Annotated in this window: 99 protein-coding genes, 1 tRNA gene and 1 pseudogene (2 of these 101 cut by a window edge); 42 read left to right on the top strand and 59 right to left on the bottom strand. The window is 72.6% G+C overall.

What is annotated here, in order from left to right; translation table 11 throughout:
* From BXY45_RS00730 to BXY45_RS24435, 7 genes are all read right to left on the bottom strand, one after another.
* Positions 1-1,591: the 5' portion of an AAA family ATPase gene (locus BXY45_RS00730; RefSeq protein ID WP_109772376.1), read on the bottom strand. It extends 341 nt beyond the left edge of the window; only the first 1,591 of its 1,932 coding nucleotides appear in the window; the start codon lies at positions 1,589-1,591; the stop codon falls past the left edge of the window.
* A 117-nt stretch (positions 1,592-1,708) separates the two neighbouring features.
* Entirely contained in the window at positions 1,709-2,653 is a 945-nt protein-coding gene (mshB, locus tag BXY45_RS00725; protein ID WP_109772663.1) for an N-acetyl-1-D-myo-inositol-2-amino-2-deoxy-alpha-D-glucopyranoside deacetylase, read from the bottom strand.
* Between the two features lie 164 nt (positions 2,654-2,817).
* Positions 2,818-3,408: a hypothetical protein gene (locus BXY45_RS00720; protein ID WP_146211032.1), complete on the bottom strand. Its 591-nt coding sequence runs from the start codon at positions 3,406-3,408 to the stop codon at positions 2,818-2,820.
* Positions 3,409-3,433: 25 nt separating this feature from the next.
* Entirely contained in the window at positions 3,434-4,600 is a 1,167-nt protein-coding gene (locus tag BXY45_RS00715; RefSeq protein WP_109772662.1) for an AAA family ATPase, read from the bottom strand.
* A gap of 70 nt (positions 4,601-4,670) precedes the next feature.
* Positions 4,671-5,312 carry a TetR family transcriptional regulator gene (locus BXY45_RS23070; protein WP_170131243.1) on the bottom strand — a complete coding sequence of 214 codons (642 nt, stop codon included), beginning with the start codon at positions 5,310-5,312 and terminating at the stop codon, positions 4,671-4,673.
* A 248-nt stretch (positions 5,313-5,560) separates the two neighbouring features.
* Positions 5,561-7,465 (bottom strand): translational GTPase TypA, encoded by a 1,905-nt coding sequence (gene typA / locus BXY45_RS00705; protein ID WP_109772373.1) that lies wholly within the window; start codon positions 7,463-7,465, stop codon positions 5,561-5,563.
* 35 nt (positions 7,466-7,500) lie between these two features.
* Positions 7,501-10,002 (bottom strand): putative bifunctional diguanylate cyclase/phosphodiesterase, encoded by a 2,502-nt coding sequence (locus tag BXY45_RS24435; RefSeq protein WP_119700358.1) that lies wholly within the window; start codon positions 10,000-10,002, stop codon positions 7,501-7,503.
* A gap of 203 nt (positions 10,003-10,205) precedes the next feature.
* Between BXY45_RS24435 and BXY45_RS00695 the strand changes: the two genes are divergently transcribed.
* A complete protein-coding gene (locus BXY45_RS00695) occupies positions 10,206-10,856 on the top strand; it encodes a MerR family transcriptional regulator (protein ID WP_109772371.1) in 651 nt (216 codons plus the stop codon).
* Positions 10,853-11,809, top strand: a complete 957-nt coding sequence (locus BXY45_RS00690; protein ID WP_109772370.1) for a hypothetical protein — start codon at positions 10,853-10,855, stop codon at positions 11,807-11,809. Before BXY45_RS00695 ends, BXY45_RS00690 begins: the two co-directional genes overlap by 4 nt.
* Before the next feature lie 28 nt (positions 11,810-11,837).
* Here the strand turns inward: BXY45_RS00690 and BXY45_RS00685 are convergent, their stop codons facing one another.
* From BXY45_RS00685 to BXY45_RS00655, 7 genes are all read right to left on the bottom strand, one after another.
* Positions 11,838-12,275: a (deoxy)nucleoside triphosphate pyrophosphohydrolase gene (locus tag BXY45_RS00685; protein WP_245961576.1), complete on the bottom strand. Its 438-nt coding sequence runs from the start codon at positions 12,273-12,275 to the stop codon at positions 11,838-11,840.
* A gap of 29 nt (positions 12,276-12,304) precedes the next feature.
* Entirely contained in the window at positions 12,305-13,423 is a 1,119-nt protein-coding gene (locus tag BXY45_RS00680) for an ABC transporter ATP-binding protein (protein ID WP_281270527.1), read from the bottom strand.
* On the bottom strand, positions 13,420-14,541 hold the full coding sequence (locus BXY45_RS00675) for an ABC transporter ATP-binding protein (protein WP_245961575.1): 1,122 nt from the start codon (positions 14,539-14,541) through the stop codon (positions 13,420-13,422). The genes BXY45_RS00680 and BXY45_RS00675 overlap by 4 nt, the downstream gene beginning before the upstream one ends.
* The gene (locus BXY45_RS00670) at positions 14,538-15,545 is read right to left on the bottom strand and encodes an ABC transporter permease (protein ID WP_109772369.1); all 1,008 of its coding nucleotides are present in this window, start codon (positions 15,543-15,545) and stop codon (positions 14,538-14,540) included. Before BXY45_RS00670 ends, BXY45_RS00675 begins: the two co-directional genes overlap by 4 nt.
* Positions 15,542-17,071 carry an ABC transporter permease gene (locus BXY45_RS00665; RefSeq protein ID WP_109772368.1) on the bottom strand — a complete coding sequence of 510 codons (1,530 nt, stop codon included), beginning with the start codon at positions 17,069-17,071 and terminating at the stop codon, positions 15,542-15,544. The genes BXY45_RS00670 and BXY45_RS00665 overlap by 4 nt, the downstream gene beginning before the upstream one ends.
* A 223-nt stretch (positions 17,072-17,294) precedes the next feature.
* On the bottom strand, positions 17,295-19,046 hold the full coding sequence (locus BXY45_RS00660; RefSeq protein ID WP_109772367.1) for an ABC transporter family substrate-binding protein: 1,752 nt from the start codon (positions 19,044-19,046) through the stop codon (positions 17,295-17,297).
* A 186-nt stretch (positions 19,047-19,232) separates the two neighbouring features.
* Positions 19,233-19,925, bottom strand: coding sequence for a DedA family protein (locus tag BXY45_RS00655; RefSeq protein WP_211319117.1), 693 nt, complete (start codon positions 19,923-19,925; stop codon positions 19,233-19,235).
* Between the two features lie 161 nt (positions 19,926-20,086).
* On the opposite strand from BXY45_RS00655, the gene BXY45_RS24645 reads away from it, so the two are divergent.
* The 7 genes from BXY45_RS24645 (at position 20,087) to BXY45_RS00620 (ending at position 29,047) form a co-directional block, all read left to right on the top strand.
* Complete coding sequence (locus BXY45_RS24645) at positions 20,087-20,857, top strand: NlpC/P60 family protein (RefSeq protein ID WP_146211031.1); 771 nt, start codon at positions 20,087-20,089, stop codon at positions 20,855-20,857.
* Between the two features lie 165 nt (positions 20,858-21,022).
* A complete protein-coding gene (locus tag BXY45_RS00645) occupies positions 21,023-22,405 on the top strand; it encodes a purine-cytosine permease family protein (protein WP_172601914.1) in 1,383 nt (460 codons plus the stop codon).
* A gap of 33 nt (positions 22,406-22,438) precedes the next feature.
* A complete protein-coding gene (locus BXY45_RS00640; RefSeq protein ID WP_109772363.1) occupies positions 22,439-24,040 on the top strand; it encodes a hydantoinase/oxoprolinase N-terminal domain-containing protein in 1,602 nt (533 codons plus the stop codon).
* A complete protein-coding gene (locus BXY45_RS00635; RefSeq protein WP_109772362.1) occupies positions 24,037-25,164 on the top strand; it encodes an S-methyl thiohydantoin desulfurase family protein in 1,128 nt (375 codons plus the stop codon). Before BXY45_RS00640 ends, BXY45_RS00635 begins: the two co-directional genes overlap by 4 nt.
* Complete coding sequence (locus BXY45_RS00630) at positions 25,161-26,282, top strand: S-methyl thiohydantoin desulfurase family protein (protein ID WP_109772361.1); 1,122 nt, start codon at positions 25,161-25,163, stop codon at positions 26,280-26,282. Before BXY45_RS00635 ends, BXY45_RS00630 begins: the two co-directional genes overlap by 4 nt.
* Positions 26,283-26,342: 60 nt before the next feature.
* Positions 26,343-27,446 carry an S-methyl thiohydantoin desulfurase family protein gene (locus BXY45_RS00625; RefSeq protein ID WP_211319116.1) on the top strand — a complete coding sequence of 368 codons (1,104 nt, stop codon included), beginning with the start codon at positions 26,343-26,345 and terminating at the stop codon, positions 27,444-27,446.
* A 53-nt stretch (positions 27,447-27,499) separates the two neighbouring features.
* A complete protein-coding gene (locus BXY45_RS00620) occupies positions 27,500-29,047 on the top strand; it encodes a helix-turn-helix domain-containing protein (protein WP_211319115.1) in 1,548 nt (515 codons plus the stop codon).
* 19 nt (positions 29,048-29,066) lie between these two features.
* Here the strand turns inward: BXY45_RS00620 and BXY45_RS00615 are convergent, their stop codons facing one another.
* The 3 genes from BXY45_RS00615 to ychF form a co-directional block, all read right to left on the bottom strand.
* Positions 29,067-30,644 carry a methyl-accepting chemotaxis protein gene (locus tag BXY45_RS00615; RefSeq protein WP_245961612.1) on the bottom strand — a complete coding sequence of 526 codons (1,578 nt, stop codon included), beginning with the start codon at positions 30,642-30,644 and terminating at the stop codon, positions 29,067-29,069.
* Between the two features lie 85 nt (positions 30,645-30,729).
* Positions 30,730-31,893, bottom strand: a complete 1,164-nt coding sequence (locus BXY45_RS00610; protein WP_170131242.1) for a glycosyl hydrolase — start codon at positions 31,891-31,893, stop codon at positions 30,730-30,732.
* A gap of 122 nt (positions 31,894-32,015) precedes the next feature.
* Complete coding sequence (ychF, locus tag BXY45_RS00605) at positions 32,016-33,101, bottom strand: redox-regulated ATPase YchF (RefSeq protein ID WP_109772358.1); 1,086 nt, start codon at positions 33,099-33,101, stop codon at positions 32,016-32,018.
* A gap of 100 nt (positions 33,102-33,201) precedes the next feature.
* Between ychF and BXY45_RS00600 the strand changes: the two genes are divergently transcribed.
* Positions 33,202-34,431: a DNA recombination protein RmuC gene (locus tag BXY45_RS00600; protein ID WP_170131241.1), complete on the top strand. Its 1,230-nt coding sequence runs from the start codon at positions 33,202-33,204 to the stop codon at positions 34,429-34,431.
* 62 nt (positions 34,432-34,493) lie between these two features.
* Complete coding sequence (locus BXY45_RS00595) at positions 34,494-36,302, top strand: glycoside hydrolase family 15 protein (protein ID WP_109772356.1); 1,809 nt, start codon at positions 34,494-34,496, stop codon at positions 36,300-36,302.
* A gap of 140 nt (positions 36,303-36,442) precedes the next feature.
* On the opposite strand, the gene BXY45_RS00590 is transcribed toward BXY45_RS00595, so the two are convergent.
* From BXY45_RS00590 to BXY45_RS00580, 3 genes are all read right to left on the bottom strand, one after another.
* A complete protein-coding gene (locus BXY45_RS00590) occupies positions 36,443-37,315 on the bottom strand; it encodes a type IV toxin-antitoxin system AbiEi family antitoxin (RefSeq protein WP_109772355.1) in 873 nt (290 codons plus the stop codon).
* Positions 37,316-37,542: 227 nt separating this feature from the next.
* On the bottom strand, positions 37,543-37,875 hold the full coding sequence (locus tag BXY45_RS00585) for a hypothetical protein (RefSeq protein WP_109772354.1): 333 nt from the start codon (positions 37,873-37,875) through the stop codon (positions 37,543-37,545).
* 5 nt (positions 37,876-37,880) lie between these two features.
* On the bottom strand, positions 37,881-38,918 hold the full coding sequence (locus BXY45_RS00580; RefSeq protein ID WP_342799494.1) for a 4-hydroxy-3-methylbut-2-enyl diphosphate reductase: 1,038 nt from the start codon (positions 38,916-38,918) through the stop codon (positions 37,881-37,883).
* A 55-nt stretch (positions 38,919-38,973) separates the two neighbouring features.
* Between BXY45_RS00580 and xseA the strand changes: the two genes are divergently transcribed.
* Both xseA and BXY45_RS00570 read left to right on the top strand, forming a co-directional pair.
* Positions 38,974-40,296, top strand: a complete 1,323-nt coding sequence (xseA, locus tag BXY45_RS00575) for an exodeoxyribonuclease VII large subunit (protein ID WP_109772655.1) — start codon at positions 38,974-38,976, stop codon at positions 40,294-40,296.
* Positions 40,289-40,507: an exodeoxyribonuclease VII small subunit gene (locus BXY45_RS00570; protein ID WP_109772353.1), complete on the top strand. Its 219-nt coding sequence runs from the start codon at positions 40,289-40,291 to the stop codon at positions 40,505-40,507. Before xseA ends, BXY45_RS00570 begins: the two co-directional genes overlap by 8 nt.
* Before the next feature lie 25 nt (positions 40,508-40,532).
* Here the strand turns inward: BXY45_RS00570 and BXY45_RS00565 are convergent, their stop codons facing one another.
* Positions 40,533-41,120 (bottom strand): DUF4245 family protein, encoded by a 588-nt coding sequence (locus BXY45_RS00565; RefSeq protein ID WP_109772352.1) that lies wholly within the window; start codon positions 41,118-41,120, stop codon positions 40,533-40,535.
* Between the two features lie 129 nt (positions 41,121-41,249).
* Here BXY45_RS00565 and BXY45_RS00560 point away from each other — a divergent pair, with 129 nt between their 5' ends.
* Positions 41,250-42,179: a carbohydrate kinase family protein gene (locus tag BXY45_RS00560; RefSeq protein ID WP_211319114.1), complete on the top strand. Its 930-nt coding sequence runs from the start codon at positions 41,250-41,252 to the stop codon at positions 42,177-42,179.
* Positions 42,180-42,202: 23 nt separating this feature from the next.
* On the opposite strand, the gene BXY45_RS00555 is transcribed toward BXY45_RS00560, so the two are convergent.
* Complete coding sequence (locus tag BXY45_RS00555) at positions 42,203-43,102, bottom strand: helix-turn-helix transcriptional regulator (RefSeq protein WP_245961573.1); 900 nt, start codon at positions 43,100-43,102, stop codon at positions 42,203-42,205.
* A 132-nt stretch (positions 43,103-43,234) separates the two neighbouring features.
* Between BXY45_RS00555 and BXY45_RS00550 the strand changes: the two genes are divergently transcribed.
* From BXY45_RS00550 to BXY45_RS00540, 4 genes and pseudogenes are all read left to right on the top strand, one after another.
* Complete coding sequence (locus BXY45_RS00550; RefSeq protein WP_109772349.1) at positions 43,235-44,707, top strand: MFS transporter; 1,473 nt, start codon at positions 43,235-43,237, stop codon at positions 44,705-44,707.
* 159 nt (positions 44,708-44,866) lie between these two features.
* Entirely contained in the window at positions 44,867-45,436 is a 570-nt protein-coding gene (locus BXY45_RS00545) for a carbonic anhydrase (protein WP_245961572.1), read from the top strand.
* A gap of 188 nt (positions 45,437-45,624) precedes the next feature.
* Positions 45,625-46,062, top strand: a pseudogene (locus BXY45_RS24640) (spermine/spermidine synthase domain-containing protein); the annotation flags it as partial.
* A 222-nt stretch (positions 46,063-46,284) separates the two neighbouring features.
* Positions 46,285-47,721 (top strand): class II fumarate hydratase, encoded by a 1,437-nt coding sequence (locus tag BXY45_RS00540; protein ID WP_342799493.1) that lies wholly within the window; start codon positions 46,285-46,287, stop codon positions 47,719-47,721.
* A 114-nt stretch (positions 47,722-47,835) separates the two neighbouring features.
* Here the strand turns inward: BXY45_RS00540 and BXY45_RS00535 are convergent, their stop codons facing one another.
* The 7 genes from BXY45_RS00535 to mca all read right to left on the bottom strand — a co-directional run bounded on the left by BXY45_RS00535 (position 47,836) and on the right by mca (position 54,321).
* The gene (locus BXY45_RS00535; RefSeq protein ID WP_109772347.1) at positions 47,836-48,648 is read right to left on the bottom strand and encodes an aggregation-promoting factor C-terminal-like domain-containing protein; all 813 of its coding nucleotides are present in this window, start codon (positions 48,646-48,648) and stop codon (positions 47,836-47,838) included.
* A gap of 413 nt (positions 48,649-49,061) precedes the next feature.
* Positions 49,062-50,402, bottom strand: a complete 1,341-nt coding sequence (gene phoH2 / locus BXY45_RS00530) for an RNA 5'-3' helicase PhoH2 (RefSeq protein ID WP_211319113.1) — start codon at positions 50,400-50,402, stop codon at positions 49,062-49,064.
* Between the two features lie 107 nt (positions 50,403-50,509).
* Positions 50,510-51,277 (bottom strand): isoprenyl transferase, encoded by a 768-nt coding sequence (locus BXY45_RS00525; RefSeq protein WP_109772653.1) that lies wholly within the window; start codon positions 51,275-51,277, stop codon positions 50,510-50,512.
* Between the two features lie 171 nt (positions 51,278-51,448).
* Complete coding sequence (locus BXY45_RS00520) at positions 51,449-51,838, bottom strand: hypothetical protein (RefSeq protein WP_109772345.1); 390 nt, start codon at positions 51,836-51,838, stop codon at positions 51,449-51,451.
* Between the two features lie 347 nt (positions 51,839-52,185).
* Positions 52,186-52,923 carry a LysM peptidoglycan-binding domain-containing protein gene (locus tag BXY45_RS00515; protein ID WP_146211027.1) on the bottom strand — a complete coding sequence of 246 codons (738 nt, stop codon included), beginning with the start codon at positions 52,921-52,923 and terminating at the stop codon, positions 52,186-52,188.
* 77 nt (positions 52,924-53,000) lie between these two features.
* Entirely contained in the window at positions 53,001-53,402 is a 402-nt protein-coding gene (locus tag BXY45_RS00510) for a hypothetical protein (protein ID WP_109772343.1), read from the bottom strand.
* 40 nt (positions 53,403-53,442) lie between these two features.
* Complete coding sequence (gene mca / locus BXY45_RS00505) at positions 53,443-54,321, bottom strand: mycothiol conjugate amidase Mca (protein WP_109772652.1); 879 nt, start codon at positions 54,319-54,321, stop codon at positions 53,443-53,445.
* A gap of 167 nt (positions 54,322-54,488) precedes the next feature.
* On the opposite strand from mca, the gene BXY45_RS00500 reads away from it, so the two are divergent.
* Both BXY45_RS00500 and greA read left to right on the top strand, forming a co-directional pair.
* Complete coding sequence (locus BXY45_RS00500; protein WP_109772342.1) at positions 54,489-54,896, top strand: DUF4307 domain-containing protein; 408 nt, start codon at positions 54,489-54,491, stop codon at positions 54,894-54,896.
* A 133-nt stretch (positions 54,897-55,029) separates the two neighbouring features.
* Positions 55,030-55,527, top strand: coding sequence for a transcription elongation factor GreA (greA, locus tag BXY45_RS00495; protein ID WP_245961570.1), 498 nt, complete (start codon positions 55,030-55,032; stop codon positions 55,525-55,527).
* Positions 55,528-55,607: 80 nt separating this feature from the next.
* Here greA and BXY45_RS00490 read toward each other — a convergent pair whose 3' ends face one another.
* Genes BXY45_RS00490 through BXY45_RS00470 form a run of 5 tightly spaced genes read right to left on the bottom strand, consistent with a single transcriptional unit; the run spans position 55,608 to position 61,223 of the window.
* A complete protein-coding gene (locus BXY45_RS00490; RefSeq protein WP_109772340.1) occupies positions 55,608-56,411 on the bottom strand; it encodes an ABC transporter permease in 804 nt (267 codons plus the stop codon).
* Positions 56,408-57,457: an ATP-binding cassette domain-containing protein gene (locus BXY45_RS00485; RefSeq protein WP_245961569.1), complete on the bottom strand. Its 1,050-nt coding sequence runs from the start codon at positions 57,455-57,457 to the stop codon at positions 56,408-56,410. Before BXY45_RS00485 ends, BXY45_RS00490 begins: the two co-directional genes overlap by 4 nt.
* Before the next feature lie 53 nt (positions 57,458-57,510).
* A complete protein-coding gene (ilvA, locus tag BXY45_RS00480) occupies positions 57,511-58,749 on the bottom strand; it encodes a threonine ammonia-lyase (RefSeq protein ID WP_109772338.1) in 1,239 nt (412 codons plus the stop codon).
* Positions 58,746-60,020 (bottom strand): AI-2E family transporter, encoded by a 1,275-nt coding sequence (locus tag BXY45_RS00475; protein ID WP_119700357.1) that lies wholly within the window; start codon positions 60,018-60,020, stop codon positions 58,746-58,748. The genes ilvA and BXY45_RS00475 overlap by 4 nt, the downstream gene beginning before the upstream one ends.
* A gap of 21 nt (positions 60,021-60,041) precedes the next feature.
* Positions 60,042-61,223, bottom strand: coding sequence for a cystathionine gamma-synthase (locus BXY45_RS00470; RefSeq protein WP_109772336.1), 1,182 nt, complete (start codon positions 61,221-61,223; stop codon positions 60,042-60,044).
* 84 nt (positions 61,224-61,307) lie between these two features.
* Between BXY45_RS00470 and msrA the strand changes: the two genes are divergently transcribed.
* Together msrA and BXY45_RS00460 are read left to right on the top strand one after the other, a co-directional pair.
* On the top strand, positions 61,308-61,976 hold the full coding sequence (gene msrA, locus BXY45_RS00465) for a peptide-methionine (S)-S-oxide reductase MsrA (protein ID WP_211319111.1): 669 nt from the start codon (positions 61,308-61,310) through the stop codon (positions 61,974-61,976).
* Between the two features lie 57 nt (positions 61,977-62,033).
* A complete protein-coding gene (locus tag BXY45_RS00460; RefSeq protein WP_177524068.1) occupies positions 62,034-62,657 on the top strand; it encodes a class I SAM-dependent methyltransferase in 624 nt (207 codons plus the stop codon).
* 191 nt (positions 62,658-62,848) lie between these two features.
* Here the strand turns inward: BXY45_RS00460 and BXY45_RS23065 are convergent, their stop codons facing one another.
* A complete protein-coding gene (locus BXY45_RS23065; RefSeq protein WP_170131239.1) occupies positions 62,849-63,016 on the bottom strand; it encodes a hypothetical protein in 168 nt (55 codons plus the stop codon).
* A 163-nt stretch (positions 63,017-63,179) separates the two neighbouring features.
* On the opposite strand from BXY45_RS23065, the gene yczR reads away from it, so the two are divergent.
* From yczR to BXY45_RS00415, 10 genes are all read left to right on the top strand, one after another.
* Positions 63,180-64,658 (top strand): MocR-like transcription factor YczR, encoded by a 1,479-nt coding sequence (gene yczR, locus BXY45_RS00455; protein ID WP_109772334.1) that lies wholly within the window; start codon positions 63,180-63,182, stop codon positions 64,656-64,658.
* Between the two features lie 51 nt (positions 64,659-64,709).
* Complete coding sequence (locus tag BXY45_RS00450) at positions 64,710-66,323, top strand: helicase HerA-like domain-containing protein (protein WP_109772333.1); 1,614 nt, start codon at positions 64,710-64,712, stop codon at positions 66,321-66,323.
* Between the two features lie 293 nt (positions 66,324-66,616).
* Entirely contained in the window at positions 66,617-68,308 is a 1,692-nt protein-coding gene (locus BXY45_RS00445; RefSeq protein ID WP_109772332.1) for a nitrite/sulfite reductase, read from the top strand.
* The gene (locus tag BXY45_RS23060; RefSeq protein WP_170131238.1) at positions 68,305-68,478 is read left to right on the top strand and encodes a hypothetical protein; all 174 of its coding nucleotides are present in this window, start codon (positions 68,305-68,307) and stop codon (positions 68,476-68,478) included. Before BXY45_RS00445 ends, BXY45_RS23060 begins: the two co-directional genes overlap by 4 nt.
* A complete protein-coding gene (locus BXY45_RS00440) occupies positions 68,478-69,185 on the top strand; it encodes a phosphoadenylyl-sulfate reductase (protein WP_109772650.1) in 708 nt (235 codons plus the stop codon). The genes BXY45_RS23060 and BXY45_RS00440 overlap by 1 nt, the downstream gene beginning before the upstream one ends.
* Positions 69,182-70,111 carry a sulfate adenylyltransferase subunit CysD gene (gene cysD / locus BXY45_RS00435; RefSeq protein ID WP_245961568.1) on the top strand — a complete coding sequence of 310 codons (930 nt, stop codon included), beginning with the start codon at positions 69,182-69,184 and terminating at the stop codon, positions 70,109-70,111. Before BXY45_RS00440 ends, cysD begins: the two co-directional genes overlap by 4 nt.
* Complete coding sequence (locus tag BXY45_RS00430) at positions 70,111-71,448, top strand: sulfate adenylyltransferase subunit 1 (RefSeq protein ID WP_109772330.1); 1,338 nt, start codon at positions 70,111-70,113, stop codon at positions 71,446-71,448. Before cysD ends, BXY45_RS00430 begins: the two co-directional genes overlap by 1 nt.
* A 71-nt stretch (positions 71,449-71,519) precedes the next feature.
* Positions 71,520-72,698 carry an ABC transporter substrate-binding protein gene (locus tag BXY45_RS00425; protein ID WP_109772329.1) on the top strand — a complete coding sequence of 393 codons (1,179 nt, stop codon included), beginning with the start codon at positions 71,520-71,522 and terminating at the stop codon, positions 72,696-72,698.
* A 54-nt stretch (positions 72,699-72,752) separates the two neighbouring features.
* Positions 72,753-73,541 carry an ATP-binding cassette domain-containing protein gene (locus BXY45_RS00420; RefSeq protein ID WP_109772649.1) on the top strand — a complete coding sequence of 263 codons (789 nt, stop codon included), beginning with the start codon at positions 72,753-72,755 and terminating at the stop codon, positions 73,539-73,541.
* Between the two features lie 37 nt (positions 73,542-73,578).
* A complete protein-coding gene (locus tag BXY45_RS00415) occupies positions 73,579-74,463 on the top strand; it encodes an ABC transporter permease (protein WP_211319110.1) in 885 nt (294 codons plus the stop codon).
* A gap of 118 nt (positions 74,464-74,581) precedes the next feature.
* On the opposite strand, the gene BXY45_RS00410 is transcribed toward BXY45_RS00415, so the two are convergent.
* From BXY45_RS00410 to BXY45_RS00395, 4 genes are all read right to left on the bottom strand, one after another.
* Positions 74,582-76,006 (bottom strand): cystathionine beta-synthase, encoded by a 1,425-nt coding sequence (locus BXY45_RS00410; RefSeq protein ID WP_218566864.1) that lies wholly within the window; start codon positions 76,004-76,006, stop codon positions 74,582-74,584.
* Between the two features lie 73 nt (positions 76,007-76,079).
* On the bottom strand, positions 76,080-76,409 hold the full coding sequence (locus BXY45_RS00405; protein WP_109772326.1) for a hypothetical protein: 330 nt from the start codon (positions 76,407-76,409) through the stop codon (positions 76,080-76,082).
* Positions 76,410-76,444: 35 nt separating this feature from the next.
* Positions 76,445-77,290, bottom strand: a complete 846-nt coding sequence (locus tag BXY45_RS00400; RefSeq protein ID WP_109772325.1) for a Bax inhibitor-1/YccA family protein — start codon at positions 77,288-77,290, stop codon at positions 76,445-76,447.
* Positions 77,291-77,408: 118 nt separating this feature from the next.
* Complete coding sequence (locus BXY45_RS00395; RefSeq protein ID WP_109772324.1) at positions 77,409-77,627, bottom strand: hypothetical protein; 219 nt, start codon at positions 77,625-77,627, stop codon at positions 77,409-77,411.
* A gap of 128 nt (positions 77,628-77,755) precedes the next feature.
* Here BXY45_RS00395 and BXY45_RS00390 point away from each other — a divergent pair, with 128 nt between their 5' ends.
* The 3 genes from BXY45_RS00390 to BXY45_RS00380 are packed head-to-tail and all read left to right on the top strand — an operon-like array spanning position 77,756 to position 82,048.
* Positions 77,756-79,237 (top strand): MFS transporter, encoded by a 1,482-nt coding sequence (locus BXY45_RS00390; RefSeq protein WP_109772323.1) that lies wholly within the window; start codon positions 77,756-77,758, stop codon positions 79,235-79,237.
* Entirely contained in the window at positions 79,234-80,193 is a 960-nt protein-coding gene (locus BXY45_RS00385) for a shikimate dehydrogenase (protein ID WP_109772322.1), read from the top strand. The genes BXY45_RS00390 and BXY45_RS00385 overlap by 4 nt, the downstream gene beginning before the upstream one ends.
* A 10-nt stretch (positions 80,194-80,203) precedes the next feature.
* Positions 80,204-82,048 carry a sugar phosphate isomerase/epimerase and 4-hydroxyphenylpyruvate domain-containing protein gene (locus BXY45_RS00380; RefSeq protein WP_109772321.1) on the top strand — a complete coding sequence of 615 codons (1,845 nt, stop codon included), beginning with the start codon at positions 80,204-80,206 and terminating at the stop codon, positions 82,046-82,048.
* A gap of 24 nt (positions 82,049-82,072) precedes the next feature.
* Here BXY45_RS00380 and BXY45_RS00375 read toward each other — a convergent pair.
* From BXY45_RS00375 to BXY45_RS00345, 7 genes are all read right to left on the bottom strand, one after another.
* Positions 82,073-82,149, bottom strand: a tRNA-Leu gene (locus BXY45_RS00375).
* 78 nt (positions 82,150-82,227) lie between these two features.
* Positions 82,228-83,631 carry an NAD(P)/FAD-dependent oxidoreductase gene (locus tag BXY45_RS00370; RefSeq protein WP_109772320.1) on the bottom strand — a complete coding sequence of 468 codons (1,404 nt, stop codon included), beginning with the start codon at positions 83,629-83,631 and terminating at the stop codon, positions 82,228-82,230.
* A gap of 177 nt (positions 83,632-83,808) precedes the next feature.
* Complete coding sequence (locus tag BXY45_RS00365; RefSeq protein WP_245961566.1) at positions 83,809-84,654, bottom strand: uracil-DNA glycosylase; 846 nt, start codon at positions 84,652-84,654, stop codon at positions 83,809-83,811.
* 183 nt (positions 84,655-84,837) lie between these two features.
* Positions 84,838-86,013: a hypothetical protein gene (locus BXY45_RS00360; RefSeq protein ID WP_109772318.1), complete on the bottom strand. Its 1,176-nt coding sequence runs from the start codon at positions 86,011-86,013 to the stop codon at positions 84,838-84,840.
* Positions 86,010-86,342, bottom strand: a complete 333-nt coding sequence (locus tag BXY45_RS00355; protein ID WP_109772317.1) for a PadR family transcriptional regulator — start codon at positions 86,340-86,342, stop codon at positions 86,010-86,012. The genes BXY45_RS00360 and BXY45_RS00355 overlap by 4 nt, the downstream gene beginning before the upstream one ends.
* A 90-nt stretch (positions 86,343-86,432) precedes the next feature.
* A complete protein-coding gene (locus tag BXY45_RS00350; protein WP_211319109.1) occupies positions 86,433-87,290 on the bottom strand; it encodes a CPBP family intramembrane glutamic endopeptidase in 858 nt (285 codons plus the stop codon).
* A gap of 13 nt (positions 87,291-87,303) precedes the next feature.
* Positions 87,304-88,278, bottom strand: coding sequence for a Ppx/GppA phosphatase family protein (locus BXY45_RS00345; RefSeq protein ID WP_109772647.1), 975 nt, complete (start codon positions 88,276-88,278; stop codon positions 87,304-87,306).
* 52 nt (positions 88,279-88,330) lie between these two features.
* Here BXY45_RS00345 and BXY45_RS00340 point away from each other — a divergent pair, with 52 nt between their 5' ends.
* Complete coding sequence (locus tag BXY45_RS00340; protein ID WP_172601908.1) at positions 88,331-89,896, top strand: phytoene desaturase family protein; 1,566 nt, start codon at positions 88,331-88,333, stop codon at positions 89,894-89,896.
* A 74-nt stretch (positions 89,897-89,970) separates the two neighbouring features.
* Here the strand turns inward: BXY45_RS00340 and BXY45_RS00335 are convergent, their stop codons facing one another.
* Genes BXY45_RS00335 through BXY45_RS00320 form a run of 4 tightly spaced genes read right to left on the bottom strand, consistent with a single transcriptional unit; the run spans position 89,971 to position 95,250 of the window.
* On the bottom strand, positions 89,971-92,022 hold the full coding sequence (locus BXY45_RS00335; protein ID WP_146211026.1) for an ATP-binding protein: 2,052 nt from the start codon (positions 92,020-92,022) through the stop codon (positions 89,971-89,973).
* 20 nt (positions 92,023-92,042) lie between these two features.
* The gene (locus BXY45_RS00330) at positions 92,043-93,644 is read right to left on the bottom strand and encodes a glycosyltransferase family 2 protein (RefSeq protein WP_211319108.1); all 1,602 of its coding nucleotides are present in this window, start codon (positions 93,642-93,644) and stop codon (positions 92,043-92,045) included.
* Complete coding sequence (locus tag BXY45_RS00325) at positions 93,641-94,879, bottom strand: HEAT repeat domain-containing protein (RefSeq protein ID WP_109772314.1); 1,239 nt, start codon at positions 94,877-94,879, stop codon at positions 93,641-93,643. The genes BXY45_RS00330 and BXY45_RS00325 overlap by 4 nt, the downstream gene beginning before the upstream one ends.
* Complete coding sequence (locus BXY45_RS00320) at positions 94,876-95,250, bottom strand: response regulator transcription factor (RefSeq protein ID WP_109772313.1); 375 nt, start codon at positions 95,248-95,250, stop codon at positions 94,876-94,878. The genes BXY45_RS00325 and BXY45_RS00320 overlap by 4 nt, the downstream gene beginning before the upstream one ends.
* Before the next feature lie 232 nt (positions 95,251-95,482).
* Between BXY45_RS00320 and BXY45_RS00315 the strand changes: the two genes are divergently transcribed.
* On the top strand, positions 95,483-97,177 hold the full coding sequence (locus tag BXY45_RS00315) for a sensor histidine kinase (RefSeq protein WP_109772312.1): 1,695 nt from the start codon (positions 95,483-95,485) through the stop codon (positions 97,175-97,177).
* A 60-nt stretch (positions 97,178-97,237) separates the two neighbouring features.
* Here BXY45_RS00315 and BXY45_RS00310 read toward each other — a convergent pair whose 3' ends face one another.
* From BXY45_RS00310 to eno, 3 genes are all read right to left on the bottom strand, one after another.
* A complete protein-coding gene (locus BXY45_RS00310; RefSeq protein ID WP_109772311.1) occupies positions 97,238-97,792 on the bottom strand; it encodes a DUF501 domain-containing protein in 555 nt (184 codons plus the stop codon).
* Positions 97,789-98,331 (bottom strand): FtsB family cell division protein, encoded by a 543-nt coding sequence (locus BXY45_RS00305; protein WP_170131237.1) that lies wholly within the window; start codon positions 98,329-98,331, stop codon positions 97,789-97,791. The genes BXY45_RS00310 and BXY45_RS00305 overlap by 4 nt, the downstream gene beginning before the upstream one ends.
* A gap of 195 nt (positions 98,332-98,526) precedes the next feature.
* Complete coding sequence (gene eno, locus BXY45_RS00300; protein ID WP_109772309.1) at positions 98,527-99,804, bottom strand: phosphopyruvate hydratase; 1,278 nt, start codon at positions 99,802-99,804, stop codon at positions 98,527-98,529.
* Positions 99,805-99,975: 171 nt separating this feature from the next.
* Between eno and BXY45_RS00295 the strand changes: the two genes are divergently transcribed.
* Positions 99,976-100,368 carry a phosphomannose isomerase type II C-terminal cupin domain gene (locus tag BXY45_RS00295; protein ID WP_109772308.1) on the top strand — a complete coding sequence of 131 codons (393 nt, stop codon included), beginning with the start codon at positions 99,976-99,978 and terminating at the stop codon, positions 100,366-100,368.
* Between the two features lie 118 nt (positions 100,369-100,486).
* Here BXY45_RS00295 and BXY45_RS00290 read toward each other — a convergent pair whose 3' ends face one another.
* The 3 genes from BXY45_RS00290 to BXY45_RS00280 form a co-directional block, all read right to left on the bottom strand.
* Positions 100,487-101,938, bottom strand: coding sequence for a sugar transferase (locus BXY45_RS00290; protein WP_211319107.1), 1,452 nt, complete (start codon positions 101,936-101,938; stop codon positions 100,487-100,489).
* Between the two features lie 222 nt (positions 101,939-102,160).
* Positions 102,161-103,816 carry a hypothetical protein gene (locus BXY45_RS00285; RefSeq protein ID WP_109772307.1) on the bottom strand — a complete coding sequence of 552 codons (1,656 nt, stop codon included), beginning with the start codon at positions 103,814-103,816 and terminating at the stop codon, positions 102,161-102,163.
* A gap of 263 nt (positions 103,817-104,079) precedes the next feature.
* Positions 104,080-105,066, bottom strand: coding sequence for a glycosyltransferase family 4 protein (locus BXY45_RS00280; protein ID WP_109772306.1), 987 nt, complete (start codon positions 105,064-105,066; stop codon positions 104,080-104,082).
* A 547-nt stretch (positions 105,067-105,613) separates the two neighbouring features.
* Between BXY45_RS00280 and BXY45_RS00275 the strand changes: the two genes are divergently transcribed.
* Positions 105,614-108,010: a cell wall-binding repeat-containing protein gene (locus tag BXY45_RS00275; RefSeq protein WP_109772305.1), complete on the top strand. Its 2,397-nt coding sequence runs from the start codon at positions 105,614-105,616 to the stop codon at positions 108,008-108,010.
* 116 nt (positions 108,011-108,126) lie between these two features.
* The gene (locus tag BXY45_RS00270) at positions 108,127-109,413 is read left to right on the top strand and encodes an MATE family efflux transporter (protein ID WP_146211025.1); all 1,287 of its coding nucleotides are present in this window, start codon (positions 108,127-108,129) and stop codon (positions 109,411-109,413) included.
* A 297-nt stretch (positions 109,414-109,710) separates the two neighbouring features.
* On the opposite strand, the gene BXY45_RS00265 is transcribed toward BXY45_RS00270, so the two are convergent.
* Complete coding sequence (locus BXY45_RS00265; protein ID WP_109772303.1) at positions 109,711-111,060, bottom strand: hypothetical protein; 1,350 nt, start codon at positions 111,058-111,060, stop codon at positions 109,711-109,713.
* Positions 111,057-112,118, bottom strand: coding sequence for a glycosyltransferase (locus BXY45_RS00260; protein ID WP_170131236.1), 1,062 nt, complete (start codon positions 112,116-112,118; stop codon positions 111,057-111,059). Before BXY45_RS00260 ends, BXY45_RS00265 begins: the two co-directional genes overlap by 4 nt.
* A 216-nt stretch (positions 112,119-112,334) precedes the next feature.
* Here BXY45_RS00260 and BXY45_RS00255 point away from each other — a divergent pair, with 216 nt between their 5' ends.
* Positions 112,335-113,258, top strand: coding sequence for a hypothetical protein (locus BXY45_RS00255; protein ID WP_109772301.1), 924 nt, complete (start codon positions 112,335-112,337; stop codon positions 113,256-113,258).
* A 115-nt stretch (positions 113,259-113,373) separates the two neighbouring features.
* On the opposite strand, the gene BXY45_RS00250 is transcribed toward BXY45_RS00255, so the two are convergent.
* Positions 113,374-114,489: a glycosyl hydrolase gene (locus BXY45_RS00250; protein ID WP_146211024.1), complete on the bottom strand. Its 1,116-nt coding sequence runs from the start codon at positions 114,487-114,489 to the stop codon at positions 113,374-113,376.
* Positions 114,490-114,789: 300 nt separating this feature from the next.
* Between BXY45_RS00250 and BXY45_RS00245 the strand changes: the two genes are divergently transcribed.
* Positions 114,790-115,343, top strand: partial view of a glycosyltransferase family 2 protein gene (locus BXY45_RS00245; protein ID WP_109772299.1) — the 5' portion only. Its footprint extends 448 nt past the window's final position; 554 of the gene's 1,002 nt are visible here — the first part of the coding sequence; it begins with the start codon at positions 114,790-114,792; the stop codon falls past the right edge of the window.

Raw genomic sequence — 115,343 nt, 5'->3', positions numbered from 1 at the left:
CGGCCATGCCGGCCGAGCCGACCATCTGCGCGCCGATGCGCGTGGCGTAGGCGAGGTCGGAGCTGGGGCCGGTGGAGACGTCGCCGAACGCGAGCTCCTCGGCCACCTGCCCACCGAAGGCGATCTGCACCAGCGAGACCAGCTCGCTGCGCGAGCGGGTCCACACCTCCTCGGCGTCGCCGTGCGCGAGCAGACCGAGCGCCCCGGCGCGCTTGATGATGGTCAGCACCTCCAGGCGGCGCTGCGGGGCCACGAGGTGGGCGACGACGGCGTGGCCGGCCTCGTGGGTGGCGATGAGTCGGGCCTCGCGGTCGGTGTAGCCGACCGGCGAGCCCAGCCCTACGGACGTCACCAGGCGGGCGTGCTCGACGTCCTTCCAGTTCATGGCCGACGCGCCACGACGCACCGCGTTGACCAGGGCCTCGTCGAGGAGGTTCTCGATCATCACCGGCGTGGAGCCCGCGGTGATGCCGGCGAGGGCGTCGCGGCGCTCGTCGTCGTCCAGCTCCGCCTCGTGGGCCTTGCGCGCCAGGAAGTGGTCGAGCACCTCGCGGCGTCCCCGCTGGTCGGGGGCGTCGAAGGTGAGGCGGCGGTCGAAGCGGCCCGGGCGCAGGAGTGCGGGGTCGAGGGAGTCGGCGCGGTTGGTGGCGGCGATGAGCAGGACGTCGACGGGCTCGACCCGCGGACGCGGCAGCTGGCGGTGCGCCGGGAGCAGCAGGTTCACCGCGTCGACGAGTCTGCCGACCAGCTGCTGTGCCCCCGTGGGCTCGTCGAAGGACTGCATCTGCACCAGCAGCTCGTTGACCACGCCGCCGACGCCCTCAGTGGTCATCGCCGAGACGGTGGTGGCGCGCGAGGACTGCATCGGCAGGCCCTCGAGGCCGCCGCAGCACACGACGCTGCTCGAGCTCACCGGCGCTGCGGGCGCCATGGGCATCCCGTGGCGGACGGTGGCGATGGCGTCGATCTCTTCGATGAAGCCGATGGCCCCACCCTCGGCGCGCGCGGCCTTGCGCAACGCCCGGAAGTAGGAGCGGATCTTGCGGGCGGTGGCGCCGTAGTACATCGACTGGAAGCTGGTGCCGGAGACGTAGAGGAAGGGCACGCCGGCCTCGCGGGCCATCGCCTTGGCCATGTGGGTCTTGCCGGTGCCGGGAGGTCCCTCGAAGAGCAGCCCGCGGCGCGGGGTGCCGCCCATGTCGCGCCGGAAGGTGCGCCCGGCGAGGAACAGGTCGAGCGACCGCTGCACCTCCTCCTTGACCGGGCCCAGGCCCTTGACGTCGTCCATCGAGACGTCGATCTGCTCGGGGCGGTAGACCACGTGCGGCGAGCGCCCCGAGACCACGACCTGCGCCAGCAGCACGCCGATCATCACGAGGAAGAACAGCCCGATGATGACGTACAGCGGGTCGACGACGGGCAGCGCGACGTCCGCGGCACTGACCGGGTCGCCCGTGAGGATCCGGTACCAGAGGTACCCGGCCACAGGACCGAGCACGACGGCGATCCGCAGCAGCCGCCGCTGGCGCCGACGCTCGCGGTTGCGGCCGACATCGGCGCTGTCCCGGCGCACACCCTGCTGTGACTTCATGCGTACTCCCCGTGTCGACTCGGGACCATGACAGCGAGAAGTCGAAACGCTCCGCAACCGTTCACTCACGCAAGAAGGGAGATCCCTACATTGCGTGAGCGAAGGTCACGCTGAGCATCAGGCGGGTGGGGCGATCCCCGCGAAGAGGTCGCTCTCCAGCCCGTCGGCGCGGCGGGTGTCCGGGGCCGCCACCCCGCGAGCCAGCCGGTAGGCCTCGGTGGTCCACACGGCCAGCCAGCGGTCCTGGCTGACCATGAACTCCGGAACGCCCTCACCCGCGAGACGCAGGCGGATCTGGCTGCGGTGGGCACGCAGGGCCGCGGCCTTGGCGGACAGCTGCTCGGGCGCCTCCACGACACACGTGACCTCGTCGTCGTCGACGACCATCGACGGCCAGGACGAGCGGTCGTCCCCGAAGGAGTCGGCGGCCACGGACGCCGGCACGACGCCCTCGTAGAACTTCGCGACCTCCCACGGCACGCCGCCCGGCACCTGCGGCGCGGCCGGGTCTGCCGCGAGCTCGACGGCGCGGCGCGCCACGGCAGCAGCCTGCACGTGGTCGGGGTGGCCGTAGCCGCCACCGGGCTCGTAGGTGATGACCACCTGCGGGCGCACCTCGCGCAGTACACCGGCCAGGCGGGAGGCGGCCTCGTCGAGGTCGGCGCGGACGAACGCCGCGGGTCCGGTGTCGGGCGCGGCGACGGCGCGCATGCCCTCGCCCCACGCCATGCCGGAGTCTTCGTAGCGTGCGGCGGCCGTGGCCGCCGGGTCTTCACCGGCCAGCGGGGCGTCGTCGAGGAAGCGGTGGTCGGTGACGCCGAGCGCCTCCATCGCCGCGGCGAGCTCCAGCACGCGGTGGGCACCCAGAGCGGCGTGGTCACCCTCGAGATGCGCCAGCTCCGGCTCCACCACCTCGCCGCGCTCGCCGCGGGTACAGGTGACGAGCGTGACGCCCGCGCCGGCCGCGGCGTAGCGGGCCATGGTGGCGCCGTTGCCGATGGTCTCGTCGTCGGGGTGGGCGTGCACGAGCAGCATCCGCCGCGGGACGTCGAGCGACTCCATCGCCGCGAGCTCCTCCGGCTCGAAGGCACGCTCGGCGACGTCGTCGACCACGTCCGCCAGCTGGGCGATCACGTCATCGGCAGCCGGCGCCACGGTGCCGGCACCCGCGGACTGGTCGGGATCAGGGGCGGGCGCGTCAGGCGTCGTCGTCACGATCGGCCACGCTAGCTGCCCCCCGCGAACCGCTGCCTGACGTCGCGGAGCGCCCTCGCCAGGCTCGGCGACACGGCAGCTGCGACGGCCGGCCTCCAGGCCTCTCGGCAGTAGTCCCCCATGAGCGCGACGTACTCAGGCCCCACTCGCCGACGGGCTTGAGCCGACGGCACGATTCCTGCACGAACGGCACGAGATCTCGAGGACCGACAGGCGTTGACCAACGCGACTTTGGCATCGTCCAGATCGTCGGGGTGAGGCGGCAGTTTTGACAGCGGCACCGCGAAGTGGTCCGCGAATGCCTCGGCGTCCGCGAGCAGCCAGGCCTCCAGGGACGTGACAGCAACACGGAGGACAAGGTGTGGCTCCTGCTGACCGGGCGGGAGCAAACGTCGGCGGAGCGCCAGAGCGCATCGCCCTTCGTCGCGGTCAAGGTCTCGGAGGACGAGCCACCTCTGGTGCCGCGCGTTCCGGTTCAGGGCGGCAACGCGCGAGTCGAGCTGGCCCTTGCCGAGGGCAACGACGGTTCGCGCGGAATCCCTGACAAGACCACACGTCTCAAGGATGGCGTCGGTCGCGGGAACGTCGGTCTCCCCTTCCACCAGGACCCCGACGAGCCCGGTGTGGTTAGGCACTGGCGAAGACAGCCTTCACCAGCTGCTCCACGCTCTGGGGTGCCGTCCTGGGGAGGCCCACATCGGCGAGGTTCATCCCGTCCTCGACGGCCTGCGCGGCCTCGGGGATGTCCGCCACGAGAGTCGCCGTCGTGCCGTCGCCTCCCACTGTGAGGAGAAGGACCTCATCAGCTCCCAGCGACTCGTCACTGAGGAGTTCGGGACTGTGCGTCGTCAAGATCACCTGGACACCGTTCCGCTGCTGGGCACGGGACAACACGGACGGAAGCGTCCTCACGACGGCCGGGTGGAGCGAAAGCTCCGGTTCCTCCAGCAACACCGGCCCCCGCTTGCGCCCCCCCTCGACCAGCGACCACAGGAGTCCGATGAGGCGCAGGGTCCCGTCGCTCATGTCCCGCTCATCCTGCCGGGCACCCTGCTGCCTCCAGTTCGTGTAGCGGCTCTCCAGGTGGGGGTGCCCGTCGGCATCGACGACGACGTCGAGCGACTCGAACTGCGGGACTGCGAGAGCGAGCGCTGCGGTGACTCGCTTGAGGTAGCGATCGCGATTGCCCTTGGTCACCCGGTTCATTCGGGCGATGAAGTCGCCGCCAAAGGGGTCATCCGCCTGGTCTCCCGCTCGGGTGGCGTCTCTGATGACTTGCGGGACAAGGTGCAGGTATCTGACACCTGCCAGGAAGTCGGCGACGTCCCGGAACTCGTGGTTCGCGGAAATCTGCTCTAGAGCCGTCTGCGTGAGCCGTTCAGGGTCCTGCTCGTCAAAAGCGTCGGGCCTTTCGAGCAGGACCGCCCCATCGCGTGTGACAACCTCCTTGGCGACGAGCGGTCGCCGAGGGCCACGCCCTTCGCTCTTCACATCGACTCGGTAGCTCCACCGCGCGCCACCGTCGTCGTCACCGAGCTCCACTTCCACGGACACCCAGCCGTTGTTGTTGTTGCGGGCGAAGAGGCACCTCACGCGGCTCAGACCTCCCCGGGAGGTCACGGCGTTCTGCAGCCCACCGCTGGGCAGCGCGATGTCGCGGAGAAAGCGCACCGCATCGAGCAGGTTCGACTTGCCGCTCGCGTTGGGGCCGACGACGACCAGACGTTCACCGACGATGACGTCGACGTTCTTGAAGTTCCGCCAGTTGCGCAGCTTGAGGCGGGTGATCCGCATCGAACCATCTTCCCAGTTCGAGGCGCCCCACATGCATCTCAAGCCGGACAGGACGACCCGTGCCCGCGGATCAGGCCAGGACGGCGGCCACGAAGAGGCGCTCCAGCACCTCGCCGTAGCGGGCGGGTGTCCACCCCCGCTGCACCACGAGCTGGTCCCACAGCTGAATGCCGTTCAGGGCCCACAGGGCGTCGCGCAACGCCTCGAGGTCCATGTCGGGTCGCGTCTGGCCGGTCCCCAGGAGGTGCCGCGCGAGGCCTGTCATGCCGGCCAGCCGCTCGCCGTCGGCCTTGGCGAGCAGCGCCGCGGCGCCGGTGTCACCTGTGGAGCGCAGCGCCAAGAGCAGCAGCGGTGCGGTGCGCTCCTGCACCGCCACGGCGACAGCGGTGTACCCGTGGAGGACCTCGCGGGCGTCGGTCAGGGATCGCAGCGCCATGATCGCCTCGCGCTCGGCGAGGGCGACCGGCTCGTCGTCACCACCGATGGCGACGTCGAGCAGCGTGGCGAGGAGAGCGGCACGGCCGCCGACCGCCTTGTAGACGAGCTCAGCGGAGACCTCCGCCGCGGCGGCGACCCGGGACACGGAGAACTCCGCGAACCCCTCGGTGAGCAGCAGGTCTCGGGCAACGGCAAGCACGCGGGCCCGGTTCTCCGCAGCGCGTGCCCGACGGCCGCTGGCGTCGTAGGAACGCCGGCCTGTGGCCTGACCCACCGTCGGTTCCACACTCCCGTATCGGATGCAGGCGCCTGGATCTGGATGGATACGACGGGATCTGGCCGCAGCCGCGCGGACCTCACGGGCGCGACCGCCGTCGTCGTCGCCCTGAGTGTCAACCCCGCTACCGGGTGGATCTGGGCCACTCCCTGAGTGGCACGGGGTGGCCCTGTGCCAGTAGGAGTGGCACAGGGCCACCCCGTGCCAGTCAGGCGGAGGGGGCGGCGCGAACGAGGCGAGGCGCCTCAGCGACGGGCGCGGGCGACCTTGCTGCGCTCGGTCTGGTCGAGGACGACCTTGCGGATGCGCACGGCGTCGTGGGTGACCTCGACGCACTCGTCCTCGCGGCAGAACTCCAGGCACTGCTCGAGGGAGAGCTTGCGGGCCGGCACGAGGCGCTCCAGCTCGTCCGCGTTGGAGCGGACGTTGGTCATCTTCTTTTCCTTGGTGATGTTGACGTCCATGTCGTCAGCGCGGGAGTTCTCCCCCACCACCATGCCCTCGTAGACCTCGGTCGAGGGCTCCACGAAGAGCGTGCCGCGCTCCTGCAGCGACGTCATCGCGTAGGAGGTCGCCTGGCCGGCGCGGTCGGCGATCATCGAGCCCGACGGGCGGGTGCGCAGCTCGCCGAACCACGGCTCGTACTTCTCGAAGGTCGCGTGGGCGATGCCGGTGCCGCGGGTCTCGGTGAGGAACTCCGTACGGAAGCCGATGAGGCCGCGCGAGGGCACGAGGAACTCCATGCGGACCCAGCCGGTGCCATGGTTGGTCATCTGCTCCATACGGCCCTTGCGGACGGCGAGGAGCTGCGTGACGGCGCCGAGGTAGTCCTGCGGGACGTCGATGGTGAGGCGCTCGACGGGCTCGTGGACCTTGCCGTTGATCTCCTTGGTGACCACCTGCGGCTTGCCGACGGTCAGCTCGAAGTTCTCGCGGCGCATCTGCTCGACGAGGATGGCCAGCGCCAGCTCGCCGCGGCCCTGCACCTCCCACGCGTCGGGGCGCTCGGTGGGCAGCACACGCATGGACACGTTGCCGACCAGCTCGCGGTCGAGGCGGTCCTTGACCAGACGCGCGGTGACCTTGGCGCCCTTGACCTTGCCGGCCGTGGGCGCGGTGTTGGTGCCGATGGTCATGGAGATGGCGGGCTCGTCGACCGTGATGAGCGGCAGCGGGACCGGGTTCTCGGCGTCGGCGAGGGTCTCACCGATGGTGATCTCAGGGATGCCCGCGACGGCGCAGATGTCACCCGGGCCGGCCGACTCGGCGGGCTTGCGCTCGAGCGCCTCGGTCATGAGGAGCTCGGTGAGCTTCACGCGCTGCTGCGTGCCGTCGGCGCGGCACCACATCACGGAGTCGCCCTTGTGGAGCTCGCCCTCGTGGATGCGGCACAGCGCGATGCGGCCCAGGAACGGGGAGGCGTCGAGGTTGGTGACGTGCGCCTGCAGCGGCGCGCCCGGCGTGTACGAGGGCGCCGGCACCGTCTCGAGGATGGTGCGGAACAGCGGCTCGAGGTTCTCCTCGTCCGGCATGCCGCCGTCGGCGGGCTGGTTCAGCGAGGCCCGGCCGGCGCGCGCCGAGGCATAGACCACCGGGAAGTCGAGCAGGTCGTCGGCGTTGGGCAGGTCACCGGCGAGGTCGAGGAAGAGGTCACCGGTCTCCTCGACGACCTCGGAGATGCGAGCGTCGGGCCGGTCGACCTTGTTGACCACGAGGATCACGGGCAGCTTCGCGGCGAGGGCCTTGCGGAGCACGAAGCGCGTCTGGGGCAGCGGGCCCTCGCTGGCGTCGACCAGCAGGGCGATCGCGTCGACCATGGACAGGCCGCGCTCGACCTCGCCGCCGAAGTCGGCGTGGCCGGGGGTGTCGATGATGTTGATGGTCACGCCGTCGGGAGCGCCCACCGCCGCCGCCGACGGACCGGTGTACCGGACCGCCGTGTTCTTGGCGAGGATGGTGATGCCCTTCTCGCGCTCCAGGTCGCCGGAGTCCATGACGCGGTCGTCCACGTGCTGGTGGTCTCCGAAGGCGCCGGACTGCTTGAGCATCGCGTCGACCAGGGTGGTCTTGCCGTGGTCGACGTGGGCGACGATCGCGATGTTGCGCAGGTCAGCGCGGGTCGCGGTCTTGCTGGAGGTGCCAGCGGACATGGATGTGCACTCGATCCGTCGTGGGGTGAAGACCCTCAGCGTACCGGCGCGACGACCACCCCTCGGTTGGCTCCGACGCGGGGCAGACGGGCCTCGAGCTCCCGGGCGCTCAGCGCCGGGCAGAACTGCCACCCCTGCGCGCCCGTGCACCCGGCGCGCGCGGCGCGCGCCGCCTGCTCCGCGGTCTCGACGCCCTCGGCCACCACCTCCAGCCCGAACGCCGTGCCCGCGCGGGCCATGAGCTCGAGCAGCTGCTCGGCCGCGGGCCCTTCGGCGGTGACGAAGCCGGCGTCGACCTTGAGCTGGTCGGCGGGGGTGGTAGCGAGCGCCGCGACGGAGGTGAACCCGGTGCCGAAGTCGTCGATGGCCACGCGCACGCCGTGCGAGCGCAGCGCCCCCAGGTGGGCCGCGGCGCGCGGGTCGTCCACGAGCACCGTCTCGGTGATCTCCAGCTGCAGCCGCTGCGGCTCCAGCCCGGCGGTGGCCAGCGCCTCCAGCACGTCGGGCACCACGCGCGGATCGGCAAGGTGGCGCCGGGAGACGTTCACCGAGACCACCGGGACGGCGTAGCCGCGCACGCTCCAGCGCACCAGCTGCAGCGCCGCCTCGGCCAGCACGAAGCAGCCGAGGTCGCGCACGAGGGAGCTGCGCTCGGCGACGGCGATGAACGCGGCCGGGTCGACAGGTCCGTGACCGGGACGGTCCCAGCGCAGCAGCGCCTCCACGCCGAGCAGCGCGCCGCCGTCGTCGTCGTCCTGGTCCTGGTCCTGGTCCTGGTCCTGGTCCCGGTCCTGGTCCTGGTCCTGGTCCTGGTCCTGGTCCTGGTCCTGAGAGAGGGGGACGACGGGTTGGTAGACCACGCGCAGCTGCCCCAGCGCCAGCGCGGTCCGCAGCGCCTGCTCGGTCTGGGCGAGCTCGGTGAGCTGCGCGCGCAGCGCGTCGTCGAAGAGCTCCACGCGCCCCCGGCCGGCCGCCTTGGCGCGGTGGGCGGCGGTGTCGGCCTCGGCGAGCAGCGTGCGCGCGACGGCACCGGCGGAGGCCTTCGCGTGGGCGCCCCCAGTGAGCGCGACACCGACGCTGGCGCCGACCACGAGGCCGAAATCGCCCAGCCGCACCGGCTCGCTGACGGCGCGCACGATCCTGCTCGCCTGCCCTAGCAGCGCCTCGCCGTCGGGGGCATCGGGGACGACGACGACGAACTCGTCGCCACCGAGGCGTCCGACGACGTCGCCCTCACGCACCGCAGCTCGCAGTCGCGCGGCGACCGCCGCGAGAAGCTGGTCGCCGACCGCGGTGCCGTGGACGTCGTTGAGCGTCGCGAAGTCGTCGAGGTCGACGAAGAGCAGCCCGGTGCGTCGCCCCTGGGCGCGGTCGCTCTCCAGCAGCTGCTCCAGGTCACTGAGCACGCGGGCGCGCACGGCCAGGCCGGTCAGAGCGTCGTGGGAGGCCAGGTGCGCGACCTGCACCTGCAGCTGCTCCTCCACCTGAGTCGCGCGGACGGCTTCCACCGCCCACGCCCGCAGGTCCTGTCCGAGGGGTCCGGGAAGGGCCGGTAGGGCGAGGGCTTGTTCGGGGCGCCCGTCCGCGACGAGGCGCGCCTGCCGTTGCAATTGCTGGAGGGCGACGACGACGGCGGCCAGCGCCCGTGCCACGGTGCGCAGCTCGCGCGGTCCGGCCTCGGCCACCTCCGCGAGATCCCCTCGGGAAGCCCGCCCCGCCGTCGCGGTGATCGCGGCGGCGCTCCCACTGATCCAGCGGTCCACGAGCAGCGCCCCGGCCACGGCCGCCAGCACCACGGCAGCGCACAGCTGGACGAGGGCACTCACCCGCGCCCGCGCCGACGCCGCGTCCTGCTCGGCCGCGGCGCGCGCCCCGGTGACGGCGTCGGCGAGCTGCCCGGCCAGTGCGGCGTCGCGGTCGGCGCTGGCTGCTGCGGCGGCGGAGAGCGAGGCGACCGGAGGGGGCGCGGAGTCGAGCAGGAGAGGCAGTTGTGATCCCGTGACCTGCCCTTGCAGGGCCAGCTGCTGCACCTGGATGACCGCAGCAGCGGTCGCGGGGGTGAGGTCGCCGGTGAGAGCGGTGGCGGTGGCGCGCTGTGCCGTGTCCGCCAGCTCGTCCGCCGCGGCCCGGTAGGCCGTCGAGACATGACGGGCATCCGTCTGCGAGCGCGCCACCGCGAGCTGGGTGACGACCGACCGTCGCTCCGCCCCCTCCAGCCGTCGCAGGGCGTCGTCGGTGGCAGCACGGCGTTCGGCGAGGCGACTCTCCTGCGCCTCGCGCTCGGGTCCGGTGACGACGGCGAGCCGGAGCGCCGGCACCGCCTCCGCGTCGATCGAGCGACGGACGGCGCTGAGATCCTCGACGCCGGACACGGCACGCTGAGCCGCGACAGCACTGCGCTCCTGCTGCTGCCACGTCATCACCAGCAGCCCCGCGAAGGTCACCGCTGCGAGCGCGGGGATCAGGACGAGCGCCACGAGCACCTGCCACAGCGGCCGGCCGGGCGCCGCCCGCGGCGCTGCGTCGGCCTGGGTCACACCTGTCCATCGGGTGCCGCACCGGAGGGCAGGAGTGCGCGGACGGGTGACCTCGGGGCGGCCTACCGGCCGTCCACCAGGGACCCCGCGACGCCGGAGTACCCGAGACCTGACAGGCGCCTCGAGGAACCATCTATCGAGAGTGGAACTATCGGGAGTGAAACTATCGACAGTGGCACTATCCATGTCGTAGCGTCACTCCCGTGCGCATCTCCGAGCTCGCTGAGCGCAGCGGTACGTCACCCGCGACGATCAAGTTCTACGTCCGCGAGGGCCTCCTCCCACCCGCTGCCAAGACCGGCTACAACCAGGTCTCCTACGGCGAGGAGCACGTGCGCCGGCTGCACCTCGTGCGAGCCCTCGTCGACGTGGGCGGACTGCCGATCTCCCGCGTGCGCGCCGTCGTCGCCGCCGTCGACGATCCGCAGGTCCCCCTCACCGAGGTGATGGGCGTCGCGCAGCACGCCCTCCCCGGCCGGGAGGCGTCGTCGCCGCCGTCGGACCCGTCACGCGCCGCCGTCCTCGACCTCGTCGCCGCGCAGGGGTGGGCCGTGCATGACGGCAACCCCGGGCTCGCGCAGGTCGCCGCGGTACTCGACACGTGGGTCGCGATGGGCCGCAAGGACCTCTTCGACGGCCTGCCCCACTATGCGCGCGCCGCCGAGGCGGTCGCCCGCACCGACCTCGCCCTCGTCTGGCCCGACGCCGCCGATCGCGACCGCAGCGCCGAGACCGTGGTGGTCGGCACCGTCCTCGGTGACGTTCTCGTGGCGGGCCTGCGGCGTATCGCCCAGGAGCACGTCGCCCGCACCACCTCCCACTCCCACTCCCACTCCACCGAGGAGCCGTCATGACTGCGTCCGGCCTGCGCCGCTCACCCCTGGTGTGGCTGGCCGCCGCGATGCTCGTCCTCGCCGTCCCGACGACGGCGCTCGCCGTGCTCGACCCGGTGCAGATCACGGGGACGAACGGCTGGGTGAAGCCGCTGAAGTTCGAGCTGTCGATCGCCCTCTACGGCGTGACGCTCGCCTGGCTCATCACGCGGCTACGCCGCGGGCAGCGCCTCGCGCGGGCCCTCGGTGCCGTGGCTGCGGCGCTCCTCGCCGTCGAGATGGTCATCATCATCGGCGCCGCAGTACTCGGGACGACGAGCCACTTCAACGTCTCCACCCCCGCCCACGCCGTGGCGTTCGCGGTGATGGGCGTGAGCATCGCCGTCGTCTGGCTGATCACGGCGGTGGTCGGCGTGCTCCTCTGGCGCAGCCCCTCCGGTGACGCCGCCTTCGACCTGTCGGTGCGCGCCGGGGTCGTGCTCTCCCTCGCGGGGATGGCGGTGGCCTTCCTCATGACGTCGCCGACGTCCGCGCAGCTCGCGGACTTCCGCGGCATCTCGGGAGCTCACACCGTCGGCGCCGGCGACGGCGGCCCCGGTCTCCCGCTGCTGGGGTGGAGCACCGTCGCGGGCGACCTGCGCGTGCCGCACTTCGTCGGCATGCACGCGCTGCAGGGCCTGCCGCTGCTGGTGCTCGCGCTGTCGCTCGTGGCGCGTCGCTGGCCCGCGGCCGCCACCGCTCTCACTGCTCGCACACGGCTGGAGCTGGTCACCCTGGCCAGCGTGGGATGGGGCGCCGCGCTGGGACTGCTGACGTGGCAGGCGCTGGCCGGTCAGTCCGTGACGTCACCCGCTGGCGGGGTGCTGGTCGCGGGAGCCGCCACGACGGCTCTGCTGGTCGGCGCCGCCGTCGTCGTCCTGCTCCACGCCGCCCACCCGACGCCGGCCCCGCCAGCCACGCCTGTGACCCCCTGACAGTGACGAGGACGACGGCGAGAGCCTGTCAACGCGGGTGCTGCGAGGCACGCAGCGCAGTCACCACGGGCATGTCGGCGGGCAGCCACGCCACGCCGCCCACCCAGTCGTCGAGGTTCAGCCAGCGCAGTGCGTCGTGGTCTTCCAGAGGCGCGGGCTCCCCGGAGGTCACCCGTGCCCACCAGACCCGCATCACGCCGACGCCAGGCAGGGGCCACACGCCGTCGCCCGCGTAGAGACCACCAGCGCCCGGTCGCTGCGCCGGGACCAGCTCCACACCCAGCTCCACCATGACGCCAAGCTCTTCGCGCAGCTCCCGGCGCAGCGCATCCTCCGGAGACTCCCCCGGTTCCACCTTCCCGCCGGGCAGCTCCCAGCCGCCCGCCAGCGATGACGGCTTGCTACGCCGCGCCGCGAGCAGACGGCGGGGCGCCGCGAGGTCGTCGACCAGCGCGGCGCCCACCACGAGCAGCCCCCGGCGGCTCGGTGACGAGGTCAGGCGGCCTCCCCGCCGGCCCGACCGCTCAGCACAGGCAGCGCGGTCCGCCCGCCGGGGTGACCGACCTCGGTGGAGGCGAAGTGGCACGCGATCTGGTGGCCGGCACCGCCGCCGTCCTTCTCCACCAGCGGCGGCTCGGTGGTCGCACAGATGTCTTGCGCCTTCCAGCAGCGGGTGCGGAAGCGGCAGCCCGAGGGCGGATTGAGGGGCGAGGGCACGTCGCCCTCGAGGACGATGCGCTCCTTCGCCGCAGCCCGCGCGACCCCCGGATCGGCCGACGGCGCGGCCGAGAGCAGCGCCTGCGTGTACGGGTGCATGGGGCGGTCGTAGATGTCGTCCCGGGGGCCGATCTCCACGATCTTGCCCAGGTACATCACCGCGACGCGGTCGGAGATGTGCCGCACCACCGAGAGGTCGTGGGCGATGAACATGTACGCGATCCCCAGCTCGGCCTGGAGGTCCTCGAGGAGGTTGACGATGCCGGCCTGCACCGAGACGTCGAGCGCGGAGACCGGCTCGTCGAGCACGAGCAGCTTGGGTCCCAGCGCGAGCGCCCGGGCGATGCCGATGCGCTGGCGCTGACCGCCGGAGAACTCGTGCGGGTAGCGGTTGCCGTGCTCGGGCGAAAGGCCTACCAGCTGCAGCAACTCGCGCACGCGCTCCTTGCGGGCGGCCTTGTCGGTGATGGTCCCGTGGATGACCAGGGGCTCGCCGATGATGTCGTTGACCGGCAGCCGCGGGTTGAGCGAGGCGTACGGGTCCTGGAAGACGATCTGCAGGTCGCGGCGCACCGGGCGCAGGTCCTTCTCGGACAGCCCGATGAGCTCCTTCCCGTCGAAGCGCACCGAGCCCGACGTCGGCTTGTGCAGCTGGAGAAGCGCACGTCCCGTCGTCGACTTGCCGCAGCCGGACTCCCCGACCACGCCGAGGGTCTCCCCCGCGTCGGGGCTGAAGCTCACGCCCGAGACCGCCTGCACGTGGTTGACCACGCGCTGGAAGACGCCGCCGCCCCGCACGGGGAAGTTCATCACCAGGTCGCGGACGTCGAGCAGGTGCGCGTCGCGCTCCGCGATCGGCGCCCCAGAGCGCGCTGGGTCTTGCGGGTTCGTGCTCACGAGGTGACCTCGCTCTCGGCGCGGAAGAAGCGGGTGGCGTCGGCGGCAGCCAGCAGCTCGTCGCTGTGGTGGCACGCGGCGAGGTGGTTCGGACTGACCACGGGCAGCGGTGCCCCCGCAGCCACCCCAGCAAGCGCCGCGCCTGTGGCGCCGCGGTGGCGTAGTTCCGGCTCGCTGGCGCGGCAGTCGTCGCGGACGAGCGGGCAGCGCGGCCCGAAGGGGCAACCCTGCGGAAGGGAGATGAGCGACGGCGGCGCGCCCGAGATGGGTCGGAGGCGCTCACCGGCTCGGGTGCCCTCGGCCGACGGCGTCGACCCGAGCAGGCCCGCCGTGTACGGCATGAGGGGCTTGCTGAAGACCTCGGTGGTGGTGCCGATCTCGACAGGCTTGCCCGCGTACATGACCAGCACGCGGTCGGCCACCTGCGCGATGACGCCGAGGTCGTGGGTGATGAAGACGATGGCGGCGTCGACGGCGTCCTTGACGGACATCAGCGTGTCGAGCACCTGCGCCTGCACCGTCACGTCGAGAGCGGTGGTCGGCTCATCGGCGATGATGACGTCGGGGTCGTTGATGATCGCCATGGCGATCATCGCGCGCTGGCGCATGCCGCCGGAGAACTCGTGCGGGTAGGCGCGAAGCCGCGCTTCCGCCTGGGGGATGCCGACCAGGTCGAGCATGTCCTTGGCCCGCTTCAGCGCCACCTTCTGCGGGACGGCACTGTGCGAGCGCACGGCCTCGGCCAGCTGGTCACCGACGGTGTAGACGGGGTTCATCGCCGTCATCGGGTCCTGGAAGATCATGCTGACCCTCCGGCCCCGGAGTCCGCGCTGCTGGCGCGGGCTCATGGAGAGCACGTCCTCGCCGCGGAACAGGATGCGACCGGTGATCTGCGCGCTCCGCGGCAGCAGACCCATGACCGCCATGGACGAGACGGACTTGCCCGAGCCCGACTCACCGACGATGCCGAGCACCTCACGGGGCGCCACCGCGTAGTTCATACCGCGCACCGCGCGGACCACGCCGTCTTCAGTGGGGAAGGCAACCGTGAGGTTCTCGACCTGAAGGACGGGCGCCTCGGCCGCGGGCGCTCCGGGCGCCGGGGTCGCGGCGCTCACGAGCGCACCCTCGCCTGGCGCGGGTCGAAGGCGTCACGCAGGCCGTCACCGATGAAGTTGACGCTCAGGGCGATGAGCACGATGAACAGGCCTGGCCACCAGAAGAGCCACGGTCTGGTGGTGAAGGCTGACTCGTAGTCGCTGATGAGCAGGCCGAGGGAGGTCTCCGGCGCCCGCACACCGAGGCCGAGGTAGCTCAAGGCGCTCTCCGTGAGGATGGCGACGGCGATGACCAGCGTGGCGGCCACGATGATGACGCCGAGGCTGTTGGGCAGGATGTGCTTGAAGATGATGCGGCTGCTGGATGCGCCCATCGCACGGGCCGCCTCCACGAACTCCTTCTCACGCAGCGAGAGGAAGCTGCCGCGCACGAGGCGCGCGAGCGAGGTCCAGAGCAGCACCCCGAGGATCGCCCCGAAGAGGGCGATCGGCAGCGCCCCGAAGCGGCGGCCCAGCACGGCGCCGATGACGATCACCGGGATGGTGATGAAGACATCGGTGACGCGCATGAGGAGGCTGTCCGCCCAGCCACGGAAGTAGCCGGCGAGGGCCCCGATGAGCGTGCCGATGATGGTCGCGACGACGCCCACCATGAAGGCGATGATCAAGGATCGCTGCGCCCCGCGCATGGTCAGCGCGAAGTAGTCGACGCCGATGTTGTCCTGGCCGAAGGGGTGGTCGCCCCAGGCCAGGCCGTCACCGTCGAGCCAGGGCACCACGTCGAGCGTGGGTCGACCACCGTTCTCGATGGGCGTGGGTTGGGTGAAGCTGTAGTGCCACCACCCCGGGATGCCGGCGAAGCCGATGCTGCTGAACGCCAGCACGATGACGAAGAGCAGCACGGCCATGCCAGCCAGTGCGCCCCGGTGGCGGAAGAACCGCCGGCGGACCAGCTGGCCCTGGGAGAGAGCGACGACGGACAGGCCCGAGGCGTCGCCGGAGTCGCCAGCAGCACCTGGCCCCCCGGGCTCGCCGGCAGTCGTGCGCGGATCGGTGGTGGTCATGAGAGGCGGATCCTCGGGTCGAGGTAGGCGTAGACGATGTCGGCGACGATGTTGAGCAGCAGGACCGCAGCGGCGGACACGACGAAGAAGGCCATGACCGGCGGCGGGTCCACCGTGTAGACGCCCTCGATGAACAGCGCCCCCATGCCCTTCCAGCCAAAGATCCGCTCGGTAATGACCGCGCCGCCGACAACCGCAGCGAAGTCGAGGGCGACCAGGGTGGTCACGGGGATGAGCGCGTTGCGGAAGGCGTGCCGCATGATCACGGTGCGCTCGGTGAGGCCCTTGGCCCGGGCGGTGCGCACGTAGTCCTGATTCATCGTCTCGAGCATGCTCGAGCGGGTGTAGCGCGTGTACTGCGCGAACGAGATGAGGACGAGCGTGATGCTGGGCAGCACGATGTGGGTCAGGGAGTCGAGCGTGGTCTGCCAGAGGTTGCCCGTGTAGTTCGGCGTGTTGGAGCCGATGGTGGCGATGGGGCGCCCGAAGGAGTTCGCCACGTAGTCAGGCCACGCGAACATCAGCCAGTCGACCAGGCCGAGCCCCGCGACAACAGCGCCCGAGAGCACCGCAGCACGCACCGCTCGGCTCCTGTCGATGCCTCCGATGCCGGCACCGACACCACCGGCCACCACGAGAGTGATCGCGAACAGGCCGAGCAAGAGCGGCCAGGTCGCATCGACGAGCACGCTGAGCGTGGCGACGTAGATGATGATCCCGACCACCGCACCGGCCAGCGAGGCGATGAGCACACGACGGGCCGCCAGACCCGAGACCAGTGCCGTGATGCCCACCGCGGCGGCCAGGCCCAGCACCGAAACCCCCACGGGGCCGAGGCTCGGGCGCGCCAGGAAGTCGGTCTGCGACAGCACGAGCAGAACGGCTGCGACGGCGAGGAAGCCCCCGGCGAACGAGGCACCCCGGAGCAGCCACGTGCGACCGCCCACCAGGCTCACCGCGAACAGCCCGCCCAGGGCCGCGAGCAGCACGAAGACCGGCAGCGGGACCACGGGGTCTCCCAGCCAGTCGTTGAAGGCGATCGCGCCGAACTGCTTGAGCAGCACCGCCGCCCAGAAGATGGGCAGCGAGTAGAAGACGAACGAGAAGAAGGTGATGGTGTAGTCGAAGCTCGTGTACTGGCGCAGCGCGGAGACGATGCCCACCGCCACGCCCGTGACGATGGCGAGCACCGTGGACAGCAGCACCAGGCGCAGCGTGCTGCTGAGCGCTAGACCCAGCAGCGGCGCGACGGCCTGGCCGGCGCGGTTGACGCCGAGGCTCCCGGCCCCCCAGAGGTAGCCCAGGAGATCGCCCAGCCAATGGACGTAGCGCACCACCACGGGCGTGTCGAGCTGCATGATCTGGGTGCGCGCCGCGATGCGGGCGGCGCGGTCGCCCGGGTCAGAGATGTTGTAGAGGTCCTCGAGCGGGTCGCCGGCGTTGGCGACCAGCACGTACATGAGGAACGTGGCGACGAAGAAGACGCCGATCGAGATCAGCAGGCGCCTCAAGATGAAAGCGACCACGGGCAGGGAACCCTTTCACGGGCGGCGGTGCGGAAGAGCGGACGGGGCGCTCGGCGAGTGCCCGGGCCAGCGGGCTGCAGGCGCCCCGGCTCGGAGCCGTGCACCAGAGTGCTCTTCCGCCGACATCAGGTCGGGCCGGGGTGTCCGCAAGGACGCGTCCGGCGTGGGACAGGCGTCGGCCGGGCCCTCCCGGGGAAGGGCCCGGCCGACGGTGCGGATCAGATCACGACTGCTGCGCGACCGCCCACTCGTTGTCGTTCCACGTCTGCTGGCTCTGCGCCGGCTGGAACGCGGGTCCGCTCACCTTGGTGTCGTTGGCCTGGACACCGGGGAAGGTGAAGATCGGGATGGTGGCCAGGTCGTCCCAGAGGATCTTCTCGATCTGCCCGATGGTCTGGTCCTGCTGGGCCGTGTCGGTCTGCGTGAGCAGGGTCGCGGTCAGCTGGTCGACCTGGGGGTTGGAGTACTTGCCGTTGTTGTTGCCGCCGCCGGTGATGTACGTCGAGGCGTTGCCGGAGACCAGCGGCGAGCCCGACCAGGCGAAGAGCGCCACGTCGAAGTTACCGGCGGCGAGGCCGTTGCCGAAGAAGTCTTCCTGGCCTGCGTCCTGGACGTTGAAGCCGGCCTGGTCGCAGGAGGCCTTGATGAGGGAGACGGCGTTGGTGCGGCGCTGGTTGGGGGTCTGGTAGCCGATGCGCACGGTGACGCCCGTCTTGCCGCCCAGCAGCTGCTTGGCCTGCTCGATGTTCGGCTGGTCGTACTGTCCGCTGTAGGAGGCCTGGACCACGCCCTGGTAGCCCTCCTGGAACGCCAGCTTGTAGCGGGAGTTCAGCACGGTCGCGTTCTCGTTGACCGGCTTGATCAGGTTGTCGACGATCTGCTGGCGCGGCACGCACAGGGCGAACGCCTTGCGCAGGTTCGCGTCCTTGAACTCGCCCTGGAAGTTGAAGTCCAGGTGCTCGAACGTGTACTCGTCACCCTGGTCGATCTTGACCGGCGGATTGATGGCCTGCAGCTGCTTGAGGATGTCAGCGGCGGGCTGCGGTCGCGCCACCTGGATCTCACCGTTGGCCAGAGCCTGGGCCTGGGCCGTGGCGTCGATGAACCGGATGACGATCGTGCCCGTCTTGGCGGGGGTGCCCCACCACTTCGGGTTGGCCTTGAGGGTGATCGACTGCCCCGCCTGCCAGGAATCGATCAGGTACGGGCCGGAGGAGACCCAGTTGGCCTTGTCCACGGTGCCGGGGTTGCCGATGAAACCGGTGTTGTAGAACTTCGCCAGCGCGGCCACCTGGTCGGCAGTGTTGTTCTTCAGAGCGCCGATGAGGTCGGAAACGCCTGCGTTCTTCGCCACGATGTGCGCGGGCATGATGTTCGGATTGATGCCAAACGCGCTGGCCCAGTCGGCAAAGGTCTTGGTGTAGGTGACGGTGACCGTCTTGTCCCCGGCGTTGCACTCGGGGAAGTTCATGTCCTCGTAGCCGCTCGTCGAGGCGGAGGAGAAGCCCGAGAGCGGGTTGCCGTTCTCGTCCGTCTCCTGGCTGGCGAACTTGCCGGAGTTGGCGGCCCAGGTGAGCACGATGTCGTCGCAGTCGATGGGCTCACCGTCGGACCAGACGGCCTTGTCGTTGATCGTGTACTTGACGGTCAGCGGGTCGTCGCTCGTCTTCTCGAAGGTGCCGAACTCGGTGTTGTTACGCAGCCCACCATCGGGCCCGAAGTCCCAGAAGCCGTCGAGCACGTTGTTGAGCACGACAGAGTTCTGCACGGCGTTCTGGTCCGCCGTGTTGTTGTTGTAGGCGTTGAACTCCTGCTCGTGCGCCACGGTGATCGTCGCGTTGCTCGGGCCGGTGGCACCCGCGCTCCCACTGGCGTCGCTGGAGCTTCCTCCACGATCGGCGGAACATCCGGAGATGAGCAGGGCGCCGCCTGCGAGGACGGCAAGAGCGGCTGGGGCTCTGCGAGAGGTGAACACGCGAGGAGGACCCTTCGTCGGGCATCACGGCACGGGGGACCGCAGATCGTGCGGGCTCCCGACTGGACGGCTCACTCCATCCCGACGCCCAGCCGTCGCGCAACCTGTCAAGGGGTTTCCTGTGCCAGCCGTTACCGATTCGCAACCAGGAAGGCTGACCCGTCCTACCCGGCGTTCACCGCTTGATCACGCGCGGTGAGCGCCTCGCCCGCGCGATCCTCCGGCAGCCTCGGCCCCTGACCGGTCAGACCCCACTCGGCCGCGGCGGCGGGCACGCAGCACCTCGAACGCCACCGGGAGCACGGAGACCAGCACGATGAGGATGAGGATGACCTCGATGTTGTCGCGGACGAAGGCGATGCCGCCGAGCAGGTAGCCGAGGGTGGTGACGCCCGCACCCCATAGCACTCCCCCGGCGACGTTCCAGGCCAGGAAGTGCTTGTAGTCCATGCGCCCCACACCAGCGACGACGGGCACGAAGGTACGCACCACCGGCACGAAGCGGGCCAGCAGCACCGCCCGCCCCCCGTACTTGTCGAAGAAGGCGTAGGCGTCCTCGACGTACTTGGGCTTGAAGAACCGAGCGTCCTGCTTCTTGAAGACCGCCGGGCCGAGCCGCCGACCGATGAGGTAGCCGCACTGGTCGCCCAGCACCGCAGCGAGCGGAACCAGCAGCAGCGCCAGCCACAGCGGCACCGGGAGCTGTCCGGTAGCGATCAGCAGGCCGCCGGTGAACAACAGAGAGTCACCGGGGAGGAAGAACCCGACGAGCAGCCCCGACTCGACGAAGACGATGACAAGGAGCCCGACGAAGCCCAGAGTCCTGATGAGCGAGTCGGGGTCAAGCCAGGCGGGGCCCAGCGCGAGGATCGGGGTCACGCCGCTCAGGCTAGGGGCGCCCATCGCAGCGGGGCGCCGGATCTCTCACGTCTCCTCCGCCCGCTCCGTCCCGGCTCGTCCGCGAACGTCCGTCCGTGGGAACTTCCTGGGGATCCGGAGTTCTCCAGACAGTGACGGGACGATCACCTAGCGTCGCTGTCGTGGCTCGTACTGCACGGCACCGCGCACCGGTGCGTCCCCTCGTCGACGTCAGCACCGTCACCCGCATGGTGGTGACGACGGGCGCCCTTGCAGCGGTCCCCGTCGTCGCGACGGCGGGCGCCGCCTCCGCTCACGTCCCCGGGACCTCGCACGCCGGTACTCCCGCCGTGAAGGCCGCCAGCACCCTGTCGGTGGCCGCCTCCCCGGTTCCGGCCAACGGCAACCTCGGCGGCGGAACGGTCACCGTGAGGTCCGGCGACACCGTCTCGAAGATCGCCCGCGCCGCTGGCGTCAGCACCCAGGCGGTGCTCGCCGCCAACAACCTCGCCTGGAGCTCGACGATCTACCCCGGCCAGGTGCTCTCCATCCCTACGGGCGGCGCCCCCGCCACCGACGCGGCGCCCGCCGCCGCACCGGCTCCGGCCGAGCCCTCCGCAGGCGAGGCGGCCGTCGCCGTCGCCAAGGAGAGCGTGGGCCTCGCCTACCGGTTCGGCGGCACGAGCCCGACGTCGGGCTTCGACTGCTCCGGCCTCGTGCAGTACGCGTACGCCAAGGTCGGGGTGCCGCTGCCCCGGACCTCTGCGGCCATGCGGTCGGCCGGGTACGCGGTCTCCGAGCCCCGCGTGGGTGACCTGGTGCTCTTCGACAACTACGGCCACGTGGCCATGTACGCCGGCGACGGCAAGATCATCGACTCGCCGCGTACCGGTGAGAGCGTCTCGGTCCGCTCACTGTGGACCGACGATGTGCAGTTCCGCCGCGTCGTCTGACGACGACGGGAGGGTGTGCAGCATGCACACATCTCAACGGCGAACCGTGCACGTCATCCACTGACGCTCACGCCGCCTGACCCTACGTTCTCGCTCCATCGCTCGAACGGTGGAGAAGGAGGCAGGGCCGTGGCTGGTGGTGTGCACGGAGTTGACGACTACGCGATGGGACGGGTGCCCCTGGAGGCCCGCTACTCGTGGTTCTCGGTGGCGGTTCAGCGGTTCGGGCAGGTGTCCGCACTGAGCCAGTTCCTCCTCGGAGCCGCCCTCGGGTTCGGCATGGGCTTCTGGCAGGCATTCCTGGCGTTCACCCTCGGCGCCGTCATCCTCGAGGTGGTGTCGATCTTTGTCGGCATCATCGGGTGCAAGGAGGGCATGTCCACCTCACTGATCGCCCGGTGGCTCGGGTTCGGCCGCGGCGGCTCGGCACTCATGGGTCTCGCCATCGGGATGAGTCTCATCGGCTGGTTTGGCGTGCAGTCCGCCGTCTCCGCCCAGGGCCTCGCGTCCACCGTCGGCGTCCTGCCCGTCTGGGGCTGGTCCATCGTCTTCGGCCTGGTGGTCACGGCCATCTGCGTCTTCGGCTTCGGCTCGATGGCGTGGACGGCCTACCTCACCGTGCCGGCCTTCCTCGTCCTCGTCGGGTGGGCAATCATCAGCGAGCTTTCGAAGACCGACGTCACCGCCCTCATGGCGTCCGCTCCCCCGGGCCCGCAGATCGACCTGGCCACCGGCACCACCCTCGTGGCGGGCGGCTTCATCGTCGGTGCGGTCATCACGCCGGACATGTCCCGCTACAACCGGAGCTCCTCGGACGTCGTGAAGCAGACGGTGGTCGGCTTCACCATCGGTGAGTACCTCATCGGCATGTCGGGCGTGCTGCTCGCCCACGCCATCGGCTCCAGCGACATCACCGCTATCCTCACGTCATCGGTGGGCTGGGTGGCCGTGCTCGTCGTCCTCCTGGGCACCGTGAAGATCAATGACTGGAACCTCTACTCCGCGGGCCTCGCGGTGGTGAACTTCATCGGCACCCTCACCGGCCGCACCATCAACCGCGCTCTCGTCACGGGGCTGCTGGGCCTGGTCGGCAGTCTCCTTGCGGCGGCCGGCATCCTCACGAAGTTCACCGACTTCCTCATCATCCTGGGCGTCGTGTTCCCGCCGGTCGCGGGGATCATGGTGGCCGAGTACTTCGTGGTGAAGCGCTGGCGCGGCGAGCTTGAGGCCTCCCGCGCCAACGGCGGCGCCGTCCCCGCCAGCTCCCCCACCTGGGTGCCCGCCACCCTCGCAGTGTGGGCGATCGCCTCGGTGAGCGGCTACTTCCTCACCGTGGGTCTGGGCTCCATCAACTCCCTCGTCATCGCCTTCGTGCTGTACGTGGTGGCCGGCAAGGCCGGCTTGCTGCGCGAAGTGGGCCTGTCTCGCACCACGGACGCCTCAGCCGACGTCATCGACCTGACCGACGCTCGCGGTGCCACCGCTCCCGCCAGTGGGCCGACCAGCCCGACCAGCCCGAGCAGCACCGCGCCGTCCTCGGCGCGCTGAGCACCCCGCACCCACGGCACGAGGAGACCTGGCATGCGCATCGGCATCGACGTCGGCGGCACCAATACCGACGCCGTCCTCCTGGGCGACGACGACAGCGTGCTGGCGGCCGTCAAGAGCCCCACCACCTCTGACGTGTCCAGCGGCATCACCGCCTCCCTGGGCGCGCTACAGGACCAGCGGGCGTTCGACCCTGCTGGCGTCAAGGCGGTGATGATCGGCACCACGCACTTCATCAACGCCCTCGTCGAGGCGCGGCGCCTCGCCCCGACGGCCGCGCTGCGCCTCGGGCTGCCGGCCACGGCGGCTCTGCCGCCGATGGTCGACTGGCCGCAGCGGCTCGTGGAGGCGGTCTCCGGTCGCTCCTACCTGGCGCACGGCGGCCACGAGTTCGACGGACGGACCATCTCCGAGCTCGACCCCGACGAGCTGCGCCGCCACGCCGCCGACATGGCCGCGCACGGCGTGCGCAGCGTGGCCATCACGTCGGTGTTCTCTCCGGTCAACACGGAGTTCGAGCTGCGCGCGGCGGAGGTGCTGGCCGAGGAACTGCCCGACGTCGCGATCTCCCTGTCGCACCAGATCGGGCGGATCGGCCTGCTGGAACGCGAGAACGCCACCATCGTCAACGCCGCTCTCCGCGAGCTCGCCTCCGACATCGTCGGTGGCCTGTTCGCCGCGGTGGCGGGCGCCGGCATCGACGCGCCGATCTACCTCAGCCAGAACGACGGCACGCTCATGGACGTCGAGCACGCCCGCCGCTACCCCGTCTCCACGTTCGCCTCCGGCCCGACCAACTCCATGCGCGGCGCCGCGGTGCTGTCGGGCGTCACGACGTGCGCCGTCGTCGACGTCGGCGGGACGACGTCGGACGTCGGCGTCCTGACCCGCGGCTTTCCCCGCGAGGCGACCACCGAGGTGTCGGTGGCCGGGATCCGGACCAACTTCCGGATGCCCGACGTGCTCTCCATCGGCATCGGCGGCGGCTCGCTGGTCCGCGGCGCCGGCTCCTCGGCCACCGTGGGTCCGGACTCGGTGGGCTACCGCCTCACCGAGCGGGCGCTGGTCTTCGGCGGTGACACCCTCACCGCCACCGACATCGCCGTGGCCGCCGGCCGCGCCGACATCGGCGACCGCGCCCGGGTCGCGCACCTCGACAAGGAGCTCGTGGCTGCCGCCCTCGCGCGGATCGCGGCCGATGTCGCCGACGCGGTGGACCGGATGCGCACCTCCTCCCAGCCGCTACCGGTCGTGGCCGTGGGCGGCGGGTCGGTGCTGCTGCCGGAGCATCTCCCCGGCAGCGGCGAGGTGCTCCGCCCGGAGAACTTCGCGGTGGCCAACGCCATCGGCGCCGCCATCGCGCAGGTCGGCGGGGAGGTCGACAGGGTCTTCACCATCGAGCCGGGTCGGCGCGGCGACGTGCTCGAGGCTGCGCGCGCCGAGGCCGTCGAGCGCGCCATCTCCAACGGTGCCGTCCCGTCGAGCGTCGAGGTGCTCGAGATCGACGAGGTGCCGCTGCCCTACCTGCCCGGCGGCGCCACGCGGATTCGGGTCAAGGCCGTGGGTGACCTGTCCCTGACCGCCCGTTCGTCGGTCGACCTGCGCGAGCCGCTGCCGGTGGGGTCCCGGGCATGAGCGCGGCCACGGCACCACGGCAGCTGCGGGAGGTGGGGCTGGCGGAGGTCCGCGCCATCTCCCGCGGCGCCGCCGTCCTCGGCACCGGCGGAGGCGGCGACCCGCACATCGGTGCCCTCATGGCCGCCGCGGCCATCCGCGCCTACGGTCCCGTGGCCCTGACACCGCTGGCCGAGCTCCCTGACGACGCCGTGGTGCTGCCCGTGGCGATGATGGGCGCCCCCACGGTCATGGTGGAGAAGATCCCCTCGGCAGACCAGGTCGGCCGCGCCGTCGAGGCCCTCACTCGGCACCTCGGCCTGGGCGTCACGCACGTCGCGTGCATCGAGGCCGGAGGGGTCAACTCCCTGGTCCCGGTGGCCGCGGCCGCGGAGCTGGGCCTGCCGCTGGTGGACGGCGACGGCATGGGCCGCGCCTTCCCCGAGCTGCAGCAGGTGCTGCTCACGCTGACCGGGGTCCGGGCCACCCCCATGTCCGTGGTGGACGAGAAGGGCAACTGCGCGGTGCTCGACACCGTCGACAACCGCTGGGCCGAGCGCTTGGCCCGCTCGGTCACCATCGACATGGGCTGCTCGGCGATGATCTCCAACTACGCCATGGACGGCGCCGCAGCCCGCCGCGGCCTCGTCCCCGGGACGCTCTCGCTGGCCGCGTCCCTCGGTGATCTGCTGGAGCCCGGCGCTGCCGGAGACGACCCGGCGGCCGCCGTCGCCGAGCACCTGGGCGGCCGCGTGCTGGCCCGGGCCAAGGTGATCGACGTCGAGCGGCGCACCACCACGGGCTTCGCTCGCGGCACCGCGGTCCTCGAAGGCTCCGGCTGCGACGTGGGGCGCACGCTCACCATCGACTTCCAGAACGAGAACCTCCTCGTCCGCGACCGCCCTGCGGACAGGGACGACGACGGCGAACGCGTGATCGCCACCGCCCCCGACCTCATCTGCCTGCTCGACACCGCCACGGGCGCGGCGATCACCACGGAGCAGCTCCGCTTCGGCCACCGCGTCAGCGTGATCGTCGCCCCCTGCGACCCGCGCTGGCGTAGCCCGGAGGGCTTGGCGCTGGCCGGCCCCTCCGCGTTCGGCTACCCCGACGATGCCGTCCTCCTCGAAGGAGTCTCCGCATGAGCTGGCTGCTCGACGAGTCCCACCTGGCCGACCTCTCACGCGGCGCCACCCTGCTCGGCACCGGCGGCGGGGGCGACCCGTACATCGGCCGCCTTCTCGTCGCGGAGGCCATCAAGGAGCACGGCCCGATCACCGTGCTCGACCCCGACGAGGTGGACGACGACCTCTTCGTCATTCCCACCGCGATGATGGGCGCCCCCACCGTCATGGTGGAGAAGATTCCGCGCGGCACCGAGCCGGTGCTGGCCCTGCGCACCCTCGAGGCGCACCTGGGCCGTACGGCGCAGGCCACGATGCCCATCGAGTGCGGCGGACTGAACTCGATGATCCCGCTGCTCGTGGCGGCCCGCGCAGGGCTGCCGATCATCGACGCCGACGGGATGGGCCGCGCCTTCCCCGAGCTGCAGATGGAGACGTTCAGCGTCTACGGGGTGCACGCCTCCCCCATGGTGGTCGCCGGTGACCGCCACGAGACCGTCATCGTCGACACCGGCGACGACGACGTGCGCATGGAGCGCCTCTCCCGCGCCTGCGCCATCCAGTTCGGTGGCGCGGCGCTCATCGCCGAGTACGCGATGACGGGGGCGGACGTGAAGCGCGTGGCCATCCCGCGCACCCTGTCGCTGGGCATCGGCGCGGGCCGCGCCATCCGGGAGGCCCGCGAGGAGCACCGGGACCCGTTCGCGGCGCTCGCCGAGTTCTTCGCCGGGACCATCTACCAGAACGTGCGGCCGCTGTTCCGCGGCAAGGTCAGCGACGTCGAGCGGCGCACCGTCGGCGGCTTCACCCGCGGCGGGTGCACCGTCGCCGGCTTCGACGGTGGTGAGCTGGAGCTGCGCTTCCAGAACGAGCACCTGCTGGCCCTGCGCGACGGCGAGCCCGTGTGCGTGGTGCCCGACCTCATCTGCGTGCTGGACGACACCTCCGCCGAGCCCATCACCACGGAGTCCCTGCGCTACGGGCAGCGCGTGGTGGTGCTCGGCATCTCCACCCCGCCGATCATGCGGACGCCGGAGGCCCTCGCGGTGTTCGGTCCTGCCGCGTTCGGTCTGGAGCAGCCGTTCGTGCCGGTGGAGGAGCTCGTGTCCGAGCGGTTCTCCGAGCCCGTGGCTGTCTGAGCGGGCGCCTGACGTCGGCCTCACCGCTCTCGGGGGGCGTGCGGTGCCAGGGTGTTCCCCGTGCACGGCTCGCCCCCCGATGACGTGTGGGACCTCCGCAGGGTCACGGCAGCGGACGTCCCCGCGCTGGTGCGCGGCGCGGACGTGCTCGGGTCCGGCGGGGGCGGCGACGCCCGCCCGGCCGGGCTGATGTTCGGTCACGCCGTCGGTGACGGGTACGTCCGGCTGCTCGATCCCGACGGCGCCACCCACCTCGCCGTGTCCTTCGTCGGGATGGTGGGCGCCGCGAGCGCCTTCACCGAGGAGCTGGCCGGCGGTGGGGAGTTCGCCCGGGCGCTGCGCGCCATCGAGCGGTGGAGCAGGCGGAGCGCCACCGCACTCGCCTCCATCGAGGCGGCCGGGCTCAACGGCGTGACAGCGCTGGCCACGGCGGTGTGGTGCGACCTTCCCGTGGTGGACGTCGACCTGTGCGGACGTGCCCTGCCGCGGCTCGACCAGTTCTCGCTGGCCGTGGTGGACGGTGCGCTACCCCCTCTGGCGTTGGCGCTGCCCCGAGGGCAGGTGGTGCTCGTGGACGGCGGTGACGCCGTGCGCTGCGAGCGTGTGGTGCGCGCGGTGCTGGCCGCCGAGGGCGGTTGGGCCGCGCTGGCCACCGCGCCCGTGGTCCGCGAGGACTGGAGCCTCGAAGGTCCGGTGCGCGCCACGCGGCGCTGCCTGGAGCTGGGCGCACGGCTGGAGGCGCTGGGGACGTCGGCGTCTCCCGACGACGTCGTGGCAGCGCTGGGCGCCCGGCTGCTCGGCGCCGGCAGGGTGGTGGAGGTGGCCCGGCACGCGGGGGCGGGCTTCGGGCGGGGCTCGGTGTGCGTGCGCGACCAGCAGACCAGCGCGCTGCTGCGGCTGGAGATGGAGAACGAGTACCTCGTGGTCTTCGAAGACGGCGCCCCGGTGGCCACCGCTCCCGACCTGCTCGTGGTGGTGGAGCGGCGCACGGCGCGCGTCGTCGCGTGCGACAGGATCCGCCGCGGCGACGACGTCGTCGTGCTGCAGCTCCCCGCGCCCGCCTTCTGGGCCAGGCCCGAGCACGTCGGCCGGGTGATGCCGCGGTCGTTCGGTCTCGACGTCGACCCGGTGCTCGTGGCGCAGCCCGCCGGGGCTGCGTGGTGACCGGGTCGCTTGCTGGGTCCTTTGCCGGGCCCGGTGCGGTGACCGGCCCGGCGGTGGGCCCTTCGCTCGCCTCGGTCAGGGCGCTGCCGGAGTGGCGCAGTGCGGTGGTGCTCGCGGGTGACCCCGCGGGAGTGCCGCTGAGCAGAGTCGTCCTGCTCGACTCCCCCGATGAGCTGGGTACCGCTGCGGCGGTCGACGCGCTGGTGGTGCTGGCCGGGCCCTCGTGGCGCACGGCGCCGGCGTGGCGCCTGGACGCCGTGCTGCGCCGTGCTGCCGATGCCGGTGCCCGGGCCGCGCTCCTCGCGGGCACCGAGCCGCTGCCGGGCCCCACCCGGCTGCTGTGCACCCGCCTTGACCTGTGCGTCGTGGGGGCCGGCGGGCCGCTGCTCGACCTGGCGGCGTCCGCTGCGGTGCACCTCGCAGCTCCCGAGGTCGCCGCGGCACGGGCGGTGCTGACCGTCTCGCGCGCCGTCGCCGAGGGGAGGGTCACCGCCCCCGGTCCGCTCGTCGACCTGTGCTCCCAGCTGCTCGCGGTGCCCGTGGCACTGACGGACGCCTCCGGTGCGGTGCTGCACGGAGACCCGTCCCTGGTGGTGCCGAGACCCGACACGCCGGTGCCCCAGCGCGAACGCGGCTCCGACGGGGCCGGCAACGCGACCACTGGCGAGACCACGGTCGCGCGGCCGGTACTGCTCGCCGGGCTCCTCCCCGGACTGCGCAGCGTGCAGCGATGGCTCGTGGCCCGCGTGCCGACGTCCGCCGTCGTCGTCACCGACGATGTGCTGGCCGCGGCCAGCACCGCCGTCGCCGGATGGCTCGCTGCCGACCGCACCGCGGTGGAGCGCGACGCCCGCGGCCGCGCCGCACTGCTCACCGACGTGCTCAGGCTCACCGGCGAACCCAGCCCCGAGCTGCGCCAGCGCGCCGCGGCAGCCGGCTGGCCGATGGCCGGCTGGCACGTGGGCGTACGGGTCCGCACCGGGAACACCACCGACGTCGCGGGCCTGCGCCACGAGGCGCTGAGGTGCGCCTCAGAGGCCGGCCTGCAGCTGGTGGTGGCCGAGCACGGTGACGGCTGGAGCGGCTGGTGGAGCAGCGACAGGTCTCCCAGCGCCGTGGAGGTGCGGCACCTGGCGGAGCGCTTCCGGCGTCTGCACAACGCACTGCGCCACATCACCGGGTGCGCCACCGGGGTCGGCAGACCTCACCAGGGACCGGCAGGCATTGCGAGAACGCTCTCGGAGGCCACCGACGCCGCTCTGCTGGCCGCCGGACGCCCCGAGCAGGGACGGTTCCTCCACGTCGACCAGCTGGGCGTGGCCCAGACGCTGCTCGCGTGGACCCGCACGGAGACCTTCGAGCCGGCGGCCCGCAGTCTTCTGGAGCCCCTGCTCTCCGACCCCTCGCTGGTGCAGACCCTGCGGGTCTACCTCGACGCGGAATCGTCACTGTCGGAGACCGCGACCACCCTCGGCATCCACCGCAACACCGCGGCCCAGCGTGTGGCCCGCATCGAACGGCTCCTCGGCGTCAGCCTGAACGACCACGAGCAGCGCCTGGCACTGCAGCTCGCCTGCCGCGCTGTCGGACCGAGAACCTAGCCCTAGAGCCTCGCCCGCCCTAGAACCTGAAGGACGCGACCTCGCGGCGCAGCTCCGAGGCACGGCCCGCCAGGTCGTCCACAGCACTGCGGGTCTGCGCCAGCGCGGCGCTCGTCGAGGTGGCCGCACCGGCCATCGAGTCCGCGCTCGCGGCGATCCTGTCGGCGCCACCGGCGGCTTCCACCGCGGAGCGCGACATCTCCTGGGTGGTGGCCGTCTGCTGCTCCACCGCCGCGGCGATGGTCGACTGGTGCGCTGAGATCTCCTGGATGACCTCGGAGATCGCGGCGATGGCCGCGACGGCACCGCTGGTGCCCTGCTGGATGGTCTCCACGCGCCGCGCGACGTTCTCCGTGGCGGCGGCGGTCTCGCGGGCGAGCTCCTTGACCTCGGCGGCCACCACCGCGAAGCCCTTGCCGGCCTCGCCGGCGCGAGCGGCCTCGATGGTGGCGTTGAGGGCGAGCAGGTTGGTCTGCTCGGCGATGGAGGTGATGGCCTTGACGACGTCGCCGATCTCCCGACTGGCAACCCCCAGGCCGGTGACGGTCTGCGTGGCGGTCGAGGCGGCCTCGACAGCGGTGTTGGCCACGCGCGTCGCTTCGCCGGTGGAGCGCGCGATCTCGCGGATCGCCGAGCCCATCTCGTCGGCGCCGGCCGCCACCGTGCGCACGCCCGAGGAGACCTCCCCGACCGTGTCCGCCACCGACCGCGTCTGCGCGCTCGCCTCCTGCGAGGAAGCGGCCAGCTGAGCGGCCGTGCCGCGCAGCTGCTCGGAGGCGCTGGCGACGGCGTCGGCCTGTGCGGCGGCTCCGGAGAGCACGGTGCGCAGCGAGCCGAGCGCGCGATCCAGCGCGGCAGCGGTGACGCCGAGCTCGTCGGCGCGGTGCAGGTCGGCGCTGCGGGTGAGGTCGCCGTCCGCGAGCGCGGTCACCACGTCCGTGACGGTGCGCAGCGGCCTGGTGACCGACCGGGTGACGGCGACGCCGAGCGCGCTTAACACCGCCAGGGAGATGGCGGCGGTGGTGGCCAGGGAGACCAGGGCCGTGCGGAACTGGGCGGCAACACCTGCCCGTGTCTGCTCCACACCGGCGTCGACGGCGTCACCCACGGTCGGCATCGACTCTTCGAGCGCGCTGAAGGCCTTCTGGAAGGCGGGGAAGGCGGCCAGAGCGGCGGCCGGGTCGCCGACGGCGAGGGCGGAGGCATCGGCAGCGGCCTTGAGGTAGGCGTCGACGTCGGGACGGACGGCGGTGACCGCGGCCGTCACGTCGGCGCTGAGCCCGCTGTCAGCGACGGCCTGCAGGTGGTCGTTCAGTGCCTTGGAGTGCTCGGCGAGGTCGGCGGCAGCGGCCTGGCGGTCGGCGGCGTCCTTGGTGACGATCATGCGGAGCAGGTCCCCGCGGACGGCGTCGTGCATCATGTCCGCTTCGAGCGCCTCCTGGGTGGCGTGGTTGCTCGCGCTGAGGGCATCGACCTCACGGGCGACGTCGCGCAGCGCCGCCACGGCGAAGCCGCCCATCGCGACCGTCGCCAGTCCACCCACGGCCACGAGGACTGCGAGCTTGCCTCCCAGGCGGATGTCCGCCCACCGCGTCATCGCCACGTCGGCCCCCTCGAGAGCAGGCGCCGTCTGCACCTATACCTCTCCCCATCGGTTCGCTGGCGGCGGACTTGAGGCAGGGTCAGGAGCTGGGGCCTCCCCAGCGCAGGCTGGTGTACGCCTTGGCAGATTTCGGCATGCGCGTCTTCGGGGTGACCAGGAGGAACTTGCGGTTGGAGCCGTCCATGTCCACGTTGAACTGGACTTCGTAGAGCAATTCACCGGCCCCGGTGCCGCCGTGGCGGGAGAAGAACTCGTGCATCTTCTGCACGAACACGGGGTAGTCGCCCTCGTCGGCGTTGCCGGACCACTCCGACACCGCCAGCGGTAGGCCGACCTGCTTCGCGAAGTCCAGGTGGCCCTGCAGACCCTTGGGTGCGCCGAAGGCGTCCTTCGAGGTCATCGACGCGTCCCACTGCTCCGCGGTCTCGATGGCGCCGAACTGGTTGTAGTAGTCGACGCCCATGACGTCGACGAGCCCGTCGCCGGGGTACAGCTCGCGCCAGTCGTACCCGGACTTCGACGACTCCCGGTTGAAGCAGAGCACGAGCTTCGATGCGGAGAACACGGCCTGCTGGATGGAGCGGTAGCGGTCCCACGCCGTCTTGAAGTCGGCGACGTCGTCCGAGACGACCTTCCATGGGTACCAGTCGCCGTTCATCTCGTGGGCGAACCGGATGTAGGCGGTGGCCTGGCGGTCTCCCCAGATGTCACGGAGCAACGTCAGCGACTGGCGCCAGCGGTCCTCGTAGGCGCCCGCCGCGGCCTGGGCCCAGGTCTCCCCGTGGTTTTTCATGTCGATGGCGCCGAGGGAGATGTCCAGCGGCTTGTCCCAGGTGGCGAACTCCGCCCCCGGCTGCAGCGTGTACAGCTCGAGCTGCGCCTCGTTGTTGTCGAACCACGTGGCCGACACCGCGATGTCGCTGCCGCGGGCGGCGGCGTACGCGCCGTCAGCCACGCCTTCTCCCGCGGCACCGGAGATCCAGGACCGGGGGACGAAGGAGGACGACGACGGCGACGGCGCGGCGCCGTCCTCGTCTCCCCCGCCGAACCGCACCGCTGCCCAGGTGGCGAGCCCAGCGGCGGCGACAGCGCCGACGCCCGCGCCGATCACCGCGCGGCGTGACGGCTTCGCGCCGCCTGGGCGCTTCTCTCCGGCGTGCTCGCCCGGCACCTCGGCGGACTGTTGGGCGGACTGTTGGGCGGGAGCTTCGGCCTGCTCAGGCGCCGGCGAACGCTCGACCATCGGTGACTCCCCTCGCATCGTGAGATCAGATGACCACACGGACCTGGGAGCAGCAACGTCGACAGGCAGGTGCACCCGCCCGGGCGCACAGACCGCAGCCCGAAACGCGCCTTGACCCAGGGTCAGACGTTGAAGCGGAACTCCACGACGTCGCCGTCGGTCATGACGTACTCCTTGCCCTCGATGCGGGCCTTGCCGCTCTTGCGGGCCTCCGCCACGGAGCCGGCCGCCACGAGGTCCTCGAAGCCGATGACCTCGGCCTTGATGAAGCCCTTCTGGAAGTCGGTGTGGATGACGCCGGCTGCCTCGGGCGCGGTGGCGCCGCGGCGGATGGTCCACGCGCGCGACTCCTTGGGGCCGGCTGTGAGGTAGGTCTGCAGGCCGAGGGTCTCGAAGCCCGCGCGCGCCAGGATGTCGAGTCCGGGCTCGCTCTGGCCGACGCTGGCGAGGAGCTCGGCGGCTTCGTCGTCGTCGAGCTCGGCCAGGTCGGCCTCGAGCTGGGCATCGAGGAACACCGCTTGGGCGGGCGCCACGAGGGAGGTCAGCTCGGCACGGCGCGCCTCGTCGACGAGGCCGGCCTCGTCGACGTTGAAGACGAAGAGGAACGGCTTGGTGGTGAGCAGACCGAGGGTGCGCAGCTGCTCGACGTCCACTCCGGCGGCGCCAGCTCCGGCGAACAGGGTGATGCCCTGGTCGAGCACGCCCTGTGCCGCGACCGCCGCCGCGAGCACCGCGGGGTCGGTTTTCTTGCCCTTGACCTCCTTCTCGAGGCGCGGCACCGCGCGCTCGAGGGTCTGCAGGTCGGCGAGCACGAGCTCGGTGGCGATCGTCTCGATGTCGGCCTTGGGGTCGACGCGACCGTCGACGTGGACGACGTCCGGGTCGGCGAAGGCACGGACCACCTGGCAGATCGCGTCGGCCTCGCGGATGTTGGCGAGGAACTTGTTGCCCAGGCCCTCGCCCTCGGAGGCGCCGCGGACGATGCCCGCGATGTCCACGAAGGTCACGGTGGCGGGCACCGTGCGCTCACTGCCGAACACCTCGGCGAGCCTGTCGAGCCGCGGGTCGTTGAGGGGGACGACGCCCGTGTTCGGCTCGATCGTCGCGAACGGGTAGTTCGCCGCCAGCACCGAGTTCTTCGTCAGGGCGTTGAAGAGGGTGGACTTGCCGACGTTGGGCAGGCCGACGATGCCGATGGTGAGCGCCACGGGAAGGGGAGCCTACGCGAGCGCGGCGTCAGTCACGGCGACGCGCCGTGCTGCGCAGTTCAGGCACGGGCTGTCGGTGCCGCGTGGGACCGTCGAGGACGTGGACGCGCTCTCGCTGCTGGTGGTGCTGCTCGCCCTCGTCGCGGGGGCGGCGGTCGGCGCTGCGGGCGCATGGCAGGTGGTCATCGGGCGCGAACGGCTCCGGGCCGCGCAGGTAGCCGCCGAGCGAGACCTGCTCGCGTCCCGGGTCGACGTGCTCGAGGCCCAGCTGGCTTCCGAGCACGAGGAGGAGCGGGAGCTGGCCGCCGTCCTGGCGCCCGTGAGCAGCTCGGTGGCGCGCATCGAGCGGCAGGTGCAGCAGCTCGAGCGCGATCGTGCCGAGCAGTACGGGCGCCTCGGGGCCACGCTGCAGCAGGTCGCCGCCTCCGGGGAGGCGCTGCGCCACCAGACCGAGTCGCTGGCGGGCGCGCTCCGCTCCCCCAACGTGCGCGGCGCCTGGGGCGAGGTGCAGCTGCGCCGGGTGGTGGAGCACGCCGGGATGCTCGAACGGGTCGACTTCGACGTGCAGGCCGTCGGTGTCAACAGCGACGGCGAGGCGGTGCGCCCCGACGCCGTCGTCCACCTGCCCGGGGGCAAGCACGTCGTGGTCGACGCGAAGGCGCCGCTGGCGGCGTTCCTCAACGCGCGTGACGGTCTGGCGCCCGGGGCGGCGCTCGGCGAGCGGCGCGCCGCCGCGGCGGCCACCGAGCACGCTCGCGCGCTGCGCGGCCACGTCGAGGCCCTGGCCGGTAAGCAGTACTGGACGGCGTTCCAGCCCGCCCCGGAGATCGTCATCTGCTTCGTCCCCGGTGAGGCCTTCCTCGCCTCGGCCTGCGAGGCCGACCCGGCCCTGCTCGAACACGCCATGGCCCGCAAGGTGGTGCTGGCCACGCCCACCACACTGTTGGCCCTGCTGCGCACGGTCGCCATCACCTGGCAGCAGGCGGCGCTGTCCGACGGCGCGCGCGAGCTGTTCACCATCGGCCGTGAGCTGCACGGACGGCTCGCCACCCTCGGGGAGCACACGGGCAAGCTCGGCCGAACCCTGGCGCGCGCCGTCGACGACTACAACAAGGTCGTCGGCACCCTGGAGACCCGCGTGCTGGTCTCGGCACGGCGGATGGGCGCGCTCGACCTCACCGACGTCACCGTGCCCGACGTCCCCGTCGTCGACACCCTGCCCCGTCCCCTCACGGCCCCCGAGCTCGTGGTGCCACCCAGCAGCCACGACGGGCGCCAGACGGTCACCGACCTGACCGGCCCGCCGATCCACGCCCAGCGGAGCGTCTAAATCGTCCGCCTGAGCCGCCGTCCGAACCCCGGCGCGGAGACACGGTTCACTAGGGTTCCGGCGTGCCTGACCGCTACCTGCCGATCGAGGAGCACGGTGTCATCGGAGACCTGCGCACCACCGCGCTGGTCGGCACCGACGGCACCGTCGACTGGTACTGCCCGGCCCGCTTCGACGCGCCGTCGCTGTTCGCGTCGTTGCTCGACGCCGACCGCGGCGGCTCCTTCCGGCTCAGTGCCCGGACGGCCTCCCGGCCCAAGCAGCTGTACCTGCCCGACACGAACATCCTGCTGACGCGCTTCCTCGGCAGGGACGCGGTGGGTGAAGTCGTCGACTTCATGGTCCCGGAGACCTCCAGCACCGCAGCCCCGCGCGACCTCCTGGTCCGCCGCGCGCGGGCCGTGCGCGGCCGGGCGGAGTTCACCCTCGACTGCTCCCCCGCCTTCGACTACGGACGAGCGCGTCACGAGGTGCACCTCGTGGACGGAGTGGGCGCCGTCTTCACCTCCCCCGCCGGGCGCTTCGTCCTGCGCGTCAAGCCACCGGTGCACCTGAAGGTGGTGGAGCGCGGGCGCGGCGGCCCCGGCGTCGTCGCCGAGCTCGCCCTGGAGGACGGCGAGCAGGTCGACGTCGTCCTGGAGTGGCGCGGCGAGGTGCACCCGCTGAAGGACGGGGAGGTCGACGAGCTCTTCGAGACCACCAACGACTACTGGCAGCGGTGGTCGGCGAAGTCGCGCTACCGCGGCCGCTGGCGCGAGGTGGTGCAGCGCTCCGCGCTGACGCTCAAGCTGCTCGTCTACCACCCCACCGGCGCGCTGGTCGCCGCACCGACGACGTCGCTGCCGGAGGCGCTCGGGGGCTCACGGAACTGGGACTACCGCTACTCCTGGCTGCGCGACGCCGCGTTCACCACCTACGGCCTCATGCGACTGGGGTACCTGGACGAGGCGTCGGCGTTCATGGACTGGGTGCAACGGCGCTGCGAGGCCGCCGACGCCGAACGCGACGTTATGATCATGTACGCGGTGGACGGCAGCGAGCACATCCCCGAGCAGGTGCTCGACCACCTCGAGGGCTACCGCGGCTCACGCCCGGTGCGCATCGGCAACAACGCCGTCGGTCAGCGCCAGCTCGACGTCTACGGCGAGCTCATGGACTCCGTCTACCTCTTCAACCGCGAGGTGCCGATCTCGTGGGACCTGTGGTCCACCCTGTCGCGCCGGCTCGACTGGCTGGCCGACAACTGGGACACCCCCGACGAGGGCGTCTGGGAGGTCCGCGGCCCCCGGCAGCGGTTCACGTACTCGGCACTCATGACGTGGGTCGCGTACGACCGCGCCGTCCGCCTGGCCCGCTCCCGCGGGCTGCCGGCGCCCACCGAGCGGTGGCGGCGCCTGGGCGCCAAGGCCTACCGCTTCGTGCAGGAGGAGTGCTGGGACCCCGAGCTCGGCGCCTACACGATGTACCCGGGCAGCCGCACGCTCGACGCCTCGCTGCTGGTCATGCCGCTGGTGAAGTTCTCCGGCCCCACCGACCCGCGCTTCCTGTCCACGCTCGACCGGATCGGCGACACGCTCGTGGCGGACAGCCTCGTCTCCCGCTACGCCATCGACGGCCACGACGGTCTCGACGACGACGAAGGCACCTTCAACCTCTGCTCCTTCTGGTACGTCGAGGCGCTCACCCGGGCCGGGCGGCTGCGGGAGGCGCGCCTGACCTTCGAGAAGATGCTCACCTACGCCAACCACCTGGGGCTGTACGCCGAGGAGATCGGCCCGGCCGGGGAGGCCCTGGGCAACTTCCCGCAGGCGTTCACGCACCTGGCGCTCATCAGCGCGGCCGTGAACCTCGACCGCGCCCTCGGCGGCTGACCCGCCCCGTCGTCGTCCTGCCCTGCCCTGCCCTGCCCTGCCCTGCCCTGCCGCGACGATCAAGCACCTCCGCGCCACCCTCACCGCGACGATCAAGCGGATCCGCGTCACCCTCACCGCGTCGATCAAGCGGATCCGCGTCACCACATTCGCCTGCGGATCTTCGGTTCCAGGCCCAACAGCTCCCCGACGGCGCGCTCGAGGTTCATGTCCCAGCCAAGGACGTCGCCCTTGCGCACCGGCCACACGGTCCAGCCGTAGTCGCGGCGGAGCCTCTCGCGGCGATCGTCGTCACGGTCGCGGTCGTCGTCCTTGGAGTGGTCCTCCTCGCCATCGAACTCGATCGCACGACGCACCTCCCGCCACCCCATGTCGAGGCGAAACGCGCCTGGACGCTCCTCGGGCACCCAGATCTGAGGCTCGGGTCGCGGGAAGCCCGCGTCGATGACGCGCAGCCGCGTCCACGACTCGCCGAATGACTCCGACTTCGGCTCGCACAGCTCCAGGGTCCGCTTGCCCCGCCCCATCCACCGCTGCCGCTCGGGCCACTCCTCGTAGCGCTGCCGCAGCGACGCGGGGTCGATGAGGCCGGCGTGGGCCATGGCGTCCACCACGGCCAGTCCCATGTGCGGCGCGAGGAACCTCGCGACGTCGAGCGCAGTCCGGTCGACGCTCGTCACAGGGATCCCGCCCACCGCGATGACGTCTCCGGCCGGAAGCCGGTCGTGATGGGTGATCAGCCCCCGGCGCCGTGGCAGGAGGAGCCCGGAGCTGGGGTCGACGACGCACTCCAGCTGCAGCGGACCTCCGCGTTCGTGCGGTGCGCGCGGGTCGAAGCCGTGGATCCACGCCGCCGTGCCCCTCGTGGCCGCGGCCCCCTCGGGCATCGCGAGCGCCAGAATCTGGATCCGCACGGCGTCGTCATCAACGGTCCGGGCGTCGCAGTACACACCGGTGACCGGCTCGCAGAGGAGGCCGGCGGCGAGATACCTGTCGACCGTCCGCTGACTCACCCCCACGCTGCGGAGGTCACGTCGGGTGAACGGCAGGAGCGGTTCACGAGGCGGCATCCGTCGGTGAGACACCGTCGCAGAGTGGCGGGGAGAGCCCTCACCCCGCTTCGGTCATCCACAGGCGAGCGGTTACCTGTGGACAACTGCGTGGGGTGGCGCGGATCTGCTTGATCGTCGCGGGGAAGTGGCGCGCAGGCGCGTGATCGTCGCGGAGGGGCGTGGGTGGGTCAGCGGACGCCGTAGGCGCGCACGGCAGCCCGGACGGCGGTCAGCGCCGCCTCGTCGACGCGGTCCGCGGGCTGGTCGGAGGAGCCCAGGCGTGACCCCACCACGTCCAGCGGCACGTCAGCCGGCGCGCAGCCACGAAAGGCCGCCTCCTCCCGCAGCACCGCCCACACGCGGACCACGGCCTCCCGCACCCGCTCGTGGGAGGCGTCGGGCACCGCCTCGCGCACCACCGGCACGAGCCAGTCAGCGTCGAACGTGCCGGCAGGCGGCCCGAACACCCGCTCCCCGGAGACCCAGTCGCCCCCCAGCGGGCCACCGCCAGCACCAGGCACCTGCGTCAGCTGGTCGAGCAGGACGACGACGCGCCGCCGCGCCCCGAGCCGCCCGTGGGCGTCAGCCCGAGGTTGGTGCGCAGCTCGCGCGGCAGCGAGAAGACGAGGTCCTCGGTGGCGGTGCGGACCTCCTCCGGCTCTCCGTAGCCGCGATCGGCGAGGGAGGCCAGCACGTCGTCGACGAGGACCTCCGGCACCGAGGCGCCCGAGGTCACCCCCACGACGTCCACGCCGTCGAACCACTCGTCGCGCAGCTCGGCGGCGGAGTCGACGCGGTAGGAGGACGTCGCCCCGTGCTGCAGCGCCACCTCGACGAGGCGCACGGAGTTGGAGGAGTTGGCCGAGCCGACCACGATCACGAGGTCAGCGCGAGCGGCCACCTTCTTCACCGCGACCTGGCGGTTCTGCGTGGCGTAGCAGATGTCGTCCGAGGGCGGGTCCGCCAGCTGCGGGAACTTCTCGCGCAGGCGGCGGACGGTCTCCATGGTCTCGTCGACGGACAACGTGGTCTGCGACAGCCAGACCACCCGGGAGGGGTCGGGAACCTCGATGGCGTCCACTGATTCGGGTCCGTCGACCAAGGTGACGTGGTCGGGGGCCTCGCCCGCGGTGCCCTCGACCTCCTCGTGGCCCTCGTGGCCGACCAGGAGGATCGAGTACCCGTCTCGGGCGAAGCGCACGGCCTCGCGGTGGACCTTGGTGACCAGCGGGCAGGTGGCGTCGAGGGTCTGCAGCGACCGGGCCGCGGCGGCCTCGCGGACCGCCGGGGAGACGCCGTGGGCGGAGAAGACGACGCGGGCGCCCTCGGGCACCTGGTCGGTCTCGTCGACGAAGACGGCGCCGCGACGGCTCAGCACCTCGACGACGTGCTTGTTGTGGACGATCTCCTTGCGCACGTAGACGGGGGCGCCGTAGTGCTCGAGGGCCTTCTCCACCGTCTCGACCGCCCTGTCGACCCCGGCGCAGTAGCCACGGGGCGCTGCGAGCAGCACCTGCTTGCGGCGGGGCCCCCCATCGCGCGCGTCGGCGGCTGCGCCGTCCACAGGGGCGGCGTTCGTCTCCAGCGCTGTCACACGTCCATCGTAAGGTCGCGGCGTGGTGGAAGCCGGAGCGCAAGCGGCCGAGCGGGGGGCCGGACAGAAGCAGGCAACCCCTGCCCCGGCGCTCCCGCCGACCGCCGCGCAGACCAGCGCGGAGCACCCGTGGCCGGTGCGGCTGCTCACCATGAAGATCAGCGACTACGTGGCGAAGATGCCGCAGGTCTGGGTGGAGGGCCAGGTGGTCCAGGCCACCCGGCGCCCTGGGACGACGACGGCATACCTCACCCTCCGCGACACCGACGTCGACATGTCCCTGCCGGTCAGCGCCCACGTGCGCCTGCTCGACGCGCTGCCCGGGGGGCTCGCCGAGGGCGCCCGCGTGGTGGTGCGGGCCAGCCCCGAGTTCTGGACCAAGCGCGGCGTGCTGCAGCTGCAGGCCACCGACATCCGCCCGGTGGGCGTGGGCGAGCTGCTGGCGCGCATCGAGCACCTCAAGCGCGTGCTCGCCTCCGAGGGCCTGCTCGACGAGCACCGCAAGAAACCGCTGCCGTTCCTGCCGCGCTGCGTGGGTCTGGTCTGCGGGCGCGCCAGCGCGGCCGAGCGCGACGTGGTGCGCACCGCCAGCGACCGCTGGCCCGGTGTCCGCTTCGAGATCCGGCAGGTGGCCGTGCAGGGCACCGGCGCGGTGTCCGAGGTGAGCGCGGCCGTGGCCGAACTCGACGACCACCCCGACGTCGACGTCATCGTCGTCGCCCGCGGCGGCGGCTCCCTGGAGGACCTGCTCCCCTTCAGCAACGAGGCCCTGTGCCGCGCGGTGGCCGCCTGCGCCACGCCCGTGGTGAGCGCGATCGGGCACGAGGTCGACAACGTCCTGCTCGACCTCGTGGCGGACGTGCGCGCCTCCACCCCCACCGACGCCGGACGGCGCGTGGTCCCCGCGGTCGCCGAGGAGCTGGCGGGTCTCGAGGTCGCTCGCTCCCGGCTGCGGCGCACGGTGCTGCGCCTTGTCGACTCTGAGCAGACCCACCTTGCGCAGCTGCGCTCGCGCCCGGTGCTGGCCGACCCGCGCGCCCTGCTCGCCGAGCCCACCCGCACGGTCACCGAGGCCCGCGAGCGCGGGCGCCGGGCGCTGGAGGGTCGGCTGCGCGAGCAGGCGGGGGTGCTGGCGGGGTTGACCGCGAGCGTGCGGGCGCTGAGCCCTGCGGCTGTGCTGGAGCGCGGGTACGCGGTGCTGCAGACCGACGAGGGCCAGGTGGTCCGCTCTCCCGAGGACGCCCCGGCCGGTGAGTGGCTGCGGGCGCGGCTGGCGCGTGGGTCGATCGTCGTTGAGGTGGTCGACAGCGAAGACGACGAGAACTTCCAGGAGGACGACGATGGCTGACGCACCGGCACTGCCCGAGGAGATCGCACAGCTCGGCTACGAGCAGGCGCGCGACCAGCTGGTCGAGGTGGTGCGCCGCCTGGAGACCGGCGGCGCGAGCCTGGAGGAGTCGCTGCGCCTGTGGGAGCGCGGCGAGGCGCTGGCCACGCGGTGCCAACAGTGGCTGGACGGCGCCCGCGAGCGTCTGGAGGCGGCTCGCTCCCAGGGCTGAGCGTCAGTCCGGCGACAGCCGCACGTCAGCCTTGCGCCGCCGGGGTCCCGACGGAGGCGACGGCGGCCTGAGCGAGCGTCTGGAGCGCGGCGTCGTCCCCTCGGCTGGTCACGGCGACGGCCGGGCCCGTGACGTCGGCGGTCGGGTTGGTCGCCGGGTCGCTGACCAGGGTGATGCCGCGGGTGTCGGCGTTGGTCCACACGTCCCAGGTGCGCCCGGCGAGGTCGCGGGTGCCGTCGGCGACAGCAGCCTCACCGGCCACGCCCTCCACCCACCCGGGTGTGGTGGCCTGGGTGACGCTGATGCCGCCGTAGGCGCCGGCCGGGTCGAGGTAGCCGACGTGGAAGGTCGGCAGGCCCTCCGCGGCGTCCGGGCCGAAGCGGGTGGTGGAGGGCTTCCACCCCTCGGGCAGTGACGGCACGCTCGCGGTCAGGCCGCTGGCGGTGGCCTGCGCCGCGGTGGCGGCGACGTCGGCAGGGGGTCGGTGGTCACCGGGCGGGCGAGCGGTGATGAAGACGAGCACCAGCACGAGCCCCAGCACGAAGAGCATGGTGCGGAGCATGTCGCCGGGTGTCTCGAACCCCCGTGGCCGCTTGCCCGCAGGGGGCGGCACAGGGTTCGCTGCTGACCGGACCTCGCTCACCCCACCATGCTCGCACTCGCACGGGTGAGGTCACGGCGATCGCTGCCGCTACAGTCCGCTTCCCAGCGTCCGCACCGGGCGCGTGACAGGAGGTCACCCGTGAGCTCTGTGCTCGTCATCGGCGAGGCGTTGGTCGACGTCGTCCACTCCGCCGACGGCAGCGCCCGGGAGTACCCCGGCGGCAGTCCGTTGAACGTGGCCATCGGCCTGTCGCGGCTGGGTCGTGCCACGCAGCTGCTCGCCCACCTGGGCGATGACGAGCGCGGCGCGGCCGTCCTGGCCCACCTGCGGGCCTCCGGAGTCGAGATCGTCGACGGCACCGTGCGGCCCGGCGCGACGTCTACCGCTCAGGCGACGCTGGCGGCCGACGGGTCGGCCTCGTACGTGTTCGACCTCACGTGGGAGCTGCCCGAGGGTTCGGCCCTTGACGCGGCGCTGCCGGAGGCTCCCCTGGCGGTTCACACCGGGTCGATCGGCTCGTGGTTCGAACCGGGCGCCGGGGCTGTGAGCCAGCTGGTGCAGCGCTACCGCGCCACCGCCACCACCTCGTTCGACCCGAACGTGCGGCCTTCGCTCATGGGTGACCCGACGCTGGTGCGCGAGCGCATCGACGCGCTCATCGATCACTGCGACGTGGTGAAGCTGTCCGACGAAGACGCCGACTGGCTCCAGCCGGGCGGCGACCACGAGGCCTTGCTGGCCTCCTGGGTGGACCGCGGCGTGTCGCTCGCTGTGATGACCCGCGGGGCGCAGGGCCTGGTGGCCCGGGCGCGCAGCGGACGCGCGGAGGTGCGGGCTCAGAAGGTGACGGTGGCCGACACCGTCGGCGCCGGTGACTCGGTGATGGCGGCCCTCATCGACGGTCTCGCCGAGCACGACCTGCTGGGCGCTGCGCGCCGCGAGGCGCTGCGCGACATCCACAACGACGACGTGCAGACCCTCCTCGCGCACGCCGCGCGCGTCGGCGCGATCACCGTGTCCCGTCCGGGCGCCGACCCGCCGTGGCGCCGGGAGCTGCTCGGCGTCTGAGGGCTGACCTCAGGCGTCGGCGCTCACGCGTCGGTGGTGGCCCGCAGCAGGGCGAGGGCGTGCGCGGAGCTGCTGCCCGGCGGCGCCGTGTACAGCACCATGCGCTGGCCGTCGGCCTCTAGGAGCTCCATGACCTGGAAGTCGACGTCCAGGTCACCCACCTGAGGGTGCCGCAGCAGCTTGGTGCCGCTGGAGCACTTGACCACCCCTTGCCGGCTCCACAGCGCCGCGAACTCGGGGCTGGAAAGGCTCAGCTCCCCCACGAGCTCGGCGAACGCCGGATCGTCGACGGCGGCCCCCGCGAGGAAACGCAGACCAGCGACGACGCGTGACGCTTCGTCCCGCCACTCGCGGAACACTCCGCGGACGTGCGGGTCGAGGAAGACCATCCGCGGGAAGTTGGGCCGGGCCGCCGGGTCGTCGGGTGCCTCGAAGGGGAGGTGACCGGCGAAGAGCGCGTGGCCGCTGCGGTTCCAGCCGAGCACGTCGTTACGGCGCCCGAACAGGATGGCCGGGACCTCGTCGACGGCTGCGAGGACCTGGCTCGCCGCGGGGGTGGCGTGCTCGGCCCGGCGAGGACGACGACGCGAGGCGTGGCGCGGACCGGCGAGGGCCAGCAGGTGCGTGCGCTCGTCGTCGGTGAGGAGGAGCGCCCGGGCGAGAGCCTCCAGGATCGGCACCGACGCCGTCGTCGCCGTCCCCTGCTCCAGCCGGGTGTAGTAGGCGACCGAGACCCCGGCGATCTGGGCCACCTCCTCGCGCCGCAGGCCCTGCACCCGACGCCGGCCGTAGCTGTGCACTCCCGCGCGCTCAGGGGTGAGCGCCTCCCGGCGGGCCCGCAGGAAGTCACCCAGCGGACCGGGCGGACGCGACGGTGACGAGGGCTGGCGCGTGGCGGACGGCGGAGGGGCAGACACGGTCACCGAGCCATGATCGATGATGCGCGCCGTCCTCAGCCTGACCCTGCCGCTGGTAGGAAAACGCAGGACCTGGCTGGCCACCGCCCTCCCCCGCCACCGTCGAGACCTCCGCAATCGCTCCATCCAGGAGGTCCGATGCCCACGTCAGCCGCGTCACCAGCTCCCGCAGCACCCCCATCAGCTCCCTCGGCGCCATCAACGCGGCTCTCCCTCCGCGAGCGCCTGGCCGTGCTCGTGCTGTTCACCGCCAGCTTCACGCTGGCGGTCGACTTCTCGATCCTCACGGTGGCGCTGCCGCGGATCGGGAGGGACGTCGGCCTCGGCGTCGACGACCTGCAGTGGGTCACTAGCGGCTTCGCGGTGTGCGCGGCCGGTTTCACCCTGCTGTTCGGGCGCCTTGCCGACCTGGTGGGGCGCCGGCGGATCTTTCTGCTCGGCGCGGCCCTGCTGGGTGTCGCCTCCCTCGTTGGCGGGTTGGCCACCGACCCCGCGGTGCTGCTCTCCTCTCGGGTGGCCCAGGGCGTGGCGACGGCGATGGTCACGCCCGCCGCGCTGTCGCTGCTGACCACCGCGTTCCCCGAAGGGCCCGCCCGAGACCGTGTGCTCGGCCTCAACAGCGCGCTCATGGCGGCGGGGTTCACGTGCGGGGCCCTGCTGGGCGGTGTGCTCACCGAGGCGGTGAGCTGGCGGTGGGCCTTCTTCCTCAACGTGGCGGTGGCGGCGTTCGTGCTGGTGGCGGGGCCGCTGTCACTGCGCGAGGCAGCCGGGACCTCGCCGGGGCGGGCCACTGGCGCACCTCGTGAGCGCCTGGACGTGCCGGGGGCTCTCACGGTGACCACGGCGCTGGTCGCGCTGGTCTTCGCCATCTCGCGGGCGGGCACCCACAGCTGGTTCGACCCTGCGGTGGCGGGCGCTCTGGCCGTTGCTGTGGTCTCTGCGGCGGTGTTCGTGTCCGTGGAGCGTCGCGCCGCGCACCCGCTGGTGCGGCTGGAGGTGCTGCGCCAGCGCCAGGTGAGCTGGGGGAACCTCACGCTGGTCACGGTGTTCGCCACCGAGACAGCGTTGGTGTTCGTGCTCACCCTGCACCTGCAGGAGGTGCTGGGGTTCTCGCCGCTCGTCACCGGCCTGGTGTTCGGGGCTCTCGGCGTCGCGTCCGTCACCGGTGGGGTGCTGGCCCCTCGCGTCATCGCCAAGGCCGGGGTGACGCGCACGATCTGCCTGGGCTTCCTCGTGCAGGGGGCCGCCGTCGGGGCGCTGGCGCTGGGAGGTGACCAGCGGGCGTGGGTGCTCCCTCTGACGGTGCTGGGTGTGGTCACGGGGGTGGCCCACCTGCTCGCCATCGTGGCGGGGGTCGTGTCTGCTACCTCGGGAGTGCCGGACGAGCTGCAGGGCATGGCCACGGGCCTGGTGACGATGTCCCAGCAGGTCGGGATGACGCTCGGCACGCCGGTGCTGGCGGCGGTCATCACGGCCTTCAGCGCCGGTGGCGCCGCGGGCGGCCTGCTGCCCGGCGTGCGCGCGGCACTGGTGGTGGACGCCGCGCTGTGCCTGGTCGCAGCCGCCGCGGTGGGTTTCGCGTTGCGCACGCGGTCACCACGCGCTCAGTGACGATCACGACGGGCGGTACCGGTGCGTCTGCGGCATCATGCGGCCGTGCCCGTGCTGCCGCCCTCCGTCCGCCCAGACAGCCCGCCGCCCTCTGCAGAGCGGCCTTCGACTCCAGCCCAGGCGTGGGCAGCCCTCGCCGCGGGCAACGAACGGTTTGTGGTGGAACGGAGCTCGGAGGTCGGCACCGCCTCCAAGCGCGCCGAGCTGGTCACCGAGCAGCGTCCGTTCGCGCTGGTGGTGGGCTGCTCGGACTCCCGCGTCCCGGCGGAGTTCGTCTTCGACGCCGACCTGGGCGACCTCTTCGTCGTGAGGACGGCGGGGCACGTGGTCGACTCCGCGGTGCTCGGCTCCGTCGAGTACGGGGTGGACGTGCTGGGCGTGCCGCTCGTCGTCGTCCTCGGCCACGAGCGGTGCGGTGCGGTGGGCGCAGCCCTGGACGCGCTCGACGGCGGCTCCGTGCCCGGCGGGTACGTCCGCGACATCGTCGAGCGGGTCGCCCCGAGCATCCTCGTGGCGCGGCATGGCCGGGCCCGCGACGACGACCCGGCCGTCGAGGCCACCATCGTGGGCGCCGCCCACGTCAAGGCCACCGCCAACCTCCTCCGCGACCGTTCCTCGGCGCTGGCCCGCGCCGTCGAGGCGGGCCGCGCCGCCGTCGTGGGTGCCGCGTACGAGTTGGCCACCGGGCGCGTGACGCTGCTCGAAGGCGCCGACTCGGTCAACGCCTGAGGGCCGGCGTGACCGCAGCCGGTCCGATAGGGATCGGGTTAGGAGGAGTCGGGCCGGTAGGAGTCGGACCGGTCTGGACCGAACTCGGCCGCGCTGACGGTGTCTCCGGTGAGGTGGTGCTGCGCCGCCGCGACACGGCCCCCGGAGAGGTTGCACTGGTGGAGCTGGCGGTCGGTGGGGTCCTCGTCATGGACGACGGCGACGCCTCCACCGAGCGCCTCCTCGCCAGCGTCGCGCTCGACCTCCTGGGAGCCGACGAGGCTGCCAGGAGCGACGACGGCGGCGGGTGGCGCGTGCTCGTCGGGGGCCTCGGGCTCGGATTCACCCTCGCCGAGGTGCTCACCGACGCCCGCGTGGTCCGCGCGGTGGTGGTGGAGCTCGAGCCGAGCGTCGTCGAGTGGGTGCGCGCGGGGCTTGTGCCCGCCACCGCTGACGTGCTGGCGGACCCGCGGGTCGACGTCGTCGTCGACGATGTCGCCGCTGCGCTGCGCGCGGCGGAGCCTGCCTCGCTCGACGCTGTGCTCCTCGACATCGACAACGGCCCCGGCTTCCTCGTGGCGCCGACCAACACCCACCTGTACGACGACGCCGGCCTGGCAGCGGCTGCGGCGGCGCTGGCGCCCGACGGGGTGCTGGCCGTGTGGTGCTCCCACGAGCCGTCGGCGCTGGCCGCTGTCGCGCGCGGCACACGAGGTCTGCGCGACGTCCAGATCGTGCGGCAGGTAGTGGAGCGGGAAGGCCGCTCGCTGGAGTACTGGCTGGTGGTGGCCCGCGGTGCCGCCCGATCGGGTGGTCACGTGCCGGGAGCCGGTGTCGGCGCGCCGAGCGGTTCTGCGACGATCGGCACCATGGTTGACGCGAAGGGCCCGACGGTGGGCACGGTAGATGGCGCGGAGTACCGCATCGAGCACGACACCATGGGTGAGGTCCGCGTTCCCGCGGCAGCCCTGTGGCGCGCGCAGACGCAGCGCGCCGTCGAGAACTTCCCCATCAGCGGCACCCCGCTGGAGCGCAGCCACATCGAGGCCCTGGCGCGCGTCAAGAAGGCCGCGGCACTGGCCAACGCCGAGCTGGGTGTGCTCCCCCAGGCCGTGGCGGACGCGATCGCAGCCGCCGCGGAGGAGGTGGCCACCGGCGCCCACGACGACCAGTTCCCCGTCGACGTGTTCCAGACCGGGTCGGGCACCAGCTCGAACATGAATGCCAACGAGGTCATCGCCACGCTCGCCAGCCGTTCCCTCGGCGAGGCCGTGCACCCCAACGACCACGTCAACGCCTCCCAGTCCAGCAACGACGTCTTCCCGACGTCGGTGCACGTGGCGGCCACCAGCGCCGTCGTCAACGACCTCGTGCCGGCCCTGGAGCAGCTCGCCGCCTCCCTGGAGGCCAAGGCGTCGGAGTTCGCGCAGGTCGTGAAGTCGGGGCGCACCCACCTCATGGACGCGACCCCCGTGACGCTCGGGCAGGAGTTCGGCGGGTACGCCGCGGCGGTCCGCTACGGCATCGAGCGGCTGCAGGCGGTGCTGCCCCGCGTGGCCGAGGTGCCCCTGGGCGGCACCGCGGTGGGCACCGGCATCAACACCCCCGCCGGGTTCCCGCAGCGCGTCATCGAGCTGCTCGCCGAAGACACCGGCCTGCCGCTCACCGAGGCACGCGACCACTTCGAGGCACAGTCCGCGCGTGACGGCCTGGTGGAGCTGTCGGGTCAGCTGAAGACCATTGCCGTGAGCCTGACCAAGGTCAACAACGACCTGCGGTGGATGGGATCCGGCCCCAACACGGGCCTAGGCGAACTGCGCATCCCCGACCTCCAGCCGGGCTCCTCGATCATGCCGGGCAAGGTCAACCCGGTCATCAACGAGGCCGTGCTCATGGTGTGCGCCCGCGTCATCGGCAACGACGCGACCGTCGCCTGGGCGGGCGCGTCGGGCGCCTTCGAACTCAACGTGCAGATCCCGGTGATGGCGCTCGGCGTGCTGGAGAGCACGCGACTGCTCGCCAACGGCTCCCGGGTGCTGGCCACCAAGGTGGTCGACGGGCTCGAGGCCGACGTCGAGCAGGCCCGCCACTACGCCGAGGCCTCGCCCTCGATCGTCACACCGCTCAACCGCGTCATCGGCTACGAGGCGGCCGCCAAGGTGGCCAAGCACGCCGTGGCCAAGGGCGTCACGGTGCGCCAGGCCGTCATCGACCTGGGCTTCGTCGAGCGCGGTGAGGTCACCGAGGCTCAGCTCGACACGGCCCTCGACGTCATGGCGATGACCCGCCCGCCCACAAAGGCCTAGCCTCACCAGCGCAGGAGAACGCCCGAGGGCCCCGCAGACCAGGTCTGCGGGGCCCTCGGGCGTTCGTGTCAGCCGGCGGTGTGAGCCGGGCAACCGGTCAACACCAGCGACAGATCAGTACCAATTGACGGCCTGGCTGTGGCCCCAGGCCCGGCACGGCGTGCCGTAGACGTCAGCGATGTAGTCCAGGCCCCAGGCGATCTGAACGCGGGGATCGTCGACCCACCCTTCACCGTGGGAGGCCATCTTCTTCCCGGGCAAGGCCTGCGGGATGCCGTAGGCGCTCGACGAGGGGTTGTCCGCGGACCACTTCCACCCGGACTCCTTGGTCCACAGGCGGTCCAGGCACTGGAACTGGCCGGCATCCCACCCGCGGGCGGCGACCAGCGGGGCCGCCACCGACCGGGGGTCGGCCTGGGCGGCCGCCAGAGCCGCCTGCTCCGCTTCGGCGGCCCGCTGCTGCTCGGCTGCGGCCACCGCCTGGCGTGCCTCAGCCGCCGAGACCTGTGATGCCTCGTCGTGGAGCTCGGTGTCGGCCTCGTCGGCCACCTTCTGGTCCTGCAGGTCCTGGATCCGCTGCTGCGCCTGGGCGACGGGATCGTCGGACACTGCGACGGCCCCGGCGTCCGCAGTGGCCGCGCTGGGTGCAGAGTCCGCGCCGGCTGAGGCCGCAGGAGCTGTCGGAGCAGCCGCACGGTCGAGGCTGCGGCTCGCGCCCTGCCCGCGCTCGCCGGCCAGCTCCCCGAGCAGCTGCGCGTCGGCGGCGGCGCGAGGGGCTTCGTCGCCAGCGGCGCGCCACACCGCGGCGACGCGCTCATGCGTGGTCGGACCCGCCTCGGAGGTCGTCCCCGTCGGCGTGAGGAGGGACGCACCCGATGCCGTCAGCACCACGGCGCCTGCGGCCAGCAAGCCGGTGGCGGTGCGCACCGGTCCGCGGGATGGACGTCGACGGGGTGACGGACGGAGCACTCAGGGCCTTCCAGACCAGCGCACCCGCGTGGGCGCGCAGCACGGAGCCCCGGGTGGTCCGCGAGGACCCGGGGGAAGGCGGGTCTGGTGCGAGTGGGCCCGGAGGGCGCCACCGCGACGCGGCAGGCGGGCACCACCGGCGGGCCCGGAGCGCTGTCGGTCACCGACAGTGCCATCCCGGCGTCCGGTCTGTCCAGGTTCAACCATCGCAGCCCAGGTCAACGTGAGAACGGTCACGAGCAAGGGGGCCATCTGGGCGACCTTGATCACCGTGAGTGATCATTCGCGACCGGAGGTACTGCGTCCTGCAGCCGCCCCCGAGTCGCCCCGGAACGGTGCCCGGGGCGACTCAAGCGCGGCTCACGAACTGCTCAGATGTCGAGGCCGTCCATCATCTCGGTGACCAGCGCCGCCACGGGCGAGCGCTCCGAGCGGGTCAGCGTCACGTGCGCGAACAGCGGGTGCCCCTTGAAGGCCTCGATGACGGCAGCGACGCCATCGTGGCGGCCCACGCGGAGGTTGTCACGCTGGGCGACGTCGTGCGTGAGCACCACCCGGGAGTTCTGTCCGATGCGCGACAGCACCGTGAGGAGCACGTTGCGCTCGAGGGACTGGGCCTCGTCGACGACGACGAAGGCGTCGTGAAGGCTGCGACCGCGGATGTGCGTCAGGGGCAGCACCTCGAGCAGGCCGCGGGCCATGACCTCTTCGACCACGGCGGGGCTGACGAGCGCCCCGAGGGTGTCGAAGACGGCCTGGGCCCAGGGGTTCATCTTCTCGGCCTCCGAGCCCGGCAGGTAGCCGAGCTCCTGACCGCCGACGGCGTACAGCGGGCGGAAGACCATGACCTTGCGGTGCTGGCGGCGTTCCATGACCGCTTCCAGCCCGGCGCACAGGGCGAGCGCCGACTTGCCGGTGCCCGCCCGGCCCCCGAGGGAGACGATGCCGATGGAGGGGTCCAGCAGCAGGTCGACGGCGATGCGCTGCTCCGCACTGCGACCGTGAACGCCGAAGACTTCGCGGTCTCCCTTGACCAGCCGGACCTGCTTGTCAGCTCCGACCCTGCCGAGCGCCGAGCCGCGGCTGGACAGCAGCACCAGGCCGGTGTGGCAGGGAAGCTCGCGGGCGCTCTCGAGGTCGAGGGAGCCGGCGTCGTAGAGGTCCTGCACCTCCTCCGTGCTCACGTCGAGCTCGACGACGCCGGTCCAGCCGGTGTCGACGGGGCCGGTGGCCACGTACTCCTCGGCCGCCAGGCCCACTGCGGAGGCCTTGACGCGCATCGGCAGGTCCTTGCTGACCACCGTGACTCGACGACCCTCGTGAGCCAGGTTGGCCGCTACGGCGAGGATGCGCGTGTCGGCGTCACCGAGGTGGAAACCATCGGGCAGGCCCGCCGGGTCGGTGTGGTTGAGCTCGACCACGAGCGTGCCGCCCACCTCGCCGACCGGGACGGGGGCGTCCAGGCGGCCGTGGCGGATGCGCAGATCGTCCAGGAGGCGCAGGGCCGCCCGGGCGAAGTAGCCCAGCTCGGCGTGGTGGCGCTTGGCCTCCAGCTCGGTGATGACGACCACCGGCAGCACGACTTCGTGTTCGGCGAAGCGCAGCAGCGCCCGCGGATCCGAGAGCAGCACCGAAGTGTCGAGCACGAAGGTCCGCACATCCGGGGAACCCGGCGATGAGACGGACGGGACAACGGCCGAGGCGTCGCTCACGAGACCGACGCTAACCCCGAACGCCGACGTCCCGTGGGAGGACTGACAGGAACACTCACTCGTCGAGCGGATGGGGGCTCACCCGAGCAGCCCTCCGCCACCGCCCCTCACCCTCCGTAGCGACGCTCGCGCTCGGCATAAGACCGCAGGGCCCGCAGGAAGTCGACCCTCCGGAAGTCGGGCCAGTAGGCCTCGCAGAAGTAGAACTCGCTGTGCGCGCTCTGCCACAGCAGGAAGCCCGACAGTCGCTGCTCCCCCGAGGTGCGGATGACGAGGTCCGGGTCGGGTTGGCCCGCGGTGTAGAGGTGCTCGGCGATGTGCTCGACGTCCAGCACCTCCACGAGCTCCTCCAGCGACGTTCCACGGGCGGCGTGCTCGGCCAGCAGCGAGCGGACGGCGTCGGCAATCTCGCGGCGGCCTCCGTACCCCACGGCCACGTTGATGTGCAGACCGGTGTGCGACGCCGTCTGCTTGGCGGCGTCTTCGAGGGCGCCGCGCGTGCTCGCCGGCAGCAGGTCAAGGGCACCCACGGGGTGGACCCGCCACCGCCCGTCGCGGGCCAACCTGTCGACCGTGTCTTCGATGATGGCCAGCAGAGGGCCGAGCTCCGCGGCCGGGCGCGTGAGGTTGTCGGTGGAGAGCATCCACAGCGTCACCACCTCGACGCCGACCTGCTCGCACCATTCCGTGAGCTCGAGCACCTTGTCCGCACCGGCCTGATGCCCGGAACGCGGCTCGAAGCCCGCCTCACGTGCCCAACGACGGTTCCCGTCGAGGATGACCGCGACGTGGCGCGGAGCACGGGCCGGGTCGACGGAGGTGACCAGCCGGCGCTCGTAACCCCGTTCCAGCACGACGCGCAGCGGTGCGCGCATGCTCCTCAGGCGAGGGGCCACCCAGCGCCTGGCGCGTTGCACCTGAAGGAGCGCGCGCGTGCGCGCCCCGTCGTCCGCTGCGACCACGACCGCCTCCTCCACGACTGCTGATGAGCCTAGGGTGTGCCGCGCGACTCCGACGCGTGCACCCGCGCGCCACCAAGAGGGACCTCAGGACGTCTTGAGGTCCGCCCTGCGCGCCGTGAACCCGTGTTGAGTGGCCGCGTTCGTGCACGTCACACCCAAGGTCTGACTACTCGTGCAGGTGATCGGCGCGAACGTGATCGACTGCCCGTACTGCAACACCTCGGCCCCGGCACCGTCCAACGGGCCGCCGGAGATCAGGCATAGCCGCTGCGCCGGACCGTCGCCAAGGCCGACGCTCCCCCGACCATCCTGACCGCTCCCCACGGTGCTCGGGCAGCCGGCGTCGAGCGGGGGCTCGTCGCGCCACTGGGTGCTGGCCAGGTCACAACGGACGTAGGGGCCAGCGCCCTCGACGGGCACCATGGAGCAGGTGATGTTGCGCTCCGGCAGGATGAAGGTGGTCAGGGATGTCACCGTGCGCCCCGAGGGCGCGGAAGTAGCACTGGCACCGGCGCTGGCCGTCGGTGCGCCGCTGGCGGCATCTGCCGAGGCTGCTGCGCCCGGGCCCGCTGTGGCACTCGCGGGTGACGCGCCAGCAGGTGCCGTGGGTTCCGACGCTCCGCTGCACCCGGCCGACAGCAGCACCGCGCACACCGTGATCGCCGCGCCGATGCCGAGCCGTACCCGCCCGGAAGTACAGGATCGACCGTTGCTCGCGATGCGTCTGGTGGTGCTGGGGCGGGTGAAGCGGCTCACGGCTCCATCGTGGGCCTCCCCGCCGGATCACACGGCCGAACCGGACATCCCGGAAACCTCGGGCGTCAGGAGCAGCCGCGCAGCACCAGGCCCTGGGCCAGCACATCGGGGTCGGAACCAATCGCGTCGACGTTGGCGGCGTACAGGGCGCGCCAGCGAGCGTCGATGTCGGCGGCGGACGCGCTCTCCCCCAGCTGCGCCTGCGCCAGCCGCCAGAGGGAGTCGCCACGTACCACGACCAGCTCGCAGCCCGCTCCGGCGGTGGCCGCCGGGGGCAGCTGGGACGGCGAGACGGCAGTCGACTGCGGCGGAGCCGGCTGGATCGAGGGCTGCGACAACGACGACGACGGCGGCGCTGACGACGTGGCAGGAGCCGACGGCGTCGTCGTCTCCGGCGGCGTGGTCGTCTCCGACGGAGTCTGCGAGGCTGCCGCGAGCTCGGCGGCGGCAGACGCACTGCCGCGGGCCAGCACGAGGACGACGAGCGCCGGAGCCGACGTGGCCACCGCGAGGACGACCAGCGCCGCGAGCGGAGCCGCCGCGCGGCCCGGCGTCGTCGTCGTGAGGGGAGCACCGGAGACCGGGACCCTCACGAGCACCTGGGGTGGAGCCGGAGGCCGTAGCGCCGCAAGGGCGGCGAGGACGACGACGGTCAGCAGCCCCGCCACGGCCACGAGGCCCGTCACGCGCAGGGCCAGCAGCCAACCCCCTGCGAGCGCGTCGGCGCGCCAGACCACGAGCGCGACCAGCGCCAGCAGCGCCACCACGGCACTTCCGGCGATCCGCCACGCGCGCGCGTCCACGCCACCTCCGAGCTCCGATGCCTCGACCGGCAGCGAGGGCCGCCCGGTCACCGGCAGAGCGCCGGCCGCTCGTCACCCTAAGCGGGTGGGCGGCGAGGGGTGTCGGGTTCGTCCCGGTCTGTGGTCGTCTCGCGGCTGACCTCGCCCTGGACGACGTCGGGCCCCGCCGCCAGCTCGTCACGAGGCTCATTGCCGCCGTCGCCCCTGGCAGTCCCGTCGAGCTCGCGCCCGCGGGCGGCCTCTTCACGGGCTCGCTCGGCGGCCTCCTCCAGGAACGCCCGGTGCCGGATGCGGCGCATCCGGCCGACCAGGTTGACGATGAGGAAGATCGACACGACGACGACGACGGCCGTCGCGAGGAAGCCCTGGACCCCGGGGGTGATGTCGGTGTCCTGCAGGCCGCGCGGCAGGTCGTCCCCACCGGGGATCGGCGAGGGACCCAGGCCCGTCAGAGGGCCCAGGAGCAGCAGCACGCTCACCAGGCGCTCACCGAGGGCTCGTGGCACTCACCGCAGAGGCTCACGCGGCGCTGCCGGCGGCGAGGTGCTCGCGGACCCCGGCGAACAGGTCGGACTCGACCTCGCCCTCGGCGAGCGCCGGAAGGGCCACACGGGACCGTGCCAGTTCGAAGTCCTCCGTGGGCCACAGCCGGGCCTCGAGGTCACGCCCGGCGGCGAACCAGAAGCCGTCGGGGTCGATCTGTGTGGCGTGGGCCAGCAGGGCGGCGTCGCGCTGGGGGAAGAACTCCGCCACCGGCACGCGCGTGGTGACGATGCGCTCCTCGCGCTCGCTCCACCGCTCCATCCACTCGGTGAAGGGCGACTCGCCCTTCTCGCGCAGCAGGTGCTCGTGGATGGCGAGGATCCGGGCCCGCGACATGGTGTTGTAGTAGAGCTTCAGCGGTGTCCAGGGCTCGCCCTCGCCGGGGTAGGCGTCGGGATCGCCGGCAGCATCGAAGGCCGCCATCGACACCTTGTGGCACATGATGTGGTCGGGGTGGGGGTAGCCGCCGTTCTCGTCGTATGTCGTCATGACGTGCGGCTTGAAGCGGCGGACCACGCGCACGAGCGCCTCCGCCGCCACGTGCAGGGGCTCCAGCGCGAAGCAGCCGTCGGGCAGCGGCGGCAGCGGGTCTCCCTCGGGCAGGCCGGAGTCGACGAAGCCCAGCCACTCGTGCTGCACGCCGAGCGCGGCAGCGGCGGCGGCCATCTCCTCGCGGCGGACCTGGGCGATGTCGCGCAGCACGCGCGGGTCGTCGGCGAGCTTGGGGTTGAGGATGGACCCGCGCTCACCGCCCGTGCAGCTGACGACCAGCACCTCGACGCCCTCGCTGACGTAGCGGGCGCAGGTAGCGGCGCCCTTGCTCGACTCGTCGTCGGGGTGGGCGTGGACCGCCATGAGGCGCAGCGGCTCGGGGCCGCCGAGCTGACTACTGGCCTGGGTGCTGGCGCGGCCGGGCAGGGGACTGCTCACGGGAGGGGACCTCCGGGTGCACGGGTGGGCGACAATCATCGCGCACCACCACCACCCAGCGCCGACCGACCGGACCAGAGGAGCACCACCGCGTGAGCAGCGCCCACCACAGCGCACCGGAGCGACCGGCCGGCCGCTACGGCACCCGCGGCCCGGTGCGCCGGCACCTACGGCTCGTGGTGAGCGTCGCGCTCGGCCTCGCGCTCGCGGCGTGGGCGGTCTGGGCGGGGCTGGGCAGTGCATCCGGGCACATCCAGGCCGACGAGCAGGGCTACAAGATCGTCGATGACTCCACCGTCGTCGTCGTGTTCCGCGTGGCCAAGCCCGCTGACCAGGAGGTCGTCTGCACCGTGCAGGCACTCAGCTCGACGTCGGCGGTGGTGGGCTTGCAGCAGTGGCCCGTGGGCGCGGATGCGGGCGCCTCCAGCGTGCAGACCGTCACCGTCAAGACGCAGCAGCGGGCCGTCACCGGCGTCGTCGACGGCTGCCGCCCCACCTGACGGCGCGGGCGCCCCGATCAGCACGCGGACGGCCAGACCGCAGTGCGCTGGTAGCCTCGTCGTTTCCGCGCTCTGCGCCGGCCGTTGTCGTCCTGCCGCGGAGCACAGCCCTGAGACCGACCGAGGAGGACCGGTGACCGACACCACGACCGCCACCACCTGGCTGACGCAGGAGGCCTACGACCGCCTCCAGGCCGAGCACGCCCACCTGACCGGGCCGGGCCGGCTCGAGATCACCAAGCGCATCGACGCGGCGCGCCAGGAGGGTGACCTCAAGGAGAACGGCGGGTACCACGCCGCCAAGGACGAGCAGGGCAAGATGGAGGCCCGCATCCGGCAGCTCGAGCAGCTGCTGCGCGAGGCTCAGGTCGGCCAGGCTCCCGCTGCCGCCAGCGGCGTCGTCGCGCCGGGCACCGTGGTCACGGCCACCGTGAACGGCAGCATGAAGATGCGCTTCCTGCTGGGCAGCCGTGAGGCCGCCGGCACCACCGACCTCGACGTGTACAGCGAGAAGTCGCCCATCGGCTCAGCGATCCTGGGCAAGAAGAAGGGCGACTCGGCGAGCTACCACGCGCCGAACGGCAAGGAGCTGTCCGTCGTGGTCGACGACGTCGAGGCCTACGCCGGCTGACACGTCCTCCGTGCGCACGAGAGGCGCCCCTCCCCGACCGGGGTGGGGCGCCTCTCGCGTGTCACACCGCGCCAGGGATCTCAGCGTGCGGCGGAGCGCTTGAACTGGCGGGTGGCCAGCGGGAGGAACACCGCGACGAGCACGAACGCCCACACGAGCGTGTAGAGCACGGGGTGCTGCAGCGGCCAGGCAGCGCCGGTGTCGACGAGCGAGGGGTTGCCGAACAGCTCGCGGCTGGCCTGCGTCACCGCGGAGACCGGGTTCCAGTCCGCGATGAACCGCAGCACGGTCGGGAAGTTGGTCGTGGGGACGAAGGTGTTGGCGATGAACGTGATCGGGAAGATCACGATGAAGCTGACGTTGTTGAACACCTCCGGGCTGCGCACGATGAGCCCCACGAACGCCATGACCCACGAGCAGGCGTAGGCGAACAGCAGCAGCAGCGCGAAACCGGCCAGCGCCTCCAGCGGGGAGGTCGTGATGCGCCACCCGACCGCGAGCCCGGTGGCCGTCATGATGAGGATGACCAGCACGTTGGTGACGACGTCGGACGTCGTCCTGCCCACGAGCACCGCTGAGGGCGCGATGGGCAGCGAGCGGAACCTGTCGATGACGCCCTTCTGCATGTCGTCGGCGAGGCCGCTGCCGGTGACCGTGGCGCCGAAGATCACCGTCTGGGCGAAGATGCCGGGCACGAGGAAGCTGGCGTAGTTCGTGCCCGGCGGCACCGGGATGGCGCTGCCGAAGACGTAGACGAACAGCAGGATGAACATGATCGGCGAGATGAGCGTGCCGACCAGCAGGTCCGGCACGCGCCGCACCTTGATGAGGTTGCGCTGGGCGATGGTCGCCCCGTCTCCCACCGCGGACCAGAACGCGCTCATGCCGGTGCCCCCGCCTTCTGCTCGTCGGTCGTGTCGGGGCCCGCAGTGCCGCCGGCCGGGTCGGTCTCGTCGGTGCGCTTGCCGGTGAGGGTGAGGAAGACGTCGTCCATGGTGGGGCGGCGCAGCCCCGCGTCGGACAGCCGCACGCCCTCGGCGTCGAGGCGGGACAGCACCCTCACGAGCGTCTGCGCGCCGCCGTCGACAGGGGCGATGAGGCGGCGCGTGTGCGGCTCGACCTCCACCTCACCGACAGCCACCTCGGCCAGCGCGGAGCGCACCCGCTCGACCTGGGCCGGATCATTGGCGACGATCTCGAGGCGCTCGCCGCCTACCTGGGCCTTGAGCTGGTCGGCCGTGCCGCGGGCGATGGCGTGGCCGTGGTCGATGACGACGATGTCGTCCGCGAGCAGATCGGCCTCTTCGAGGTACTGCGTGGTGAGGACCACGGTGGTGCCGCCGCGAACCATGCCCTGCAGCAGCTCCCACATGTCGGCACGACTGCGCGGGTCGAGGCCGGTGGTGGGCTCGTCGAGGAAGAGCACCGGCGGATCGGCCACGAGCGCGCCGGCGAGGTCGAGACGGCGCCGCATGCCGCCGGAGTACCCCTTGACGGGCCGGTCACCGGCGTCGGTGAGCGTGAACAGCTCCAGCAGCTCACGCGCCCGCGCCGACGCCCGGGCAGCGCCGAGGTGGTAGAGCTTGCCGATCATCCGGAGGTTCTCGAAACCGGTGAGGTACTCGTCGACGGCGGCGTACTGCCCGGAGACGCCGATCCGCCGGCGGACCTCCTGCGGGTCGGCCAGCACGTCGACCCCGGCCACCTGCGCCTCCCCCGCGTCCGGCACGAGCAGCGTGGTGAGGATCCTCACGGTGGTGGTCTTGCCCGCCCCGTTGGGACCGAGCAAGCCCAGCACGGTGCCCTCAGGTACGTCGAGGTCGACCCCGTCGAGGGCGCGAGTCACCCCGCTACCTCGCCCCGGCGTTCCGTAGGTCTTCACCAGACCCCTGGCCCGCACCGCGAGCCCCCTGCCGCTGCTTCCCACCACGGGACGCACGCTAGGCGCAGGCACCGACAGCCGGGACCCGCGACGCCGGGAGTTCAGCTGACGAGCACCTCGTAGCCTGCCCGCCGCAGCCCCTCCACCAGGCGCTCGGCATGCGCGGGTCCCTGCGTCTGCAGGCGCAGGTCGACCTCGGCCTCGTCGACGGCGACGCGACCCGAGGTCCGAGCGTGCCCCACGTCGATGACGTCAGCACCCGCCTCCGCCACCCGCGCGAGCAGCGCAGCGAGTGATCCGGGGCGGTCCGGCAGGCGCCGCACCGAGAGGGCGAGGAAGCGCCCCGCGGCGGCCATGCCGTGCCGGATGACGCGCATGAGCAGCAGCGGGTCGACGTTGCCACCGGAGAGCACCACGCCCACGGGAGGTTCGTAGGCGGTGGGGTCGGCCAGCAGCGCCGCCACCCCCGCCGCTCCCCCGGGCTCGACCACGAGCTTGGCGCGCTCGAGCAGGAGCAGCAGCGCGCGGGAGACGTCCTCCTCGGACACCGTGACCACGTCGGCGGGCGGCAACAGCGACGACACCGTCGCGAAGGGCACGTCACCGGGCCTGGCGACGGCGATGCCGTCGGCCATCGTCGCCATCCGGTCCAGCACCACCGGGTGCCCAGCCACCAGGGACGCCGGCCACGCGGCAGCCCCAGCAGCCTGCACGCCCACCACTCTCACCCCGGGCGCCGCACCCGCGAGCGCCGCCGCCGTGCCCGCCAGCAGCCCGCCGCCGCCGAGACAGACGAGCACCGTGCGCAGGCCGGCCACCTGCTCGACCAGCTCCAGGCCCACCGTGCCCTGGCCCGCGACGACGTCGGGGTGGTCGAAGGGGTGCACGAGCACCGCGCCGGTGGCCTCGACGTGCTCGTGCGCCGCCACCAGCGCCTCGTCGACGGTGGCGCCCGCCAGCTCGACGCGCGCGCCATAGCGGCTGGTGGCCTCGAGCTTCGGCAGGGAGGCACCCACCGGCATGAAGACCGTGGCGGGAGCGCCCAGCTCCCGCGCCGCGATGGCCACGCCCTGCGCGTGGTTGCCGGCGCTCGCGGCGACCAGTCCGCGGCGGCGCTCGTCGCTCGTCAGCCGAGCCGCGCGCACGTACGCCCCGCGGACCTTGAACGAGCCACCGCGCTGGAGGTTCTCGAGCTTCAGGTGCACCGGGCCGCCGACCAGGTCGGACAGCGCGCGGCTGCGCACCACCGGGGTACGCCGGACAACGCCGTCCAGGACCGGTCGTGCCGCCAGCACGTCCTCCGGTCCCACCGCTGGCACCGGCGAGGGCGCAGGCGTCACCGCGCGCCGTCCTCCCCCGGGCCGCCGGCGTCGCCGGAGCCCACCGGGCCCGGAGCAGGCGGCTGCCCGGAGTGACGTGCCTGCAGGGCAGCGGCCTCGTCGGCGGCGCGCCGCTCTCCGTCCGCGGTGGGCTCCTCGTCGTCGTCCTCGAAGTGCTCGACGAGGTCGGGCGGCAGCGCCGCATCCCCGCGGACGAGGTAGACGATCACGGTGTTGGCCACCGCGATGATCGGGACGGCGAAGAGCACCCCCGGGATGCCGGCGAGCGTGCCGCCGGCGGCGATGGCCACGAACACAGCCAACGGGTGGACGGAGACAGCCTTGCCCAGCAGGAGCGGCTGCAGCACGTGGCTCTCGAGCTGCTGCACGAGGAGCACCACGAGGAGCATGATCAACGCCTTGATCGGGCCCACCGCGACCAGACCCACGAGGACGGCGACGGCGCCGGTGACCACCGCGCCGACGATCGGCACGAACGCGCCCAGGAACACCAGCACGGCCAGCGGCACGGCCAGCGGGATCTGCAGGGCCAGCGCTCCGATGCCGATGCCGATCGCGTCGACGGCAGCCACGATGATCGTCGCGCGGACGTACGAGGTGAGGGTGATCCAGCCGCGGTGCATGGCCGCGTCGAAGGGAGCCTCGGCCGGGGCGGGCAGCAGCCGCACGAGCCACGACCACACGCGGCGGCCGTCCCAGGTGAGGAAGATCGTGAAGAACAGCACGAGGAAGCTGCCCGTGAGGAACGTCGCGGCGGTGCCGCCGACGGCCACGGCCCCGTTGACCAGCGACTGGCTGTTCTCCTGCAGCGCCGAGCGGGCCTGGCTGATGTAGGCGTTGATCTGGCTGCTCGACAGGTTGAGCGGACCGTTGGAGAGCCACAGCTGCAGCTGGGTGATGCCGTCGGAGGCCTGCTTGGCGAGGTCGTCGAAGCCCGAGGCGATCTGCGTGACCACCAGCGTGAAGAGGCCCGCGATCAGGGCGATGCCCAGCAGGAGGCTCACCAGCGTGGCGAGCACGCGCGGCCAGCCGAGCCGGTCCAGGAAGTCGACGAAGGGCACCAGCAGCGCCACGAACAGCAGCGAGACGAACAGCGCGATGGTCAGGTCGGCGAAGTACGCCAGCACCCGGCCGATGCCGTAGAGGACGACGGCGACGACGAGGATCCGCCAGGCCCACGCACCGGCCACCCGCACCGGGAAGCTCACGGCGTCAGCAGCGGTGCGCTCCGGGCGCGGTGTACGAGTCAGGCGGCTCTGGGTGGGAGGCACACCCGCCAGTGTGGCGGGCTGTCAGCTGAGTGCGCGGTCGAGGTCGCCGATCAGGTCATCGACGTCCTCCAGACCCACCGACAGGCGCACGAGGTCATCCGGGACCTCCAGCGCCGAGCCCGCAACGGACGCGTGCGTCATCGCTGCCGGGTGCTCGATGAGCGACTCCACGCCCCCGAGGGACTCGGCCAGGGTGAACACCTGCGTGCACTCGCACACCTGCAGGGCCGTGGCGCGCGAGCCGACGCGGAAGCTGACCATGCCGCCGCCGCGGCGCATCTGCTTCGCGGCGACGTCGTGGCCAGGGTGCCCCTCCAGGCCCGGGTGGAGCACGGTGGTCACGGCGGGGTGCTCGGTCAGCCAGGCGGCCACGGCCTCGGCGGAGTCGCAGTGGCGCTCCATCCGCACCGCGAGCGTCTTGAGGCCGCGCAGCACCAGCCACGCATCGAACGGCCCGGCCACGGCGCCCATGGCGTTCTGGTGGAAGCCGACGGACTCGGCCACGGCGTCGAGGTGGTCTCCCTTGCCGACGACGAGCGCGCCGCCGACCACGTCGGAGTGACCGCCGCAGTACTTGGTGGTCGAGTGGACGACGACGTCCGCGCCGAGCGCCAGCGGCTGCTGCAGGTACGGGGTGGCGAAGGTGTTGTCGACGGCGAGCAGCGCGCCGGCCTCGTGCGCGACGGCCGCGAGCGCGCCGATGTCACCGACGGTGAGCAGCGGGTTGGTGGGCGTCTCGGCCCACACGAGCTTGGTGCGGCCGGGCCTGACGGCGGCAGCCACAGCGTCGGCGTCGGAGATGTCGGCGGGGGTGTGCTCCACGCCCCAGCGCCCGAGCACGCGGGCGATGAGCCGGTAGGTGCCGCCGTAGGCGTCGTCGGGGACGACGACGTGGTCGCCCGGCGTCAGCACGGCGCGCAGCAGCGTGTCCTCGGCGGCCAGACCGGAGGCGAAGGCGTACGCGGAGCGGCCGCCCTCGAGGGAGGCCAGGCACTCCTGGAGCGCGTCGCGGGTGGGGTTGGCGGAGCGGGAGTACTCGTAGCCCAAGCGCAGCCCGCCGACGCCGTCCTGCTTGTAGGTGGTGGAGACGCCGATGGCGGGGATCACCGCGCCCGTGCGCGGGTCGGGCTCGGACCCGGCATGGATCGCCCGGGTGGAGAAACCGCTGCCGGACCAGATGTCCGAGGAGTGCTGCTCGCTCACGGGTCCGAGGCTACGACCCCTCGGGATGGATCGTGCGCGACGAGGTGTTGAGGGAATCAGGATTCGAGCCTCAGGAGGAAGCGCATGGCCCTGTTCGGCAGCTCGCTGAAGTCCCGCATGGTGACCCGCGAGGAGGCGCTGCCCGGCCGCGACGTCCGCCCCTACCCCGTCCCGACCCACCACGCCGTGCTCGGCACGCCGCTGGAGGGCCCGTGGCCCGAGGGCACCCAGGTGCTGTACGTGGCGATGGGCTGCTTCTGGGGCGCCGAGCGCACGTTCTGGCGCCAGCCCGGGGTGGTGACCACCTCGGTCGGCTACACCGGCGGCTTCACGCCGAACCCCTGGTACGAGGAGACCGTCACCGGGCGCACCGGCCACACCGAGGCGGTGATGGTGGCCTACGACCCGGCGCAGACCTCCGCGGACGCGCTGCTCAAGGTGTTCTGGGAGAGCCACGACCCGTCGCAGGTGAACCGGCAGGGCAACGACGTCGGCACCACCTACCGCTCGGCGGTCTACTGGACCACCGAGGAGCAGCGCGAGGCGGTGGAGCGCACCAAGGCCGCGTTCGAGCCGAAGCTGCGCGCTGCGGGCTTCGGACCGGTGGCCACGGAGCTGCGGCCCGCGTCCGACGCGGGCCCGTACTACCTCGCCGAGGACTACCACCAGCAGTACCTGCACAAGGTGCCGAACGGCTACTGCGGCCTGGGTGGCACGGGCGTGACCTGCCCGGTCGGCGTCGTCGGCGCTTGACCCTGTTCCAGAGGCCCATGATCACGGCGATCATGGGCCTCCGGAACACTGGCGCTCGTGAGCACGGAGCAGCGGCCCGACCAGCCCGGGCATGACGTCGCCTGGTGGGACGCCAAGCATCGCGACCGCGGCGCCCACGACGGCGTCGACCCGTCGGTCCGCGCCGCGTGCCTGCCGCTGCAGCCCGGCACCGCGATCGACCTGGCCTGCGGCACCGGGCGCCACGCGCGGTGGCTGGCGGGCCTCAGCTGGGACGTGGTCGGCGTCGACTCCTCCCCCGGCGGCCTGGAGGTCGCGGCGCGCGCCGCCACAGCGCGGGACCTGGACGCTCATTGCCGCTGGGTGACCGCCGACGCCCGCACCTGGCAGCCGGAGGCTCCGGTCGAGCTGGTGGTGGTCGCCTTCGTCGCCCTGCCGCGGCTTGTCGAGCGCGCAGCGCAGTGGCTGGTGCCGGGCGGTCGCGTCGTCGTCGTCGGACATGCCCTGTCCAACGCATCCCGCGGGGTCGGGGGTCCGCGCGACCCGCGCCTGCTCCACGACGTCACCGCTCTGCGTCAGGCGGCGCATGCCGCGGGGCTACGGGTGCGCGTCGCCGCGGAGGTGGAGCGCCCGGTGATCTGGGACGACGACGTCCGCCGGCTCCAGGTCGACGCCGTCCTCGTGGCCGACCACCCCCTCTGACCCTCCACAGGCCGCACTTTCCGCGGCAAGTGCGACAAGCGGGGGCCCCATGGCGCACTTGCCGCGGCAAGTGCGAGAAGCACGAGGGGCACGGCGGCCAGGGCGGGAGGACGACGAAGGCCCTGCTCCTCAGCGGGAGCAGGGCCTTCGCCATGCGTCGGGGTCGGCGGCCTCTCGGCCGCCCTCGGGGCTCAGCGGTTGAGCGGGGTCGAGGGGAAGGTCGGGAGCACCGTGCCCCAGCCGTCACGACTGCGGGCGGGATGGGTTCCGACCTGGGCGTCCTCGGTGGCGCGCGCCAGGGCGTACAGCGCCCCCAGGGAGAGGAGGGACAGGGCCAGGATGAGAGCGAAGACCGTCATGCATCAAGCATCGACCACAATTGGCATTGTGACATCAGGCCAATCGGGGGCTAGTGGCCTGAATTAGACCATCCAGGTCACCAACCGGGCGCTGATCACTACAACGGAGCAGGGACGAGGGATTCCCAAACCATGCCAATCCTGCGACAGTGGCCTGGTGTCGATGAACAGCGGACCGCTCATCACCGGCCCGATGGGCACCGTCGGCCCGACGACGACGTCAGCGGAGCGCCTCGCCGAGCTCATCGGTGCGGACACGCTCCACGCACCCATGTACGCCAGCCTGGCCAGCGGTATCCAGGGCCTGGTCCGGGACGGCCGTCTCGGCGTCGGCGTGCGGCTACCCGCCGAGCGTGAGCTCGCCGCGGCTCTCGGCGTCAGCCGGGTCACCGTGTCCGCCGCGTACGGGCGGCTGCGCGAAGCGGGCTGGGCCGACGCCCGCCAAGGATCGGGCACCTGGACACAGCTGCCCGCCACGAGCGGCGTCGTCGCCGCCTGGGTGCCCGGCGGGGAGCGCGACGGCACGCTCGACCTGTCCTACGCCGCCCCACCCGGCCCCCCCGAGGTGGCCGACGCCTACGCCCAGGCCCTCACGGAACTGCCACGTCACCTCGGCGGTCACGGCTACACCCCGCTGGGCCTTCTCGCCCTGCGCACGCGCATCGCCGACCGCTACACCGCACGCGGCCTGCCCACCACACCCGAGCAGGTGCTCGTGACCTGTGGCGCCGGCGGCGCGGTCAGTGCGGCGCTGCGCGCCGTGCTCGACGCCGGAGACCGCCTCGTGGTGGAGCACCCGGTGTGGCCGAACGCCCTCGACGTCGCCCGTGAACTGCGCGCCCGCCTCGTGCCGGTCTCGCGCGATCTCGACTCCGGTTCCGGCTTCGTCACTGCGGTGCACCGTGCCGCGCGCCAGACCTCGGCGCGGGCGCTGTACGTCGTCCCCGATTTCTCCAACCCGACCGGTGCCACCCTGTCCGAGGGCGACCGCCGTTCCCTGGTCATCTCCATGCAGCAGCAGGAAGTGACGGTGGTCGCCGACGAGGCCCTCGCCGACCTGGCCCTGGACGATCAAGAATCGCTCACCCCGCTCGCCGCGCACGGCAGGCCCGGCACGGTGCTGAGCGCCGGGTCGCTCAGCAAGGCCGTGTGGGCCGGCGTGCGGATCGGGTGGCTGCGAGCTGAGCCCGACGTTATCGCGCGCACCGCCGCCGCGGCCTCCCGTGACCACGGGGCGCTCTCCCTGGTCGACCAGCTGGCCGCGTGCGCACTGCTGGACGTCCTCGACGTCGTCGTCGCTCGCCGCCGGGTGCAGCTGCGCGCCCAGCGCGACGCCCTCGTGGCCGCGCTGGGCGAGCACCTTCCCGAATGGGGCGTCACCGTGCCTCCCGGCGGGCAGTCGCTGTGGTGCCGGTTGCCGGCGGGGGTGTCGTCGTCGGTGCTCGTCGACACCGCCGAGCAGCTCGGTCTGCGCCTGGCCACCGGCTCGCGCTTCGGCGCCGGTCATGCCTTCGACGACATGCTGCGCCTGCCGTTCACCGCCCCCGTGCCCGACCTGCTGCGGGCCGTGGAGCTGCTGGTCGCCGCGAGCAGCGCCTGCGCCGGCCGCTCTCCCTCTACCCCACGCCGCCACCTGGTGTGACAGCTGCTCGGACACTGGCAGGACGACGACGACGGCGTTAGCGTCCGCGCCGTGACCAGCACACCGACAAGCAGCGCAGACAACGGCGCAGCGGCCTTCGTTGCCGAGGTTCGCAAGGCCTACGCCGCGTCCGGCGCCGCCGTGCAACTCGGCGCGCTCGTCGTCGACGGTGTCGCCCACTCCGACGCGCCCGTGCAGCTGCCGCTGTCAGTGCTGAACCGCCACGGGCTGGTCGCGGGAGCCACGGGCACCGGCAAGACGAAGACGCTGCAGCTCATCGCCGAGCAGCTCAGCGCCCACGGTGTGCCGACGTTCCTCACCGACGTCAAGGGCGACCTGTCCGGCATCGCCCTGCCGGGACAGCCGTCCGACCGTGTGGCCTCGCGCGCCGCCGACGTCGGCCAGCAGTGGGCTCCGGCCGGTTGTCCGACGGAGCTGCTGGCGCTGGGCGGCCTCGGCACGGGGGTGCCCGTGCGAGCGACCATCACGAGCTTCGGGCCGTCACTGCTCGCCCGCGTGCTCGACCTGTCGGAGGTGCAGTCGTCGTCGTTAGCCCTGGTCTTCCACTGGGCGGACAAGGCAGGTCTGCCGCTGCTCGACCTCGCGGACCTGCGCGCCGTCATCTCCCACCTCGTCTCCCCCGAGGGCAAGGCCGACCTCGAGGGCCTGGGCGGGCTGAGCAAGCAGACCGCGGGCGTACTGCTGCGGGAGCTGCTGGCCTTCGCCGACGGCGGCGCCGACGCTTTCTTCGGCGAACCGGAGCTCGACGTCCACGACCTTCTGCGCACCGTGCCTGCCGACGGCTCCGACGACGGCGAGCGCGGCGTGGTCTCCTGCCTGGAGCTGCCCGCCGTGCAGGGCCGCCCGGCGCTGTTCTCCACCTTCCTGCTGTGGCTGCTCGCGGAGCTCTTCGAGGAGCTGCCCGAGGTGGGCGACCTCGACAAGCCCAAGCTCGTGTTCTTCTTCGACGAGGCACACCTGCTCTTCACCGGAGCGAGCAAGGACTTCGTCGCGCAGGTCGCCCAGACCGTGCGGCTGGTGCGCTCCAAGGGCGTCGGCGTGGTGTTCGTCACGCAGAGCCCGACGGACCTGCCCAAGGAGGTGCTCGCCCAGCTCGGCTCCCGCGTGCAGCACGCCCTGCGCGCGTTCACTCCCGACGACGCCAAGGCGCTGCGCGCCACCGCCTCGACGTACCCCCGGAGCAGCCACTACGACACCGAGACCCTCCTCACCAGCGTCGGAACCGGCGAAGCCGTGGTGACCGTGCTGTCCGAGAACGGCGTGCCGACGCCCGTCGCGTGGACGCGGCTGCGGGCGCCGCAGTCCCTCATGGGACCGGCGCCGGAGGCCGAGCAGCAGCGCATCGTGGCCGCGTCACCGCTGCAGGCCGAGTACGGCACGCCCATCGACAGGGACTCCGCCTACGAGCGCCTCACCCGCAAGACCACCGCGCCGGCGCGGCCCTCGGCGGAGCGGGAGCCGGCGCCGTCGTCGTCGTCCTCAACCCCTCAGCGACCTTCAGGACGGCGGACGGCGGAGCCGGAGGAGCGGTCTGTGGTGGAGCAGGTGCTCGGGTCCTCGGCGTTCCGCAGCTTCGCGAGGTCGGCCGCCTCCAGCCTCGGCCGCGAGATCACCCGGAGCCTGTTCGGCGTGCGTCGTCGCTGAGGTTCCCGTCCGCCCGCGCAGGGCGACGGCTGACGCTCGTGGTGCCACCGCGCGAGGAATGGCAAGATTCCCCCGTGCCTGCCGTCCTCCTGCTCGTGGCTCGTCGCCACGTCGACCTGTGCCGGCAGCGCAGCGTCGCGGTCTGTCCGGCCTCACGCTGACGGCTTTCCCGCTCTGACCAGCCACTTTCCTGGCGGTCCACGGCGCGGGCGCCACCTTGAGCACCACGGCGTGCGCCCCCGCGTGCGCTTCTCCCTGCCAGCAGGCCTGCACCGGAAGGCGCTCCACGACCCATGACGGCTGAGACCAGCCCCCGCCCCGCGCGCGCCGCGCGCCCGAGGGACGGCGCTGCCCGCAGCGACGGTGCCTGGGCCACGGGCGACCGCACCCCCCTCAACCCCAACGAGGTCTTCAAGGCCGCGGACGACGGGCTGAACGTCCGGCAGCGCATCGAGGAGGTCTACTCGCGCGAGGGCTTCGCGAGCATCGCCCCGGAAGACCTGCGGGGCCGCATGCGCTGGTGGGGCCTGTACACCCAACGCCGCCCGGGGATCGACGGCGGCCGGACGGCCAGCATCGACCCCGCCGAGCTCGACGACGAGTACTTCATGATGCGCGTCCGCATCGACGGCGGGGCGCTCACCACCGAGCAGCTGCGGACCATCGGCGAGATCTCCACGGAGTTCGCCCGCGGCACCGCTGACGTCACCGACCGCCAGAACGTGCAGCTGCACTGGATCCGCGTGGAGGACGTCCCCGAGATCTGGCGCCGCCTCGAGGCGGTGGGCCTGTCCACCACCGAGGCCTGCGGTGACTGCCCCCGCGTCGTCCTCGGCAGCCCGCTGGCGGGCATCGCCGCCGACGAGGTGGTCGACGGCACCCCCGCCGTCCTGGAGATCCAGAAGCGCTTCATCGGCGACCCTCAGTTCTCCAACCTGCCGCGCAAGTTCAAGTCGGCCGTCAGCGGTTCGCCCCGCGGCGACGTCGTCCACGAAGGCAACGACCTCGCCTTCGTCGGCGTCGTCCACCCCGAGCACGGGCCCGGCTTCGACGTGTGGGTGGGCGGTGGCCTGTCCACCAACCCCCGTCTGGCCGAGCGCCTCGGCGCCTGGGTTCCGCTGGAGGACGTCCCGGATGTGTGGGCCGGCGTCGTCGGGATCTTCCGCGACCACGGCTACCGCCGCCTGCGCAACCGCGCCCGCCTGAAGTTCCTCATGGCCGACTGGGGCCCGGCGAAGTTCCGCGAGGTACTCGAGCGCGACTACCTGCACCGTCCCCTGCTCGACGGTCCGGCTCCCGTGCCGACCGCCGAGCCCGACCACGTCGGCGTGCACGAGCAGGTCGACGGGCTGCGCTACGTGGGACTGGCGCCCGTCGTCGGTCGCGTCAGCGGCCCGGTGCTCGTGGCGCTCGCCGACGCCGCGGAGGCGCACGGCAGCCGGCGGGTACGCACGACGCCCCACCAGAAGCTCGTGGTGCTCGACATCGCGCCGGAGCAGGTGGAGTCCTTCGTCGAGGCTGCCGCGGCGATCGGGCTGCAGGCCCGTCCCAGCGCGTGGCGCCGCGGCGCGATGGCGTGCACCGGTCTGGAGTTCTGCAAGCTCGCCATCGTGGAGACCAAGGCCACCGCAGCGGCCCTCGTCAGCGAGATGGAGCAGCGTCTGCCGACCCTGGCCGAGCCGCTGACGGTGCACGTCAACGGCTGCCCCAACTCGTGCGCCCGCATCCAGACCGCGGACATCGGCCTCAAGGGGCAGATCGTCACGGATGCCGACGGCGCGCAGGTGCCGGGCTTCCAGGTGCACCTGGGCGGCGCCACCGGCCTGGGGGCGGGGTTCGGGCGCAAGCTGCGCGGTCACAAGGTCACCGCGAGCGAGCTGCCCGACTACGTCGAGCGCGTGACGAGTGCGTGGCTCGAGGAGCGCGAGGACGGCGAGCGGTTCGCCCAGTGGGTGGCCCGCGCCGACGAGGAGAAGCTCCGATGAGCGAGGCGGGCGGGCGCAGCACGCCGCTGCACTGCCCGTTCTGCGCCGGTGAGGACCTGCGGCCCGACGAGGCGGCAGCGACGGCGTGGCGGTGCGGGGAGTGCCTGCGGGTGTTCTCGGTAAGGGTGCACGGCCTGGCGCCGCACCCCGTGGGGATGGAGTCACGGTGATGACAGGAACAACGACGACGACGGCGGACGAGCGGCGCGCGCTGGCGGAGGCCGCCGGCCGAGACCTCGAGGGCGCCAGCGCCCAGGAGGTGGCCCGCTGGGCGGTGGACACCTTCGGGCACGACCTCGTGGTGGCCGCGTCCATGCAGGACGCGGTGCTCCCGCACCTGTTCGCGCAGCTGCTGCCGGGGGTGGAGCTGCTCTTCCTGGAGACGGGCTACCACTTCCCGGAGACGGCCGTGATGCGCGACCGGGTAGCCGCCGAGCTGCCCGTGCGCGTCATCGACGTGCTGCCCCGCCTCACCGTGCCCCAGCAGGACGCCGAGTACGGCCCGCGCCTGCACGAGCGCGACCCGGGCCTGTGCTGCTCCCTGCGCAAGGTGTTCCCGCTGGCCGAGGCGCTCGACGGCCGCGGCGCCTGGGTGACCGGGGTGCGCCGCGACGAAGCCCCGACCCGCGCGAACACCCCGGTGGTGACCTGGGACGAGAAGCACCACCTCGTCAAGGTCAACCCGCTGGTGCGATGGACCCTGCAGGACGTGGAGGACTACATCACCGAGCACCAGCTGCCGCGCCACGAGCTGACCCTGCGCGGGTACCCCTCCATCGGCTGCGCGCCGTGCACCCGGGCCGTGGCGCCCGGTGAGGACCCCCGCAGCGGACGCTGGTCGGGCACCGCCAAGACCGAGTGCGGGATCCACACGTGAGCGCGCTGACGTCATCGAGCCCGGCAGCCCCGGCAGCGCTCTCGGCGCTGGACGCCCTGGAGTCCGAGGGCATCCACGTGATCCGCGAGGTCGCTGCCGAGTTCGAGCGGCCGGTGCTGCTGTTCTCCGGCGGCAAGGACTCCGTGGTGGTGCTGCACCTGGCACGCAAGGCGTTCTGGCCGGTGCCGGTGCCGTTCCCGGTGATGCACGTCGACACCGGGCACAACTTCCCCGAGGTCCTCGAGTACCGCGACGCCGCGGTCGAGCGGTACGGCGTGCGGCTCGTCGTCGCCAGCGTGCAGGACTCCATCGACGCCGGGCGGGTCCGCGAGCGGCCCGACGGCACCCGCAACCCGCTGCAGACCACCACGCTGCTGGACGCGATCACGGAGCACCGCTTCGACGCGGTCTTCGGCGGGGCGCGTCGCGACGAGGAGAAAGCCCGCGCCAAGGAGCGCGTGCTGTCGCTGCGCGACGAGTTCGGCCAGTGGGACCCGCGCCGCCAGCGCCCCGAGCTGTGGAACCTCTACAACGGCCGGCACGCCCCCGGGGAGCACGTGCGCGCGTTCCCGCTGTCCAACTGGACCGAGCTGGACATCTGGCAGTACCTCGCCCGTGAGGGCGTGGAGCTGCCGAGCATCTACTTCGCGCACGAGCGCGAGGTGTTCGAGCGCGACGGCATGCTCATCGCGGACACCCCCGTGAGCCGCCCCCGGGCCGACGAGCAGGTCACCCGGCGCACGGTGCGCTACCGCACCGTCGGCGACATGTCCTGCACCGGTGCCGTCTCCAGCGACGCCGACACCTACGCGGCGGTGATCGCCGAGGTCGCAGCCAGCCGCCTCACCGAGCGCGGCGCCACGCGCGCCGACGACCGCCTGTCGGAGGCAGCCATGGAGGACCGCAAGCGAGAGGGCTACTTCTGATGAGCGCGTCCGCAGCCCAGCTGCCCCGCGAGACCTCGACGCTGGACGTCGAGGAGCTGCTGCCCCAGGAGGCGCCCCTGCTGCGCCTGGCCACGGCGGGCTCCGTCGACGACGGCAAGTCGACCCTCGTCGGGCGGCTCCTGCACGACACCAAGTCCGTGCTGGCCGACCAGCTCGACGCGATCACCCGCACCAGCCGCGACCGCGGCCTGGAGCGGGTCGACCTCTCGCTGCTCACCGACGGCCTGCGTGCCGAGCGGGAGCAGGGCATCACCATCGACGTGGCCTACCGCTACTTCTCCACCCCGCGGCGCCGGTTCGTGCTCGCGGACACCCCCGGTCACGTCCAGTACACGCGCAACATGGTCACCGGTGCCTCCACGGCGCAGGTCGCCGTCCTGTTGCTCGACGCCCGCCACGGTGTGGTCGAGCAGACCCGGCGGCACGCGGCGGTCTCGGCGCTGCTGGGTGTGCCGCACCTCGTGCTCGCCGTCAACAAGATGGACCTCGTCGATTTCGACGAGGCACGGTTCCGGCAGCTGCACGCCGAGGCCGCGCAGCTCGTGGAGCAGCTCGGGCTACGGGCCGACCAGCTGACCGCGGTGCCCGTCTGCGCCCTCGACGGCGACAACGTGGCGGACCGCTCCGACCGGATGCCCTGGTACGACGGGCCCTCGCTGCTGGAGCTGCTCGAGCAGCTCCCGGTGGCCGACGACGTCGCGGGCGGCGCCGCGAGGATGCCCGTGCAGTACGTCCTGCGCGACCACGACACCGACTACCGCGCCTACGCCGGGCTGGTCACCAGCGGCAGCCTGGCCGTCGGCGAGGAGGTCGTGGTGCTCCCCCGCGGCCAGCGGACGCGCGTCGCGGGCATCGACACCGCGGACGGGCCCCTCCAGGAGGTCGGCGCCGGTCGCTCGGTGGCGCTGCGGCTCACCGACGACGTCGACGTCTCGCGCGGTGACCTCATCGCCGCCGTCACGGGGGCACCGGAGCCGGTGCAGGAGTTCTCCGGCACGGTCTGCTGGCTGCACGAGCGTCCGCTGCGCACCGGAGACCGCCTGCTGCTGCGTCACGGCACGCGCACCGTGCGCGCGATCGTTCGGGAAGTTACCGACCGTCTCGACGTCGCGTCGCTGGAGCACACCGGAGCGGACGGGCAGCTCGCCCTCAACGAGATCGGCGGGGTGGTGGTCCGCACCGCCGAGCCGCTCCCCCTCGACGCCTACCGCGAACTGCGCCCCACGGGCGCCTTCCTGCTCATCGACCCCTCCGACGGCGCCACCCTCGGCGCCGGGATGGCGGGAGCGCCGATCCCCGGTCTGCGGGCCGGCTGAGGCTCCCCCGGCCACGCCAGACCAGCCACCCCACCAGTACCAACCCACCCCGTCACCCAGAGGAGATCACCATGCCCAACCCGCACTCGTACCCGTCCGTCGGCCCGCCGGCGAGCGGCTCGGTCACGCATCAGCACCAGCAGTCATACCAGCAGTTCCGCCTGTCGCGGCGGGCCGTGCTCGGGAGCCTGGGCGCATTCGCCGTCCTCCCCGTCCTCGCAGCCTGCGGCTCCCGCCCCGTCGAATCCACCTCAGCTGCCACGTCGGCCGCGCCCACCACCGGCGGCACAGCAGCCGCGGAGCTGAGGCTGGGCCTGTTCCCCAACGTCACCCATGCAGCCGCCCTCGCCGGCATCGCCCAGGGCTACTTCGCCGAGGCGCTCGGATCCACGAAATTCAGCACCCAGGCCTTCAACGCCGGCCCGGCAGCCATCGAGGCCCTCACCGCCGGGGCCATCGACGCCACCTACATCGGGCCCAGCCCGGCCATCAACGCCTTCTCCAAGAGCGGCGGCACCCTCCTGCGCATCATCGCTGGCGCGTGCTCCGGCGGCGCCCAGCTGGTGGTGCAGCCCGGCATCACCAGCGCTGAGCAGCTCAGGGGCAAGCAGGTGGCCAGCCCCCAGCTCGGCGGTACGCAAGACGTGGCGCTGCGCACCTGGCTCGCCGGCCAGGGCCTGGCCACCACGACGTCGGGTACCGGAGGCGACGTCACGATCACGCCGACCGAGAACTCCTCGACGCTGGACCTGTTCCGTCAAGGACGCCTTGAGGGCGCGTGGTTGCCTGAGCCGTGGGCTTCGCGGCTGGTCCTCGACGCCGGGGCGACCGTCCTCGTCGATGAGAAGTCGCTGTGGCCCGACGGGAAGTTCCTCACGACGCACCTCATCGTCTCGACGGAGTTCCTCGCGGCCCACCCGGAGACGGTGAAGGCTCTCCTGGAGGGGCATGTCAAGGCCGTGGACTGGGCCGCCAGTGACCCGGGCGCACCGGCGGCGGTGAACGAGCAGATCAAGGCGTTGACCACCAAGGCACTCAGCGAGGCTGTCATCGCCCGCGCCTTCAGCAACCTCACCATCACCGACGATCCCCTGGCCTCCACGCTGCCCAAGCTGCTGGAAGACGCCGTCGCCGCCGGAACCACCAAAACCGTGGACCTCCAGGGCATCTACGACCTGCGCCTCCTCAACGAGGTGCTCACGGCCGCCGGCGCCCCGAAGGTCTCCGCCGCCGGCCTGGGTGAGGAGTGAACCGTGACCGCGACGCGCACCAGCACCAGCGCCGGCACTGAGGGGGCTCCGCACGTGGCGTCAGCTGCTCCAGCTCCGACCTCCGGGGGCGCCCCCCAGGTCGTCTCGGGTGGAGCCGTCCGCCTGCGCGGCGTCTCCAAGGCCTACGGCCGTGGCCCGGCGGTGCTCGACACCGTCGACCTCGACGTCGCCCCCGGCTCGTTCGTCTGCCTCCTCGGTGCCTCGGGCTGCGGCAAGTCGACGCTGCTCTCGCTCGTCGCGGGCCTGGAACGCCCCACGGTGGGCACCGTGGAGGTGCCGTCCTCGGGCGCCGCGCTGATGTTCCAGGAGTCGGCGTTGTTCCCGTGGTTGACCGCGGCGGGCAACCTCGACCTGGCGCTCAAGCTGCGCGGTGTGCCGCGCCGCGAGCGCCCCGCGGAGGTGGAGCGCCTGCTCGACCTGGTCCGCCTCACCGGGGCAGGCGGAAAGCGGGTGCACGAGCTGTCCGGTGGCATGCGCCAGCGCGTGGCCCTGGCACGCGCGCTAGGTCAGCAGCGGTCCGTGCTGCTCATGGACGAGCCGTTCGCCGCGCTCGACGCCATCACCCGCGACGTGCTCCACAGCGAGCTGGAGCGGATCTGGCGCGAGACCGGCACCACCGTCGTCTTCGTCACCCACAACGTGCGCGAGGCCGTGCGCCTCGGGGAGCGGGTGCTGCTCATGAGCTCGCGCCCCGGCCGGATCGTGCGGGAGTGGGCCGTTGACGCGAGCGGCAGCCGTCGCATCGAAGACGCGGCCGTCGCGGCGCTGTCCATCGAGATCACCGACCACCTGCGAGAGGAGATCCGCCGCCATGCCCGCTGAGCCCTCAGCTGGGACCTCGGGAGCAGGGAGCACCGCGGTGGCCGCGACGAGCGACAAGCGCCCGACCATCGGCGACGGCGGCCTGGAGGCCGGCCTCGACGTCCTGTCCACCGAGCCGGTCGCCGAGCCCGGTCTCTCGACCCGGTGGCGCAAGCGCCTGCTGCCGCCGCTGGTGGCGCTGGTCCTCGTGGTGGTCGTGTGGCAGCTCGTCGTCCTCGCAGGGGTCCAGCCGCGGTACGTGCTCCCGAGCCCGCTCGACGTCTGGTACACGATCAAGGAGCGGATCGCCGACGGCAGCCTGCCGACGGCGGTGCTCACGAGCATCGAGCGCGGTGGCGTCGGCTTCGTCGCGGCCGTGCTCATCGGCACTCCGTTGGGGTTGCTCGTGGCACGAGTGCGTCCGGTGCGGACCGCGGTCGGGCCGCTGATCTCCGGCCTGCAGGTGCTGCCGTCCGTGGCGTGGGTCCCCGCGGCGATCCTGTGGTTCGGCCTGTCCGACGCCACGGCCTACTTCGTCATCCTCATGGGCGCGGTCCCGTCGATCATCAACGGGCTCGTGTCCGGCGTCGACCAGGTGCCGCCGCTGTTCCCCCGCGTGGGCGCGGTGCTCGGGGCAAGCCGCTGGGCACTGGTGCGACACGTCATCCTCCCGGCGGCGCTTCCCGGCTACCTGGCCGGCCTGCGGCAGGGGTGGGCGTTCTCGTGGCGCTCGCTCATGGCCGCGGAGATCATCGCCATCGGCGGGGAGATGGGCTTCGGCCTCGGTGCGCTGCTGCAGCAGGGCCGCGACCTGTCCGACATGCAGGTGGTCATGGTCGCGATCCTGGCGATCCTGGCGGTGGGCATCGCCGTGGAGCTGTGCGTCTTCGCGCCGATCGAGCGTGGGGTGCTGGCACGCCGCGGTCTGGCGCGCGCGAGCTGACAGCCGGCTGACGCTCATCGGGCGCCCACTGGTGATCCAGTGGGCGCCCGATGTGGGTTCCGGCGCTGGATGTCAGCGCCGGAACTCAGCGATGGTTCAGTGGCATGTCACTGACGCGTCAGTGGCGGCTGGCGAGGAAGGCCAGCAGGTCCGCGCGGGTGACCACGCCGGCGGGCTTGCCGTCGACGGCCACGAGCACAGCGCGGTTGACGCGCAGCGTCTCGCGGAGGTCGTTGAGCGGCTCACCTGCGCCGACCAGCGGCAACGGCGCGTCCATGTGCTTGCTTACCGCGTCAGACAGCGACGCCGTCCCCGAGAACACCGCCTCGAGCAGGCCCTCCTCGGTGACCGACCCGGCCACCTCACCGGCCATGACCGGCGGCTCGGCCCCGACGACGGGCATCTGCGAGACCTGGTACTCGCGGAGGATCTCGATGGCGTCGTGCACGGTCTCGGTGGGATGGGTGTGCACGAGGTCGGGCAGACGTCCGGACTTGCCCCGCAGCACGTCACCGGCGGTGGCCCCGCCCACCGCGGCGGTGCCGGGCGCGTCGACGTCGAAGCCGTAGGAGCGCATCCACGCGTCGTTGTAGATCTTGCCGAGGTAGCCGCGGCCGGAATCGGGCAGCAGGACGACGACGACGGCGTCAGCCGGCAGCGTCTTCGCGATGCGCAACGCGCCCACCACGGCCATGCCGCAGGAGCCGCCGACGAGCAGGCCCTCCTCGCGGGCCAGACGGCGGGTCATAGCGAACGCCTCGGCGTCGGAGACGGCCACCACCTCGTCGGGCACGGACGGGTCGTACGCGGGGGGCCAGATGTCCTCCCCGACGCCTTCGACGAGGTAGGGGCGGCCGGTGCCGCCGGAGTAGACCGAGCCCTCCGGGTCGACGCCGATGACGCGCACGGGCTTCGCGGTGCCGTCGTCCCCGAGGCGGTCGCGGGAGGCGTCCTTGAGGTAGCGGCCGGTGCCGGTGATGGTGCCGCCGGTGCCGACGCCGGCCACGAAGTGCGTGATCCGGCCGTCGGTGTCCTTCCATATCTCCGGCCCCGTGGAGGCGTAGTGGCTGGCCGGGCCCTCGGGGTTGGCGTACTGGTTGGGCTTCCAGCCGCCGGGGGTCTCCGCGGCGATGCGGTCGGAGACGGAGTAGTAGCTCTCGGGGCTCTCGGGGGCGACGGCGGTGGGCGTGACCACCACCTCGGCGCCGTAGGCGCGCAGCACGTCGCGCTTCTCGACGCCCACCTTGTCGGGGCAGACAAAGATGCAGCGGTAGCCCTTGCGCTGGGCTACCAGGGCCAGGCCGACACCGGTGTTGCCGCTGGTGGGCTCCACGATGGTGCCACCGGGCTTGAGCTCCCCGGACTTCTCTGCGGCCTCGATCATGCGCTCGGCGATGCGGTCCTTCACGGAGCCCCCGGGGTTGAGGTACTCGACCTTCGCCAGCACGGTGGCGGCGATCCCCTCGGTGACGCGGTTCAGCTTGACCAGCGGCGTGCCGCCGATCAGGTCGACGATGTTCTCGGCGTACTGCACGCCCCACATCCTCCCACCCCCACCGAGGTGGCCGACTGCCCATGATCACGGTGATCATGGGCAGTCGGCCACCTCCCACGCGTCAGAGCGCGCGGCGCAGGGCTTCGAGGCGGGCGGCCGCATCAGCGAGAGGGGCGTCGTCACCTGAGCCTCTACAGGCAACCAGGAGGTCCCGGCCGAGCACGGCCAGCTGATCTCCCAGGGCGCGGTCCTCGAGGACGGGGACGACGCGCGCCGGGCGCCCCTCCACCGTGGCCGCGGCGTCGGCCAGCTCCTGGAGCACGGGGCGCACGAGCTCTGCCGGGGACAGGCCTTCGGCAGCGCGGGACAAACGAGACGGGCCGAGCGCTGCCAGGCGGGTGAGGACCCGCCCGAGCTCACGCTCGGCCCGTTCGTGCGGTGAGTCGGTCACCGCTCCACTGTGTCAGTGGTAGGGAGTGCTACCGGTCAGTCGCCGCCCGCCATCGAGCGGATGATCGACAGGATGCGGAGCAGCTCGACGTAGAGCCAGACCAGCGTCACGGTGAGGCCGAACGCGGCCGTCCACGCGTAGCGCTGCGGGATGCCGTTCTTGACGCCCTGCTCGATGAAGTCGAAGTCGAGCACGAGCGAGAGCGAGGCGAGGATCGCGCCGATCGCGCCGACCGCGAGGCCCAGGCCGCCGGACCACAGGCCGAGGCCTGCACCGAACAGCGAGAACACGAAGTTCACGAGGCAGAAGACGGCGTAGCCGAGCACCGCACCGATGAGGATGCGGCGGAACTTCGGCGTGGCCCGCACGGCACCGCTGCGGTACAGCACGAGCATCACGGCGAACACCGCGACCGTGGCGATGACCGCCTGGATCGAGACTGCCCCTAGGTTGCGCGCCACCAGCTGCGAGTCGATGACCCGGCTGAGGCCGCCGATGAACAGGCCCTGCAGCGCGGCGTACGCCAGGATCAACGCCGGGCTGGGCTCGCGCTTGAACGAGTTGACCAGGCCGAGCACCAGACCGCCGAGAACGCCGACGATCATCAGCAGCGGGCTGAAGAAGAAGTAGTTGAACGCGCCGAGCAGGACGACGAGGCCGAGCGTCATGCCGGTGCGCAGCACGACGTCGTCGTAGGTCAGACGACCGGTGTGGGCGGGCCCCGCCGGTGGCGCGGAGTACATCTCCTCCAGCGACGGCTGGCCGTACTGCTGGCCGTACTGAGCGGTGCTCGCGCCGCCGCGCGGGGCGTCGTCGAAGCCCGCGTAGCCGCCGCGCTTGAACTGCGGCGCGTTGCGCAGCGCCGGGTTGTTGCTCTCCATGCGCGTCCCTCCGAGGACTTGACACCGGCGGGCGCCGGCCTCTGCCCCCAAGAGTAATCGATTGGTAAAGCCTTTCGCGCAGTAGACGCACCCAGACGGGGGTCCCTCAACGTCGCGGTTAGCCCTCCGTCGGAGGCACTGGCCCGGTGGATCGGCTTACCACGAGGTGGGTGGGCACCACCTGGGGTGCGCGCCCCGGTCCCACGGCGGTCCCGCCTTTGAGTAGTGCCTCCACCGCTAGGGCGCCGGCTTGCTCGGATCGCTCGGCGAGGGTGGAGGCCGCGACACCGGCCTCGGCGGCGACGTCGGTGATCGTGGGGCGGCGCGGGCGCTGCACGGGCTCAGGGTAGAGGCGAAGTGGCAAAGCTTGGCAAACGATTGTCACGGCCTGCCCGGTGCTCCTAGCGTCGCCACACCTCGACGACGAGCAGAGCGCCCGGGCGCTCACCACTGGAGGAGCCGACGATGGCCAGCACCAGCAGCACCCCGTCCACGGCGACGGCACGCACACCGCGCAAGGCAGCGGTGGCCGCCTGGAGCGGCAGCGCCTTGGAGTACTACGACCTCGCGATCTACGGGACGGCCGCCGCCCTGGTCTTCCCCAAGATCTTCTTTCCGGAGGGGAACGGGCACGCCGCCACCATCGCCTCACTGGCCACCTTCGGGGTGGCCTACGTGGCCCGCCCGTTCGGGTCCTTCCTCATGGGCCACATCGGTGACCGGCTGGGCCGCAAGACCGTCCTGATCGGGACGCTGCTGCTGATGGGCGTCTCCACGTTCCTGATCGGTGTGCTGCCCACCTACAGCCAGGTGGGGTTGCTGGCTCCGGCGCTGCTGGTCACGCTGCGCCTGCTGCAGGGCTTGTCCGCTGCCGGTGAGCAGGCCGGCGCGAACAGCATGAGCTTCGAGCACGCCCCCGACCGCCGCCGGGGCTTCTTCACCAGCTTCACCCTCAGCGGCACCCAGGCCGGTCAGGTCCTCGCGCCGGCCGTGTTCTTGCCGGTGGCCGCGCTCATGCCCGAGGAGCAGCTGCTCAGCTGGGGCTGGCGGGTGCCGTTCTGGCTCAGCGCGGTGCTGCTGGTGGTGGGCTTCCTGATCCGCCGCTCCCTGGAGGAGACCCCCGAGTTCACCGCCCAGACCGCCGCGCAGAGCGCCGCGCAGGCCTCTGAGAAGGCTTCTGAGAAGGCGGCCCGTCCGGCGCGTACCCCGCTGACCGAACTGTTCCGTGACCACCGTGGCGCCGTGCTGCGGGTCTTCTTCGCCGCCTTCATCGCCATGGTCAACACCACCTTCCAGGTGTTCGCGTTGAACTTCGCCACCTCCGAGGACTACGGCATCGGCATCGAGCGCAACACCATGCTGTGGCTGGCGATCGTGTCCAACCTGGTGGCCATCGCCACCATCCCGGTGTGGGCGACCCTGTCCGACCGGATCGGACGCAAGCCGGTGTTCGTTGGTGGTGCGGTCGGCAGCGCCGTGCTCGTGACTGCCTTCCTCGCGGCGATCGCCGCCGGGAACGTGGTGCTGCTCTTCGTGCTCGGGGTGGCGCTGGCCGGGGTGGTGTACTCGATGCCCAACGCGGTCTGGCCCGCTACCTACGCTGAGTACTTCCCCACCTCGGTGCGTCTGTCGGGGATGGCGGTGGGCACGCAGTTCGGGTTCGCGTTGGCCGGGTTCACCCCCACCATCGCCGGGGCCTTGGTCGGGGGCAGCGCCGACGGTTGGTGGAAGGTGGCACTGTTCGCCGTCGCCGCCTGCGCCATCTCCAGCATCGCCGTCCTCACCGGCCCGCGCGACACCCACCTCGTCCCAACCGCTCAGGTAGGGCAGCGTCGGGTCACGACGCACGGCACCGGCACCGGCACCGGCACCGGCGACCACAGCACGACGGCGAGCGCCGCCGCCAGCAGCACCACCGCCACCAAGAGCACTGTGAGCGTGGTATGAGCGGGCACCTCAGCGGCCAGCGGTCACAGCGGGTGGTGCAGCTGGGCCTGGTGGGTCAGGGCATCGGGGCTTCCCTGACCCCGGCGATGCAGGAGCGCGAGGGCCGTTGGAACGGCCTGGACCTGCACTACGGCCTCCTGGACGCCGACCGGCTCGGTATCAGCGCCGCCGACCTGCCGGCGCTGCTGCTGTGGGCCCGCCGCCTGGGCTACGCGGGGCTGAACATCACCCACCCGTTCAAGCAGGCCGTGGTGGCACTGCTGGAGGAGGTGAGCCAGGACGCCGCGGACCTGGGCGCGGTGAACACCGTGATCTTCCGCGACGGGCGCGCGGTCGGCGCCAACACCGACTGGTCCGGCTACGGCCGGGCGTTCCGCGCGGCCCTGCCCGAGGCGGTGCACGACCGCGCGGTGCTCGTCGGCGCCGGTGGTGCGGGCTCAGCGGTCGGGTACGCCCTGTTGCACGCCGGCGCTGAGCACGTCGCCGTCGTGGACGCCGACCGCGAGCGTGCCGCCGCGTGCGTCTCCCGGCTGGCCGCGCGGTTCGGGCAGGACCGCATCAGCGCCAGCGACGACCTGCCCGCGGCGCTGGCCGGGGCGGACGGCGTGGTCAACGCCACCCCGCTGGGTATGCACGGCCACCCGGGTTCCTCGGTGCCCGCTGAGCTGCTGCACGAGCGGCTGTGGGTTTCCGACGTCGTCTACTTCCCCCTGGAGACCGAGCTCGTGAGCAACGCCAGGGCTCGAGGGTGCCGGGTGCTGCCCGGCGGCGGGATGGCGGTGGGCCAGGCCGTGGGAGCCTTCGAGCTGTTCACCGGACTGGCTGCCGACGCAGGCCGGGTGGAGCAGCACTTCCTGGAGCTGACCGGCTCCCGCCGGCCCGCGAACCCCGCTGTATCCACCGCTCTGCCCTCCACCGCGTCCAGCACTGCCTCCGTCACTCCCGCCGCGTCCTGAAGGAGCCTGCGTGCACCAGGGCATCGCCACCGTCTCGCTGAGCGGGCGCCTCGTCGACAAGCTGCCCGCCATCGCCGCGGCGGGCTTTGACGGGCTGGAGCTGTTCGACAACGACCTCATCGCCTCGGCGCTCACCCCCCAAGAGGTGGCAGCCCGATGCGCGGACCTGGGCCTGTCGATCGACCTGTTCCAGCCGGTGCGCGACGTCGAGGGCGTAGCCCCGGACCGCTTCGCAGCAGTGGAGCACCGCTTCCGCGCCAAACTGGCCGTCATGGGCCAGCTCGGCGCCACCACGGTGCTGTGCTGCTCCAACGCCCTCCCCGACGCCGTCGACGACGCCGACCTATCCGCCGAGCAGCTCCACCGCCTCGGCGACCTGGCCGCCGAGGCGGGCATCACCATCGCCTATGAGGCGCTGGCGTGGGGCCGTCACGTGCACCGGGTCGGGCAGGCGTGGGACCTCGTCCAGCGGGCCGACCACCCGGCGGTGACCCTGGCCGTGGACACCTTCCACCTGCTCTCCCGCGGCGACGGACCGCAGGCGCTGGCGGGGGTGCCCGGAGAGCGGATCGGCTTCCTGCAGGTGGCCGACGCCCCCGTGCTGGAAATGGGCCTGCTGGAGTGGAGCCGCCACCACCGCTGCTTCCCCGGGCAGGGCGCGCTCGACGTCGCCGGGGTGGTCGCGGCGGTCCTGGAAGCCGGCTACCGCGGGCCCCTGTCACTGGAGGTGTTCAGCGACCTCGTCCGTGAGGCCGCACCGGCCGTGACCGCGCGCGACGCCAAACGCTCCCTGGTCTTCCTCGAAGACCAGCTCACCGCCCGGCTCCCGGCGACCTGCCCCGCCCGCGAGGTGGTGACGCTGGCTCCCCCAGCGCCGGCCCGGGTGGACCCCGCCTTCGTCGAACTCGCCGCCAGCCCAGGCGCCGACGTCGAGCGCCTGCTGGAGGCACTGGGCTTCGTCGCCGCCGGCCGCCACCGCAGCAAACCGGTCACCCTGTGGCGCAACGGCGCAGCTCACGTGGTGCTGTCCCCGGCGCCACCACAGGCCCAAGCCACCGGCGGGGTCACCGCCATCGGACTGGTAGCACCTCCCGTGCACAGCGTCGCCCAACGCGCCGAAGCCCTGCTGTGGCCCACGGTGCAGACCACACGCGCCCACGGCGAAGCAGTGCTACCCGGTCTGGGAGCGCCCTCGGGGCTGCACGTGCTGCTCTCGGACCGACCCGGCGAACCCGACCACTGGCGAGGCGACTTCGAAGACCTCCCACCCGGTGGCACAGGAGGCCAGGAAGCCGGCGGAGCCCACGGCGCAGGCTGGGTAGGTCTAGACCACCTGGCCGTGGCGGTGGCACCAGACCTGCTCCTGCAGGAGGTCTCCTTCCACCGCACCCTGCTAGGCCTGGAGCCAGGACCAACCGAGGAGTTCTTCGAACCCCACGGACGGCTACGGTCGCGGGCGCTGCGCCCAGCCGCAGGCACCCTGCGGCTGGTACTCAACGCCCCCGAGACCGCCGCAGGAGCCCCCCGCCGACGCGGCGTGACCCAACTGGCCTACGCCGTGCCCGACGTCCGCGCCCAAGCCGTGCGGCTGCGCGAGAACGGCGTCCCGCTCATGCCCGTACCGGACAACTACTACACCGACCTCGGCGCCCGCTTCGCCCTGCCGGACGACGACCTCGCCGACCTGCGCGCCCACGGCCTGCTCTACGACCGCGACACCAACGGCGGCGAACTCCTGCACCTGTACACAGCGGTGCTGGCCACAGGCTTCCACGTAGAGCTACTCGAACGCCGCGGCGGCTACGCCGGCTACGGCGGCGCCTCCACCCACGTACGGCTCGCCGCCCAGGCCTGAGCACCAGGTCGAACGTCCGACATCTGGTGCCCCCGGCGGGGTTCGAACCCGCACTGAGGCGCTTTTAAGGCGCCTGCCTCTGCCGATTGGGCTACGGGGGCCGGCTGGTGCTCCTCGGACGAGAGCGACGACGACGGCGGGGCCGGTGCGCGCGCACCGACCCCGCCGTCGTCAGAGCCTCAGCTCTTGGAGGGAGCCGGGTCGCCCACGGGACGCGGCGCCGGCGGCTTGGCGCCGGCGGCCACGAAGTCCTCGCGGGGGCGGGTCTGGCGGCCGATGGCCACCATGTCGCGGGTCAAGCCCATGCCGGAGACCAGCCAGTTCAGGCCGATCCGCAGCTTCCGGTCGAGGGTGGGCATCGCGTACAGGTGGTAGGCGCGGTGCATCATCCACGCCGGGAAGCCCTTGACCTTGAACCCGAAGGTGTTGGCCACACCCTTGCCGATGCCGAACGACGCCACGGTGCCGATGTACTTGTGGCGGTAGTCGGTCAGGCCCTCGCCGCGCAGCGTGGCGACGAGGTTGGCGGCCAGCACCTTCGACTCGCGCACCGCGTGCTGGGCGTTGGGCGGGCAGAACTGGCCCGGCTCCTTGGTGAGGTCGGGCACGGCGCACGCGTCGCCGGCGCCCCAGGCACCCTCGACGACGCCGTCCTCGCCGGCGACACGCAGGTCGGCGCGGACCGTGAGGCGGCCGAGCTTGTCGAGCGGGAGGCCGGTGTTGGCGAGGACCGGGTTGGACTTGATGCCCGCCGTCCACACCACGGTGTCGGTGTCGAACTCGGTGCCGTCGGAGAGCACGGCGTGGCCGTCGACGATGGACTTCAGCTGGGTGTCGAGGCGGATGTCGATGCCGCGCTCGCGCAGCTGGTGCAGCGACCACAGGCCCATCTCGGGGCCGACCTCGGGGAGGATCCGGCCGAGGGCCTCGACCACGACAAAGTTGATCTCGTCCTGGGAGATGCCGGAGTGGTTCTTCACCGAGGCGCGGACGAGGTCCTCCAGCTCGGCCATCGCCTCGATACCGGCGTAGCCGCCACCCACGAAGACGAAGGTCAGCGCACGCTTCTTGGCAGCCGGGTCGGTCATGACGGCGGCGGCGTCGAGACGGTCGAGGATGTGGTCGCGGCAGGCCGTGGCCTCCTCGACGCTCTTGAAGCCGATCGCCTGCTCCATGAGACCCGGGATCGGGAAGGTGCGGGAGACGGCGCCCAGGCCGATGACGACCTGGTCGTAGGTGATCTCGACCTGCTCGCCCTCCTGCGGCTGCACGAAGACGACCTTGCGGGCGGGGTCCATGCCGACCACGGCGCCGGTCACGACGTCAGCGCCCTTGAGCGCCTGGCGCAGCGACACCACGACGTGGCGGGCCTCGATCGAGCCGCCGGCCACCTCGGGCAGGAACGGCTGGTAGGTCATGTAGGGGCGCGGGTCGACGACGACGACCTGTGCCTCTCCAGGCTTGAGCTGCTTGAGCAGGTGGCGCGCCGTGAGCAGACCCACGAAACCGCCGCCGAGCAGCAGGATCCGGGGGCGTCCAGCCGCGGCGGGCACGGGGGACTCCAGGGAAGCGGGGGCGGTCATGTTGGAAATCTACGGTTCGCCGAGGCACGACGTGTAGCGGGGCCGCCAGACTTCACCGTCCGGAGGCACCCGCAGGGGTGAGGAGGAGATCATCGCCTCCAGTCCGGCGGTGAGCGACCCGAAGCACCCGCAGGGGGCGCTCCGTCATCCGGTCGGCCCAGGCTCCCCGTCACCCGATCAGCCCAACGCCGCATCGGCGGTGCTCACGCCGGCCAGCTGGGCCGCCAGACCGAGCGCCTCGTCGAGCATCGCCGCCGTGAGGCGGCCCGTCGAGGTGTTCTGCTGGCTCACGTGGTAGCTGCCCACCAGGTGCACCGCACCGCCGCGACGCCGGCCGCGTTCGCCGTCGTCGTCGTCCTCCTGCGGGAGGGTCAGGACGGCGTGGGCGCCGTGCCCGAAGCGGGGCGCCGGGCGGGGCACGTTCCAGCCGAGGCGGCGGGCGCACGCCAGCGAGGCGTCCCAGGCGATGCCGCCGAGGGCGAACAGCACGCGGGGCCGCACCAACTGCACCTCGGCATCGAGCCACGGTGCGCACGCGGCGCGCTCCTGCCCGGAGGGCAGGTTGTCGGGCGGGGCGCAGCGCACGGCCGCGGCGATGCGGACGCCGTCCAGGCGCTGGCCGTCACCGGCGTGGTCGCTGCGCTCCTGTGCGGCGAGGCCGGCGCGATGCAGGGCCGCGAAGATCCAGTCGCCAGAGCGGTCTCCTGTGAAGACCCGCCCGGTGCGGTTGCCGCCGTGAGCGGCGGGCGCGAGCCCCACGACGAGTAGCGGCGCGTGAGCATCTCCCCATCCCGCGATGGGCCGACCCCAGTAGGGCTGGTCGGCGTAGGCGCGGCGGCCGGTGGCGGCGACCTCCTCCCGCCACGCGACCAAACGCGGGCAGGCGCGGCAGACCGAGACCCGTGCGTCGAGCTGGGTCAAGGTCCGCGAGGTCGCGGCGGCGCGCACCACCCCGGCCGGGGTGCGCACGACGCGCGTCGAGGCGTCCGCCGGTTCCTCAGGCCAGCCGGATCCGGGCTCCACCGGGGAGCGGTGCAGTTGCCGCGTCACGGGATGGGGCAGTAGGGCTGGACGAGGGACTGGCACTCCCCCACTGTCGCCGAGCCCTCCCCCACACTGCCCGCCAGCCGCCCCTCGCCCTGCTCATGCGCAGCCCGTGCACAGCGGCGGCGCTGCGCTTCACGGCACCGAACGCCGGCTACGGCGTCACGACGTCGCCGGGGACGGCAGCGCGGACGGCATCATCGTCGCCGTCACCGACGGAGCCGGGTACGGCGACTCCGTGGACGTCACCACCGGTGGAATTGCCGTCGACGACGCAGTCGGCGCCTCCGACGGCACATCGGTGGGCGACGGCGCAGCGGTGACGCTCATCGTCGGTGTGGGCTCCGGCGAGGGCACGACGCCCGACGCGATGCCGACCAACGGCGAGAGACTCTGCTCCGGGAAGCTCGGCGTCCTGGGTGCCCCGCCTGTTCCGTCCAGCTGGGCGCGCAGCGGGTAGGCGTTCCAGCGGACCTCGCCGTCGGCCGTGACCGCGGGAACCAGCGCGTTCGGCTGGCCGGTGGACCAGTCGGAACGATCGCCCGTGGACGTCGCCAAAGGACGGCCGTAGTCGTCCAGGAGCTGCACGCCGGTGAGCGGCCGGCCCTGCGCGTCGTAGGGGTAGATGTTGGTGACCACCTGCCCGTCGAACCACACCCCCCGCGAGGTGTCGGGGCCGCTGCTGCTGTACCCGGCATCGACGTAGACGGTCTCCCGCGAGGTCATGGCGACGACGGCGAAGGGCAGCAGGATGACGGCGAGCACGTTGGCCGCCACGATGAGCGACCGCTTCCAGCGGGCGACGGGCCGGTAACGGCGGCCGACCTCCAGACTGACGACCGCTCCCGCGATGAGCAGCAACAGGCCGCCCAGGCTCGCGCCAGGGCCGAAGAGGAACCGCGCCACGAGCCAGGCCAGCAGGGCGCCACGCACCAGCCACCACGCGGGCCGAACCAGCTGGGCCCGCTCGACGAACCCGGGCCACCAGGTGCGAGACCTCAGGTGCGCCACGGCGTGCTCGATGTCTTCGCGTGCCCCCTCGGTGGCGCGCGACCAGATCCCGGAGCGCTTCTCGGGGGCGGCTGCCATCGCGTGGGGCGGCAGGCCGGCGGCGGACCGCAGCTCCTCCGCGTAGGCGCGCGCGCTCCCGAGCCGGTCCAGCAGCGGGGTGGACGTCTCGGCGGCCAGCTCCGCGAGGTCGGCCTCCAGCCCTCCGGTGAGCTCCTCGATCACCTCGGCCGGCAGGTCGGCCAGCTCGGCGCGCACGGCGGCGGCGTACTCGCGGGCCTCCGCGGCCGGATCGAGGCCGGGGGCGGGCAGGGGCAGGGTGGTGCTCATCGGGGGTCTCCCTCGGGCGCGAGCAGGTGGTCGACGGTCTCGCTGAAGGCGCGCCAGCTCTTGCGCTGCGCCTCCAGCAGCTCCCGGCCGCGAGGGTTGATGCCGTAGTACTTGCGGTGCGGGCCCTCCTCCGAGGGCACCACGTAGCTGCTCAGCGCGCCGGCGGCGTAGAGGCGCCGCAGCGTGCCGTAGACGGAGGCGTCGCCGACGTCCTCCAGACCGGCGCTGCGTAGGCGCCGCACGACGTCGTAGCCGTAGCCGTCGTCGTCCTCGACGACGGCGAGCACGGCCGCGTCGAGCACTCCCTTGAGGAGCTGCGTGGTGTCCACGCACCGCACACTACTGCGCGATGCGCACTACCTTCCAGAGCGCCACACCGGCGATCTCGGTGCACCCCGGCCGCCCGCGTCAGTGCTCGCTCAGTAGAGGAACAGCGGGAACCACTCCCGCGTGTGGGCGTGCACGAGCACCATGAAGAGGATCGCGTCGAAGGTCAGGTGCACCGCCACCACGTAGCTCAGCGACCGCGTCACCGCGAACGTCAGCCCCTGGATGAGCGCGAACGGGAACACCAGCAGCGGCCCCCACTCGCGGAACCCCAGCTCGTAGAGGAACGCCGTGAACAGCACCGCCTGCAGCAGGTTGGCCAGCCAGACCGGGTGGTGGCGGCGCAGCAGCGTGAAGACCGTGCAGATGAAGAAGAGTTCGTCCCAGATGCCGAGCGCGTTCGTGCCCAAGAAGAGTCGGAACAGCTCGTCGGGTGTGCGCGCCGCGGGCCAGTTCTCGTAGACGCCACTGGTGATGAGGTAGAACGGCAGGGCGGTCCACCCGAGGACGACGACAGCCGCCAGCCACCACCACTCGAAGCGGTTCCACCGCCGTCCGGTGGCCACCGGGAACATGATGGCGTGGTCGCGGAAGGCCCAGCGCGACAGCGCGTACGGCACCCCGACCGCCGCCACCATCGCCGCGCCCATGGTGGTCATGTGCGCCCAGGAGATGTCGGTGGTGACCGGCACCAGGCTCATCATGCACAGGCCGGTCGCGGCGAGCAGGTGGTCCCGACCGTAGGACGACCGTTCCCTCCGACCCACCAGAGCAGCGACGACGACGCCCGCCACGAGCACCGCCCAGCCCTCCGGGCGCACCTGGAAGGCGAAGAGCAGCACGCCCGAGGCCGCGAGCAGCACCGACGGCAGCAGCCGCAGCGCTCCGCCGGGGCGCGCCGGGTCGGGCGCGGCCGTCGTCGCCGTCGTCGTCCTGGTCGTCGCTGTCATCACGTCGCTGTCGTCACGGGGAGGTACCCGCCGCGCGGCGGGCCAGGGCGAGTGCGGTGCCGTCGAGGATGTCGTGCTCGCTGACCACCACGTCCACGATGCCGGTCCGATCGGCAACGCGCGACACCACCTCGCGCCAGACCAGCGCACCGGCTCCGATGACGTCCACACGGCCGTGATGCATGAAGGGCAGCGCGGCCCGTTGCTCGCGGGGCATGGCGACCAGCTCGTCGCACGCGGCCAGCATGGTGTCCACGGGCAGCACCGCGCCGTGGATGCGCTCGGGCAGGTAGGTGGGCAGCCGCTGCACGTACGCGGCGATGGTGGTCACGGTGCCGGCGACACCGACAAGCGTGTGCGCCTTGCCCAGGGGCACCTCAGCCTCGGCGACGTCGAGCGCGGCGCGCACATCGGCGACGAGCGCCTCGACCTGATCCGGCGTCGGTGGGTCGGACAGCGCGTGCCGCTCGTGCAGGCGCACGCAGCCAACGTCGACGGAGCGGGCCGCCAGCACGTCCTGTTCGCCCAGCACCAGCTCGGTGGAGCCGCCGCCGAGGTCGCAGACGAGGTAGGGCCCCGGTCGTTGGCCGTGCAGCTCACCGGTGGCACCGAGGAAGCTCAGCGACGCCTCCTCCGCCCCGGTGATGACCTCGGGTTCCACGCCCAGCAGCTCGCGCACGCCGTCGACCAGCAGGTGGGCGTTGCGCGCGTCGCGGCTGGCGGAGGTCGCCACGAACCGCACGTGGTCGGCGTCGCGAGGCACCCCGTGCTCGACCAGCAGGTCCCGCACCCGTGCGGTCTCCGCGAGCGTGCGTTCCAGCGCCTCGGGCGCGAACTCCCCCGTGCGGTCGACGCCCTGGCCGAGCCGCACCACCTCCATGGTCCTCACGACGTCGGTCAGCTGGGCCTGCCCACCGTCGAGGACGACGTCGGCCACGAGCAGGCGAAGGGAGTTGGTGCCGCAGTCGATCGCGGCTACGCGCACCACCGGGGTCTCTTCCACGCGCGCCATCCTGGCGGACCTGCCTAGCCTCGAGCACGTGAGCACCTCCACCCCCGCGGACGACGGCGCTGGCGGCAGCGACCGCGGTGGCGGCGACCTCGACGTCGTCGTCGTCGGCGCCGGGCCGAACGGGCTGTCGGCGGCGGTGGTGCTGGCCAGCGCGGGCCTGCGGGTGCAGGTGCACGAGCAGGCGGCGCAGCCGGGCGGTGGCACGCGGACGGTGGAGAACACCCTGCCGGGCTTTCGGCACGACCACTGCTCCATCGCCCACCCCGCCGGCGCCGCGAGCCCGTTCTTCGACGCGTTCGACCTGGGCGCCTCGGGCGTGGAGTGGTTGCAGCCGGCCGTTCCCTACGCCCACCCGCTCGACGGTGGCCGCGCGGCCCTGGCCCACCGGAGTCTGGAGCGCACCGTGGAGGGGCTAGGCCGTGACGGCGCCGCGTGGCGCTCGCTGCTGGGGCCCCTGGTGGAGCGGACCGCCAAGGTCATCTCGCTGACCCAGTCCGACCTGCGGACCTTCCCCGCGGTGCCTCGCTCCCCCACGGGCCTCGCCGCCACCGCCACCACGGCCATGCGGCTGGGGCTGCGGGCGCTGGAGCAGGGCAGCCCGGCGTGGGACGCGAGGTTCCGCGGCGACGAGGCGCCCGCACTGCTCACCGGTGCGTCGGCGCACAACATCGGCGACCCGCGCGACATCTCCTCTGCGGGCGCCGGGCTCTACCTGGCGGCCATGGCACACGCCGGTGGGTGGCCGGTGGCGCGCGGCGGCAGCCAGGCACTGGCCGACGCGATGGTCGCCGAGCTGGAGCGGCTCGGCGGCAACGTGGTGCTCGGCCACCGGGTCCGGTCCCTGCGTGAGCTTCCCCGGGCGCGGGCGGTGCTGCTCGACCTCGCCCCCAGCGGCCTGCTCGACGTCGCCGGTGACCGGCTCCCGCCATCGGTGGCCGCGCAGCTGCGGCGCTACCGCTACGGCGGCGCGGTGTGCAAGGTCGACTACGCGCTCTCGGGCCCGGTGCCGTGGACGGCGCCCGGGCTGGCGGAGGCCGGGACGCTGCACCTGGGCGGCACCCGCGCCGAGGTCCGCGCGGCGGAGCGCGAGGTGCGCGCCGGGCGCCACCCGCGCCGACCGTTCTGCATCGTCGTGCAGCCGGGCGTGGTCGACCCGACCCGCGCTCCCGCCGGCCAGCACACGCTGTGGACGTACGCGCACGCGCCGCGCGGGTCCCGCCGTGACCTGGAGCCGGACGTCACCGCGCAGCTCGAGCGCTTCGCGCCGGGCTTCCGCGACCTCGTGCTGGCCAGCACGACGACGACGGCCGCCGAGCTGGGCGCGGAGAACCCGAGCATCCCCGGCGGCGACGTGGCGGCCGGGGCGGTCACGCCCTGGCAGCTGGTGATGCGCCCGCTGCCGCGGTGGGACCCGTACCGGGTGCCGGGTCTGGACGGCGTCTACCTGTGCGGCGCGGCGACCCCGCCGGGGCCCGCGGTGCACGGCATGAACGGGGTGCACGCGGCGCGGCGGGTGCTGCGGCAGCGGTTCGGAGACCGCCGCGACCCGCTGGCCCTCGTCCGCACTGCCCGCGCCCCCCTCTCCCGTCCGTGATCATGGGCAGTCGGCCACCCCGTGGAGGTGGCCGACTGCCCATGATCACGGCGATAGGTGCCGGGCGGTAGGTGTCACACCGCTGCGACGGCCTCCGCGAGAGCAGCCGCCGGCAGCAGCACGCGCGCCGTGGTCCCGGACCCCGCCGCGGAGGAGATGAGCAGCTGACCGCCGTGGTGCTCCACCACGGAGCGAGCGATGGTCAGCCCCAGCCCCGCGCCCGGCACCGCGAGCGCGGTGGCGTTGCTCGCGCGGAAGAACCGCGTGAACAACCCACCCTGCTCGGCCAGCGGGATGCCGATGCCGGTGTCGACCACCTCGACGGCGCAGCGGTCGCCGTCGCGGGCTGCGCGCACGAGCACCGACCCGCCGGACGGCGTGAACTTCACCGCGTTGGAGACCAGCCCGGAGACCGCGCGGTGCAGCGAGGTGGGATCGCCGTGCACGCGGAGGGCGCCGAGGAGCTCGGCGTCGAGGTCGACGTCGACCTCGAGGGCCACCCCGGCCCCGGCAGCCGCGCGCCGGTGCTCCTCGGCGACGCCGCGCACGAGGTCACCGATGGTGACGACCTCCAGGACGCCGCGCGGGGCGCCGTCCTCGATGTGCGAGAGCGCCAGAAGGTCCTCGATGAGCACCCGCAGGCGCACGGTGTTGCGCTCGACGACCGCGAGCATCCTGTCGACGTCCTCGTCGATCTCCCCGGCACCACCGTCGCGCAGCATCTCGACGTACCCGGCGATGCTGGTCAGCGGCGTGCGCAGCTCGTGCGAGACGGTGGCCAGGAAGGTCGACTTGCGGACGTCGAGCTCGCGCAGCTGCTCCACGAGCGCCTCGGAGCCCTGCAGCAACCGGTGCACGACGGCTGCGCGCCCGAGGTCGGAGGCCACCGACCGCAGGAGCGTGACCTCCTCGTCCGTCCATTCCCGGGGTCCGTCGTGCGTGAACGCGGTGAGGGCGCCGAGGGCTGCTTCTCCCGCGCCCACGGGCACGAGGAGTACGGCGGCCGCGCCGGTGCGCTCGGAGAAGTCACGGGCGGCGGGCTCGGCGCTCCCGTCGGCGACGCAGGAGGGCAGGTCGGGGACGGCGAGGTGCCCGTCGTTCGACCACACCTCCTGCAGCCAGCGCGACAAATCCTCGCCGGCGGCGCCGATCTCCTCGACCACCGCGGGCGCGCCTTCGCGGGCCCAGCTGCCGCGCAGACCGTTGATGGCGCTCCCGCCCGGAGTGTCATGCATGCCGGAGGGTGTCGGGGTGCGGGCTCCCCAGGGGGCCGCGTCCTCGGCGTCGAAGAGGCGGACCCAGATCCTGTCGACGCGCAGCCCCTCACCGAGCACGCGCAGGGCCTCCGCGAGGGAGGCCTCGTGGTCGACGGGGTCCCGGGCCAACCTGCCGACCTCGCTGGCCAGGCGCCGCAGCTCCGCGGAGCGCGCACCTGCCGCACGCACGCGGGCCCCCTCGTCGGCCAGGGCGTTGACCCAGCTCGCCACGGCACGCACCTCGGCGGGGCCGCGCTCGGCGTCGGCCCGGCGGGCGTGGTCGCCGGTGGCGAGCGCCCCCAGCACGGCGGCGACGTCAGCCAGTGGCGCGACCAGCCCGCGGCGAACCCGCACCGCCAGCAGCAGCGTCAGGCCGAGGGCTCCGACGAGGATGAGGACGACGACGGCGAGGGAGGCGTGGCGCAGCTGCGCCTGCTCGGCCCGCTGGCGCGTCTGCTCGGCGGAGACCTGCTCCACCAGCGCCTCGTGGGCCGCGAGCAGCTCGCGGGGTGCGGCCCCGGCGTCGCGACGCAGCCACTCCTGCGCGGCGGTGACCTCCCGCTCGACCGCGTCACGCTCGAGGTCGGTGCCGGCGAGGTCGCGCAACTCAGCCCCCAGCACCGCGACGGCGGCCCGCTGGGCGGCGGCGCCGTCCCCGGCGCCGGCGTCGGAGGCCGCCACGACCAGGGAGGTGCTGGTCCGCGCCAGGTCGTCCAGGCGGGTGGCGGTCTCGTGGTGCACGTCGCCCAGCAGCAGCGCCGTCGTGCCAGCCCCTGCGAGGAGCACGAGCAGCGCGACGAGCAGCGCCAGCCAGCCGCCCAGCCAGCCGCCCAGCCCGACGGCCGGCCGGCGCACCTCGGACGGAGGCACTTCGCCCGGGTGGAGCGCCGTCACCGGCCGGCTCCGGCCAGCGGCCGGTCGGTGCGGTCAGTGCGGTCGGCGCGGTCGGTGCCGTCAGCCCGACTGGCCCGCAGGGCGCCGCGGGTCTCCGGCAGCACCACGACGTCAGTGCCCGCGCTGGCGGCACCACCGGCGGCGAGGCCCTGGCGGTCCATGGCGCCCCACACCTGCCGCTGGCCACGCAGCAGCGACCACAGGCCCTGCACGCGCCACAGCGCCGTGAGCTGGCGGTGGCCGAAGTTCTCCAGCACCGCGGCCACCAGGCCCCGACCGAGGTCGCGCCACCGCTGGGACCGGTGGAAGGAGACCTCCTCCACGAGCAACGCCGCCACGGTGACCATGGCCGCGTACCCGAAGCACAGCAGCGCCAGCGCTGCGGCGGCCTGCCACGGCACCAGACCGAAGGCCACCGCGAGCGGAGCCAGCACCACACCGACGAGCTCGATGACGGGCGCCACGAGCTCGAAGAGCACGAAGTACGGCAGGGCCACCAGGCCGATCCGGCCGTATCGGGGGTTACCGATCATCCCGCGGTGGCGCCACAGCGTCTCGGCGAGCCCCCGCTGCCAGCGGCGGCGCTGCCGGGCCAGGACAGTGCGCGTCGCCGGCACCTCGGTCCAGCTGGCCGGCTCCGGCACGAACACCACGCGGTACTCGCGGTGGGTCCGGCGCATGTGGCGGTGCAGGCGCAGGGTCAGCTCGAAGTCCTCCCCGATGCACGAGGTGTCCATGCCGCCGACCTCGACCACCACGTCGCGGCGGTACATGCCGAACGCGCCCGAGATGAGGATCAGCGACTGCATCCGCGACCAGCCCGCGCGGCCGACGCAGAACGCCCGCAGGTACTCCACCACCTGGAACCGAGCCGTCCAGCCGCGCGGCATCCGCACGTCGGCGACACGACCACCGACGAGGGTGGAGCCGTTGACGGCGCGGACGGCCCCCGCGGTGGCCACCACGCGGACCGGGTCGTCGGCGAAGGGCCGCGAAACGGTCAGCAGCGCGTCGGGGTCGAGCACCGAGTCCGCGTCGACAAAGCAGACCAGGTCGTGACGGGCCGCGTTGACACCCACGTTGGTGGCGTCGGCGCGACCGCCGTTGTCCTTGCGGACCACCACGAGCGGCGAGCGGCCACCGCGGGGCACGTGCACGCTGCGGATGCGGGCACGCACGGGAAGGTCGTCAGGCAGCCGACGGGGCACCTCGACAAGGTCGAAGGCCTCCCGCAGCAGCGCGAACGTCGCGTCCGTGGAGCCGTCGTCGACGACGACGACCTCGTGGCGCGGGTGCCGCAGCGCCAGCATGGCGCTGACCGACCCGACGATGCCGGCCTCCTCGTTGTAGGCCGCCATCACCACGGACACCGACTGCGTCAGCGGGGAGGCACTCGCGTCCTCCACCCCGCGGATCCGCTCCCGCCGCAGGTAGCGCACCATGTCCACCCCGGCCAGGCCGATAAGCACGAGGTAGCTGGAGTTGATGGCCAGCACGTAGAGGAGCACCGGCAGCGCCAGCACCTGGACGAGCACCGCAACGGTCCCCCGCACCGTGCCCCCCAGCAGCTCGAGCTGCAGCACGTCCACCCAGCTCACGCGCCCACCCCCAGCAGCTCAGCACCGGTCGCCGGACCGGCACCAGGAACAGACACGACCGCCGCACGAGTCGCCGCCGCGCGGCGCACCCGGTCCACTTCGTCCACCAGCAACGGCGGCAGCACCTCGGCCAGGACGGCGCAGGCGACCACCTCGTGGGCGCGGGCTACCGCCCCCGGGGAGCCGTCCTGCTCCTGCGACGCGACCTCCGCCAGTACCCGCACACCGGGTGCCCCGAGGGCCAGCAGCGCGCTCGCGGCACCGTCGGCCACGTGCGCGTCGCCGTCGTCCAGCAGGCTCCACAGGCAGCGCAGCGCCACCGGGTCACCCACCTCACCGAGGGCCACCACCGCCGCGCGACGCACCGCCGCGGCGCCCGTGGGGCTGGTCGCAGCGCGCAGCGCGGACACCGCCAACGGCGCCCCGATGCGCCCCAGCGCCGTCGCGGCGCGAGCGCGCACCACGTCCGAGGGGTCACGCAGCACGATCTCCTCCAGGTCCCGGCTGGCGGCGGCGACTCCGAGCCGTCCCAGCACCTCAGCGGCCGTGAGCCGCTCCAGGGCGCTCGGCGCGCCCAGCGCGGCCCGCAATGCCCCGGCGGCCGGAGCGCCCAGGAGCATCAACGAACGCGCCACGACGTCCGGCGGTGCCGCCGGTTGCTGCCCCGCCAAGGCAGCGAGCAGCGCTGACGCCGCCTGTCCCACGCCGTCGCCGGCATCCATCCCCACCGCACCGGGGGCGCCCGCGCGACCCAGCGCGCGAGCCGCCACGAGCCGCACCTCCGGATCCCCGTCGTGCAACAACGCCGCCAGCTCCGGTACCGCCGGCGCGTACGCGGCAGCCCCCAGCAGCTCCGCGGCCGCGGCGCGACGGACAGCGCCGCGCGCGTGCAACCGCCCGCGCTCACGGGTGATGACCCCGCGCACCGCGAGCAGCTCCACGAGCAGGCGCTGTCCGTCACCGCGGACCTTGCCGAGCACCGCGAGCACGGCGGGCTCCACGGTCCGCCAGGCGGCGGTGTCCAGCGCCGCGAGGGTGTCGGCGGCCGCCTCGGCGTCCTCCCCCTCCCCCACGGCGACCTCGAGCAGCAGCGGACGCAGCGGCTCGGCGACGGCGCGCCGGTGGGCCTCGCGGCGGGCGCGCAGCCCTCGCACCGCGGCGATGGAGACTGCCAGCGCCAGCACCAGGGCGGAGACGAGCACCAGCCCCAGGACGACGACGGCGAAGAACGTCACGGGCGAGTCCGCCCCAGCACGGCCTGGACGCGGCTGACGAGCTCACGGGGGCTGAACGGCTTGACGACGTAGTCGTCGGCGCCGGCGGCGAACCCGCTCGCAACGTCCTGGTCCTGAGCGCGGGCGGTGAGCATGATGACCGGCAGGTCGGCGGTGGCCTCCTGGCGGCGCAGCTCGGCGCACACGTCGAGGCCCGACAGGCCCGGCATCATGAGGTCGAGGACGACGATGTCCACGCCACCGGCGCGGGCCAGGTCCAGCGCCGCTGCGCCGTCGGGCGCAGACCGCACCTCGTAGCCCGCCTGGGCGAGCTTGAACGCGACGAGCTCGCGGATGTCGAGGTCGTCGTCCGCGACGAGGACTGTGGTCATGGGGCCTCCGGTCTGGGCGGCGGGAGCCCTGGCGGGTCCCGGTGTGGCGTCTTCCCGCCCATCGGCAGCGATCACTGCGAGCTTGAGCCGAACGGGTGACGGCGCGCCTTCCCGAGCGGTGCTGCCGCGCAGGAGAGACTGGGCCACCCCGGTGCGGCTGAGGGCCGCAGCTGGACCTCAGACCTGGGCCTCAGACCCGGAGCTCAGCCCTGGACCCGAGCAGGAGGCGCGCGTGCCCAGCAGGCCGGTCGAGCCGGGAGCGACCGCCGCCGGCCTCCCGCTGCCGCGCCAGGTCGCTGCCCCCGTCGTGACGACCCTGCCCACGACGGCTGTGGCGACGACAGCGACCACGCCGGCGACGACGGGGACGAGCCGCTCCCGCGCGGCCTTGCTGCGCCGCGTCCGCGCCGTCACGGGCTGGCCGTGGGCATCGATCGAGCTCCCCGAGCAACTGCTGCCGACCTCGCTGGCCTTCGCCGCCGCGGAGCGCCGCAGCGCCGTGCACCTCCCGGACGCCGCCGCCCTGCCGCACCTGGCGAGCAATCCGTGGGTCGACGGCCGCATCGCCCGCACCCGGGCCGTGGCCGCGGTGCCGGTGCTCGGCCCGCAGGGCCGGCTGCTCGGTGTGCTGCTGGCCCGCGACGAGGTGCCGCACCCCGCGGACGCGGAGCGCGAAGAGGCACTGTCCGACCTCGCGAACCTGGCCTCCGGGATGCTGCTCGCCGAGCGCCAGCAACGGTCACTCGGGGGTCTGGCCGCCGCGGTCGCCGCCGCGGACCAGCGCGTCGCCGTGGCGCAGGCGGGCCTCGAAGATCGCCACGACCTGCTCGAGGCGGTGCTGGAGACCGCCGACGTCGGCGTCGTCGCCCTGAACGGCGCCGGTCGCGTGACGGTGCTCAACCCCATCGTGCGCGCATGGGCCGGCCTACCCGAGGAGCTCGACGCGACCGCCGCGGCACGCGCTGCGACGACAGCGCTGTGCACCGACACGGCCGGCACCGTGCTCGCCGCGGTACGAGGGCCGCTGCTGGCCACGCTGGACTCCGGCACCGAGACGCGTACGGAAGTGGTCTTCGCCGCCTCCTCCGCTACCTCCAGCGGTGGAGACGCAGAGGTCACCTGCGTGTGCCGCACGCGGGCACTGACGACGGCGAGCGGCGCGCGCGTCGGCGTCGTCGCCTCTCTCACCGATGTCACCGCCGAGCGCGAGGCCCAGGCCGAGCTCGAGCGGTCGAACGCCGAGCTGGAGGCGTTCGCCGGGATCGCCGCGCACGACCTGCGCTCGCCTCTCACCGTGGTCGACGGGTACCTCGAGGTACTCGAGGAGGACGCCGAGGCGCGCGGCGACGCCCGCGCCGCCGCGTGGAGCGCCACCGCACGGCGCAGCGCCGGCCGGATGGCCTCGCTGCTGCAGGCGCTGCTGGCGTACGCCAGCGTGGGAGCCCCTGACCAGGTGCGCCGCGAACCGGTCGCGGTGCGGGCCCTGCTGGAGGCGGTGCTCGCCGACCTCGCCGTGCCCGGCGACGCCGTCGTCGTCCTTCCCCCGGCCTCCACCAGTTCGCCGAGCCGCGCGGCCGAGGTGACCGGCGACCCGGTGCAGCTGCACCAGCTGCTCACCAACCTCGTCGGCAACGCCCTGAAGTTCACGCGCCCCGGAGAGCCGGCACACGTCACATGTGCCGTGCGCGAGGACGCCGACGAGTGGGAGATCACCGTCGCCGACCGCGGTCCCGGCGTGCCGCTCGACCAGCGCACCGCGGTGTTCCGCGCCTTCGAGCGCGGTACGCACCGCCGTGGAGGTGCCCCCGGGCACGGTCTGGGACTCGCGACGGCGCAGCGCATCGTCGCCCGTCACGGGGGGCACATCGCCCTCGACGAGACGCCCGGCGGCGGTCTCACCGTGCGGGTACGCCTCCCCCGCCCCTGAATCCTGACCGCCCTCGCTCGCCGTCCTTCCCGCACTTTCCGCGGCAAGTGCGGATGAGAGTCAGGCGCAGGGGCCCTCGGCCCACCACTGGCCGAGCGCCTCGCGGACCTCGTCGCCCAGGGGGTTGGTGCCCGGCCCCGCCGCGAGCGCGTGCCCGAGCAGGGCGTGAAGGCACTTCACGCGCTCCGGCATCCCCCCGGCAGAGACTCCGGCGATCTCCGGGACCTCACCGAGATGCGCTTCCAGCTCACCGCGGCGGGCGAGGTAGTCGGTGTGCGCGGCGCGGTAGGAGGTGGCGAGCTCGTCGTCGCCCTCGAGCCTGCCGGCCATCTCGCGCATGAGGCCGGAGGCTTCGAGGGTTCCCACGAGCGACGCCGCGCGCGGGCAGGTGAGGTAGAAGGTGGTCGGGAACGGGGTGCCGTCCTCGAGCCGAGGGGCGGTGGCGACGACGTCGGGCCGCCCGCACGGGCAACGGTGGGCGACGCCGACGGCTCCGCGCGGCGGGCGCCCCAGCTGGCGGCGGACGGCCTCGCGGTCATCCTCGGCGAGCCCTCCGACAGCAGGATCGGGATGGGGCTGCGACTCGGGCTGTGACTTGGGCTGAACGGTGCTCACGAGGCCTCCGGTGTGGCCGACGGCACCGGCGTGGCCGGGGCGGCCGAGCCGGTGGACGGGGCGATCTGGGCGGGAGTCACGGACGGCGTGGACGCCGGCTGCTCCTCGAGCCCCAAGCCGGAGCGCACCCTGTCGAGAAGCGAGGCGGGGCTCGGGGTGGCCGTCGCCGTGGGGGCCGCCACCGCGGTGCTGGGCGTCGTGGAGGCGGGAGCCCCCAGCACGGTGTAGCCGGTCTCACCCGGCATCAGGTAGCCGAACCGCGCCCGTGCCTGGGTGGCGGCGTAGGCGGGGTCGTCCCAGCGCGCCGACTCGGCCGTCAGCTCCGCCACGCGCTGCTCACGGGCGGCGATGTCCTCGTGGAGGGCGGCGAGTTCGGCCCGCTGCTCCACCCACGCGCGCACGGGGCCCAGCAGCGAGGCTGCGGCGACGAGGCCGACGGCGAGCAGGGCGGCGCCGCGCGTGGTGAGGCCTCGCCGGCGGTCACCGGAGTTGGGATCGGTGGTGCGGGGGCGTGCCGCAGGCGCAGGGCGGCTGCTCACCGGCTCCCCCGGTGCACGGCCGGGACGCCGGCGCAGGCGGACGCCCGGACGGCTGCCGGTGGTCTCGCCCCGGGAGGAGGGTCTCGCGGGGGCCACGGGCGCCAGTCTCTCAGCCGGCACGGGATGCCCGGGTCAGGACGGGCCGAGGCCCCCGCAGCGGTCGCTGCGAGGGCCTCGGGTGGTGCGGGCGGTGCCTCAGGCGCTGAAGCGCGGGAAGGCGCTACGCCCGGCGTAGCGGGCGGCGTCGTCCAGCTCCTCCTCGATGCGGAGGAGCTGGTTGTACTTGGCCACGCGCTCGGACCGGGCGGGGGCACCGGTCTTGATCTGGCCGCAGTCGGTGGCGACGGCCAGGTCAGCGATGGTGGTGTCCTCGGTCTCACCGGAGCGGTGGCTCATCATGCAGCGGTAGCCGTTGCGGTGGGCCAGGGCGACGGCGTCGAGGGTCTCCGTCAGGGTGCCGATCTGGTTGACCTTCACGAGCAGCGCGTTGGCGGCGCCGGTCTCGATGCCGCGCGCCAGACGGGCCGGGTTGGTGACGAAGAGGTCGTCGCCGACGAGCTGCACGCGGGAGCCGAGGGCAGAGGTGATGGCCGTCCAGCCCTCCCAGTCGGACTCGTCGAGCGGGTCCTCGATGCTCACGAGGGGGTAGTCCTCGACGAGCTTCGCGTAGAACTCGATCATCTGCTCGCTGGTGCGGCCCTGCTTCTCGAAGGTGTACGTGCCGCCCTCGTGGAACTCGGTGGCCGCGACGTCGAGCGCGAGCGCCACGTCGGTGCCCAGCGACAGGCCCGTGGCCTCGACAGCCTGCGCGATGAGGTCCAGCGCGGCAGCCGTGCCCGGCAGGTCGGGGGCGAAGCCGCCCTCGTCGCCCAGCCCGGTGGGCAGGCCCTGCTTCTTGAGAACGGACTTCAGGGAGGCGTAGACCTCCGCGCCCTGGCGCAGCGCCTCGCGGAACGTGGGGGCGCCGATCGGGGCGATCATGAACTCTTGCACGTCCACGCCGGTGGTGGCGTGGGCGCCGCCGTTGATGATGTTCATCATCGGCACGGGGAGCGTGTGGGCGTTGGGGCCGCCCACGTAGCGGAACAGCGGCAGCGAGGCCGACTCGGCGGCGGCGCGGGCCACAGCGAGGGAGACGCCGAGGATGGCGTTCGCGCCCAGCGCGCCCTTGTTGTCGGTGCCGTCCAGGTCGATCATGGCCTGGTCGAGCAGACGCTGCTCGGACGCCTCGAAGCCGACGACCTCCGGGCCGATGGTGTCGAGGACGGCGGAGACCGCACCCTCGACACCCTTACCGCCGTATCGGCTGCCGCCGTCGCGCTTCTCGACGGCCTCGAACGCGCCGGTGGAGGCGCCCGAGGGCACCGCCGCGCGGCCGATGGTGCCGTCGTCGAGGGCGACCTCGACCTCGACGGTGGGGTTGCCTCGCGAGTCGAGGATCTCGCGGGCGCCGACGGCCTCGATGCTGGCCACGGGCGTGCCTCCTGGTGGTGGGACGTGCTGCGCTCAGCGCACCGGTCGGGCTGACCCTAGCCGGGACGGCCGCAGCCGATAGGGGCGGATCCGCTGCACAGGGTTCTACGGTCGGGTGCGACCCGGCAGACTGCAGAATGCATCGGTATGGATGACCCAGCAGGAGGCGACATGAGCACCGAGACCGCAGAGTCCCTGGAGACCGAGCGCCGTAGCGCCGTCTTCGTCGCCGAACGCCCCTGGGGGCAGTTCCAGCAGTTCGTCCTCAACCAGCAGTGCACCGTGAAGATCATCACAGTGGAGCCGGGTCACCGCCTCTCCCTGCAGAAGCACGAGCACCGCGACGAACTGTGGCAGGTCCTCGACGTCCCCCTCGACGTCCAGGTCGGCGAGCGCACCTGGACCGCTCAGGTCGGTGAAATCGTCTACAGCCCCGCCGGGTCCCTGCACCGCCTGGGCAACTCCGGCACCGAGACCGGCCGCATCCTCGAGGTCGCCTTCGGCAGCTTCGACGAGTGCGACATCGAGCGCCTCCAGGACGACTACGCCCGTCCCGAGGCCTGAGCAGCACCTCGCGGACTCCGCAGCACAGCAGAGCGCCCCGCCACCCGAGAGGGTGGCGGGGCGCTCTGCTGTATGCCGGGTGCCAGGACGGCACTGGACGTCTCAGGAACCCGGCGGCTCAGGAACCCGGGTGGCGGAAGAGCGCACCCACCGTGCGCAGCAGGATCTTCACGTCGAGCCACAGCGACCAGTTCTCGATGTAGTGGTTGTCGAGCATGATCCGCTCGGCGATCGAGGTGTCACCGCGCAGGCCGTGCACGGCCGCGAGACCCGTCAGACCCGCCGGCACGCGGTGGCGGCCGGTGTAGCGCGGGATGTGCGAGGAGAACTCGTCGACGAAGTGGGGCCGCTCGGGACGCGGGCCGACGATGCTCATGTCACCGCGCAGCACGTTCCACAGCTGGGGCAGCTCGTCGAGAGACGTGACACGCAGCACCTTGCCCACGGGCCCGACGCGCTTGTCGTTGCTGATGTTCCACTGGGTCTGCTGCTCGGCGTCGTTCACCGGCTTCATCGAGCGGAACTTCAGCATCGTGAACGGACGTCCGTCGATGCCCACCCTGACCTGCTTGAACAGCACGCCCGGGCCGCCCTCGAGGCGCACCGCGAGAGCGATGGCCGCCATGACGGGTGCGGCAAGGACGAGCAGCGCGCCCGAGAAGGCGATGTCGAAGAGGCGCTTGACCTTCCACGCAGGCGTGCGGAACGCCGCGCGGCGCACGCGCACCAGGGGCATGCCGTGGACCTGCTCCATGTCACCGTGGACGTGCTGGAGCTCGAAGAGCCGCGGCACGAAGAAGAACTCGCACTCGAGCCGGTCGCAGGTACGCAGCACGTCGACGAGGTCAGCCTCGCGGACGCTCGAGAACGCGACGACCACGACGTTGATGCGCTGCTCCTCGATCACCGCGGCGAGGTCGTCAACGCTGCCAAGCCACGTCACACCCATCGTCTTGTCGGTGTGGATCGGGAACGGGTCGAGCACCGCCACGGGCAGCAGGCCCGCCTCGGGGTGGTTGTGCAGCCTGTCGAGCAGGGCGGCCCCCACGGTGCCCGCACCCAGCACGAGGGTGCGGTGAGCAATGATCCGCTTCCGCCGCGCGTAGCGGACCACCGCCACGGCGATGGCGCGGAACACGATGATGCAGACCGCGAACACAACAGCGCGACGGAAGACGTCGAGTGCGAAGACGTCAGGCCAGCGCAGCTTCACCACGACCAGCGTCAGCACAAAGGCGCTGCAGCAGGCCACGAGGATGCCCGGCAGCATGTCGAGAACCGACGCGGTGAGGTGCGACTGGTAGAGCCGCTGGGCTGCCAGCGACAGCGCCACCATCGCCGTCATGGCGATCTCGAGCGTGTCTCCGTGATAGCTGATCAGCCAGGAGACGGCCCACGCCGCCACGTCGGCCAGCAGGAGGATGGCCGACATCGACAGGAAGACGCCCTGCCAGCCTCGGCGCCGCTCCGGGAGGTCAGTCCGCTTGAGGCCGGCGGAGTGACCGCTGAGGACGACCCCTTCCGTCAGGGCCGCCGGTTCTAGGGCATCTCCACGCCCGCTGATCGTCACTCGTGACCCCCTGGTCGATGATCGTCTCGCGCCAGGCTCCCTTGCCGAACCGCTGTGGCCACCGCTGAGTGTGGCCTCTGCACACCACCTGCGTCCACCCGTGTGGCGAAATGCCCCCGAATGGGGTGTGTTGCTCCGGATGGCTCAAGGAGCGCGACCGGCGTCCCGCGCCCCTTGCCACCCGGGAGCGTCATGACGTCCACGAGCTCCAGCAGTCAGCCCTCAGGACTTCCGCGGCTTCGCCGGGGTGAGGCCCTCGGTGCCACCCTGCAGCGGCCCGGCTCCGGCAGCAGGCACCCGCGGGCCAGCGGGGCGGACGCCGCCCGCAGCCGGACCACCGGACGCGGGGCGCGTCTCCAGGGGGGCCGGGCTCTGGCTGGACGGTGTCGCTGCCCCCGACGAGCCGCGGGGGGAGCGTGCCTTGCGGTCCTTCTGGGTCACGATGACGCCGTCCAGGCTGCGGCCGGCGACCACCAGGCGGTCCTGCAGCTCGTCCCACGAGGCAGAGAGCTGCGCCGCCGGCCGGTCGGCGCGAACCACGGCCACGGTGGTGCTGGCAGCACCGAGCACCGCGAAGGCACGGGGGCTGCGGGCCAGCGGCCCGGCGGCCACGACGACCAGGTCGTGCTGCTCACCGAGCGCGGACAGGACGTCGTCCAGGGAGTCGCTCTGCAGCAGAGCTGCCTCCAGGACGCCGAGCGACGCACGGCCAGGCAGGTGCCCCAGCACGGGCACCGAGGCCAGCGACCCCGGGGCCAGGGTTCCGGAGGCCGCGCGAGCCGTCAGCGGAGCCGGGGCGACGGGCAGGCCACTGGCATGCACGAGACCGGCCTCGTCGTCGGCGGGGGCGAGCACGAGCACGGAGCGCCCGTCGCGGGCAGCGGCCGCGGCCAGCCCGAGGGCGACCTCCGCCGTGGCGTCGCCGCTCTGCAGGCCGGTGACGAGCACCGGGCCCTTGGGGCGACCCGAGGACAGGTAGCGCAGCGAGACCAGGGGGGCGAGGGCCTCGGCGACCGGCTGGTCGCGGCGGCCGGTGACAGAGACGACGCCGAGCAGCGGCACGCCCGACCCACGGACGAGGCCCTCCACGTCCTCGCGCGAGCGGCCGCGGCGCCAGATGGCGACAGCGCTGGCAACGAGCGCGGCGAGCACGGCGCCGATGAAGGCGTTGCGACCCGGCTTCGGCTCGGTGGGCTCGGTCGGAGCGACAGCGGCGTCGACGGACGCAACGTTGTCGCCGTAGGCGTCGGCCCGTCCCTGGATCTGACCGGTGGCGACGGCGCCCTGCGCCCGGATCTCACCGGCGTTGTTGAACGCTTCGACGTTCGTCGGGGCGGCGTTGGCGACGACGGCGGCCGCTGCCGCCTCGGTGGCAGCCTGCGACGACTTGATCGCAGCCTGCGTGGTTGCGGCGACCTGGGCGCTGACCTGGGCCCGGTACGCAGCCACCAGGGCGTCGGCGCGCGCCTCGGCCTCGGCGCCGGTGGAGCCGACAGCCGTGACGGTGAAGGCGTCGCTGGCGGCGCTGGGCGTGACCTTGACATCGTCGACCAGGTCGGCGGGGGTCGCATTCACGCCGGCAACCGCGGAGGCGGCCTCCAGGACACCGGACGACGTGACCAGCCCCACCTGGTTGGCAAGGAAGCGCTCCGGGTCGCCTCCGCCCGGGGCCTCACCGAGGGGGTTGAACGGGACGGTGCTGCGCAACACCACCGTCGAGGTCGCCTCGAACTCCTTGGGTGTCAGCAGGCTCACCTCGTAGGCGACGACGCCCACGACGATGGCACTGGCCGCGATCCACACCCACGCGCGTCGCAATGCCGAGAAGACCACGGATCGACCCGCCGGCTCACCGGCTCTGGCCTCCAGCTCCGACATGCTTCTCCTACCCATCGACGACGCAGCCATGCTCGAACGGTGCCCGAACGGCCTTCGGCACCACAGGCGGCATTGATCCGCCAGGGTGAACTCGTAGACCACGGCCACCCAAGTGCCGCTCGGTGATCCGGCGGCGAGGGACAGCGGACCGACCCCTCCTGCGAGAACGGTCCGGACCGGCTGGGAGCCACCTGTGACACCTCGACGAGGTCGCGGCGAGGGAGGGTGACGATCGCTCGGTCGGGCTACTCGCGGTCAGAAGCCTACTCCCGCTGGCGGACCCAACCCAGCGCGTCGACGGCGGCGGTGAGAGGTGCGACGGCGGCGCGCCAGCTGTGGTCGGTGCCGACGGCGTCGGCCCCGGCGCGCCCGAGGGCCTCCGCCCGTTGCGGGTCGACGAGCAGGTCGGCCACCTCCCGGGCCAGGTCAGCGGGGGTATCGGCCACCACCACGCCGCGGCCCACGAGGTCCTCCAAACCCTCGGCACCCACCGCGGTGGCCACCAACGGGCGCGCCGTCGCGAGCGCCTCGAGGATCTTCAGGCGCGATCCGCCGCCCGCCAACAGCGGCGCCACGGCCACTCGGGTGGCGGCGTACCAGGGCTCGAGGCTGTCGACGGTGCCGGTGACCACCACCGACGGCCCGGCCAGCCCCTGCACGGCGGGGGCAGGGTTGCGTCCCACGAGCTGCAGACGAGCCTCGGGGACCCGCTGCAGCACGAGCGGCCACACCTCACGGGTGAACCAGACAGCGGCCTCGACATTCGGCGTCCAGCTCATGAGCGCCACGAAGCTGACCACCGGGTCCGGTGCCGGGGGCAGCGGATCCGGTTCGTCCCAGGCATTGGGGACGACGACAACGCGCTCGTGCCGCGCGACCTGCGACAGCGCGCGCTCGTCGACCGTGCTCGTCACGGCAACGATGTCCGCGTGGCGCCCGGCCTCCACGCGGCGCAGGGCGCGCGCCTCCACGGTCCAGACGAGCTTCTTCAGGCCCCGGGTCGTCGCGGCTACGCGCTGGGCCAGCACCGACTCGACGTTGTGCATGTCCAGCACCCGGACGGCGCCGCGCAGGGAGCGGGCGAGCGGCAGCAGCTGCACGTGCTCGACGACGAGCAGGTCGGGTTTCGGCAGCGACTGCGCGAGGCGCTCGAGCGCACGGTCGTAGAAGCGTGCCGAGCTGAGCGACCCGCTGCGGGCCAGGCCGACCGCCAGGTCGAACGGACCGCGGCGCAGCGGGGCGGTGACCACCTCGAAGCCCTGCGCGCGCAGGCCTTCGGCATCCTCGTCGGCACCGCTGAAGGCGACGACGGTGACCGGACCGCGCTCGGCCAGGGCACGGCAGACGCCCAGGGTGCGCCGCTTGTCGCCGCTGTTGGGCGGCCACGGCAGGAACTTGGCGACGACGGTGCTGCGCAGGGGTCCTCCTCGGTCGGTGCATCAGTCGGTGCACGTCGGGTGCGGGGTCAAGAGTGCTGCACCGGTCACCCGCAGGCTCACACCGCGCACTCGTGCGGCCCAGCCGCGTAGCGCACGGGCAAGCCAGATGCGCGGAGGCGCGCCGTGTGGGTGTGACCGACTTCCGACGCGTTCGCCCGTTTTCGCACATGACCACACTCCGTGCCTCCACGATGGCGGTGCGCGACGACGTGGGGATGCTCCGTCCGGGTGAACGACGCCGTCTGCGCACCAGTGCTGGCAGCGGTACGCCGAGGTCATGCATGCCCGGGCAGCTCGGACGGCGCGCCCGTGAACGGCCCCGTGGGGTCGCTCTCTGCCACCGACCCTGGAGACGTGCATGTCGACTCACCGCGCCCGCGGCCACAGAGACCGAGGCCCGCGCAGGCACCGCCGCCTGGCGTGGGCGTCCGCCGTCTCGCTCACCCTGGTCGCCGCCGTCGCGACGACCGTCATCACGCACGGGGGTCAGATCGCTCCCGGCAGCGTGGCTCCGGGCGGACCCGCCACCGCCGCGCCAGGTGCGCTCACGGCTGAGGCCGGCAGCGGCCTGCCCGCCGGCGGGCTGGGCGCCACCGAGCAGGTCGCGGTCATCACCTCCGACAACGGCGTCAAGCGCGTCACCGGTGACGACCGGGTGGCCACCGCACTCGCCGTCGCCCAGGACCGCTTCCCCACCGGCTACCCCACCGCGGTGCTCGCCAGTGCCGACGACTTCGCCGACGCCCTGGCCGGTTCGGCGCTCGCCGACGCCGTGGGCGCCCCCCTGCTGCTGAGCGGTCGCGGTGGCCTGGACCCGCGCGTGGCCGCGGAGCTGACTGCGCACCTGACCCGCGGCGGCTCCGTGTACGTGCTGGGTGGGCCGAAGGCCCTGGCCCCGGCCACCGACGACGCCGTCACCGCCGCCGGCGGCGAGCCCGTCCGCCTCGCCGGCAAGGACCGCTACGCCACCGCCGCCGTCATCGCCTCGCAGGTGGCCGAGGAGAGCCCGACTGAGCGGTGCGACGCGCTGCTCGTGACCGGCAAGACCTTCCCCGACGGTGCGGCGGCGTCCGGCGTCGTCTCCGCACACCGCCCGCTGCTCTACACGATGGGCGAGACCATGCCGTTCGCCACGCGCGCCGCGCTGGCCGCCTGCACCGGCGAGGGCAGCACCGCGACCGCGGTCGGCGGACCCGCGGCCAAGGCTGCCGAGTCCTCGGACCTGCCCGCGGGAGTGCAGCTGGAGACGGTGGTCGGGACGGACCGCTTCGACACCTCCGCCAAGCTCATGGCGCTGGCGGTCGGCGGGCAGCAGGCAGCCGCCACCCGTGTGGAGGAGACCCGCGACGCCGCGGCCGGCGACGCCTCCGAACTCGGCGACACCGACGCCGGCCAAGCCTCCGCGTCGCCGTCGCCGTCGTCGTCCTCATCTCCCTCGTCGTCGTCTGCGTCACCGTCCTCCTCGGCGTCAGCGCAGGGCCAGCAGGACGCCCAGTACGCCGCCGCGGTCCGCGGCGAGGCCAGCTCTGGCCCGGTGGTGCTCGCCAGCGGCGCCGACTACGCCGACGCCCTGGTCGGCGGCACCTACCACCGGCCCGTGCTGCTCACCGAGGCCAGCACGCTGCCCGACTCGGTGGCCGACGCGCTGCACGCGGCGTCCAGCGACGTGCACGGCGTGCTCGTCGTCGGTGGCGAGCGCGCGGTCTCCGACATCGCCGCCGACGACGCTGCCCAGATCGCCTCCGGCACCGCTCCGGCCGACGTGCGGGCCAAGCGGCCCGCGGCCGCGCCCTCGGCGAGCGCCAGCCCCTCCGCGAGCTCGGCGAGCCCGTCGCAGAGCCCTGCGGCCCCCGCGGGCGGCGGCACGATCACCGGCGCCGGTACCGGCAAGTGGTTCTCCGGCGCCTCCGGCACCGGCGTCAGCGACGGCAGCTTCGCGAAGTGGCGTGGCAGCGAACTCGGCATCGTCGGCACCTGGTCGGACAACAACTCCGCCATGGTCGAGGCGTGGGCCATGCAGCCGGGCCAGGAGTTCGGCTCCTGGCAGGGCAACATCGACATCGCCGTCGGCGCCATCGGCGGCGGCGAGACCTGGCAGGCGGCCTCCACCGGCGCCTACGACGCCCGCTGGCGCCAGTCGCTGACGAAGATGAAGACGCTGTGGGGCAACAAGCCCGGCACGGTGTACATCCGCTTCGCGCACGAGATGAACGGCAACTGGTACGACTGGAGCGTCAACAAGGGCAACAAGGACGCCTTCGTCGCCAGCTGGAAGCGCTACCGCGCGCTGCAGCAGGAGATCTTCCCGAAGTCCAAGCTGGTCTTCTCGGTGAACCGAGAGTCGGTGAACTCAGGCTTCAACTGGACCGAGTCGTTCCCGGGCAAGCAGTACGTCGATGTCATGGGCGTCGACTACTACAACCAGTACCCCACGGCGAACTCCGTGGAGGACTTCCGCGGCGCTCTGAGCGCCAAAGACGGGTACGGGGCGCCGAAGGGCCTGCAGGCGCACTCCGACTTCGCGAAGAGCGTCGGGCTGCCGCTGTCGGTCAACGAGTGGTCCGGCATCTCAGAGAACGCCGACTCCCCCGGCTTCATCCAGGGCATGTACGAGTTCTTCTCCAAGAACGCCGGCTCCGGCCCGGGGCAGATCCTCTACGACGTCCAGTTCAACTGCGACATGGGCGGCGGCAAGTTCATGCTCTACAAGGGCAAGATGCCCAAGTCAGCGGACATGTACCAGAAGCTCTTCTGAGCCTGGTGGGTCGGCTGAGCGGCTGATCGACACGACCCCCCGACCGGTGCGCCCGGTCGGGGGGCGTCGTCGTCCGACGTCCACGACCGGTCTGGTGCCGCAGGTACCGTCCTGAGGTGACCTCTCCCACCCCTCCGCTCGTGGTGCCCCCCACGCGCCGCCAGCAGGTGGTCAAGCTGCTCGGCCGCGCCGGCTGGACCACCGGTGACCAGGTGCTGGTCAGCCTGACCAACATGGCGCTGAGCGTCCTCGTGGTCCGCTCCCTGTCGCAGGAGGGCTGGGGAGCGTTCTCGGTGGCCTTCGCCGTGTACTCCCTCGTCATCGGCGGCAGCCGCGCGCTCATCAACCAGCCGCTCGTCGTGCGCTACACGGGAGAGGGCGACGACAGGTTCTTTGAAGCCGCACGGGCGAGCGCCGGCGCCGGGATCCTCCTGGGCGCGGCCGCCGGCATCGTCACCGCTGCGGTGGGGATCTTCACCACCGGCGCCTCGGGCCCCTCGCTGATCGTCATCGGGCTCCTGCTGCCCGGCCTCCTGCTGCAGGACCTGTGGCGCCTCACGTTCATCGCCGAGGGGCGCCCCGCTCGTGCCGTGAGCATCGACGCCATCTGGGCGGTGACCCAGCTGGTCGTCGCGGGCGTCATCATCGCCACCCAGAACGCCAGCGCCACCAACTTCCTCCTGGGCTGGGGCCTCACCGCTCTGCTCTCCGGCGTGATCGGCGGCCGCATGTTCGGCGGTGGTCCTCGCCTGCGTTCGGCGATGGCATGGATGGCTCAGCAGAAGGACCTCACCAAGTACTACCTCGCCAGCTTCCTGTCGGTACTGGGCGCCAACCAGGCCACGATCCTTCTCATCGCCGCCATCGGCTCCCCGATCATCGTCGGCGAGCTACGCGGGGCGCAGGTGGTCCTGGGCCCGCTCAACCTCATCGGGTACGCGCTGTCGGCTTTCGCGATGCCCGAGGTTGCCCGTCGAGGTCTGCGCGGGCGCAAGGCGCTAGCGGTCGGCCTTGCCCTGTCCGCCGTGATGGTGGCCGCGCAGCTCGCCTACGGGTTGGTGGTGTTGTCCATTCCCGACAGCTGGGGTGAGCTCGCCTTCAAGCAGAACTGGGACGGTGCACGCGGCGTGCTCGGCGCCTCCCTCGTGGGCCTGGTCGCCATCGGTGCGGGCTTTGGCGCCAGCACCTTGCTCGTGGCCCTCGGCTTCGCGAAGCAGACCTTTTGGACCAACCTCGTGCTCGGGCCGGCGCTCATCGTGTTCGGCCTCGTCGGTCTGCAGATGGGCGGTGCCTACGGCGCGGCGCTCGGACTGTCCCTGGCGCAGTGTGTCGTCACACCCATCCAGTGGATCATGGTGATCCGCCTGATGCGCCGGCACGGGACCGGCACCGACCTCGACTGAACCGCTCCATCAGCCCGTCCTCTCGCGAGCGTCAGACTGCGCGGTCGTCGTCGTCCTTGTCCCTGTCCCGCCCAGCATGCAGAAGTGCCGCCGGCCGCCGCAGCCACGGTGCTCGGCGGCGCTTCTGCATGCTGGGCGGGACGGATCCCACGCGCGGAGGCCTCGGGCAAGCCGGTCCAGGGCGAACGCAGATGCAGCTGACCGCGGTCACCTTCGGAGGTGACCGCGGTCAGCTGCATCTGCGGCGAGGGCGGTGGCGCAGGCGCCCACCCCTCAGGACATCAGGGCGTCAGATCCTCAGGCCGGAACTGCCAGCTCGTCCTCCGGTGGCGCGGCGCGCTCCTTCTGCCGCCGGAGCACCACGCGACGCACGACGTCACCGCCGCCGATGCTGGAGAGCAGCCACACGAGGTATGCCGTCTGCGGCTGCAGCAGCGCCCCGGAGAGCACCATGACCATGAAGAGCATGGCGACGGGCACCACCGGCAGGGGCGCCCTGTCCAGGACGGCCAGCACGATGAACAGCAGCACGAGGCCGCCGGCGACGAGCCCGTACTCGAAGAGGAGCTTGGGGACGACGCCGTACAGGACGTCGTCGCCGCCGCCGTACCGGTTGGAGGCCAGGAGGCGCTCGGTCATGCCGGCACCGGCACCCACCACGTTGCGCTGGGTCTCCTCCGCGAGGCCCCGGAGCACCTCCTGGTACGGCGAGACGAAGCGCGCGTACCCGCTGGATCCCGGCTCGGACAGCTCGCCGCGTCGGCTCAGCAGCACGTCCGCCACGGGTGTCATGAAGACGATGAGCACGCCCAGGGCTCCGGCCACCAGGTGGCTGGGCCGTACGAGCTTGGGGGCGCGGGCCACGACGAGGACTCCGCCGACGGCCAGGAGCAGCACGCCGGTCCCGGAGACCGCGGAGGCGACGCCGGCGAGCAGCACCGCCTGCTTCCACGCCCGGACCCCGATGACCAGGCCCACGAGCACCGCGAGCGCGGCGTACTGCGACAGGAACGACGGCTCGAGCAGCACGAACGCGTTGGCCTTGCGCACGGGGTTGTCGTAGCCCAGGGGGTTGTCGAAGTTGTAGAACGGCACGATCCAGCCGGTGGGCACCCAGTCGGACAGGTAGTCGCGGAAGCTCCAGACCCCGGCGAGCTGGCTGAGCAGCTGCAGCACCCCGACCACGGAGAGCACGAGCATCGTGCCCACGAAAGCGCGCCCCGCGGCCAGGACGACGTCACGGCCCGCCGGGCCGCCGGTGCTGAGGATCCACGGCAGGTAGACGACCACCAGCAGCAGGTACGAGGTCATGGAGAAGTCGCGCCCGGACACCGCGATCCAGGCCGTGGTGGCCAGGGTGGCGCCGACGGCCAGCAGGTAGAGCTCCCCGCGGAGCCTGTCGACGCGCAGTACCCCACGGAAGATCATCACCGCGGAGAAGATGTAGGCGAGGGGGATGCCGACGGAGATGGCCGTCTCCCCCGCGGGCACGCCGATGCGGTTGGTGAGCACGAGCAGCACCGTGAAGACGCTGACGATGCGCAGGTCGGTGCGGTTCGGACGGTGCTCGTCGACCGGCTGCAGGTGCACCCCTGCGGTCTGCGGTGCCGTCTCGGCCGGACGCGTCGGCCGAGCGAGCGCGGTCACGCGTTGCGCCGGGAGCCGGCGCGCCGCAGGAGTGCGGTGGCGCCGCGCCAGAAGCCGACGCCCCAGCCGACCTGCATCGCCGCAAGGGCCAGCGGGATGGCAGCGCGGTCGGCGCCGGGCGGGGCCGACCTGCCGATGCGCGCCCCGACCGCCGTGACGCCGATGGCGTACGGGACGACTGCGGCCAGGGCTACCCCGGGCCGGCGCAACCCGACCACCGCAGCGCCCACGAGGTAGACCACGAGCAGTGGCGGCGCCAGGTGCCGCAGACGCAGGCTCCTCGGGTGGCGCACCGCGACGCCGGGCTTGCCGGAGCCGTAGCGGCGGTACTGCCGGTAGAGGGCCCCGACGCTCTCTCGGGAGTCCCAGTCGATGGTGAGCGCCGGGTCGAAGAGGATCTCGCCCTCGCGGCGCAGCCGCTGGTCGAACTCGAAGTCTTCGTTGTTGGCGATCTCGGTGTCCCAACCGCCCAGCTGGCGCACGAGCTCGGTGGGGTAGCAGCCGAACGGCACGTGGTCGACCACCTGCTCCTCGGTGCCCCAGTGGTAAGTGGACCCACCCACCGCGAGCTTGGAGTTGAGGACGGCGGCGACGGCGCGGCCACGCGAGGTGCGTGCCACGGCGGTCTTGCGGCCCCCTACAGCGGCCCAGCGCCCTTCTCGGAGACGCTTCGCCGCGTGCGCCAGGTAGCCGTCGCTGATGGTGGAGTGCGCGTCGACGCGGACCAGCCAGCGACCGCGGGCGCGGGCGAGCCCGGCGTTGAGACTCAGCGGGATCGACGGCTCCGGCTGGTGGACGACGACGATGCGCGGATCGCGATCGGCGCGGGCGGCCAGCAGCTCGGCGGTGCCATCGGTGGAGCCGTTGTCGACGACGACGATCTCGAAGTCGACGCCCTGCTGGGCGAGGATGGAGTCTAGGCACCGCTCGATGGACCCGAGCTCGTCGCGGGCAGGCACCAGCACGGTGACCTCGACGGCGGGCAACGCGGGCACCTGGGCGCCGGTCGGTTCGGGTGTGGGAGCGCCGGTGCGGGTGGCGTCGGTCAGGGCGCTCACGCGCACCTCCTCGTGGTTCCGGATGCGTCCGAATCTACGCGGACAAAAGAGGGTCCGTCGTCCACGCAGCAACCAGTCGGGTGACGCGACCCTGCCACAGCGTCAACCCCCGAGTCCCAGGGAGGTACCGTCGATGAGGGGCACGCCGACGTGCTCGGACTGACGCGCGGCCGTGATCCTCGGCCCTGTCGAGAAGGCCCGAGAAAGGAACTGCACGTGGCGCTGAGGGTGGTGTACCGCTCATGGGGCGGTGAGAACGAGAAGAACAGGCCTCCGGGCTACAGCAAGCTCACATGCCTGGTCTCGTTCCTGCGTGCGGCGGAAGCTGTCGACGCCGACGTCGTCTTCCTCAACGACGGGCCGGTCGCTCCCGCCCTGCGCGGCCTCATGGACCGCCACGGCAAGGTCGTCGAGCTGGAAGGCTCGGGGATGCGTGCCTCGTACTGGGGCGCGATCTCCCTCGCCGTCGACTCCGACTGGGACGACGACGACGTCGTCTGGTTCAGCGAGGACGACTACCTGTACCACCCGGAGGCGTTCACCGCGCTCGTCGCAGCGGCCGACGGCCCGGAGGCCGTGCCGGCGCAGTACTTCGCGCTGTACGGCTCCACCCCTGACCGCTCCGTGCACGGACCCGACGAGCCGACCTCCGAGCCGCCGCCCGGGTGGGTGCAGCTGGGACCCTTCCGTAGCGAAGGACGCGACTGGGTGCGCATGCAGAGCACCACCTCGACCCTCGGCGCCCGCCTGGGCGCGCTGCGCGAGGACAAGGGAATCTTCAAGCTCTGCATGTACCCCCACAAGAACATGCTGCGCGACCACGACACCTGCGTCGCGATCCAGGGCTTCAGCCCCTACCGCCCGTACGACCTGGTGCACCCGCTCTACGAGCGTGGCCGCAGCCTCAAGATGCGCGTGCGCGACGCGCTGATCCTGCCGTTCCTGCTGGCCACGGTGGCCCGCGCCTTGACCCGCCGTCCGGAGCGGCGCCGCACGTTCCTCGCGGTCGAGCCGAACCTGGCGACGCACATGGAGGTACTGCGGATCGCCTCCGGCACCGACTGGGACGCCGTCGCGGCCGACGCGCAGGCCTGGGGCACGGAGCGAGGTCTGCTCACCGCCGACGGCATCAGCGCCTGACGGCATCACCCACCACGGCGAAGGCCCCCGGACCGAGAGGTCCGGGGGCCTTCGCCGTCCCACCGGAGCGAGCCGGGTGAACAGGGCAGGAGCGGGCCGACCCGCGGCACCGCGGCTACCAGGCGAGGCTGGTGTACATCGCGGCCGACTCCGGCATCCGGGTCTTCGGGCTGACCAGCAGCCACTGCCCACCGTCCATGTCGACGTTGAACTGGATCTCGTAGAGCACCTGACCTGCGCCGGTGCCGCCGTGACGGGTGAAGAAGTCGTGCATGCGACGGACGAACACCGGCATGTCGCCCTCCTCGGCGTTGCCGGACCACTCCGAGACCGCCAGCGGCAACCCGACGGTCCTGGCGAAGTCGAGGTGGCCCTGCAGACCCTTGGGGGCGCCCCACTGGTCCTTGAGGACCATCGCCGCCTCCCAGCCCTCGTCGGACTCCACGGACGGGAACTGGTTGTAGTAGTCGACGCTCATGACGTCGACGAGGCCGTCACCGGGGTACAGCGTGCGCCAGTCGATCCCGGCGTCGCCGGCCTTCTCGTCGCGGACCGTCTCACGGTTCATGCAGAGCACGAGCTTGGAGGCGGGGAAGATCTCCTGCTGGAGCGCGCGGTAGCGCGCCCAGGCGGTCTTGAAGTCGTCGACCTCGTTCGAGCGGACTCGCCACCCGTACCAGTTGCCGTTGAGCTCGTGGGCAAAGCGGATGTACACGGTGCCCGGGCGGGAGCCCCAGGTGTCGCGCAGCCGTGTGAGCGACTCGCGCCAGCGGTCGTCGTAGGCGCCCTGGGCCGCCCGCGCCCAGGACTCCCCATCGTCCAGGTCGATCGCCCCGAGGGCGACGTCGAGGGGCTTGCTCCAGGACGCGTACTCCGCCCCGGGCTGCAGCGTGTACTGCTTGAGCATGGCCTCGTTGTTGTCGAACCACGTGGCGGAAATGTCCAGGTCGCTGCCGCGCGCGGCGGCGTAGGAGCCGTCGGCGACGCCCTCGCCCGCCGCGCCGGACATCCACTCCGCCGGCACGAACGGCGTCCCGGTGGGCTCCGGTGCCGGCGCTGACGGCGGCGGTGTCGGCTCCTCGGAACCGCCGAGCACCCGCACACCGAGCCAGGTGCCGAGGCCGGCGACCGCCACCGCGCCGGCGCCGATGCCGATGGCGCGGCGGCGCGTCGGGTGGTGCGGCTCCGGCGGCGGCGCGGCGGCGCGCCTCTCGGACGTGGACGGTGGCATGGCTGCCATCGGTGAGCTCCCCCTGCTGGTCTGGCTGGTCGTCAAGCTGTCGGCGGGCCCCCGTGCGGAGCCGGCCCGCTCCCAGCGTGCTGCGGGACCGGCCTCCATGGTCACCCACGGGCGGCCGAGCGGGCGACTCATCGCGGCCGGACGAGGGGACGTGTGGCGCACCTCGCGTAGCGTTCCCGTGTCGTCAGGGTTTCCCGCGGACTCGCGGCCGACACCCCTGACGCGCCCGATCGGGTGGTCGAGCTCACCCAGCGCTCCCGACCACTCGCAGGACCCACCGGTGGAGGACCCGTGCCCGCCCATCCCCCCCAGCAGCCCTCGGACGGCACCGCGGCGCAGGCGGCCCAGCCGTCCCTCGGGCCGCTCGAGGACGTCGAGCTCGTCGTGGTCGCCTACCGCAGCAGGGACCAGGTCGAGCAGATGCTCGCCGGGCTCCCCCGCGACCTGCCCCTCGTCGTCGTCGACAACTCCGACGGGTCCGACGGGCTGCGCGCCGTCGTCGAGGCACGCACGCACGGCCGCTACCTGGAGGGCGGCGGCGTGGGCTTCGCCCGGGCCGCCACCCGGGGCGCACTGAGCTCGACGGCGTCGGTGGTCGTGTTCGTCAATCCCGACGTCCGCCCCACGCCCGAGCACCTGGCCGCCGTCGTCGCCGACGTCCGCGCCGACCCCACGTGCGCCGCCAGCGGCGCCTGCATCGTCGACACCCACGACGCAGCGGGCCGCCCCGTGCCACCGCAGCCCCAGATCGGCTGCGGCGGCTGGGAGCCGACCCTTCGCCGCGTCGCGGTCCACGCAGCCGGCCTGCACAAGAAGCTCCCCACCGCCGGCGTCTACGCGATGCC

It is taken from the genome of Quadrisphaera granulorum (genome assembly GCF_003149145.1).
GTDB lineage: Bacteria > Actinomycetota > Actinomycetes > Actinomycetales > Quadrisphaeraceae > Quadrisphaera > Quadrisphaera granulorum.
This window is presented reverse-complemented; position numbering and strand designations above follow the sequence as displayed.

What these genes read in the sequence shown, in the direction of transcription:
- mshB (WP_109772663.1), bottom strand. Translation starts at nt 2,653, where the DNA reads ATGGAGTCGCTCGACGTCCCGCGGCGGATGCTGCTCGTGCACGCCCAC.
- BXY45_RS00715 (WP_109772662.1), bottom strand. Translation starts at nt 4,600, where the DNA reads ATGCGGATCACCCGCCTCAAGCTGCGCAACTGGCGGAACTTCAAGAAC.
- typA (WP_109772373.1), bottom strand. Translation starts at nt 7,465, where the DNA reads ATGTCCGCTGGCACCTCCAGCAAGACCGCGACCCGCGCTGACCTGCGC.
- BXY45_RS00690 (WP_109772370.1), top strand. Translation starts at nt 10,853, where the DNA reads ATGACTGCGTCCGGCCTGCGCCGCTCACCCCTGGTGTGGCTGGCCGCC.
- BXY45_RS00670 (WP_109772369.1), bottom strand. Translation starts at nt 15,545, where the DNA reads ATGACCACCACCGATCCGCGCACGACTGCCGGCGAGCCCGGGGGGCCA.
- BXY45_RS00645 (WP_172601914.1), top strand. Translation starts at nt 21,023, where the DNA reads ATGGGACGGGTGCCCCTGGAGGCCCGCTACTCGTGGTTCTCGGTGGCG.
- BXY45_RS00640 (WP_109772363.1), top strand. Translation starts at nt 22,439, where the DNA reads ATGCGCATCGGCATCGACGTCGGCGGCACCAATACCGACGCCGTCCTC.
- BXY45_RS00635 (WP_109772362.1), top strand. Translation starts at nt 24,037, where the DNA reads ATGAGCGCGGCCACGGCACCACGGCAGCTGCGGGAGGTGGGGCTGGCG.
- BXY45_RS00630 (WP_109772361.1), top strand. Translation starts at nt 25,161, where the DNA reads ATGAGCTGGCTGCTCGACGAGTCCCACCTGGCCGACCTCTCACGCGGC.
- BXY45_RS00615 (WP_245961612.1), bottom strand. Translation starts at nt 30,644, where the DNA reads ATGACGCGGTGGGCGGACATCCGCCTGGGAGGCAAGCTCGCAGTCCTC.
- BXY45_RS00610 (WP_170131242.1), bottom strand. Translation starts at nt 31,893, where the DNA reads ATGGTCGAGCGTTCGCCGGCGCCTGAGCAGGCCGAAGCTCCCGCCCAA.
- BXY45_RS00570 (WP_109772353.1), top strand. Translation starts at nt 40,289, where the DNA reads ATGGCTGACGCACCGGCACTGCCCGAGGAGATCGCACAGCTCGGCTAC.
- BXY45_RS00550 (WP_109772349.1), top strand. Translation starts at nt 43,235, where the DNA reads ATGCCCACGTCAGCCGCGTCACCAGCTCCCGCAGCACCCCCATCAGCT.
- BXY45_RS00540 (WP_342799493.1), top strand. Translation starts at nt 46,285, where the DNA reads ATGGTTGACGCGAAGGGCCCGACGGTGGGCACGGTAGATGGCGCGGAG.
- BXY45_RS00525 (WP_109772653.1), bottom strand. Translation starts at nt 51,277, where the DNA reads ATGCGCGCACCGCTGCGCGTCGTGCTGGAACGGGGTTACGAGCGCCGG.
- mca (WP_109772652.1), bottom strand. Translation starts at nt 54,321, where the DNA reads ATGGCGGTCCACGCCCACCCCGACGACGAGTCGAGCAAGGGCGCCGCT.
- BXY45_RS00490 (WP_109772340.1), bottom strand. Translation starts at nt 56,411, where the DNA reads ATGAGCGCGTTCTGGTCCGCGGTGGGAGACGGGGCGACCATCGCCCAG.
- msrA (WP_211319111.1), top strand. Translation starts at nt 61,308, where the DNA reads ATGGCCCTGTTCGGCAGCTCGCTGAAGTCCCGCATGGTGACCCGCGAG.
- BXY45_RS23065 (WP_170131239.1), bottom strand. Translation starts at nt 63,016, where the DNA reads ATGACGGTCTTCGCTCTCATCCTGGCCCTGTCCCTCCTCTCCCTGGGG.
- yczR (WP_109772334.1), top strand. Translation starts at nt 63,180, where the DNA reads ATGAACAGCGGACCGCTCATCACCGGCCCGATGGGCACCGTCGGCCCG.
- BXY45_RS00445 (WP_109772332.1), top strand. Translation starts at nt 66,617, where the DNA reads ATGACGGCTGAGACCAGCCCCCGCCCCGCGCGCGCCGCGCGCCCGAGG.
- BXY45_RS23060 (WP_170131238.1), top strand. Translation starts at nt 68,305, where the DNA reads ATGAGCGAGGCGGGCGGGCGCAGCACGCCGCTGCACTGCCCGTTCTGC.
- BXY45_RS00440 (WP_109772650.1), top strand. Translation starts at nt 68,478, where the DNA reads ATGACAGGAACAACGACGACGACGGCGGACGAGCGGCGCGCGCTGGCG.
- BXY45_RS00430 (WP_109772330.1), top strand. Translation starts at nt 70,111, where the DNA reads ATGAGCGCGTCCGCAGCCCAGCTGCCCCGCGAGACCTCGACGCTGGAC.
- BXY45_RS00425 (WP_109772329.1), top strand. Translation starts at nt 71,520, where the DNA reads ATGCCCAACCCGCACTCGTACCCGTCCGTCGGCCCGCCGGCGAGCGGC.
- BXY45_RS00410 (WP_218566864.1), bottom strand. Translation starts at nt 76,006, where the DNA reads ATGTGGGGCGTGCAGTACGCCGAGAACATCGTCGACCTGATCGGCGGC.
- BXY45_RS00400 (WP_109772325.1), bottom strand. Translation starts at nt 77,290, where the DNA reads ATGGAGAGCAACAACCCGGCGCTGCGCAACGCGCCGCAGTTCAAGCGC.
- BXY45_RS00390 (WP_109772323.1), top strand. Translation starts at nt 77,756, where the DNA reads ATGGCCAGCACCAGCAGCACCCCGTCCACGGCGACGGCACGCACACCG.
- BXY45_RS00385 (WP_109772322.1), top strand. Translation starts at nt 79,234, where the DNA reads ATGAGCGGGCACCTCAGCGGCCAGCGGTCACAGCGGGTGGTGCAGCTG.
- BXY45_RS00370 (WP_109772320.1), bottom strand. Translation starts at nt 83,631, where the DNA reads ATGACCGCCCCCGCTTCCCTGGAGTCCCCCGTGCCCGCCGCGGCTGGA.
- BXY45_RS00360 (WP_109772318.1), bottom strand. Translation starts at nt 86,013, where the DNA reads ATGAGCACCACCCTGCCCCTGCCCGCCCCCGGCCTCGATCCGGCCGCG.
- BXY45_RS00350 (WP_211319109.1), bottom strand. Translation starts at nt 87,290, where the DNA reads ATGACAGCGACGACCAGGACGACGACGGCGACGACGGCCGCGCCCGAC.
- BXY45_RS00320 (WP_109772313.1), bottom strand. Translation starts at nt 95,250, where the DNA reads ATGACCACAGTCCTCGTCGCGGACGACGACCTCGACATCCGCGAGCTC.
- BXY45_RS00295 (WP_109772308.1), top strand. Translation starts at nt 99,976, where the DNA reads ATGAGCACCGAGACCGCAGAGTCCCTGGAGACCGAGCGCCGTAGCGCC.
- BXY45_RS00285 (WP_109772307.1), bottom strand. Translation starts at nt 103,816, where the DNA reads ATGTCGGAGCTGGAGGCCAGAGCCGGTGAGCCGGCGGGTCGATCCGTG.
- BXY45_RS00275 (WP_109772305.1), top strand. Translation starts at nt 105,614, where the DNA reads ATGTCGACTCACCGCGCCCGCGGCCACAGAGACCGAGGCCCGCGCAGG.
- BXY45_RS00250 (WP_146211024.1), bottom strand. Translation starts at nt 114,489, where the DNA reads ATGCCACCGTCCACGTCCGAGAGGCGCGCCGCCGCGCCGCCGCCGGAG.